Source organism: Neobacillus nitrireducens (genome assembly GCF_030915405.1).
Taxonomy (GTDB): Bacteria; Bacillota; Bacilli; order Bacillales; family Cytobacillaceae; genus Neobacillus.
Window position 1 is genome coordinate 1 of sequence record NZ_CP133262.1, and the last position, 115,343, is coordinate 115,343.

Here is a 115,343-nt window from a genome sequence, read left to right on the forward strand (position 1 = left end):
TTGGAGAGTTTGATCCTGGCTCAGGACGAACGCTGGCGGCGTGCCTAATACATGCAAGTCGAGCGAATTTGGAGGAAGCTTGCTTCCTCCCTGTTAGCGGCGGACGGGTGAGTAACACGTGGGCAACCTGCCTGTAAGACGGGGATAACACCGGGAAACCGGTGCTAATACCGGATAATCTTTTTTCTCTCATGAGGAAAAACTGAAAGACGGTTTCGGCTGTCACTTACAGATGGGCCCGCGGCGCATTAGCTAGTTGGTGAGGTAACGGCTCACCAAGGCGACGATGCGTAGCCGACCTGAGAGGGTGATCGGCCACACTGGGACTGAGACACGGCCCAGACTCCTACGGGAGGCAGCAGTAGGGAATCTTCCACAATGGACGAAAGTCTGATGGAGCAACGCCGCGTGAGCGATGAAGGCCTTCGGGTCGTAAAGCTCTGTTGTTAGGGAAGAACAAGTACCGGAGTAACTGCCGGTACCTTGACGGTACCTAACCAGAAAGCCACGGCTAACTACGTGCCAGCAGCCGCGGTAATACGTAGGTGGCAAGCGTTGTCCGGAATTATTGGGCGTAAAGCGCGCGCAGGCGGTCCTTTAAGTCTGATGTGAAAGCCCACGGCTCAACCGTGGAGGGTCATTGGAAACTGGGGGACTTGAGTGCAGAAGAGGAAAGCGGAATTCCACGTGTAGCGGTGAAATGCGTAGAGATGTGGAGGAACACCAGTGGCGAAGGCGGCTTTCTGGTCTGTAACTGACGCTGAGGCGCGAAAGCGTGGGGAGCAAACAGGATTAGATACCCTGGTAGTCCACGCCGTAAACGATGAGTGCTAAGTGTTAGGGGGTTTCCGCCCCTTAGTGCTGCAGCTAACGCATTAAGCACTCCGCCTGGGGAGTACGGCCGCAAGGCTGAAACTCAAAGGAATTGACGGGGGCCCGCACAAGCGGTGGAGCATGTGGTTTAATTCGAAGCAACGCGAAGAACCTTACCAGGTCTTGACATCCTCTGACACTCCTAGAGATAGGACGTTCCCCTTCGGGGGACAGAGTGACAGGTGGTGCATGGTTGTCGTCAGCTCGTGTCGTGAGATGTTGGGTTAAGTCCCGCAACGAGCGCAACCCTTGATCTTAGTTGCCAGCATTTAGTTGGGCACTCTAAGGTGACTGCCGGTGACAAACCGGAGGAAGGTGGGGATGACGTCAAATCATCATGCCCCTTATGACCTGGGCTACACACGTGCTACAATGGATGGTACAAAGGGCTGCAAGACCGCGAGGTTTAGCCAATCCCATAAAACCATTCTCAGTTCGGATTGCAGGCTGCAACTCGCCTGCATGAAGCCGGAATCGCTAGTAATCGCGGATCAGCATGCCGCGGTGAATACGTTCCCGGGCCTTGTACACACCGCCCGTCACACCACGAGAGTTTGTAACACCCGAAGTCGGTGGGGTAACCGTAAGGAGCCAGCCGCCTAAGGTGGGATAGATGATTGGGGTGAAGTCGTAACAAGGTAGCCGTATCGGAAGGTGCGGCTGGATCACCTCCTTTCTAAGGATAAAGCTGGACCTATGAGCCAGACAAAACAGTTTGTTGATCGCACGTATTTTGTTTGTTTAGTTTTGAGAGTGCAATTTCTCTCAACACATCGTTCTTTGAAAACTAGATAATCGTAAGAAGAAGCAAAGTAAACATCGAGTAATCGCCATTTTAGATTTTCTCTCTTATGTAAGTAAGAGTTATAAACCTTTTAGGTTAAGTTAGAAAGGGCGCACGGTGAATGCCTTGGCACTAGGAGCCGATGAAGGACGGGACTAACACCGATATGCTTCGGGGAGCTGTAAGTAAGCTTTGATCCGGAGATTTCCGAATGGGGGAACCCACTGTTCGTAATGGAACAGTATCTTTACCTGAATACATAGGGTATGGAAGGCATACCCGGGGAACTGAAACATCTAAGTACCCGGAGGAAGAGAAAGCAAACGCGATTCCCTGAGTAGCGGCGAGCGAAACGGGACATAGCCCAAACCAAGAGGCTTGCCTCTTGGGGTTGTAGGACACTCAACATGGAGTTACAAAGGAACGGGGTAGATGAAGCGGCCTGGAAAGGTCCGTCATAGAAGGTAAAAACCCTGTAGTTGAAACTTCGTTCCCTCCTGAGTGGATCCTGAGTACGGCCGGACACGAGAAATCCGGTCGGAAGCAGGGAGGACCATCTCCCAAGGCTAAATACTCCCTAGTGACCGATAGTGAACCAGTACCGTGAGGGAAAGGTGAAAAGCACCCCGGAAGGGGAGTGAAATAGTTCCTGAAACCGTGTGCCTACAAGTAGTTAGAGCCCGTTAATGGGTAATAGCGTGCCTTTTGTAGAATGAACCGGCGAGTTACGATCCCATGCAAGGTTAAGTTGAAAAGACGGAGCCGCAGCGAAAGCGAGTCTGAATAGGGCGTATGAGTATGTGGTCGTAGACCCGAAACCAGGTGATCTACCCATGTCCAGGGTGAAGTCCAGGTAACACTGGATGGAGGCCCGAACCCACGCACGTTGAAAAGTGCGGGGATGAGGTGTGGGTAGCGGAGAAATTCCAATCGAACTTGGAGATAGCTGGTTCTCTCCGAAATAGCTTTAGGGCTAGCCTCACGTAGTAAGAGTCTTGGAGGTAGAGCACTGTTTGGACTAGGGGCCCTCATCGGGTTACCGAATTCAGACAAACTCCGAATGCCAAAGACTTATCCGTGGGAGTCAGACTGCGAGTGATAAGATCCGTAGTCAAAAGGGAAACAGCCCAGACCACCAGCTAAGGTCCCAAAGTATACGTTAAGTGGAAAAGGATGTGGAGTTGTTTAGACAACCAGGATGTTGGCTTAGAAGCAGCCACCATTTAAAGAGTGCGTAATAGCTCACTGGTCGAATGACTCTGCGCCGAAAATGTACCGGGGCTAAACGTATCACCGAAGCTGTGGATTGACATCTTAGATGTCAGTGGTAGGAGAGCGTTCTAAGGGCGTTGAAGCTAGACCGTAAGGACTGGTTGAGCGCTTAGAAGTGAGAATGCCGGTATGAGTAGCGAAAGATGAGTGAGAATCTCATCCACCGAATGCCTAAGGTTTCCTGAGGAAGGCTCGTCCGCTCAGGGTTAGTCGGGACCTAAGCCGAGGCCGAAAGGCGTAGGCGATGGACAACAGGTTGATATTCCTGTACCACCTCTTTATCGTTTGAGCAATGGGGGGACGCAGGAGGATAGGGTAAGCGCGCTGTTGGATATGCGCGTCTAAGCAGTTAGGCTGAGAAGTAGGCAAATCCGCTTCTCACATAAGGCTGAGCTGTGATAGCGAGGGAAATTTAGTACCGAAGTTCCTGATTCCACACTGCCAAGAAAAGCCTCTAGCGAGATAAATGGTGCCCGTACCGCAAACCGACACAGGTAGGCGAGGAGAGAATCCTAAGGTGAGCGAGAGAACTCTCGTTAAGGAACTCGGCAAAATGACCCCGTAACTTCGGGAGAAGGGGTGCTTTTTGAGGTGAATAGCCTCGAAGAGCCGCAGTGAATAGGCCCAGGCGACTGTTTAGCAAAAACACAGGTCTCTGCGAAGCCGCAAGGCGAAGTATAGGGGCTGACGCCTGCCCGGTGCTGGAAGGTTAAGAGGAGGGGTTAGCTGCTAAGCGAAGCTCTGAATCGAAGCCCCAGTAAACGGCGGCCGTAACTATAACGGTCCTAAGGTAGCGAAATTCCTTGTCGGGTAAGTTCCGACCCGCACGAAAGGCGTAACGATCTGGGCACTGTCTCAACGAGAGACTCGGTGAAATTATAGTACCTGTGAAGATGCAGGTTACCCGCGATAGGACGGAAAGACCCCGTGGAGCTTTACTGTAGCCTGATATTGAATTTTGGTACAGCTTGTACAGGATAGGTAGGAGCCTGAGAAGCCGGAGCGCTAGCTTCGGTGGAGGCGTCGGTGGGATACTACCCTGGCTGTATTGAAATTCTAACCCGCACCCCTGATCGGGGTGGGAGACAGTGTCAGGTGGGCAGTTTGACTGGGGCGGTCGCCTCCTAAAGAGTAACGGAGGCGCCCAAAGGTTCCCTCAGAATGGTTGGAAATCATTCGCAGAGTGTAAAGGCACAAGGGAGCTTGACTGCGAGACCTACAAGTCGAGCAGGGACGAAAGTCGGGCTTAGTGATCCGGTGGTTCCGCATGGAAGGGCCATCGCTCAACGGATAAAAGCTACCCCGGGGATAACAGGCTTATCTCCCCCAAGAGTCCACATCGACGGGGAGGTTTGGCACCTCGATGTCGGCTCATCGCATCCTGGGGCTGTAGTCGGTCCCAAGGGTTGGGCTGTTCGCCCATTAAAGCGGTACGCGAGCTGGGTTCAGAACGTCGTGAGACAGTTCGGTCCCTATCCGTCGTGGGCGCAGGAAATTTGAGAGGAGCTGTCCTTAGTACGAGAGGACCGGGATGGACGCACCGCTGGTGTACCAGTTGTTCTGCCAAGGGCATCGCTGGGTAGCTATGTGCGGACGGGATAAGTGCTGAAAGCATCTAAGCATGAAGCCCCCCTCAAGATGAGATTTCCCATAGCGCAAGCTAGTAAGAACCCTGAAAGATGATCAGGTTGATAGGTCAGAGGTGGAAGCGTGGTAACATGTGGAGCTGACTGATACTAATCGTTCGAGGACTTAACCGATTTTTAAAGCGAACTCGTTTTTACAACTTCTTCTGCATTATCTAGTTTTGAGGGAATGATACCTCAACCAAATAAGTCTGGCAGCAATGGCGAGAAGGTCACACCCGTTCCCATACCGAACACGGAAGTTAAGCTTCTCAGCGCCGATGGTAGTTGGGACACGCGTCCCTGTGAGAGTAGGACGTTGCCAGGCGGTATATATGGAGGATTAGCTCAGCTGGGAGAGCATCTGCCTTACAAGCAGAGGGTCGGCGGTTCGAGCCCGTCATCCTCCACCATATTTCCTAGGCCGGGGTAGCTCAATTGGTAGAGCACGACCGAATAAGCTTCCTGAATAAACTTCAGCATACTGACCGAGCTGCTACTTGCATAAGCTTTCTGAGGTCAGGATGACGGCAACGAAGTTAACGTGTTCGAACTTAATATTTTTTCAAACTATACGCCGGGGTAGCTCAATTGGTAGAGCAACTGACTTGTAATCAGTAGGTTGGGGGTTCAAGTCCTCTCGCCGGCACCACTTTGATTTTTAGAATAAACATGCGGGTGTGGCGGAATTGGCAGACGCACCAGACTTAGGATCTGGCGCCGCAAGGCGTGGGGGTTCGACTCCCTTCACCCGCACCATGTTTTCTTACGTCAGTAAAATAGCTTACGATATGCGGAAGTAGTTCAGTGGTAGAACATCACCTTGCCAAGGTGGGGGTCGCGGGTTCGAATCCCGTCTTCCGCTCCAATAATCTTAAGCCGGGGTGGCGGAACTGGCAGACGCACAGGACTTAAAATCCTGCGGTAGGTGACTACCGTACCGGTTCGATTCCGGTCCTCGGCACCAAAGTTTTTTACGCTAGCAAAATAACTTACAATAATGCGCCCTTAGCTCAGCTGGATAGAGTGTTTGACTACGAATCAAAAGGTCGGGAGTTCGAATCTCTCAGGGCGCACTTTAACGGGAAGTAGCTCAGCTTGGTAGAGCACTTGGTTTGGGACCAAGGGGTCGCAGGTTCGAATCCTGTCTTCCCGACCATTCTTCACTATTAAATGTATGGGGCCTTAGCTCAGCTGGGAGAGCGCCTGCTTTGCACGCAGGAGGTCAGCGGTTCGATCCCGCTAGGCTCCACCATAGTTTTTTGCAATAGCAAAATAACTTTCAATTGAATTGTATATTTGGCGGTGTAGCTCAGCTGGCTAGAGCGCTCGGTTCATACCCGAAAGGTCGGGGGTTCGACTCCCTTCGCCGCTACCAAAATACTATTATATGATTATCTTTTTCTTTGGAGGAATACCCAAGTTTGGCTGAAGGGATCGGTCTTGAAAACCGACAGGCGGGTAACACCGCGCGGGGGTTCGAATCCCTCTTCCTCCTCCAGTTTTATTTATTTTATTTTTTATATGTGGAGGGGTAGCGAAGTGGCTAAACGCGGCGGACTGTAAATCCACTCCCTCCGGGTTCGGCGGTTCGAATCCGTCCCCCTCCACCATTTTAGGGGCATAGTTTAAAGGTAGAACTAAGGTCTCCAAAACCTTCAGTGTGGGTTCAATTCCTACTGCCCCTGTTAATTAACGCTTTACTAAAATTTCATAGTTTACCTATGAAATTTTTTATTATGCCGGTGTGGCGGAATTGGCAGACGCGCACGACTCAAAATCGTGTTCCGTGAGGAGTGTCGGTTCGACCCCGACCACCGGTATCATGACTGCATGTCAATGCAGTGAAAAAAACGTTTCTTACACTTTGTAAGAAACGTTTTTTTATTTATCACTAAGACGATTCTTACAATATATCGTATACATAAAAATATTTTTATCGTAATCAAAATAATTTAAAAGTTAATAATGTTCAAAAAATTGTAATATTTAGACTGATCCCGATCTTTCTACCTTAGGTATAATAGAAACAAAGAAAGGTGGAGGAATGATGAGAAAACGTAAACTAAGTTTTAAGGAATTAGTGATAGATAATAAACAGGAAATCAAAAGTGATTTGAAAGCTTTGGAGAGAATTGAAACGAAAATTGATGATAAATATTCGAATAAGTTGAAATATGCATGAGAACAAATTAGATGAGCAATCCTACCAGGTTGCTCTTTTTTCATACCCAGGCAAGATTTCTTTACTACTAATTGGCTTCTTTTTTGAGAAATAGGGAAGGGTAAAAAAAACAGCATTTATGGAAGGAGATATTCGATGCCAGAGCTTCCAGAGATGGAAAACTATAAAATCCTATTAAATCAAAAAATCGCAGGCCAAATTATATCAGCTGTACAAATAAATCGGGAAAAATCCATCAATGTAAACCCTGACCTGTTTACTAGAACCGTTCAACATCAAAAAATAATGACAATCAATCGACGAGGAAAGCATTTACTTTTTCAGTTGCAAAATGGCAAAATTCTTTTACTACATTTAATGCTTGGTGGGTGGATGTACTTTGGAACAGAAGCAGACAAGCCAAAACGAACCATACAGGTACGAATCTCCTTTGGTGACCAGCACCTTTATTTTATCGGTCTTCGGCTCGGCTATTTGCACCTATATAATCAAACAGAGGCAGAACAGCATTTAGCACACATAGGGCCCGAGCCATTCAGTAATGATTTTTCTATCAATGAATTTAAGAATAGAATCAGCCAAAAGCATGGTCGTTTAAAAACTACTTTATTGGATCAGGAGTTTATCGCTGGGATTGGGAATTGTTATTCCGCTGAAATCTGCTATGATGCAGGAATTTTACCAACCAAGGATATTGATGATATAGGGGAAGCAGAGCGGGAGAGCTTATATCAATCCATCCTGTCAATCCTTCAAAAAGGCATCCACCATGGTGGTTACATGGATAATCCGCTCTTTAAAGATGATCATTTAACGGGGGGATTTATTGACTTACGTCAGGTATATGATCGAGAAGGAGAAAAATGTAAAAGATGCGGGAACGTTATCATAATGGAAACGATCTCATCAAGAAAGACCTTTTATTGCCCAAATTGTCAAAAATAGTGTACAGAATCTCGTCGACAGCGGCGAGTTTTTTTTTGTTAAAAAATAGTTTGATATTTTGTCATAAAAAAATAAAAACTTATTGTTTCGGTTTTTGTCTTAATGTAATATACTATATACAAATGAGTATAACACATTTATAATAAATCTAAAGAATGTAACATATTGAATCTAAACAAGGGGGTGGTAATTATTAAATTATCTAAGCGTCAGGATGAAATCCTCCAAATTGTTAAACAAAACGGTCCTATTACAGGGAAAGACATCGCTGAGAAACTATCATTAACCAGAGCTGCACTTAGACCGGACCTAGCCATTTTAACAATGTCAGGTAACTTAGATGCAAGGCCGCGCGTGGGTTATTTTTTTAATGAAAGCTATGAAACAAAACAACAGGCTAAAAGGTTTATCCACCAAAAAGTAACGGATTATAAAGCCCATCCGATCGTTGTTGGGAAATCAGCATCGGTCTATGATGCGATCGTTCAGCTATTTTTAGAGGATGTGGGCACACTTTATACAGTTGATACAAATGGACATCTTGCTGGGGTTGTTTCTCGAAAGGATTTGCTCAGAGCATCACTAGGAAATCAAAATTTAAATGAATTGCCTGTTAGTGTCATTATGACGAGAATGCCAAATATTATTACGATTAATCCGGATGAGACTTTGCTCGAAGCAGCCAAAAAGATGATTCATAATCATATTGACTCCTTACCAGTTGTAAAAGAAGTCGAGGATCAAAAAAGTACATATTTGCTGGTAGGCCGCATTACCAAAACAACAATAACGCGAGCATATTTAGAAATCATGGAAAACAAAACAACCTAAGGAGCGTGGCTGGCATTTTGGTACAGAAGGAAGTTGTTTATGTTGTATCTGACTCAGTAGGAGAAACTGCTGAGTTTGTAGTAAAAGCAGTGGCAACACAATTTAATGGCGGGCAGGTAGAAATCCGCCGGAATTCTTATGTAGATGACTTTGAGGATATTGAAGATGTTATTTTATTGGCGAAAAAAGGCCCTTCGATTATAGCCTATACGATTGTTATTCCTTCATTAAAAGACTATTTAGATCGGCGTGCGAATGAAGAGAACATTTTAGCCGTCGATTTACTAAGTCCTTTGATGAGTGCGTTTGAAACAAGCTTTAATAAACAGCCTCACCATCGACCTGGATTGATGAGGAAAATGGATGAAGAATACTTCCGAAAAATTGAAGCGATTGAATTTGCCGTAAAATATGATGATGGTCGTGACCCGAGAGGAATCGTTAAAGCAGATATTGTCTTAGTCGGTGTCTCACGTACATCGAAGACTCCTTTATCCATGTACTTAGCACATAAACGTTTTAAAGTAGCCAATGTTCCTTTGGTTCCAGAGGTACCACCGCCCGATGAATTATTCGAAATACCACGTAAAAATTGTATCGGATTAATCATCTCACCGGATAAATTAAATGAAATTCGTAAGGAACGTCTGAAGGCATTAGGTTTAGCCTCACAGGCCAGCTACGCAAGCTTTGGGCGAATTCTTGAGGAACTTGACCATGCTGAAAAAGTGATGAAGCGCCTAGGCTGTCCTATCATTGATGTATCGAATAAGGCAGTTGAAGAAACGGCCGGTTTAATTTTAGAAGTGTTAAAAAAAGAGAGGAGCTTTTAATAATGGAGAAATTGGTATATTTATTTCATGAAGGAAATGGCAATATGAAGGGTTTACTTGGAGGGAAAGGTGCCAACCTAGCGGAAATGACGCGTATTGGTCTTCCGGTTCCTTATGGTTTTACCATTTCAACTCAGGCATGCAATGCATTCTATGAAGCTAGCAAGACCATTCCAACCATTGTTGAAGTCCAGACCTTAGAAGCTCTTGCCCGTCTTGAAGAGAAAATGGGCAAAAAGCTTGGCGACCCAAAAAATCCTTTGCTCGTATCTGTTCGGTCCGGTTCTGTTTTCTCCATGCCGGGAATGATGGACACAATTTTAAATCTAGGAATGAATGATGAAACTGTGATCGGGATGGCTGAATTAACCAATAATCCACGGTTTGCTTATGATTCCTACCGCCGCTTCATTCAAATGTTTAGTAATGTAGTCCTTAATATAGATACTTACTATTTTGAACAATTATTAGAAGAAATTCGTGAGGAGAAGGGCTATTCTTCTGATCCCGAAATGAGTGCAGAAGACTGGAAGGAAGTAATCATTGGTTACAAAGGAATCGTCAAAAAACATACAAGAAAAGATTTTCCTCAGGATCCAAAAGACCAGCTTTTCCTTGCCATCCATGCCGTCTTTAATTCTTGGAATAATCAGCGTGCGATTGTTTACCGCCGCCTTAATAAAATTGCCGACCATTTAGGAACGGCCGTTAATATCCAAAGTATGGTGTTCGGTAACATGGGGAATGATTCAGGCACGGGTGTAGCCTTCACCAGAAATCCATCAACAGGTGAGCATGTTCTTTACGGTGAATACTTAATCAATGCCCAAGGGGAAGATGTGGTAGCAGGGATTCGTACACCACAACCAATCGCGACATTAAAGGACGAAATGCCAGGTGTATATAAGCAATTTACTGATACGTGCAAGCGTTTAGAGCAGCATTATGAAGAAATGCAAGACATCGAGTTCACGGTTGAACGGGGCAAGCTTTTTATCCTGCAGACTCGTCATGGCAAAAGAACAGCTCAAGCGGCTATCCGTATTGCGGTAGAAATGGTTGAGGAAGGAATCATCGATAAAAAGACAGCACTATTGCGTGTCGATCCTGATCAACTAAATCAACTCCTTCACCGCCGGATAGACGACAAATTTGCAAAAAGAGTTTTAGCAAAAGGCTTACCAGCATCACCTGGCGCAGCGACAGGTCAAGTCGTCTTTGATGCCGATGAAGCGGAGCAATTAAACAATGATGGTAAAAAAGTCATCCTTGTTCGCCCGGAAACAACACCGGACGATATCCACGGAATTGTTGCATCCCAAGCGATTTTAACAAGCCGTGGCGGCATGACGAGCCACGCTGCTGTTGTTGCGCGTGGGATGGGGAAAGCTTGTATTTGTGGATGTGAAGCATTAAAGATAGATCTAAAAGCGAAACAATTTAAAATTGGAGATACTCTTGTAAATTATGGAGATATCATTACAATAGATGGGTCTACCGGTGAAATCATGCTTGGTGAAATTCCGATGATTGACCCTGAACTTTCAGATGAGTTTCAGCTGTTGCTGGACTGGGCAGACCAAGAGCGTAAATTAGGGGTCCGTGCCAATGCTGATACCCCGGAAGATGCAAAAAAAGCATTTGAATTTGGTGCAGGTGGAATTGGGTTATGCCGGACTGAACATATGTTTATGGATTTAAAACGAATTCCAACCGTGCAAAAAATGATTCTTGCAGAGAATTATAATGAACGAATGGAAGCATTGAATGAGCTTTTACCAATGCAGCAAGGGGATTTCGAAGGCATTTTCGAAGAAATGCAAGGACTACCTGTTACAATTCGTTTACTAGACCCGCCATTACATGAATTTTTACCGGATAAAGAGGAACTGTTAGTGGAGGTAACTAAGCTTCAAATCTTAGATCCACAATCACCAGAGTTGAAGAAAAAAGAGCAATTGCTGAAAAAGGTTCGTCAATTAGATGAATTTAACCCAATGCTTGGCCATCGTGGCTGCCGTCTAGGGATGATTTATCCGGAAATTTATGAAATGCAAGCAAAAGCCATTTTCTACGCTGCGGCAAAGCTTGCTGATAAAGGGACTGAAGTGCAGCCCGAAATTATGATTCCTTTAGTTGGACATGTGAATGAGTTAAAGGATATGCGTAAATTGGTGATCGATGCAGCATTACTCGTTCAAGAAGAAACAGGAAAGACCTTCAAGTACACCATTGGGACAATGATTGAGATTCCACGTGCTGCGTTAACTGCGGATAAAATCGCCGAGGAAGCCGATTTCTTCTCGTTTGGTACCAATGATTTAACACAAACAACCTTTGGATATAGCCGTGATGATGCAGAGGGAAAATTCCTGCAAGCCTACATCGAAAATAAGGTACTTCCAGAAAATCCATTTGCTGTCCTTGATCAGGACGGAGTAGGAAAGCTTGTTGAAACTGGTGTTAAGCTTGGCCGAGGCACAAAGCCTTCACTTAAAACAGGTATTTGTGGAGAACATGGCGGTGAAAAGAGCTCGATTGATTTCTGTTACAAAACGGGCTTGGATTATGTCAGCTGTTCACCGTACCGTGTACCGCTTGCGCGTTTGGCTGCAGCACAAGCAACAATTCGTCACGAACAAAATAAACAAGAAGTTTTTACAACCGCATAAAGTAAGGCAGAGGGATGTGTGCAGCTGGCACCATCCCTTTTACTATGCTTGGATTTGGATAGTCGTCCAGTTAATGCAAATACTATAAAAAATTATTTAAAGGGGACTTATTCATGGGGGCTATTGAACGCAGCGGTTATCGATTTGTACCAGAATTTAGTGTCATTCAGCAAAATGGGGCTATTCATGTCTACCATCATGATAACTTCATTGAAGAAATTAAATTCCAGTTTGCAGGAAAGTTTCCTGAACTTGATCAGATAGAAGACCTGGTTGATCAATATTGCAACCAGCATCAACTTTAAAGACCGAATATTTGTTCGGTTTTTATTTTTGTGTTAGAATGGAATCAGGAAAACCAATTTATAGAAACGGAGGGAAATCATTGAACAAATTAAATGCTATATACCCTCAAGCGATTGAACATACAAAGATGAAAATATATGAAGATATTAGCCATTACCTCGAAACAAAGGACACAACACCAACCTTTGAGCAATACCTAGTTGACCGAAGCCATTATCTTGAGCAAATTTGGATTAATGTTTGGCTGAATAAGTCGACTAATGATGTACCTCGAAATGAAAAAAAGCAATTTTTAAGTGAAAAAGGTTTTGAGGTTCAGGGGATTGACCGCAAGTTAATTAACAAATTATTTAGAGATGAAATGCGCATGTATCAGCCTTTTGATGCGATGGGCTGGATGAATGAAACATTTGCAGGGAAAGAAGATGAGTGGAAGAGCCACTATCAAGATGCGAAGGTCAATTTTATAAAGCAAGAAGAACTAAAACAACTGGAAGAACAGAGGCATTCGATTCGAAGTGAAATTGAAGACAGCGCTGTGGGGATTTTGGAAGAACAATATGAGTTATTCTATTTATTTGTTCGTTACTTTGTAGCAAAACAGTTAGTGGCTGATCTCCAAAATAATGTGAAGTTTCAATCGGTTGATACTTTTGCATTGGAAGAAAAATTAGTTGATGAAGGCCATTTCAATCCCTCGGCCTATACAACAGTGGCCACTTTTTTTGAAGAACTGACAGGGGATATCCATAAAACTATGAATTGGGGCAGGAGTTTTTATGAATATCAAACCTATTTCTTTGTTTATGAAAGCTTGATTGCTGACTATTTGTCTGAGCTTATTCCAGAAAAAATATTAGAGCAGCTTCCAGCAAACCTGAAAGAAGACTTTTATGATACCTTTCAAGAGAAACTATCGGCTTCCTTCGTAAAAGGCAGCATTGCACAGCTTCTTTACGATATCGAGGGTTATATTATCGAGGATATTCAAGCGGAATACCTGTCCGATTTAATCAGCTTGGCTGAAGTTCCTTTTATTGAAAAAATACACAAGGAAATTTTTGAAAAAGACTTACAAGCGCGTGAGCAAAAAGAAAAAGAAGTGCAAAAAGAACTCGAGCGGAAAAAAGCAGAAGAAGAGCAGATGATGAAGGACATCTTTGCAACGGAATACGACCCTTCATTAAAACGTCAGGTTCGGTATGTCCTCCATATTGGAGAAACGAATACGGGGAAAACCCATCATGCCCTTGAACGGATGAAAGATGCCTATAGCGGCTTATATTTAGCACCGCTTCGATTGTTAGCACTGGAGGTTTTTGATAAGTTAAATGCTGAGGGGATGCCCTGTTCTTTAAAAACCGGTGAAGAAGAAAAAGTCATTCCAGGGGCAAATCATATCTCCTGCACTGTTGAAATGTTTCACGAAAAGGAGTTTTATGAAGTAGTCGTCATCGATGAAGCTCAAATGATTACCGACAAAGACCGTGGGTTTTCATGGTATAAGGCAATCACGAAAGCTAATGCAGAAGAAGTACATATTATTGGCAGTAGAAATTCAAAAACGATGCTGCTGCAGCTCTTAGGCGGATCAGATATTGAAATTCATGAATACAGCCGAGATACCCCACTTGAGGTAGAAACGAAGGAGTTTCATATTAAACATATTAAAAAAGGTGATGCCCTGATTTGTTTTTCGCGCAGGCGTGTCCTTGAAACCGCCTCACGATTGCAAAATGATGGTCATACCGTCAGTATGATCTATGGGGCTATGCCGCCAGAAACTAGAAAAAAGCAGATTCAACAATTCAATTCGGGAAAAACAAAAGTGATCGTTGCTACGGATGCGATAGGAATGGGCCTTAACTTACCGATTCGCCGGATTGTTTTTTTGGAAAATGATAAGTTCGATGGGACAAAACGGCGTCTTTTGACCTCCCAAGAAGTGAAGCAAATTGCTGGCCGGGCCGGTCGAAAGGGAATTTATAATATTGGCAAAGTGGCCTTTACTAGTGATATTAGAAAAATGAGAAACTTATTGTTACAGGAAGATGAGCCAGTTCATACGTTTGCAATTGCACCAACGAATTCTGTTTTTGAACGCTTTCAACGCTATTATCACGATCTAGGTACTTTTTTTGAGTTATGGGGGAAATTTGAAAGTCCAACCGGGACAAAAAAGGCTTCCTTAGCAGAGGAAAAGTCCCTTTATCAAATGATTGCGGGTACCGAAATTGAAGCAAGACTATCATTAATGGATCTTTATGGATTTTTACATCTGCCTTTTTCAAAAAACGAGCCGGTTTTGACGAAGCAATGGGAAGAAAAAATGTATGCGATTATCCATGGGAGAGAGCTCCCCGAACCAATTGTTAAGGAACGAAGTTTGGAAGAATTAGAACTCAGCTACAAAGCAATCGGGCTTCATCTGTTATTTTTATATCGACTGGGAGAGAGAACGACAGCCATCTATTGGGAACGTCTCCGTGAAGAGGTTAGCGATAAAGTGCAGGACCGGTTAAAAACGGATATAAATAAATTTGTTAAGAAGTGCAAAACGTGCGGAAAAAAACTGCCATGGGATCATTCGTTTCCGACGTGTGAAGCTTGTTATGCGGCGAAGATCAGAAGATATAGGAATGATGAATATTAAAAGTGGCCCGGTGTTCTAATTCGAGGAACCCGGGTTACTTATTAAACTCTAACAGTTAGAGGCCTAGGTGCGGAAGCCGTTTCTCTATAGGTAGAAAAGTCATACGAACTTGTCCTGGCGGCAAGTTCGTTTTTTCATGTGTAATATCTTTCTAGTATGAGTCCATAGAATAGTAAAGAAGGAGTGTGAGAAAATGGCTATTCATGTAGTCACTGCAGGTGAAAATATGTGGAAGATATCCACGAGGTATGGGGTTTCCATTCAAACGATTGTAGAACTAAATGGGTTACCTTCAGCAAGTTCCATCGTCCCGGGCCAAGCACTTTATCTTCCGGATAGCTTGCCTCCACTCCGCTACTATCAAATTAAAGCAGGTGATCACATCTGGCAGCTGGCTCAACAATTTGGAGTCGATCCTTCGGTTATTCTTGCTGCCAATCCAGGAATTGACCCCAATCTGCTCGCCATCGGCCAAATCATATATGTTCCTTCTCCACTCAGAGTATCTCTCGAAACACTAGGGTTTTTAGTCCCTTCATCTAAAAGTGCAAACCTTGCCACAATTAATAGTCTAGCTAACCAATTAACCTACTTAGCGATTGTCGCTTATGCGTTTACGAAGGAAGGCTATGCGTATAATGTGAGCGAGGATGCAGCCCTGGTGGCAAGAAGTAAACAAATGAAGATTATCCCGTTATTGATGGTCCGAAATTTGGTTGGAAATGATTTCAGTGCGGAGTTAGCAGGGCGGGTGCTGGAAAATCCAGTCTATCGGCGCAATTTGGTAGCGAGCTTGGTTAACTTAACAAGACAAAGAGGTTTCGGCGGCGTCAGTATTGATTTTGAATTTATTCCACCTGAAAGACGAAATGACTTCAATTTATTTCTAACTGAATTAAAGCTCGGCTTAGGCGGGCTAATTTTACACGTAAATGTTCACGCCAAAACAGCTGATATTCCAACGAATCGAATCATTGGTGCTTATGATTATGCGTCGATTGGCTCTGTGGCGGATATCGTGGCAGTGATGACCATGGATTATGGCTACCCAGGCGGTCCACCCGATCCGATTGCACCGATTCCGTGGCTGGAGCAAGTGATTCAATACTCGGTGACACAAATTCCTTCTCGTAAACTGCAAATCGCCGTGGCGTTATATGGGTATGACAAGGTGGTTGGAACGAATGCAACTCAAGCCTTATCGGTACTTGCAGCTCAAAATAAAGCAATATCCCTGCCTGAAAACATTGAATTCGATATCACGGCTATGGCACCTTGGTTTCGGTACTGGCAGGGGAGTCAGGAGCATGTGGTCTGGTTTGAAGATATTAGGAGTTTTATAGAAAAGTATCGGTTAATTGATATGTATCAATTAGCCGGGACGACTTTTTGGCAAATCAGTCTCCCAGCACCACAGAATTGGGCTTATCTTAATAAAAATACAAATGTTGTGAAGAGGATAGTGTAATATTACAACTGGAGTTGCATTGGCAGGTACTGTGGTCGGAAAAGATCCTTATAATTGAGGTTAACACATTAACTATTTTGCTGCTTGGGCAGCTTTTTTTCATTTTTCGTCTATCAAATGAAACATAACAATTAAAAAATTTGGACAAACTCTTAGGAAAAAGGAAAGGGTGGAACCAAAGTTTGATTAAAAGACTTAATTATTACCTTCTTATCTTTATTACGGTGCTCGCAGCATTCGTTCCTCCTATAGAAGCAAACGCCATGGAAAATATGGCTCAGCAGATAAATCAGCTAATAAATAACGAGCCTGCGTTAAAAGGAGCTATTGCAGGCATAAGCATCCGTTCCGCTTCAGATGGAAAAATCATCTATGCCCATCAAGGTGATGTCCGCTTAAGACCTGCTTCCAATATGAAACTATTAACTGCGGCAGCCGCCCTTACTATCCTCGGAGAAGACCATACCTTCACGACGGAGATCCATACGGATGGCATACTGAAAAAGAAACACCTCCATGGGAATCTGTATTTAGTAGGGAAGGGTGACCCAACAATACTGAAATCTAATTTTGATAAAATGGCTGAGGACATTCAGAAGCGAGGCATTAAAAAAATTAAGGGAAACCTTTTTGGTGATGATTCCTGGTATGATAATGTCCGTTATTCACTCGACCTCCCTTGGAGTGACGAAACAACTCATTACGGGGCACAGATTTCCGCACTCACCGCCGCACCGACCAGAGCCTATGATGCAGGATCGATCAAGGTCCTCGTGCAGCCTGGTACAAGAAAAGGCGATAAACCGATTGTGAAGTTAACCCCGAAGACGAATTATCTAAAAATAATCAACGATGCTATAACTGTTCCTGAGGATGGGAAAAAGAATATCACCATTGAGCGTGAACACGCGAGGAACATCATAACTATCAAAGGAACCATCCCAATTAAGGCAAAAACAGAAAAAGAATGGATTGGAGTCTGGGACCCCACTCGGTATGCCTTGTCCCTTTTGAAACAATCCTTAACAGAACACGGGATACAGGTGACCGGAAAACTAAAAACAGGATTGGTGCCTGACACCGCAAGAGTTTTATCGACCCATCAATCCATGCCGTTATCTGAGCTGCTAGTTCCGTTTATGAAACTAAGCAATAATGTCCATGCTGAAATATTAATTAAGGAAATGGGTCGAGTCGAGAATGGGGAAGGAAGCTGGGAAAAGGGACTAAGTGTTTTAAATGCCGAGATTTCAAAATTCGGTGTTAACCCCAAAACATTGGTGCTAAGGGATGGTTCAGGTGTTTCCCATGTCGACCTGATTCCAGCCAACCAGCTGACACAGCTGTTATTTGCTGTACAAAAGGAAAAGTGGTTTCCGAGCTATCATCACTCATTACCCGTCTCTGGTCAAAGTGAAAAGATGGTCGGTGGAACGTTAAGAAATCGGATGAAGGATTCTTCGGTTCGGGAAAAGTTTACGCGAAAACGGGGACTATTTCTACGGTGAGTTCAATATCAGGCTACGTGAAAACAAAAAGTGGACAAACCTTAATTTTTTCAATCCTATTAAATAACTTAGTGGATGAAGCAAAAGGAAAAAAGGTAGAGGATCAGCTGCTTACTATTTTAGCACAACAATAGGAAATTAATTTCTTGAAAATTTAGTGTATTGATTTTACTATAAATATAATGATAAAAGGGTTATGCCATGGGAGAGACAAATGAATATGAATATAAATAAAAAACAGGGACAGTTATTATCTGAACGGTTTGAGGTAGCTTTTAACCAAGTGCACGATGCATTAAGGGATATCGTCCAAATTAATGATGAAAGATTCGTCGTTCTCGTAAAGGTTGGGGCAAAGAAATATCAAATCATTGAAACATATAAAAAGGACCTGGAGCAATATGCCAGGCTGCGAAATGCGATTGTGCATGAGAAAATGGAAATTGGCTTTTATATTGCTGAGCCCAATGCGAAAGTCGTTTCTCATATTGAAAAAATCGCCAATGTCTTCAGTCGTCCTAATTATGCCCTGTCAATTGCCACAAAAAATGTGGTGTACTTTGATTACCGTGACAGCATTTTAAAAGTAACGGCCGCCATTAAAGAACACGGATATTCGAAGTTTCCAATCTATAAAAACAAGAAGTGTGTTGGCTTACTCACAGCAAGTTCGATTGTGAAATGGATGGCGCAGAATATGGTAAACAGTTCTGTTAATCTTTCCGATATCCATGTGTCCGATATCATGACCTACGAGAAGGAACATCCGATTGAAATCGTCGCAAAAGATATTAATATTTTTGAAGTGGAAAATATTTTTGATAAAGCACATAAAAAGAAGCGGAAAATAGAAGGTGTCATTATTACTGAACACGGAAGAGCGGATGAGTCCCCACTTGGGATAATTACAGCTTGGGATCTTATTCAAATTGATTACACGGTAGACTAATTTATTGATAAAAATGTTATCAATAAATTTACAAGAAGTCGGAAAAACCGTATATGATGGACTCCTAAAGTTCTCCTGCCATGGAGAACTTTTATTTTAGAAAAACAACAAGCATACCGCTCAGGCATGCTTGTTGTTTCTAATTTTGCTTAAAATTCAAATTCGCTTAATTGGTCCATATGGGAGGCAATCATAGCGATAATGGTGGTTGCTTCTTCTTTACTAAAAATAAAATGGGACTCATCCTTGATTAATTCATCGTCCGTCGTCCAAATTCGGTTGATCCGCTTGAGAACACCGTCCCCAGTAGCTTGCACCAATCCAAATTGATAGGTTACTTCGACTTCGTCTTCATGTTTGAAGGCCGTTACTTCAGGGGTAGACCAATCCACATCAATTTCCTCAAAGATGTCGTCACTATTAACTTGTGCTGCCTCGTAATACTCTTCATCCTCATCATCTTCCACATAAACAGTTTCGACCTCATTATCCTCATCATCTTCATCAGAGAACTCAGTAGTCTGAAGATAGACGCCATCATCTGTATAGTGATCGTCACCGTTCATGTAATCATGAAGGCTGGCGTGAACTTCCTCGATAATGTCTTCTATGTCTGAAAGGATGACCTTCGCAGTATGCCCGCTGTCAACATCGAAGGTATCGATGTAAAATTCCTCGTTTTGCGGATCAAAGAACAGCGAGCAGAAGTAATCTCGCTCTAATTCTTCGGTATCAACATCTGCGGTATCGACATAAAACTCGATCCTTGGATGTTTGGCGGCTCTCTCAACTGTCATTTGACCGACCTGATCGTATTCTTCACAAATAGACTCCAGGTGTTCTTGTAGTTCTCCACATACTCTGTCAAACCATTCTAACGACATCAAACATCCCATCCTTTCAAAGTTAATCGAGGTTATTATTACCAACTTTGAAAAAAATATGTTTTTTCTAACAACATGGAAGGAATAACAAATAGGAAACTAGAACAGAGTGAATAGGTAAACATATTTTATGCTTCTACTTAAAGATTGGAGGGATCCCATGAAATCCTTAATATATGAACTAAATCAAATCTGCACTAATTTTCCCTTAAAAGAAAAAATTGTGATTGTTGATTCTCATTCCATCGGGGAACAAATCAATGAAACTTTTGTTAAGGCAGGTTATCAAGCCATTAATCTCAAGTATAAAACGGTGAATGACCTTGCCCAAACAGTTGTTGACTTGAATTCAGATCAACCGCAAAATATCTTAGATCAGACAGTGGGTGCTCATTTTACCTACAATCTTCTTAAAGAGTTGAAAAACCAAGAGAAGCTTCGTTACTTTGCGGGAATGGAAATAACGCCTGCCTTTAGTCATGCGATAGATACAACGATTCAAACCTTACGATTAGCCGGCTATACAAAGGATACTTTGAAAAAGAATGCATTTATTAACCCTGACAAAGCGGAGGATATTTATGAGATTCTTGCTGAATATGAAAATACCTTAAGTATTCATCAATTTACTGACAAGGCGGGATTAATAAATAAGGCACTGGTAGCCACTCAAATCGAGGATAAGGGAGTTTTTATTTTACAATCCGGTCTAAACCTATCACACCTGGAAGATAAATTCCTAAGAAAAATCATCCCTGAGTCCGCTTATAAACTGCCGCTTGCACCGGTATTGGGAATCAATCCTCCTGAACGGTCAAGCATCAGTTCGGTTTCTTGGGGTCAGCCGGCTCCGCTCAGTTATCTCTATCAACAGGAGGAAGCAATCGGGGAGCCGAACTTGGAGCTTTTTACTGCGAAGACAGAAGAAATGGAAGTTAAACAAATCTTAGAAAAAATAAAAGAGACCAATACATCATTAGATGAGAGTGTTGTTTACTATACAAACGCTGATGCCTACATAACCGTGGTTTACCACCTGTCCCAAAAGTTAGATCTGCCCATTACTTTTGGTGAAGGACTGCCCGTTTCATTTAGCCGCCCGGGACGTTTGGTTTCCGGATTAATTAGTTGGATTCAGTCTAACTATAGTGTACAAACCTTTCTTGATTTGCTGAATGAAGGATTAATTGAATTTGGTGAAGGTGCACCTTCTAAAGCTAAAATTTCACGAGTACTTCGGGATTTACAGATTGGCTGGTCACAAGAACGGTACCTAACGCACCTCGACCTTGAAATCGAACGTTTAGGCGATAAACTTATACAAGCAGAAGAAACATCTATCTATGAAACCAGGTTAAAGGAAATTTCGTGGTTGAGGCAGTGGTATGCTGACCTTTTTAAAAAACTGCCTCCGTTAAATCCAACCATGAATTATAAAAAATCATTAACTGGAATCACCTATCTTCTTAAAAATAACTGTAAAACAAGTTCATCTCTTGATGAAATGGCCAAGTCTGCCCTATTGGAGGAAATCGAGAGGATTCTCCCCTTTGCAGATGAATCGTTATCAAGCTACGATTTGTTTGAAAAGGTGAAAGATCTTTTGTTAACTGTTCAAATGAATCAATCGGGTCCAAAGCCAGGTCATCTCCATGTTTCTTCGTATAAGAGAGGTATTTATAATAGCCGGGCGCATTTATTTTTTGTAGGCTTGGATAACAAGAAGTTTCCAGGCAATGCAAGTGAAGATCCGCTCTTGCTTGATACAGAGCGAATTCAATTAGGGAACGGATTGCCATTACTTCGTGAAAAAGGTCAAGAAAACTTGTATACAATGTTACAAGCTCTGGCAAATTCAACCGGTCATGTCACGGTCAGTTACTGTAATTTTGATATGAATAATAATCGGGTGGTTAACCCGGCATTTGTTGTTTTGCAAGGCTACCGCTTAATCACCGGCAATAAAGATGCTGATTTTGAAGCATTAAAATCACTGCCGTCATCAATCATCGCGAATGATATTTTTGAAGATAAAGACTATTGGAATGAAAAATTAACCAATGATCGTGCGCAGCGGCTAAAGGAAGGGATTTTAAACCATTTTAACAATATTAAACTAGGAATCACTGCGGAAACTGCACGAAATACTAGAAATTACACGGAATTTGATGGGCTGATTCAGATTGATGTCGAAGAGTATGATCCTCGCAGAAATCAGGATAAACGTTTGAGTGCAGGTAAGCTTGAAACACTCGCTAAGTGTCCGTATTCCTATTTTTTAAAAGAGGTTCTAAAAGTTAGGAGCGTAGAGGATGTTTCGTTTGATGCAAACAAATGGCTCGATGCCGCAACCCGAGGAAGCTTGCTTCACGGTATTTTTGAAAACTTTTACAAAAAATTAACACTAGATCATGCCAAGCCTTCCTATACCGATCATTTGGATCTCATTTTAGGAATGGCACAAGGTTTAATCGATGAACAAATAGAAGTTTTGCCTCCCCCAAATGATAGAGTCTATCAACGTGAACGGACGGATATCTTAGCTTGCTGTGAGATCTTTCTAAAAGAAGAAGAGCTTTATAGCGAAAATTACCAACCGCTTCATTTCGAGTATTCATTTGGGATTGGTGAAAAGGATCCAGCAATCATTACTCTTCCATCAGGAGATGTAAGAATTTCCGGGATTATTGATCGTGTCGATCAATCCAAGGACGGTAAATACCATATCATTGACTATAAAACAGGGAGCACGTACGGTTATTCTAAGAATGCAGCCTTTAAAGGCGGACGGCAGCTCCAGCACATGATTTATGCCATGGCCATCGAACAGCATTTAAATCTTGGCGAGGGCGCAGTCGAGGAAAGTTCGTATTATTTTCCGACCCAAAAAGGATTGGCCCAAAGGTTTACGAGGAAGCAGGATAGGATGCTCCGAACCAATGGCTTAGATATTTTAGAAAAACTAATTGATGCTGTGAAACATGGTCATTTTGAAATGACCGATGATGTGAATGATTGTAAATTCTGTGAGTTTAAGCTAGTTTGCCGTCGCCATTTTTATGATAAAGAAACCCTGGAAATGAAGCAGTCGAATCAGAAGCTAAAGGGGGTTAGAGCCTATGACTAAGGAAATTCTCGATCAAGCGGCCCGGGATAAAATTAAATCACAGCTCAGGACAAATTTTTTAGTAGAAGCGGGTGCCGGCTCCGGTAAAACGACAAGTTTAGTCGATCGAATGGTTAACCTCATTTATACAGGAACCGCGCAAATTCAGGAAATCGTCGCGATCACTTTTACGCGAAAGGCGGCCGATGAGCTAAAGGTCCGTTTTCAAGCGCGATTAGAAGAAGTGTGGAAGAATGAAAAGGATCTTGATGTCGAATTCCGTCTCGGAGAAGCTCTGCAAAATATAGAACGCTGCTTTTTAGGAACGGTCCATGCCTTTTGTGCCAAGCTTCTGCGGGAGCGTCCAATCGAAGCGAATTTAGATTTAACCTTTACAGAGCTTGAGGAAGCCGATGACATCGACATTTTAGAAGAAGCTTGGCAGCGTTATTTACAAACCGCAATGGACGAAGAAGCTCATCATTTTGAAATCATTGAAGAATTAGGTATATCGGTTGACAACCTACTCCCTTGGTTAAAAGGGTTAAAGGAATATTCTGATGTGGAATGGGTGACAGAAACGCGGCCGAAACCGGAGCTGCTTGCGGATTATCAATCCTTCATGCTCCTCATCAAAGAAGCAAAAAAATCTGTTCCAGAGGAGGAGCCTCCGAAGGGATTCGACAGCTTACAGAAGGCGATTTTAACCGCAGTTCAAAAAGAAAAGTTCATCAATCCTGCGAAGGAAAAGGATATCATTAGCATTTTAGAATTATTTGATAAGAATTTAAAACCAACTTATAATCGCTGGCCATCTAAAGAAGATGCAAAATTTTATGAAGAGAAAATCACAGCAGTGTTTGAAGTATCGATTAAACCGCTTATTCAAGCATGGAAAGAATATTGTCATCCGAAAATTATTCATTTTCTAAAAGAAGCAGTTCAGGCTTATCAACATTTAAAAAGCGAGCGATCCCTGCTAAACTTTCAAGATTTAATGATTCATACATCCGTGTTGCTAAAAGGTAATCCAGAAGTTCGCGCCTATTTCCAAGCAAAATACCGCTATCTACTCGTCGATGAGTTTCAGGACACCGACCCGATTCAGGCTGAAATCATGTTTTATTTAACGAGTGAAGATATTTTTGAAAAAACATGGACCAGATGCAAACCGAAAGCGGGTTCGCTCTTTGTGGTGGGCGATCCTAAACAAGCCATTTACCGTTTCCGCCGCGCAGATATTGATACATATAACCGCGTGAAACAGTTAATTGAGGAACATGGCGGCGAAATGTTGCAATTGACGACCAATTTCCGGTCACTTGACACGGTGACAAAAGAATTAAATAAGGTTTTTCAGAAGCACTTACCAGAAGTGGAGTCTGATTACCAAGCAGCCTATCGCCCGTTAATCGCCTATCATGAGGACACTGGCGCTGGTTTTACGGGTATCAAGCGTTTATCTGTCCCTTCCGATTATAAAAAGAAGGAAGAAGTCATCTTAATTGATGCGGAAAACATCGCTCGTTCGATTCAACATCTTATCGGGCAAGGGCACCAAGTAAAGGATTTCATGGTGCTGACGAGGTATACTGATGGTGTCGCTGTCTATGCGAAAACAATCGAGGACATGGGCATCCCTGTTAGTATTAGTGGGGAAGTAATCCTAGGTGAAACTAGGGAATTCCAAGATTTATGGATCCTCTTAAAGTCATACTTGGATACTACCGATGAAGTGGGCTTCATTGCCGTGTTACGCGGGATTTTCTTCGGAATGAGTGATCAAGAACTATATCAATGGAGACAAGCTGGTGGGAGATTTTCCATTTACGCCAATACCCCTCCTGAAATTTCGACTGTGGTGATTGATAAATTTAGGTTAGCATTGGATAAATTACAGGGTTTCCAAAAGCTTATTCGCTCACTTTCACCAACCGCAGCAATTGAACGAATCATTGAAGAAGTAGGTTTCTATCCATTACTTTTGAAAAATGGCCGCAATAAACGAACATATAAAAGCCTGCTGCAAATGCTTGAAGCCCTTCGTAAACAAGTGGCAGCGGGGAAGACCACCTATAAACAAGTGATGGAAATGCTGACTGAGCTGATTTTTGAAAAAACAGTTGTTGCAAACTTGGAAGAAGAGGCAGATGCGGTTCGGATTATGAATATTCATAAAGCAAAAGGACTCGAAGCACCGATTGTCTTTTTAGCTCATCCAGCCAAATCCGTCAGTCCTGAATCCTTTTTATCACAGCATATTAAACGGGAGGACCATATTTCAAAGGGCTACTTTACGTTTACCATAAAGAACGGCTATTCAGATAAAGAAATTGCCATTCCACTTGAGTGGGAAACACATAAGGCTGAGGAACTGGAGTACCTCACGGAAGAAGAGCTGCGAATCATTTATGTTGCGGCTACCCGTGCCGAACAGGCCCTTATCATTAGTTCTCACACTGGCAATAAGAAAAACCCTTGGAACATCCTTTTTGAAATGGATGATTTCGAGGAGATAGAACTTCCAGAGGTAGAACCATTTGTTGACCATTCAATAACAGAGGAGCTTACTTTTTCAGAATTTCAAGCTAGAACGGTTAGTAAAAATGTCTGGCTGGAACAAAGTAAAGTAAAAACGTTTGAACATTGGTCCCCAACCAAGGATAAGGATTATTCTGAGGTGATTACAATTGAACGGGAATCGGGCGGCGGAAAGGATTGGGGAACGCTGATTCATGATGTCTTTGAAAAAGCTGTGCAGGACCATGACCTCTCCAATTATATAAAGGCCGCTTTAAACAAATATCATCTTTCAAATGATAGAGAAAAAGAAGTAAGGTCTTATCTGGAAAACTTGCAAACTTCACCCCTTTGGGAGGAGTTAATGGCAGCTGATGAACTTCTGACAGAAGTTCCTTTTACGTTAAAAGTTAAAAAGGGGCAAGCTCTTTATTCATTAATTACTAAAAACCCTGAAGCTAATCATCCCTTCTATGTCAAAGGAACGATTGATCTCATCTATAAAAAGAATGGCACCTGGACGATTGTTGATTATAAAACAGACCGTGCTAAACAGGTTGAAGACTATGAAAAGCTCCAAGTATTCTATCGCAGTCAATTGTCCTTTTATAAGCATGCCTGGGAGGAGTTATCTAAAGAAACAGTCAGTAAAGAATTACTTTACTTTCTTGAACCAAATAAAATAATGGCTACCGAGTGAGCGATTATTCTAACCAATTCCTCATGAGCAACTTTGAATAGTTTTCACTTACCATGTGATACTATATAAATTAACTGAAGAGAATGAGGTGTCGACATGAAAATTGAAGTTTGGTCAGATTATGTATGTCCGTTTTGTTATATTGGAAAACGCCGATTAGAATTGGCGTTAGACCAATTTCCTTATAAGGATCAAGTAGAAGTAGAATTCAAAAGCTTTGAACTTGACCCTAACTCTCCCCAAAAGATGGATCTAAGCATCCACGAAGTATTAGCCCAAAAATATGGGATGACTATTGAAAAAGCGAAGGAAGCAAATCAAGGAGTGGGGCAGCAGGCAGCTACGGTAGGGTTGACTTTCAATTTTGATGAGATGAAGCCGACCAATACGTTTGATGCGCATCGCTTGGCTAAATTTGCAAAGACTCAAGGGAAGGATCCGGTTGTTTCCGAAAAGTTATTGAATGCCTATTTTACAGAATCGAAACATATTGGTGAGTTTGAAACATTGGCCGACATTGCCGAAGCGGCAGGATTAAATCGCCAAGAAGTATTGAAAGTTCTTCATGATAAAAATGCGTATGCGAGTGAAGTTCGCAAGGATGAATCCCTTGCGCAGCAGTATGGTGTTCGCGGTGTACCATACTTTGTCATTAATCAAAAATATGCGATTTCCGGTGCCCAACCGATAGAAACATTTATAGGGGCGCTGCAAAAAGTCTGGGAGGAAGAGTCTCCTGCTCCCGTGCTGCAAGATCTATCGACCGAAGAAGATGTTAGTTGCGCGGATGGCAATTGTGCGATTCCTGAAAAAAAATAGACGTTTGTCCTTAAAAACGAATGGGCAAGGAAACTATGTTTCCTTGCCCATTCGTTTTTTTAAAGATTTTATTAGCGTCTGCGGACTCTCAAATTCCACATGTTGCCGTTTTTCCAACAACGGTTGACTATAGTATTGGGACTAGAACCTCTACGCCATCCAGTCCATCTGCAGCGTCTTGATGTTCTTCTTCTTGAAGTATTACGTCGAGAAGTATTACGGTTTCTAGAAGTATTACGGTTTCTAGAAGTATTACGGTTTCTAGAAGTATTACGGTTTCTAGAAGTATTACGGTTTCTAGAAGTATTACGGTTTCTAGAAGTATTACGGTTTCTAGAAGTGTTACGGTTTCTAGAAGTGTTACGGTTTCTAGAAGTGTTACGGTTTCTAGAAGTATTACGGTTTCTAGAAGTATTCCGTCTAGATGTGTTCCTACGTGATGTCATCTGCTGTCTTGAAGTTCTTCTTCGGGATGTTCTTCTTCGTGTTGTGCGACGATCATGACCGGGATCGCGGAACATAAAGCCCCAGAAATCACCTTGTCTTACTTCATCGGCTGCTATTTGAATATCTTCCGCTGAAAAATCGCTCATAGTAACTTAGCACCTCCTTTAAGCTTGAAAAGGGAGCAAGATCACTAATTGACCTATTTGTCCAAGTAACTCACTCTTCTTCTACTAAATTACGTGTGTTCCGGTACATTTGAATAAGAAAAAAGCCTACTAGAGAAAAAAAGCTGTCCATGAGGGACCTCCAACCTTTGATTTTCATACGAATATAGGAAGGAGGAATAAAAAATGGACGAGGCTGAACTATTACCGCAATACAAACTCTTTATTAGACCAGTCGACCTGCGGGAGCTGAGAAGGGACATTTGGATTGATGATCCGATTCCTGCCCAGTTAACGATTGAAGGGAAACGGCTCGAAATCGATGTTGCCTATCGAGGATCCCACATTCGCGACTTTCCGAAAAAGTCTTATCAGGTCTCCTTCTACAAACCTAAAAAGTTTAAAGGTTCCAAACAGATACACTTGAACGCCGAATTTAAGGATCCCTCATTAATTAGAAACAAACTTTCCTTTGATTTTTTTGCTGATCTTGGCGTATTATCGCCTCAATCGCGTCATATATTTTTAATTCAAAATGGAAAAGCTGAAGGGGTTTATTTGGAAATTGAAAGTGTTGATGAGAATTTCCTAGCCAGGAGGGGCATGCCGAACGGAAGCATTTATTATGCCGTTGACGGTGATGCAAATTTTTCACTGATGAGTGATCTAGACAAGGAAACCAAAAAATCACTTCAATTGGGTTATAAAAGAATAGTTGGCGGGCGGGAAGAAGATTTTTACTTACAGGAATTTATTTTTAACATTAATACGTTTTCAAAAAATGAATTCGAAAAAGAAATTCACAAATTTGTTGATATCGATAAATATCTCCGCTGGATGGCCGGAGTTATTTTCACATCAAATTATGATGGTTTCGTTCATAACTATGCCCTTTACAGGAATGGAGAAACACGCCTTTTTGAGATTATACCTTGGGACTATGATGCGACATGGGGCCGGGATGTCAATGGGAAAACGATGGAGCCTGATTATGTACCGATTGATGGATTTAATACATTAACCGCACGCCTTTTATATGTAGATTCCTTTCGTAAGCAATACCGATTGCTCCTTGAGGATATAATGGATCAGTATTTTACAGTAGACCATATGATTCCGAAGGTTGAAAAACTAACAAAATTAATTCGTCCGTTTGTTATTCAGGATCCATATAAAAAACAAGATATAGATCTATTTGACAGGGAAGTATCAGTTATTGCAAATTATATCGAGGAAAGAAGAAAGTACTTATCTAGGAAATTAGCCATACTGGATTAAAAAAAACCATCCGAATCCGAATGGTCTAGAGGCTTAGTTAATAGTTTCATGAATTAATTTTCTATGACTAATTTCAGTTAGTAATAAATGAATAAAGTCAGTGCAAAGTTCTAGGCGGATGGCTTCGTGGTAGGCATCAATTAAAACAGTATCTTGTAGCTTCTGCAGTGATTTCAAAACTATATCCCTCGTTTTTTAAGATTTCTATGACTATCTTAAAATAAATTTAACCTTTTTGGGGGTATAATGATGAAATTCCACAAAAAGTTCAAACCTAGGAAAAAAATTTATCCATTGTGATTTTTTTACTTGTATCTATGCAAAAACAGTATTCATGAAAAAGTAAACGAGATTTTTATTGATCACGGAAAAACTGCACTAGTCAAGTCAGATAATGCCTTGAAGAAGGCTTTCAGTAAATAATCCTTGAATAAAAACTCCGGTTTTAGAAAGCATATGCGTAATGCATATGTTTTTTTGATTTTTTACGGGTATTATTAATATCGAATGGTGAAGCTATTTTCGGAGGTTTGTCATGTATGCAATATTTTTCCTTTCATATTTCTATTTATTCAACTGTGGTGCTAATAAGTATACTGGTGATCATTTTGTTTATCACTGCAATATTTGTTCGAAAAGTTTTTCGACAGTCCGAGGAACTGCAACTAAATGAGCAATATTACAAATCATTATTTGATCAAAATCCAGACATCATCATAACTTTTGATTTAGCTGGGAATTTTTTAAATGTTAATAAAGCTGTGTCATTATTTGGGTACACGGTAGAAGAACTTATCCATAAATCATTTATTCCGTTATTAATCCCTCCGGATGTCGAACAAACAGTGGCAAATTTCCGGAAAGCAGTTTCAGGGGTGGTTACCACCTATGAGTGTGCTATTTTTGATAAGGACGGGAATCAAAAGGAAATCCTTGCAACAAATATCCCTATCTACGTAAAAAATAAGATCGTTGGTGTTTACGGAATCATAAAAGATATTACTGTGCATAAAAATGCGGAAAAAAGCTTAAGAGAGGCTGAGGAAAAATACAGAAGCTTAGTAGAAAATTCTTTAGTTGGCGTTTATATTTTTCAAAAAGAAAAATTAGTTTATGTAAATCCACGTCTATGTCAAATGACTGGTTATAGTGAAGAGGAGCTCTCTACATTGAACTTATCCGATCTTATCTATCCCGATGACCTCCAAATTGTAGCCTGGAAATTAGTTAAATTAGGTTCAAAGGAAGAGTCTTCCATTACATATCAATATCGGATCATCCGCAAAGATAAAAGGGTGTTAACGTTAGAAATTTATGGGTCAATTATCGATTATCATGGGCAAGCTGCTGTTATCGGAACAGTTATTGATGTATCAGAAAGAATTAAAACAGAAAAAATGATTAAGCATATGGCCTATCATGATCAACTAACCGGCCTCCCAAATAGATATTTTTTAAAAGAAAAACTTAATGGTTTGGTAGAAAGCGCGAAGGCAAAGCATGAAAATTTCGCCCTATTGTTTCTTGATTTGGATCGTTTTAAAGCGGTCAATGACACGTTTGGACATGAAATCGGCGACAAATTCCTTGTTGAGATTACCGAAAAGTTAAATCGTCTAATAGATGATCATGATACCATTGCCAGATATGGAGGGGATGAATTTACGATTCTCCTTGCCAATTCAAATGAAAAAAGGGCTTGTGAAGTCGCACAAGCCATTATTACCAATTTATCTGTGCCATTTTATCAAACCCATAATGAGATATTGGTTACGCCAAGTATCGGAATTAGTATCTTCCCTGAACACGGTGAATCCTTCGATATGCTTGTAAAAAATGCTGATCGGGCAATGTATTTTGCCAAGAGCCTTGGAAAAAATAACTATCAACTGTTTAGTGATGATTTAAAAGAAAAAAACCAACATGAATTAGAATTGGAAATTTGCTTACGTAAAGCATTAAAAAGAAACGAATTTTTATTATACTATCAGCCCCAAATAAATCTTGAAACCAATCAAATGATTGGGGCAGAAGCATTGATCCGTTGGAACCACCCGGAAAGAGGATTAATTCCTCCTTCCGAATTTATCGGGCTGGCCGAAGAAACCGGGTTGATTATTCCAATCGGTGAATGGGTAATCCGGACTGCCTGTCAGCAAATGATGAAATGGCAGGCAGATGGATTACCGCGACTAAGGATCGCCGTAAACATTTCTGCAAAACAATTTACGCAAACGAATTTGCCTGATTTGTTACGTAAAGTTTTACATGAAACAGGACTAGAACCGAAATACTTAGAGATTGAAATTACTGAAAGTATGACGATGGATGTGGAATCGACCATCTCAACGCTACTTGAGCTTAAAGAAATTGGTGTATTAATAAGTATTGATGACTTTGGTACAGGGTATAGTTCGCTTAATTATCTTAAGCGATTTCCGATTGATAAATTAAAAATCGATCAGTCATTTATCCGTGAGTGTACGAGTGACCTAAATGATCAAACCATTATTAAGACCATCATTCTAATGGCGCATTTATTAAAACTTCAATTGATCGCAGAGGGGGTCGAAACGAAAGACCAAGCAAACTTTCTTCTTCAACAGGGATGTCTTGAAGCCCAAGGATATTATTTTAGTCAACCAATACCAGTTGAGGACTTTGAAGAAAAATTAATCCAGCAAATGTAAACATATGCGAACTGCATATGTTTTTTTTATAAGGTTATATCTATGTATGAAAGCTGATTCCAACAAATACAAGCTTTAAGTCACCCATTTTTCCATTTTAAGCAGATTGTCCATATCCACTTTAATTTATATTCATATAATTACAAGAATACTATTTTTAAATGGAGTTGAGATGATTTAATGAGTGAGAATGTATTAGTGATTGCCGCTCATCCTGATGATGAAATTCTTGGGAGCGGCGGAACCATTAAAAAGTTAATTAATCATGGCTATAAGGTAATTACTGTTATTTCTGCTAAAGGACGGAAGGAGGAAGAAAGTCGGATCCAGCCATTAATGGTGCAAGCAAACAAACATTTAGGTGTGGAGGAGGTCCTATTTTTGGAATTCCCCAATCTATTGATGGAAACGATTCCGCTTGTTGAAATCAACAAATCAATCGAAGAACTTTTGGACAGGTATAATCCTGCAATGATTTTCACCCATCATTATGGTGACACCAACAGAGACCACCAAATTTTGTTTCAGGCAGTGTTAACAGCTGCTCGGCCGTTACCCGGAAAAAAACCCGTTGAGATTCTTTGTTTTGAAACGGTTTCTTCTAGTGAATGGAGCCAGCATACGAATGATAAAGAATTTAAACCCAATTATTTTGTGGATATTACAGATACCATCGACGACAAGCTCAAATCACTTCACCATTATGATGTAGAAATGAGACCTTTTCCACATCCTCGTTCCTATGACGGAGTAAAATATTTAGCCAGGGTAAGGGGAATGACTGTTGGGGTAGAATATGCGGAAGCATTTGAAATCATAAGGAAGGTCTGGAAATGATGGATGAAAACCATAATGCCTACCATTTTATTCCGAATCTTTTTCCTCACCTAAACACTGCAATGGATCAATTTTATGGGGTCAATCAAACATTTGACGAAGGACAATTAATTGAATGGGAGCAAATCCAGCAAATTCATTTAGAACCAATCGAAAACAAAAAAATGAAGATTTTAATTACAACGTTTTGGGATTATCCATTTATCGGTGGTTTGCAAAACTATATCACCTCACTTAAAGACGGTTTGGAAAATTTAGGACATAGTGTCAATGTAATCGCACCAAACCATTTTCCTGCCGATGAAATGGAGACATTACGCGATAACTACTCCGAGGAATTCACCCAATTTTTTAACAAACGTTATGGCAGCTGTAATCCAAAGATCCTGCATAATATCAGCAAAATGTACAGTTTTTATATGATGCTAAAAAATATTGATCTAGCGGAATATGATATTATTCACGCACAAGATCGTTATACTGCTAATGTAATAAGTGCACTTAACCAGTATAATCAAATACCTCTTTTATTCACTCCTCATGGATTTATGACCCAAAACAGACTAAAGTTTAACCTGATGGAAAAGGGTTCGGTTGAGGAAATCTATTTTTCAGCGATTGATAGTCAAGCGGTCAAAAATGCCAATCATTTAATCATCCTTTGTGATGTCTTTCGCCCGATTCTAAAAAATTTAGGCGCGGAGGAAGATAAAATGACCACTGTATATACCGGGATTGATTTTGGAGAATGGAATATTCAAAAGGAAGCAAAGAAAAGCGAGAGCAAAACGGTGATTACTTGTGTCTCACGCCTTCGTCCCCGTAAAGGACATAAGTACTTATTTAAAGCCCTGGCTCTTATTAAAGACAAGTTGAAAAATGTAGAAGTTCGGATTGTAGGTGATGGGGAGATGAAAAAAACGCTTAAGAAACAGGTTAGTGAGTTGAAATTAAAAAACGTAACATTCTTAGGAAGCAGAGATGACATACCTAAATTGTTAAGTGAATCAGACATTTTTGTACATCCAACCACTAGTGATACGCTGCCCATCTCAATAATCGAGGCAATGTTTATGAATCAGGCAATTCTTACGACGAATTGTGGTGGTATTCCGGAAATCATTAATGATAACTTTTCAGGATTTATCGTTGAACCAGCTAACCCAAAACAACTTGCTGAAAAGTTATCGCTCCTTTTGAGAAAAAAATCACTAAGGAATGAATTAGCAGGCAATGCACAGGCGTTTGCTCAACAACATTTAACCGTAAGTAGCATGACCAAAAAGATTGAAGAAATCTATCTATCATTAGTATGAAAGGAGGAAAAGTGTATGCGACATGATGTTCCTGCCGTTGTACTTGACCTAAGTGCAACGGGAATAGGTATTGTGCGGAGTTTAGCGAAAAAAGGGATAAAGGTATATGCATATGATACGAAAGGAAAATATGAAATCGGTAAAACTCGGTTTGCCACATGTGGAAGTTGCCCGAATCCAGTCAGTGAAGGACCTGCATTAATTCTATTTCTCACCAGACTGGCACAAAAATTAGGACAAAAGGTAGTCCTGTATGCTGGGTCTGATGACTTTGTTCAGTTTATTTCAAAAAACAGGTTTGTCCTTTCACATTACTATAAGTTTCTATTACCTAATCACACGCTTGTTGAAGCCGTATTAGATAAAAGATTAACGTATGAATTAGCCATAAAATCAAATGTGCCATGCCCAAAAACCTACGCGATAAATAACGAAGAGCAGTTCGAACAAATCATCCATCAAATTACCTTCCCGTGCATATTAAAACCAGTTTATTCTTCTCATTTCCGCTCAAATATCGATCATCGTCTTTATAAAAAAGCCATCGTGGTAGCACAACCTTCCCAATTGAGAGAGGAGTACCTATTTTATCGGCCATTCGGTGAACTAATGATCCAGGAAGTTATCCCTGGGGATGAGGATTGTATTTATTCCGTCAAAACCTTTTTTGACGAGAAGATGAATTTAATTGGCTTGTGGATGAATCAAAAATTACATCAATTTCCCCCTCACTTTGGATCCACTGCTCTTGCCTTAAGTATTAGGGACGAAGAAGTCATTCAACTCGCCACAACCTTTCTAAAAGATATTCAATTCAAAGGTTTGGCAATTGCCGAATTTAAACGGGACCCAAGAGATGGGAAACTGAAATTTATTGAAATCAATTCAAGGATAGGATTAACTCAAGCGTTATCAATGGCTTGTGGGGTTAATTTGGCTTACTTGTATTATTTATCGCTTACCGGGCAGAATCCAACACCAGTGACAAAGCAAAAGGAAGGGGTCAAATGGGTTTACCTTGTCCGTGATTTTCTTTCCTTTCGCCAAAAACAAAGAAATGGTGAAATGACGTTAATGGAGTGGATAAAGAGCTTATCTGGAAAAAAGGTTGAGGCTCTTTTTGCTTGGAATGACCCGCTTCCATTTGTTCGAAGTTTTGTTTCCCATATGCGAAATTTATGGGGGAGAAAGTAAGAAATGATAAAAGCGGGAGGGAATTTTTTATTTGAATAGTTTAGAAGAGATCATTAAATGTTGGAAACAATTTGATTGGGAAAAGAAGCTAGGAAATGTACTTGGCAAAAAGGTTAATTTAGTGGAAGAAAGTATCGAATGCCTCAAAAACACACGCGAAAAGACAAGTATTTGGAAGATGGTTCTTTCAGATGGGAAGGAGTTCGATCCCATCGTGCTTAAAATATATAAACTGCCGCTGAAAGAAAATCATAGACTGGAAATAAATATGTATCAAAAAGCCTATAACATTTATCACGAGTTTATGCCGCAATTGTATTGGCTTGAACCGCTTGTAAATGGTAATGAAACATGGATGTTCACCGAATGTTTGAAGCCACTAAGAGGTCAAATCAAATTAGCTCCCCATCATTTAGAACGAATTATCCCCACAGTGGCAAAATTTCATTCCATAACTTTTGATAAAAAATTTTTGCAACATGCCGATCTTTTTGACAACTCACTTCCCCATTTTGATTCTGAGCAGAAAGTAAAGGAGCGGACTAAAGCAATCAAAAAAGCAAAGGAGAACCTGGATCTGGCAATGAAAGATCCTAACTTAAGAGAATTGGTGGCGCCAAGGTATAAAATCATCAAGAAAATACTAAAAAAAGGCCCCGTTTTTTTTTCGGAAATAACGGAATCCGGACAATGTCTCATCCATGGCGATCTCCATGTCCACAATATTTGCTGTGAGAATGCCAATGATGCGGAGGAGAATTGGAAAGTCTCTTTGATAGATTGGGAGTCTGCGAAACATTATCCATGTTGGTATGATTTGGTTGTTCTAGTCGAATTATTAATTGATTTTCGCTCGGATTGGCAAAAGAGGGAGGAAGAGATTCGAAGTCAATGTGTACAGCTTTATTGTCAAGAAATGCTGAAATATGGAATAACCTTCAGTGAGGATCCACTGAAACTTCTAAAAAAGGCGTATTTACAGAGAACCCTGGAAAAAAAGCTCTCCAGTCATCTGCAAAAGGTGTTGGATGGAGGAAATAGCACGCTTTTAAAAAGATATCTAGAGAAAATAGAAGTTTGGGGAAAAGAACTCGATTTATATTAGAGCAGCCCCATAAACTAAATACTACAAAGGGGTTTGATAAATGAGAAAGAATGTATGGTATGTCACGATACTTATTGTTGAAGGTTGTGTATACCCATGAAGGTAATGGTAACGGGGGGAGCCGGATTCATTGGCTCCCATGTCGTTGATCTATTGACTCAATTTGGTCATGAAACGTTGGTTGTAGATAATTTGTTGTCAGGTAAAAGGGAATTTGTTTCCCCAAAAGCCCGTTTCTTTGAAGTAGACATTACATCCCCACAAATAACAAAGGTATTTGAAGTTGAAAAACCGGATGTGGTTATTCATCTTGCCGCTCAAGTGGATGTGGCCCATTCTATAAAGGATCCAGTCGGGGATGCGCACCAAAATATTCTTGGGACGATTCGTTTACTTGAATGCTGCCATAGGTTCAATGTGAAAAAATTTATATTTTCCTCCTCGTGTGCCGTTTACGGAGAAAAAGACGATTGCAGTATAAAGGAGACTTTCCCCATTCAGCCCCAATCCTTTTATGGTATTTCTAAATATACTTCAGAATTGTACATTCAAATATTTAACACACTTCATAACATTCCATTCACTATTCTAAGATATGCCAATGTTTATGGCCCCCGCCAAACTTCAAAAGGAGAAGGGGGAGTGATTTCTATATTTTTCAAGAATGTCCTTAATGGTGAAACTTCATTTATTTTTGGAGATGGTGAACAGACAAGGGATTTTGTGTATGTGAAAGATGTTGCGTTGGCCAATGTGCTTTCGATTGAAAATGGAACAAATGAAATCTTTAATATTGGATGTAATTCAAAAACGAGCATTAATGAGCTTTATCAGATAATCACCTCACTTGCTTCAATTAATATTCCTTCCCATCCCATGCCCGCACGCAAGGGAGATATTCGCTACAGTCGATTAGATCCTACGAAAGCTGCGAATCTGTTGGGTTGGAATCCGGTCTATGATCTGCAGGCAGGATTAGATGAAACCTTAAAATTTTATAAAGGTTCGTAAAATGCTAGCGGATTTGAAGATATATCAAAATAGAAGGAGAGTAGAAATGAAAGATTTTGAAAAAATAGTGGCCAAGAATAAAGGCACAGTAACCATTCAAGACCTGAGCGGCTACAAAATGCTTGGGAAGGGTGCAGATGGATCCGTCTTTCAATTGACACCTGAGAAGTGTGTCAAAGTTTTTGTAAATGAAGACACACGAAAAAAAGAATTAGCTGCACTGCAATTAGGACAATCTTCACCTATTATTCCTGTATTATATGAATCTGGTGCAAACTATATAGTGATGGAATTCGTGAAAGGATATAATCTTAAGCATCACCTAAGAAAAGAGAAAAAACTTTCAGAAGAAATCGTTGGAAAAATATTATCGATGCTGGATGAAATGAAAGCTGTGGGTTTTACAAGATTAGATATTGAAGTTCGCCATATTTTTTTCGATGAACTTTGGGAAATAAAAGTAATCGACCTCAAAAGAGCATTTATTACGGACAGGTCTGTCCCTGCCAAATTGTTAACTGGATTAAAAAAACTTGGATTCTTGAAAGAGTTTTTGGATCATGTATCTAGGCTGAGTCCAGCCAAATATGAGGAATGGAAAAACCTGGTGAATGAAAAAGATAATTAGGTTCAATGGGGGGCATGAATCACTGCCCTTTTTTTCTTTAATGTAAAAACGGAAAAATTATCTTATTGAATTATAGTAATATAGATGGTATTCTTGGAAAGTTCCTTTTTAAAAGGTCAAATGTGATTAGAAAAATAATTGTTGACCTGAGCGAAGGAATGGTAGTATAATAGTTTTTGTCGCTTACGAGCGATAAAGAAATTGTTCTTTGAAAACTAAACAAACAAAATCGTGCAAACATACAAAAATTATTAGTTTCAGAAATGAAGCTAAGCCAACGTAACAAATGAGCTAATCAACTTTTCCGCGTATTAACGAGCAGTAATATCCTATCGGATAAACTGCTCGTAAATACCCGATTGATTCGACTAACCATCACAGGGTAAAGCATCCTGTGATGGAAGTCTCATCTTATTGGAGAGTTTGATCCTGGCTCAGGACGAACGCTGGCGGCGTGCCTAATACATGCAAGTCGAGCGAATTTGGAGGAAGCTTGCTTCCTCCCTGTTAGCGGCGGACGGGTGAGTAACACGTGGGCAACCTGCCTGTAAGACTGGGATAACACCGGGAAACCGGTGCTAATACCGGATAATCCTTTTCCTCTCATGAGGGAAAGCTGAAAGTCGGTTTCGGCTGACACTTACAGATGGGCCCGCGGCGCATTAGCTAGTTGGTGAGGTAACGGCTCACCAAGGCGACGATGCGTAGCCGACCTGAGAGGGTGATCGGCCACACTGGGACTGAGACACGGCCCAGACTCCTACGGGAGGCAGCAGTAGGGAATCTTCCACAATGGACGAAAGTCTGATGGAGCAACGCCGCGTGAGCGATGAAGGCCTTCGGGTCGTAAAGCTCTGTTGTTGGGGAAGAACAAGTACCGGAGTAACTGCCGGTACCTTGACGGTACCTAACCAGAAAGCCACGGCTAACTACGTGCCAGCAGCCGCGGTAATACGTAGGTGGCAAGCGTTGTCCGGAATTATTGGGCGTAAAGCGCGCGCAGGCGGTCCTTTAAGTCTGATGTGAAAGCCCACGGCTCAACCGTGGAGGGTCATTGGAAACTGGGGGACTTGAGTGCAGAAGAGGAAAGCGGAATTCCACGTGTAGCGGTGAAATGCGTAGAGATGTGGAGGAACACCAGTGGCGAAGGCGGCTTTCTGGTCTGTAACTGACGCTGAGGCGCGAAAGCGTGGGGAGCAAACAGGATTAGATACCCTGGTAGTCCACGCCGTAAACGATGAGTGCTAAGTGTTAGGGGGTTTCCGCCCCTTAGTGCTGCAGCTAACGCATTAAGCACTCCGCCTGGGGAGTACGGCCGCAAGGCTGAAACTCAAAGGAATTGACGGGGGCCCGCACAAGCGGTGGAGCATGTGGTTTAATTCGAAGCAACGCGAAGAACCTTACCAGGTCTTGACATCCTCTGACACTCCTAGAGATAGGACGTTCCCCTTCGGGGGACAGAGTGACAGGTGGTGCATGGTTGTCGTCAGCTCGTGTCGTGAGATGTTGGGTTAAGTCCCGCAACGAGCGCAACCCTTGATCTTAGTTGCCAGCATTTAGTTGGGCACTCTAAGGTGACTGCCGGTGACAAACCGGAGGAAGGTGGGGATGACGTCAAATCATCATGCCCCTTATGACCTGGGCTACACACGTGCTACAATGGATGGTACAAAGGGCTGCAAGACCGCGAGGTTTAGCCAATCCCATAAAACCATTCTCAGTTCGGATTGCAGGCTGCAACTCGCCTGCATGAAGCCGGAATCGCTAGTAATCGCGGATCAGCATGCCGCGGTGAATACGTTCCCGGGCCTTGTACACACCGCCCGTCACACCACGAGAGTTTGTAACACCCGAAGTCGGTGGGGTAACCTGGGACAAAACTTAACCTCTTATTAAATTATAGGAAGTTAAGTTTTGTCCTAGGAGCCAGCCGCCTAAGGTGGGACAGATGATTGGGGTGAAGTCGTAACAAGGTAGCCGTATCGGAAGGTGCGGCTGGATCACCTCCTTTCTAAGGATAAAGCTGGACCTGTGAGCCAGACAAAACAGTTTGTTTGTAACGCGATCTTTGTTTGTTTAGTTTTGAGAGTACAATCTCTCAAAGCTTTTTTTAATCGTTCTTTGAAAACTAGATAATCGTAAGAAGAAGCAAAGTAAACATCGAGTAATCGCCATTTTAGATTTTCTCTCTTATGTAAGTAAGAGTTATAAACCTTTTAGGTTAAGTTAGAAAGGGCGCACGGTGAATGCCTTGGCACTAGGAGCCGATGAAGGACGGGACTAACACCGATATGCTTCGGGGAGCTGTAAGTAAGCTTTGATCCGGAGATTTCCGAATGGGGGAACCCACTGTTCGTAATGGAACAGTATCTTTACCTGAATACATAGGGTATGGAAGGCATACCCGGGGAACTGAAACATCTAAGTACCCGGAGGAAGAGAAAGCAAACGCGATTCCCTGAGTAGCGGCGAGCGAAACGGGACATAGCCCAAACCAAGAGGCTTGCCTCTTGGGGTTGTAGGACACTCAACATGGAGTTACAAAGGAACGGGGTAGATGAAGCGGCCTGGAAAGGTCCGTCATAGAAGGTAAAAACCCTGTAGTTGAAACTTCGTTCCCTCCTGAGTGGATCCTGAGTACGGCCGGACACGAGAAATCCGGTCGGAAGCAGGGAGGACCATCTCCCAAGGCTAAATACTCCCTAGTGACCGATAGTGAACCAGTACCGTGAGGGAAAGGTGAAAAGCACCCCGGAAGGGGAGTGAAATAGTTCCTGAAACCGTGTGCCTACAAGTAGTTAGAGCCCGTTAATGGGTAATAGCGTGCCTTTTGTAGAATGAACCGGCGAGTTACGATCCCATGCAAGGTTAAGTTGAAAAGACGGAGCCGCAGCGAAAGCGAGTCTGAATAGGGCGTATGAGTATGTGGTCGTAGACCCGAAACCAGGTGATCTACCCATGTCCAGGGTGAAGTCCAGGTAACACTGGATGGAGGCCCGAACCCACGCACGTTGAAAAGTGCGGGGATGAGGTGTGGGTAGCGGAGAAATTCCAATCGAACTTGGAGATAGCTGGTTCTCTCCGAAATAGCTTTAGGGCTAGCCTCACGTAGTAAGAGTCTTGGAGGTAGAGCACTGTTTGGACTAGGGGCCCTCATCGGGTTACCGAATTCAGACAAACTCCGAATGCCAAAGACTTATCCGTGGGAGTCAGACTGCGAGTGATAAGATCCGTAGTCAAAAGGGAAACAGCCCAGACCACCAGCTAAGGTCCCAAAGTATACGTTAAGTGGAAAAGGATGTGGAGTTGTTTAGACAACCAGGATGTTGGCTTAGAAGCAGCCACCATTTAAAGAGTGCGTAATAGCTCACTGGTCGAATGACTCTGCGCCGAAAATGTACCGGGGCTAAACGTATCACCGAAGCTGTGGATTGACATCTTAGATGTCAGTGGTAGGAGAGCGTTCTAAGGGCGTTGAAGCTAGACCGTAAGGACTGGTGGAGCGCTTAGAAGTGAGAATGCCGGTATGAGTAGCGAAAGATGAGTGAGAATCTCATCCACCGAATGCCTAAGGTTTCCTGAGGAAGGCTCGTCCGCTCAGGGTTAGTCGGGACCTAAGCCGAGGCCGAAAGGCGTAGGCGATGGACAACAGGTTGATATTCCTGTACCACCTCTTTATCGTTTGAGCAATGGGGGGACGCAGGAGGATAGGGTAAGCGCGCTGTTGGATATGCGCGTCTAAGCAGTTAGGCTGAGAAGTAGGCAAATCCGCTTCTCACATAAGGCTGAGCTGTGATAGCGAGGGAAATTTAGTACCGAAGTTCCTGATTCCACACTGCCAAGAAAAGCCTCTAGCGAGATAAATGGTGCCCGTACCGCAAACCGACACAGGTAGGCGAGGAGAGAATCCTAAGGTGAGCGAGAGAACTCTCGTTAAGGAACTCGGCAAAATGACCCCGTAACTTCGGGAGAAGGGGTGCTTTTTGAGGTGAATAGCCTCGAAGAGCCGCAGTGAATAGGCCCAGGCGACTGTTTAGCAAAAACACAGGTCTCTGCGAAGCCGCAAGGCGAAGTATAGGGGCTGACGCCTGCCCGGTGCTGGAAGGTTAAGAGGAGGGGTTAGCGCAAGCGAAGCTCTGAATCGAAGCCCCAGTAAACGGCGGCCGTAACTATAACGGTCCTAAGGTAGCGAAATTCCTTGTCGGGTAAGTTCCGACCCGCACGAAAGGCGTAACGATCTGGGCACTGTCTCAACGAGAGACTCGGTGAAATTATAGTACCTGTGAAGATGCAGGTTACCCGCGACAGGACGGAAAGACCCCGTGGAGCTTTACTGTAGCCTGATATTGAATTTTGGTACAGCTTGTACAGGATAGGTAGGAGCCTGAGAAGCCGGAGCGCTAGCTTCGGTGGAGGCGTCGGTGGGATACTACCCTGGCTGTATTGAAATTCTAACCCGCACCCCTAATCGGGGTGGGAGACAGTGTCAGGTGGGCAGTTTGACTGGGGCGGTCGCCTCCTAAAGAGTAACGGAGGCGCCCAAAGGTTCCCTCAGAATGGTTGGAAATCATTCGCAGAGTGTAAAGGCACAAGGGAGCTTGACTGCGAGACCTACAAGTCGAGCAGGGACGAAAGTCGGGCTTAGTGATCCGGTGGTTCCGCATGGAAGGGCCATCGCTCAACGGATAAAAGCTACCCCGGGGATAACAGGCTTATCTCCCCCAAGAGTCCACATCGACGGGGAGGTTTGGCACCTCGATGTCGGCTCATCGCATCCTGGGGCTGTAGTCGGTCCCAAGGGTTGGGCTGTTCGCCCATTAAAGCGGTACGCGAGCTGGGTTCAGAACGTCGTGAGACAGTTCGGTCCCTATCCGTCGTGGGCGCAGGAAATTTGAGAGGAGCTGTCCTTAGTACGAGAGGACCGGGATGGACGCACCGCTGGTGTACCAGTTGTTCTGCCAAGGGCATCGCTGGGTAGCTATGTGCGGACGGGATAAGTGCTGAAAGCATCTAAGCATGAAGCCCCCCTCAAGATGAGATTTCCCATAGCTCTAAGCTAGTAAGAACCCTGAAAGATGATCAGGTTGATAGGTCAGAGGTGGAAGCGTGGTAACATGTGGAGCTGACTGATACTAATCGTTCGAGGACTTAACCAATTTTAAAAGCGAACTCGTTTTTACAAACTTCTTCTGCATTATCTAGTTTTGAGAGAACGATCTCTCAAGTAAATAGTCTGGCAGCAATGGCGAGAAGGTCACACCCGTTCCCATACCGAACACGGAAGTTAAGCTTCTCAGCGCCGATGGTAGTTGGGACACGCGTCCCTGTGAGAGTAGGACGTTGCCAGGCACAGTTAAAAGACAACCTGAAAAGGTTGTTTTTTTATGCGAAGAAAAAGATTTATTGTTTTATAGTCAGTTGTATATCGTGCTGTAAACAGAGAAGTAAGTATGAAATATAGTTCTAGGTATTACAGTGCCCGTGGAAGACCGGTCACAAAAAAAGGCAATGAATTCAAAGAATCATCGCCCTTTCCACTCCCGAAATATCGAAAACTACCGCTTTAATCTTCTTAATACCTTATCTTCAAAATCTGCACGATCTATATCCAATCCCATAATTTCATTTCTAAAAGTTTTGAAGCGTCCATTTTCGACTTCCAGGGTGAAATATCCTCTTTCGCTTAATAGATTAATGTCTCCAATGATGTTTTTCCGTAGTACAGGGTCAAATAAATTCACTAATTTAGGGTTACTTGAATGGGGTTTGAACACGCATCCTTGTTCCACACATATTCTTACAATGTTTTGGACCTTAGGATTAGCTATACTCTCTATTTTCTTGCTTGCTTCGATACTAAGCATATAAGATCACTCCTTTTCCCGTCTTAAAACGATATGCAATTGCCAAGACTAATATGCAACCTGTTCTTAACAACATACTTATTTAAAGGAATAGAAAGTTTTCTTGTTAAAATGAACAAAGAGCGTGGCCGAATGGCTACGCTCTTTTTACAAAATTTATTTAAGTCAAAGCTTATTCTTTGATAAATTCTTTTGTACTTCTTACGGTATCAATCGGACGAACTAATTTCTCGATTTGTTCCCGTTTTGGTTCTAAGAACGGCGGTAATGATAATTTTTCTCCTAGTGTTTCGTAAGGCTCATCTCCCATAAATCCAGGGCCGTCTGTAGCAAACTCAAATAGAATTTGCGGTGCAACTCTTGTATAAAGTGATCCGAAAAAGTAGCGATCGACGAAGCCTGATGTTTGGAATCCGAAGCTTTCCATATGTCCAATCCATTCTTCTAAAACAGAACGATCGTCGACACGGAAGGCTGCATGGTGGACCGTGCCATAGCCTTGTCGTGCTTGAGGGAGAACCGCATTATATTCGGCGACTACCTGAGCGCCATTACCTCCTTCACCCACCTCAAACAAATGAAACGCTCCTTCTTGTGCAATCTCTTTAAATAGAAGAACTTTTTCCATCATTTCTTTAAAGTAATCAAAATTAGCGATACGAACAAAGATAGGTCCTAGTCCCGTAATCGCATATTCTAATGGAACCGGTCCTTTTTGCCACGGAGTACCTGCTGCCACCCCTTGATTATTTTCATCAGAAATCAATTGGTATTGCTGGTCATCAAAATCAACAAACGACAAGGTCTTTTTTCCGAATTGTTCTTTAATACCTGTATGCTTAACATCTAAACGATCAAAGCGTTTCAACCAATATTCAATCGCCGCATCAATTGGGACACGGAAGGAAGTCTTTGAAATTTCATTGGTACCATGAACCCCTTTAGGGATGCCAGGAAAATCGAAAAATGTCATATCGGTCCCAGCGCTGCCAACATCATCGGCAAAAAATAAATGATACGTTTGAATATCGTCTTGGTTAACGGTTTTCTTAACTAAGCGCATCCCTAATATCTCCGTGAAAAATTCGTAGTTTTTTTCAGCACTGCTCGTAATGGCTGTTACGTGGTGCATACCTTTTAATCCATTCATTGTGTATCCTCCAATTGCCTTTATTGAAAACTTATATTAAAAAGGCTTATTTTATAAGTATTTTCTAATTTATTTTGAAATATTATCTTCAAACTATTTATCTTTAATTCGAGATAAATATATCATGAATTAAAGATGTTGTCAAAATTGTGACAGAGTCTAAGGCGAGTAAGAATTCATTGGTAGTTTTTCTTGCAAAAAAGGTAGACATTACATTATGTTTTCTACCTTTTTTCAATAATAACCTCGATGAACGAATATATTCATTTCTCATTTAATAGGATTAACTATCAGCAGGTTCTTATTTAACTTTTTGGAAATAACAATCTAGCCACAAAAAGGAGGGTGACATGATTCAGGTTAGTAACCTTGTTAAGTCTTTCGGTTCAAACATTGTATTAAATGGCATCGATCTTTCAGTTGCAGAAAAAGAGGTAGTGGTCATTATTGGTGCAAGTGGTTCCGGAAAAAGTACGCTTCTCCGCTGTGTTAATTTTCTAGAGATGTTCGATCAGGGGGAAATAAGGTTAATAGGGAAAACGATTACTCCGACGTCTACCAATCTTAACAAGGTTCGTGAAGAGGTCGGGATGGTTTTTCAACAATTCAACCTTTTTCCTCATATGAATGTACTCGAGAATGTAATGGAAGCCCCTTTTTACGTAAAAAAGATGGACAAGGCACTGGCCAAGCGGAAAGCCATTGCTTTACTCGAAAAAGTAGGATTAAGTGACAAAGCCTGCGCTTATCCAAAAAATCTTTCAGGTGGTCAAAAACAGCGAGTAGCAATTGCTCGTGCGCTTGCGATGGAACCCAGAATCATGTTGTTTGATGAGCCGACATCTGCGCTTGATCCAGAACTTGTGGGAGAAGTTCTTCAGGTTATGAAACAACTGGCACAAGAAGGAATGACGATGGTTGTGGTCACACATGAAATGGGCTTTGCTAGGGAAGTAGCAGATCGGGTGGTTTTTATGGGGGATGGAAAGATCCTAGAAGAGGCACCGCCAAACGAATTCTTTGTGAATCCGCAAAATAACAAAGCAAAACAATTTTTAAACAGCATTCTTTAAAAATATGGAGGGTTACTATGAAAAAAGGTTGGCTTGCAGGACTGTTCGTATCACTGTTCTTCGTTTCTATCATGTTGACAGCTTGTGGCAATTCAGAAAAAAGCAATGGAAGTGGCAAGAAAGAATTCACCTATGCGATGAGCGGGTTATATAAGCCGTTTAATTATAAAGAGAATGGGAAGCTAGCTGGCTTCGATGTGGAAATTGGAGAAGCACTGGCGAAAAAAATGGGAATGAAGCCAGTGGCGGTTACAAACCCTTGGGAAACACTTATTCAAGGCTTGCAGGCAAAGAAATTTGATGCCATTTTAGCAAGTATGACGGTGACAGATGAACGCAAAAAATCGGTGAATTTTACCGATACGTATTACCGTTCAGGTGCGCAGATATTTGTTTCAAAAGATAATCAATCGATTAAATCTGTTGCGGACCTAAAAGGGAAGAAAATCGGGGTTGTCAAGGCTAGCACTTACAAGGAACTGGCACTGCAAAACACGGATAAGGAAAATGTGGTTGAATATGATAGTGATATTACGGCCCTTATGGATCTTCCAACAGGAAGGTTAGATGCTGTTATTACGGATCAAATGGTTGGGCTTCCGATTATTAAGGACGGAGCAATAAAGATTAAGGATGTTGGCGAGCCGCTTTCACATGATGACCAGGCGATTGCTGTCAGAAAAGAAGATAAACAATTGCTCGATAAGTTAAATAAGGCCCTAGCTGAAATTATCAAGGATGGAACCTATGACAAAATTAGTGAAAAATGGTTTGGCCGAAGTATTTTAGGAGACTAGGAGTTTTATAAGGGTGTCAGGCACCCTTTTGACTAAATAGTAGAGAGGGTGTTAATCATCGTTCAAATCTTCCTGGACACCTACGAAATATTTATTTCCGCGGCGCTTCTTACCTTGAGGTTAACAATTACGTCACTTATTATTGGATCTCTTATCGGGCTCGTTGTGGCCTTTTTTAGGATTTCTACAAATAAATGGCTTAATAAACTTGCAGCTATATATATTGAATTAATACGTGGTACACCTTTGATTGTGCAAATCGCTATCCTTTATTTTGGAATTGCTTCCGTTGTTACCTTTTCGCAGTTCTGGGCAGGAGCTTTAGCTTTGGCCATCCATAACGGTGCCTATATTGCTGAGATCTTCCGCGGCTCCATTCAATCCATAGACAAAGGGCAAATGGAGGCAGCGCGGTCACTTGGAATGACCTATCCACTTGCCATGAGGCGAATAATATTACCACAGGCGTTCAAATTTTCTATTCCACCATTAGGCAATCAATTTATTATTGGGTTAAAGGATTCTTCCTTAGTAGCGTATGTGGGGATGGCTGATTTATGGGGATCTGGTTTAAGTGAAGCGGCCTCGAACTATCGTCAATTAGAAACCTATATGGTGGTTGGAATCTACTACCTAGCTCTCGTTCTTTTATTTTCATATCTACTAAGAAAATTAGAAAGACGGCTTGATATTGATTCAAAAGAAATTTCATGATGAAAACAATAAATCGGTCGGTCAGCGCAGAACAGGGTAGGTTCAACTCCCTGTTCATTTTGTGTTATAGAGATGAATTATCGTCCATAAAGTTTTCACAATTACCTTGATACTAATGATGTTAATCACAAACAAACATTTTTGGAAGTGTTAAGTTATTAATGAGAATAAATATCAAAAGTATTTTGCAACAGTGAAGGAGAATCCTAATATGAGTGAATTTATTAATAACCGTGAACAACTAATTAGTGAAAATACAGAACGCTTAAGCATATTAAAACAACTATTTGTTGATCTTCATAATGGAAGAAACTTGGATGAAGTAAAAGCGCATTTTGACGCGTTTATCGGGAAAATAACTGTCGATGAAATTACGCAGCTGCAGCATGATTTTGTAGAAGAGGGAAGTATAACTGCCGACGAACTCCAGCGAATCTACAAGCAGCATTCAGTTATTTTTCAAGGAACAATTAAAGAAGAAACCCATCAAAACGGAAGACCTGAAGATCAGCCGGGACATCCAGTTCATACTTTTATGCTCGAAAATCAAGAACTAGATAAATTGTTAACATCCAGTCTTCAAGTGCACTTAGCGGAGTTTGTCAAGGAAGATTCAACAGAAAATATCTATAAATTAATCGAAGATATCAATCTTTTGCTTGATATTGACAAGCACTATAGCCGCAAAGAAAACTTGATTTTTCCCTATTTAGAAAAATACGGGATTTACGGCCCAACAACAAATATGTGGCGCATCGATGATTTCATCCGAGATGCCATTAAGGATGGCAGACAAAAACTAACCGATTATCACGGCGACAAAAAGGCGGTCGTCGGGGTGCTTAATTATGTCATTCAAGAAGTAGCCGGGATGATCTATAAAGAAGAAAACATTCTCTTCCCAATGGCTTTGAAGAATTTAACTGAAGATGAATGGGTGAAAATTGCCCATGAAAGTGACGAAATAGGTTTTTGTCTTATCGCTCCAGCTGTAGAATGGAAGCCTGAAAGGAAAGTATTAGAAGAAAAGGCCATTTCCGAAGGCTATATTAAGATGGAAACCGGTATTCTTTCCCTAAAACAGCTTGAACTGCTACTAAACCATTTACCGGTCGATATCACCTTCATTGACCAGGATGATGTAGTTCGCTATTTCTCCCATGGAAAAGATAGGATTTTTGCGCGGACGAAAGCGATCATTGGCCGTACCGTCCAAAACTGTCATCCGCCAAGAAGTGTGCATGTGGTAGAAGAATTGCTGGCAGATTTTAAGGCGGGCAAAAAAGAGAGTGAAGATTTCTGGATAAAGTTCAAGGATAAGTACGTATACATCCGCTATTTTGCGGTTCGCGATGAGGACGGGAAGTACATCGGAACTCTAGAATTCACGCAAGATATAAATCCAATTAAAGCGATTGATGGGGAAAAACGAATTTTAAATGAGATATAACCTATTAAAAACCTGCCATTTTAACGACGAGTGTCTTCGTCGAAAAATGGCAGGTTTTTTTTGATTAGAAAATGCCAAAAAGGTCTTGCGACAAATGTTGTCAATTCTAGAATCTGCCTACTTTTTATGTCGATAGAAAAGTTGCTTTTATTCACAAAGCCGTAACAGGTTCACCGAAAAAATGGAAGAAAACGGAGATAATAAGAGTATAGGAAGCGGCAATGACCATCACATTCGAATGACTAATTTTACGAGGAGGGAAACGATGAAAAAACAAAAATGGATTGCATTGCTATTGGCTGGCGGAAGAGGAACAAGATTAAATCTGCTTACAAAATCGATAGTTAAACCCGCAGTCCCATTTGGCGGGAAATACCGGATCATTGATTTTGCCTTAAGTAACTGTAAGAATTCCGGAATTGAGACTGTGGGAATCTTAACGCAATATAGACCCTATGTATTGCACTCACACCTCGGGTCATGCAGCTATTGGAACTTATATAATCGTTATGGGGGCTTAACCATTTTGCCGCCCTTTCAGCGCAATAGCTCCGGGGTAGAATGGTATGAAGGGACTTCACATGCTGTCTTTCAAAATATTGAATTTATCGAACAGCATAAGCCTGAGCACGTCCTCATTCTTTCAGCTGATCAAATCTATAAAATGGATTATTCTGTAATGCTTGAGCAGCATATTGAAACGAATGCGGATTGTACCATTGCTGTCGTTGAAGTTCCTTGGGAAGATGCCAGTCGCTTTGGTTTGATAAAAATGGATGAGGAAAGCTATAAAATAATCGGTTTTGAGGAAAAGCCAGAACATCCAACCACGAATGTAGCATCAATGGGAATTTATATTTTTAGATGGAATGTTTTAAAGGACTATTTGCTACAAGACGAGGAAAAGGAATTTACACATCGAGACTTTGGCAAAGATATCATTCCTTCGATGCTAGTGGCGGGATTGGAATTATATGCCTATTACTTCAATAACTATTGGAAGGATGTTGGCACCGTCCGTAGTTATTGGAATGCCAATTTAGATCTTCTGAATAGGGATAGTAACATCTTCTTAAAGGATCCTGAATGGAGAATTCATACCGTCGAAAGTAATGCGCCCCCGCTATTTTTGGATGAATCTGCAAAGGTCCATCACAGTTTATTGAGTGAAGGCTGCGAAATATACGGTACGATTGAAAGTTCTGTTGTGTTTAACGGGGTGAAGATAGGAAAGGGGGCACGAATTAAGAACGCAGTTATTTTACCAAATACCATCGTTGGAGAAAACGCCTGGATTGAAAATGCCGTCATCGGAAGCCAGACGATCGTTAAGAATGGAGTTATTATCGTCTCAAATGATTCCAATGCCCATTTAATGGTGGTCGGGAATAATGTAACCGTCGACCCGGAACTACATGATTTTACATTAAGAAACATTATATTAACTGTGTCATCCTAATGGAAGCGGTTCAAACCGCATGTATTGTTGGTTCCTTCCCTGAAAAATTTATAAAAGATTCAGAATCGTATATTTTCACTTTTTAAAATGGTAAACTAGTAAAAATATCTTTTATACAAGGGGAAGTTCACGATGATTAAAGCAATTTTTTTTGATTTAGATGATACACTGCTTTGGGACCAAAAGAGTGTGAAGGAAGCCTTTTCAGCCACATGTAAAATAGCCGAGAAGCGGTACGGGGTGGATGCGGATCAGCTGGAAGAGGCCGTTCGAGAAGCTGCTAGGAACCTTTACGCTTCCTATGAGTTTTACCCGTTTACACAAATGATCGGGATTAATCCGTTTGAGGGACTATGGGGTAATTTTTTAGATGAACAGGATGATTTTAAGAAAATGAAAGAAAGGGTTCCTGCTTACCGTAAAGATGCTTGGACCGCTGGCTTGAAAGCAATGGGTGTGGATGACGCAGATTTTGGATTGGAACTGGCTGAACAGTTTCCACAAGAGCGCAGGAAGTTGCCATTTGTCTATGAAGAATCGTTTGAAATTCTTGATCGGTTAAAAGAAGATTATCAGCTATTGCTGTTAACCAATGGTTCACCTGATCTTCAAAAAACAAAACTAGACATCACACCGGAACTTGTTCCATATTTTAATCAAATTGTTATTTCAGGCGATTTTGGCAGAGGGAAGCCTGATCCAACCATTTTTGAACATGCTCTTGGCCTTATGTCGGTGCAGAAGGATGAGGTCCTAATGGTAGGAGATAATCTGATGACAGATATTCTCGGCGCGAATCGGGCAGGAATTAAAACGGTTTGGATTAATCGTCATGAAAAAGTCAGAAATGATGTGATTCCTACTTATGAGATTACCCATTTGGAAGAGCTTTTTCCTTTATTAGAAAAATTAAAAGCGAATTAGGTATAGTAGCCATAAATATAGGATTTTTCTATATTTATGGCTACTTGTGTTTGTGAGAAAGAGTCGAGTGGAATTAATTATATAAAACATGTAACTTAGTTCCTCTTTTCGGCGACTATATGGCTAAGACCAACTAATTTCCTTTTGGAAAAGGGGAGGATGGAAATGCGAAACAAGAAATGGTTACCTATAATCAGTTCGGCATTGGTGTTTGGCCTTTTAACAGGCTGTGGTGCGGGCGCTGCTCCAAAGGGTACCGCTGAAGGCCCTAAGAACGATTCTCCACCACAGAACGAGATTGCGGCTAGTTTTCATGCCACGATTAAAACAAAGGCTGAGAATAATTCAATGATTATCCATTACAAGGTTAAAAATCTTTCAGGCAAAACGAAGAAACTAACATTTACTAGTGGTTTAGAGGCGGATTATATTGTCCACGATTTACAAGGAAAAAAAGTAAAACAATTTTCCGATGAAGTCATGTCAACGCAAGTGATGAAGGAAATAGAGTTAGAAAGTAATCAAGAAATCGTAAAAGAATTTACGATTTCAGTTCTTCCCAATGGCCGCTATAAAATTGAGGTATTCCTAACAGCAAAAGAAGAAGAAGCTAAAGTAGTGACCGACTTGATTGTTAAAAATGCTTATAGCAAAGGAACGGGTGTGCTCGTTGGCCAAATGGATCCTCATACAATTGAAATCGATATGGAAGGAAAGAAGGTAGCCTTCCAGCTAACGGAGGATGCGATTAAGCAATTACCATTATTGAAGGAAGGCGAACAAGTTTCATTTTTATATAAGGAAAATGATGATGGACAAAAGATGATCCAAAAGTTTGTATTTGAGAAGTGATCATTCATATCAAAAGGCCTTTGTTGAAACTGACAAAGGTCTTTTTGGTGATTTGATTTTGAGGAAAAGCCCACGAGATGATGATCTCAGTCGGTCGATGGTTTCTCGCATTCTGTGAAATTTACTTTTCTGAAAAAGTATTTTGAATGAAGATGAAAAACATTTAATTTAACGATGTTCTGCAAAAAAACTATGTAAGATGGGACGAAAATACCTATTTTTCCTTTTGGAATTATCTAACTAATCGAAAAAAAGGTTGAATTTATTTCTATAGGATAGTATTATTATTATCAGAATATATCAAAAATAATTTGAATATTTTAATAATAAAAAGCAAATCAAGATAGGAGTGAGTAACTCACATGCAGAATAAATTACCATTTTCAAGGTATTTCGTTATAGGAGTAATGCTGTTCGCTCTATTTTTCGGGGCAGGGAATTTAATTTTTCCGGCAGCACTTGGCCAAAATGCAGGATCCAACGTGTGGATGGCAGTAACCGGCTTTTTAATTACAGGAATAGGGTTGCCATTCCTAGGGATCCTGGCGATGGGGTTATCGGGCAGCAAAAACTTAGAGGAGCTGGCTGGCAGGGTACACCCGCTCTATGGGATTATCTTTACATCGCTTCTATATTTAACAATTGGACCATTTTTTGCGGCACCAAGGACAGGCGCAGTAGCCTATGATATCGGTATCGCACCGTTTGTTAGTGAAGGTTATGGTCAAATTGGTTTAATTGTTTTCACCGCTTTGTTTTTTATTGTGACATTGTGGTTTTCATTAAACCCGGCCAAACTTGTCGATCGCGTCGGGAAAATTCTTTCTCCAGCAATCATTGTACTTATTTTTATATTATTAGTGATGGTAATTGTCAAACCACTTGGTTCGATTGAAGCGCCGCAAGAGGCTTATGCTAATGGGGCGTTCATGAAAGGCTTTATGGAAGGCTATAACACGATGGATGCACTTGCGTCGCTTGTATTTGGAATTATCGTTATCAATTCGATTCGTGCGATGGGGATAACTTCTACACGCGGGATCCTAATGGCATCTGCTAAATCTGGGCTGATTGCAACAATTTTTCTTGGTATCATCTATGTTGGTGTTGCGTACTTAGGGGCGACGAGCACTGGCGTGTTCGGACTTTTTGATACGGGAGGTCCCGTCCTTGGGAAGGCATCTTTCTATTATTTTGGTACGTTTGGCACGATTATGTTGTCGGTTATTATCCTTCTTGCTTGTCTTACAACGAGTATCGGATTGATGACAGCATGCGGTGAATACTTCCATACACTGGTTCCTAGAGTTAGTTACAAAATGTGGGTGCTTTTATTTTCTCTTGTCTCGTTTGTAATCGCAAACTTTGGTTTATCAAATATCATTAATTATTCCATTCCAGTTTTAATGTTTCTTTATCCCTTGGCAGTTGCTTTAATGCTGTTGACATTTTTGTCGAAGTTGTTTAACCATTCACGATTAGTATATGTCGCTGCTATTTCTGTCACTTTTTTGATCAGTATTGTCGATGGATTTAAAACCTTCTGCGACCTGCTTGGAATGAATTATTTCGGTTGGTTGGCACATATTGTTTCATTTTATGAACAAGTGCTGCCTTTTTATAAAAATGGACTCGGCTGGCTGCTGCCGGTTTTGATAACAATCTTAATTACGGGAATATTTGCAAGTGTGCATAATTTCTCGGCACTACGAGTAAAGGACAAAACAGAAAGTGCCTTATAAGATTTCGTTCATAAGACCTATTTGCAATTGTATGGATTATCTGTTATAGTAAAGAAGAATTATTTTTGTTAGTTGGTAGGATAATAAGTGCTAAACTTTCTGTCTTGAAGAACTGAGCAAGGATAGTAACACAATGTGTGCACAGCACACGAGGAGGAAACAACAAATGGAACAAGGTAAAGTGAAATGGTTTAATGCAGAAAAAGGATTCGGATTCATCGAACGCGAAGCAGGAGACGATGTATTCGTACACTTCTCAGCTATCCAAAGCGAAGGTTTCAAATCTTTAGACGAAGGTCAAGCTGTAACTTTTGAAGTAGAACAAGGTCAACGTGGACCCCAAGCTACTAACGTTCGTAAAGCATAATAAGAACCAAAATATAAAAGACTCTCTTTTGAGAGTCTTTTTTTGTACATAATTTTTTGTGCCTAATAATAAAGATGAAAAAACCCTACTCTGCAGTTGAGTAGGGCAAGTTGTGAAAATGTAAAGTAAATGGTAAACAAAGTATAGCATACATTCATTCTATTCCCTAATTTTTTAAAATTGTTTGTATTCATGATATAGAGGTGTAAGCTTTTTACACCTTTTAATATTCACAGGACTGTAACATATATGGCGAAATAATGGAAATATCATGGAAATAATAAGAGTGTAAGGAAATGCAAGAAACAAGCGCATTCCCAATGTAGTGTTCCATGTAACAAGGAGGTGGACTTTTCTGCACCCGGACTAGATGGATAAATTCAGGAATCGAAACAAATGGGATAATAACAAGTAAGCTCGGAGCCGCTTGTTATGCATTTACATCTTTACGGATTGGAGGGGATGTTCATTCGTCCAAGAATAAAGCAGAAATGAGGGATGTGGGTGGAATTATAAAATGGCTAAAAAAGTGGAGGGTTCCCGAAATACTTCTTCACTTTCTAGTAGCTGCCATAAAAAAAGGCCAACTCAAATTTTTTGAGACAGGCCTTTTTTATTTACGTGATGTTAAGTCAATTAATTCCTTAAGAGATGGCTCGGGCTTGTTTTTTATAACGCGTTTTAAGAATTCCTGTTGGCTTTTCCCAGAAGTACGGCAAGTGGGTAGTATTTTGATTGAAGATTTCGATCAATTCATAAAAATTCTTCATTTCATAAACATTAAAAGCAACACCCTTGTCTGTTTTCACCTGAAAATAACATGTAGTGGTATTATTCTCACCGGGAGATTCTCTTTCGTAATAGAGGGTTTCAGTAACTTCTTCCCAGGTGTAGTCATTGACCGTTATCCCTTTTCGTTTATTGACGATTGCGACAGTAAACCCTTTTTCTCGGCAGGAAACGGTGGTGTCGTTCCCAAAGTAACGCATCCATAGATAGATAAACACCGCAATTACAAAAATAAGTGCCCCAATGAAAACATTAATCAGCATGAATCCAATCCCAATAACACCAAAAATAAGTCCAAAAACAACGGAAGATTTGGAAGACGTTTTATTCGAGAATTCTCTGTTAATAAAGATCCCCCCTTTAGTAAGAAGGGTATGCGTTCCATTGTGTTAAATGACCGGACATGCCACAAGGACTTTAACAAAATTAATCGACAAAAAACAGCGTCACCTCTTTTGCGGTGACGCATTTCCTTTCAACAAAAGTTTTTACTTTTTCAATACAGGTGTTTGTTCTTCGAAGTTCAATAAGTGTAATTGCTCTCGAACCGCAAAGGCAAAACCATCTTCGTCATTTGTTTTTGTGATGAGATCGGCTTTTTGTTGAACATAAACGGGGGCATTTCCCATCGCAACAGAAGTGGTAGCTACCTCAAACTGGGCTAGGTCATTGCCGCCGTCTCCAAATGCGATAATTTCTTCAAAAGATAGATTCATCATTTTTTGGTAACGTAAGAGCGCTTTTCCTTTATGTGCTTCGTTTGAAGTGATTTCCACATTATTAGGAAAGGACGAAGCAATGGAAATATCAAATTTTCCTGCTAATGCCGCTTTAACCTCGTTTATTCTTTCTAATTGATCCGGATGTACTAAAGCAATAAGTTTATAGATTTTTACATCGTCTTTACGAAGGATTTCCTCATAATCAAATTCTTGAAAAAGGGTATCAAGCTCTTGCTTCGTTTTCCCGTGTAATGGCGGCAAGGTCGAAGGAAAACCGCCATAATTTGTGTAAACCAGAATCCCAACGCCAAGCTCTTTTAAAATCGTAAAAATTTTTTTATAGGTTGAAAGCGTTAAAGTTGCCTCGTAAAGCATTTCTCTCATTTCTGAATATAAAATGGAACCGTTAATGCAAAAAATAGGAATCTCCATATTTTGAACGGCCTTTAACTTAATGACATCTGCATAAGCGCGACCGGTATTTAAAATCAGGCAGTGGCCAGCTTCTTTCAATTCGTTTAAAGCTTTCTCATTCTCCACGCTTATTCCATTCTGAGAGTTTAAGAGGGTACCATCTAAATCAATTGAAATACATTTCATATTTGTCATATTTCCTTTCCATTCCATCATAAAGACTACTATAGCAGATTTATACCCGAAAATGTGTTTCCAAATTTATGTTGGTGCCTGACACCATGGCGGATAAAATAATGTTTGGTTATTTCACATTAGTGTTGAATATACATTTATTACCTCTTATAATCAAGACAATAACCTAATGAAGGAAATGTTATTTTCATTCCTCCGGTTCCTTTTCGCGAATAAGAGTTAAGGAGTGACTAGAGATGATTACAGGAATTAACGAAGTTACTGGATTTATCAATCATTTTGAAAGGTATGCTAATTTGGATGGGACGAAATATTTTCTTACCTTAAACACGGTCAGTCCTAATGGAACACTTACGATTATGAAATATCCTGATGGAATGTTTACCTACCACCGAAGAAACGAACAGTATTGGGATATTAGAGAAATGGATATGGATGAGGAAATGTTATCGGACATTATCTGGGGATTTAGAAAAACCATTAACGAATCTATTTTAGAAAGCAAAATCGCACTTCAATATTCTGAAAAACACCAAAGCCTTTGACCAATCTAAGGCTTTTTTTCTGCATTGATTCCTTGCAGATAGAAAGTATTTTTTCGGAAATTTATGGACAGTATATTGCTGAGGTGATGGAATGGCCACGGCAAAAGTTGGTGACGTGATTTCCTTTCAACGGGAGGGAAAAAAACATGAAGGTGTCGTTTCCGGGATTAGGGAAAATTCTGTTATGGTCCAATATGGTTTTTCGAAAGAAAAAGATGAACCGCTTACAACCATTGTAAACCATAAAAATTACAAAATTAAGAAGTAAAAAGTGGACCATATTAAGTCGAGTGTGGGATAAAAATCTCCACTCATTTTTTTTGTGTCTAATTATATTCAGAAAAATTAAATTATTAATTGACAAAATACACCTTTTGGGACAAGAATAGACTTGTGATGTAGACTTCCAGAGGGACCAATTCGCGAATATATTACCCATCACTCCCATTTTATTAAAGAGGAGTTGGTTACATGTTTTCCCCGTTAACCCCATTAGACTGGAAACGAAGGGCGGTGAAGTATTATCCAAATAAAATAGCCGTCATCGATGGAAACAAGGAATTTACATATCAAGAATTTAGCAAGCGCGCCGATCAACTGTCTGCTGCTCTTCTTCAAGCGGGAATTGGTCAAGGTGACCATGTGGCGGTCATGCTGCCTAACACACATTACATGCTGGAGTGCTTTTATGGTATCTGTCAGCTCGGAGCTGTCATGGTCCCACTAAATTATCGGCTGTCAGCGGGTGATTTGGAGTATATCATTCGCCATAGCGATGCAAAAATGTTAATTGTCGATGAAGAGTTTTGTCGCCCGATTGAACAAATTGTTGAAAACCTAAGCTTTGATGAAATCATTATTGTATCGGTACCCGGAGAGAATACGTCTTTAAAGGGCATTGATTATGAGGATTTTTTACAACATGCTTTGGAAACGGTTACATTGACGGAGCCGGATATCGATGAAAATCAGCTGCTTACCTTAAATTATACGAGCGGAACGACCTCCAAGCCCAAGGGAGTTATGCTTACCCATCGTGGAAATTATTTAAATGCGGCGAATTTCATGTATCATCTGGGTGTTTGCCATGATGATGTCTATCTTCATACATTGCCGATGTTTCATGCCAATGGCTGGGGCGGTGTTTGGGCGCTAACGGCTGCCGGTGGTACACATGTCTGTTTAAGGAAAGTGGATCCGCCGCTTATTCTTGAATTATTTGAAAAAAAGAAAATCACCCTTTTATGCGGTGCGCCAACCGTCGTGAATATGCTGGTCAACGAGCCAAAGGCGAAAGAAATTAAGATGGAAACCAACCCAAGGATGGCCACGGCTGGTGCACCCCCGGCTGCTGCCTTGATTCATAAAGCACAAGAAATTCTTGGCTTAAATATGATTCATGTCTATGGTTTAACGGAAACCTCCCCATTTATACTTTATTGTGAGTGGAAAAAAGAGTTTGATGGAAAGACTGCTGACGAACAAGCAGCAATCAAGGCTAGACAAGGAATTGAACTTGCTTTTAATGGTGAAACCAAGGTTGTCCATCAAGACGGCGAAGAAGTGGCCTGGAACGGAGAAGAATTAGGGGAAATCATTACCCGCGGTAATGTTGTTATGTCAGGTTATTACAAGGACCCGATCACAACTGCAGCGGCGATCAGGGATGGATGGTTCCATACCGGTGATTTGGCAGTCACTCATCCGGATGGATTCATAGAGATTCGCGATCGTGCCAAAGATTTGATTATTTCCGGTGGGGAGAATATTTCTTCGACAGAGGTTGAAGGTGTTCTTTATAAGCATCCTGCCGTATTAGAAACTGCCGTCATTGCAGTTCCTGATGAAAAATGGGGTGAGGTTGCAAAGGCAATTATTGTGTTACAACCAGATTCAAAAGTCACAGAAGAAGAAATAATCCAGTTCTGCCGGTCCGAATTAGCCCACTTTAAAGCACCGAAGGCGGTTGAATTTGTAGATGCCTTACCCAAAACAGCCACAGGAAAATTACAAAAGTTTCGGTTAAGAGAAATGTACTGGACAGGACCGAAGCGAGTGAATTAGCCCAATTTGGACGTAAGAGTTCTTTCCCCAAACTCAATTAGAGTAGGGGGAGGACTCTTTTTTTATATCAGGTTAACATAGCGGAAAGGATGGAAAACAGTTAATTTGAAGTGCATTTAATTGGCACTTGATGGTTAAATCAGGTAATCTATAAAAGTACGTTTTTAGTTAGACTAACAGCGGAACTTACAATCACAATGGAACTAAAAGGGGAAATGGAGGTTAGATAGATGGCGATATCAAGTAATAAGCACTCGACGATTGTTGCGCTTTTGCTTGCAGGGGCTTTTATTGCTATTTTAAATCAAACATTGATGATCACAGCAATACCTCCAATCATGGAAGAAATGAACATCACCGCCAACAGTGCGCAATGGCTGACAACGGTGTTTATGTTAGTAAATGGGATCATGATTCCGATAAGTGCCTTTTTATTAGAACGGTTTACCACACGACAATTGTTCATTTCGGCCATGAGTATATTTGCGGTGGGTACACTTGTATGTGGGATGGCTCCTAATTTTGAAATTCTTTTATTAGGAAGGGTTATCCAATCATGCGGGGCAGGGATCATGCTTCCATTAATGACAACGGTATTTTTGATGATCTTCCCTGTCAATAAGCGCGGTGCTGCTATGGGGTTGGTCGGTCTGGTCATTTCCTTTGCGCCGGCTATTGGTCCAGCACTTTCAGGGTGGGTAACATCACAATTTTCATGGAGAGTTCTGTTTTTTATCATTTTGCCAATTGCTCTTCTTGATATTCTTGTTGCTTTCTTTGCTTTAAAAAATGTCACAGAGGTATCAAAGCCGAAGATGGATGTTATTTCTATCATGTTATCTACACTAGGTTTTGGCGGCTTGTTGTATGGATTTACTTGTGCAGGAAATTATGGATGGGCAAACCCGACCACGCTTTTAACGTTAGGAATCGGAGGATTGTCACTGGTTCTGTTTATTACAAGACAGTTAAGACTGAAACATCCTATGCTTGAATTTGGTGTATTTAAGTTTTCTGTTTTTCCCTTTGCCATTATCATTGGAATGATTGGCTTTATGGGACTGATTGGAGCCGAGACGATTATTCCTTTATTTATGCAGCGGATGCGTGAATTCACGGCTGTGGAGGCTGGAATAGCACTGTTACCCGGGGCGCTTATCAGCGGAATCATGGCACCGATTGTGGGAAGAGTGTTTGATAGGATTGGTGCGCGATGGTTAGTAATGATTGGATTAACGATTATGACCGCATCTTCCTTTGCTTTTACGAATTTAGGCCCTTCTACAACGATGACCTATATAACATTCTTATACGGAGTGAGAATGCTTGGCTTTTCAATGGTAATGATGCCTGTTGCAACCGCTGCGCTGAATCAGTTACCTAAACAATTAATCCCTCATGGAGCGGCAGTGGATAATACGATGAAAATGGTCGCAGCCTCTGTTGGTACAGCTATACTTGTCACGGTTATGACAACCACAGCGGAAAATGCCGAGCAACGCCCAGAGATTTCCTACCCGGATATGTATGGGGCCAATGTCGCCTTTATGGTCGTATCCATTCTGACACTACTAGCCCTTATTCTTTCCTTTTTTATAAAAAATGACCCTCAGACAGAAGGCGAAGGAAAGAGACAAAAGAAGGTAAAAGTAAAATTACAGGAGTAGTTTTATTTAGTAACCAAACAAGAACTTTGAAAAACAAAGGTAATTTGTTTTTCAGAGTTCTTTTTATTTGGCTCGTCGTTAGATCAGAGAATGAACCTGCTGATTAGGTCCATAATATAACCAAAAGGAGGGAACAGCATGGACCAAAAATACAATACAGGCGACGATGCGACGATTGAATTAAAAAAGGCGTTAAACAAAAGCCAGCCCAGAAGTAATCCGAATATGAGTGAAGCTGAGCAGAAACTGAAATTTCCAAATAAGAAAAGTTAAGTGAGTTAATTGCGGTCATCGATCGGAGGTGAGACGATGCCAAAGAATAACCCAATTGAATATACTGGAAAAGTTCTAGACCAAAGAAATGACCTGACCGGGCCCGAGGAAGGTAAAGCTTCTTATCCCGAGCGGCCAAAGCGTGTACCGATTCAGGATCCCACAAGCAAGAAAGGGAAATAAATGAGTTCAGGATCAAATAAAAGAGGAGGGAGATTTCATGGTAGGTTCATTAAACGTCGGTGATACAGCCCCGAATTTTTCATTATCGGCGACGACAAAGGAAAAGATTGCCTTGTCTGATTACCGCGGACAGAAAAACATTGTCATTGCCTTTTATGGGATGGACTTTACGCCCGGCTGAATTAAGGAAATTTCCTCTTGGAAAGAGGATTACAAGAGATTTGAGCAACTAGATGCTGAAGTACTCGGGATTAGTGTGGACCATATCCACTCTCATCGAGTCTTTGCCGCGAGTATGGGGACCCTGCCATATCCCTTATTATCCGATTGGTTTAAGTTAACGACCAAGAGTTACCATGTGTATAACGAAAAAGGGGAGAATGCCATTCGCTCTGTCTTTATCGTGGATAAAACTGGAGTCATAACCTACATAAACACCTCATTTAAAGCTGATAAAAAAGAAGATTATGAAGCCGTATTTAATGAACTTGAAAAGTTAACAAGTTAGTAATTATCTAATATTTAAAAAAGGAGTGTTAGGCACCAAATAGTGCCTAACACTCCTTTTTTCCCAAATGAAAAATTTCTCTTCTTATATTGTGAAATTATGAACAATATAAGAAATCCACCTAATCCTTTCCAATTAAGTGATAAATACCATTCTATTCACAATAATCCAACTGTTACTGTTAAATGGTGGTAAATAATTCAACAACAGATGGAGGAATGGTTTATGTTACAAAGTTATGAAAAACTTTTTACTCCCTTTAAAATCGGAAAAATGGAAGTAAAAAACCGAATTGTAATGTCACCAATGGGAACGAACTCTGCCTCACCTGATGGAAGAATCGCTGTGGATGAAATTGATTATTTTGAAGCTCGGGCTCGTGGAGGAGCTGGCATGATTATCATGGGCTGCCAATTCCTAACCGAAGATTTAGCGCAAGGTTCACTAGAAGGCATATTGGAAAAGGACTACGTTATTCCTATGTTAACGGATGTATGTGAAGCCGTTCAAACATATGGGACAAAAATAGTTGCTCAACTTAGTTGTGGAACCGGTCGAAATGCCTTCCCGAATATGTTTGGGGAACCACCGGTATCAGCCTCACCGATCCCATCTACATTTAATCCTGATGTGATCTGCCGCCCTTTAAGTGTCGAAGATATTCAGGTCATAATGAAACAATTTGCTGATTCAGCTAAACGAGTAAAGGCTGCCGGCTTTGATGCGATTGAGATCCATGGACATGCTGGATACTTAATCGACCAGTTTATGTCGCCAATTTGGAATAAGCGTGAAGATGAATATGGTGGTTCATTGGAAAAGCGGATGCGTTTTCCTATAGAAATAGTTAAAGCTATTCGCGAGGCCGTGGGACCAGCAATGCCAATCCTCTTTAGGATTTCATGTGACCATCGTTTTAACGGTGGAAGAACACTTGAGGAAAGTATGGGATTGTTAAAGGTTCTCGAAGCTGCCGGCGTGGATGCAGTAGATATAGATGCTGGTTCCTATGAGACAATCGATTATATTTTCCCACCTTCCTATTTAGGTGATGGATGCATGGACTATGTATGCGCACCAGCCCGTCAAGCGGTTTCAATTCCAATCTTAAATTCAGGTAATCATACGCCTGAAACTGCTCTGCATTTAATTGAATCTGGTCGTGCTGATTTTGCCATGTTTGGCCGCCCGCTCATTGCAGATCCAGATTTACCAAATAAATTATTAGTAGGCAGACGTGAGGATATCCGTCCTTGTATTCGCTGTAATGAAGAATGTATTGGCAGAATTGCAGGGAGACTTACCAAGCTAAGTTGTTCCGTAAATATCCAAGCTTGTAATGAGAAAAGATTTGCAATTGAAAAGACTACCTCTCCAAAACAGATTGTAATTGTTGGTGGGGGACCTGCAGGGTTAGAAGCTGCTAGAGTCGCTGCTATCCAAGGGCATTCTGTTACATTGTACGAGAAAGAACTCGTTTTGGGAGGACAGCTTGCAAGTGCTGCAACACCTCCTTTTAAAAATAAACTTCGTGAACTCATTCGTTGGTATGAAAATCAACTAACTGAACTAGATGTAACAGTTAAACTAAATACGTTTGTGACTGCCGATGACCCTATCTTAGAAACCTGTGACCAAATCCTTGTTGGAACGGGAGCTGTACCAATAGTTCCGCCAATTCCAGGGATAAATCGTAAGAATGTAATCGGGGCAATTGATGCTCACTTGAAGCGTGAGTTAGTGAAGGGTGACCACATTGTCATCACGGGTGGTGGATTGACAGGATGTGACCTTGCACTAGAGTTAGCAATGGAAGGGAAAAATGTAACGATTGTAGAGATGCAGGATACATTAGCTCCAGAGGTATTTTTCATTAATGCAGCCTCCCTAATGCCTATGCTTGAAAAGTATCAAGTCCCGCAATTAACAGGACACCGAGTTCTATCTTTTGAAGAAAATGGGTTATTTGTACAAAAACTAGATGGGACAAAAACTTTTATTCAAGCCGATACCATGATTAATGCGTTTGGTATGAAACCAAATACAGAAGTATCGAATCCAATTAGTAGTAAATATCATGAAAAAACACGAAGAATTGGCGACGTAGTGAATATAGGAAAGGTTGGAAATGCTGTTCGTGCAGGTTTCTTTGCGGCTGTATCAATTGATGCGAATCCTACTAAAAAACCCTCGCTGCAGTTAAATTAACTGAGCACTAAATAGATTGAGGTTTCTAGAAAAAATTAAAGGGCCAAGGAACTGATGTTCCCTGGTCCTCATTTAACCTATCGATTAGTCCGTAACGATATAGCCTCTATCAAGGAAGCCTTCAATGACTTCACTAATTTGAAAGGATACTTGGGGCGAATCATAGTTTTCAAAGGCATGTTCACAGTTGTTTTTATAGCTCATCGTTTCATCATAATGGGCCATATGACGGGCAATATCTTGATCATTATCTTTTCGTTCCTCTTGTCTTTTGATAACGGTATCACGGTCGGCAAAGATGAAAAAACGCATGACACGTTCACCGTACATTTGTTTTAACTTTTCGGTTCCTTCGGGATTTAATGTGAGGTATACGAGGCTGTGAGATTCGAATGCTTTAACAATATCCTCTTCGCGAATGCCATAATGGAAACCATCAATTTTGACGCATTCAAGAAATTCCTGATTATCTTCCATCTTTTTGAATGTTTCTTCATTAATAAAATGGTAGTCTTCCCCATTCTTTTCATAGTGACGAGGGGAGCGAGTCGTGTAGGAGATGACTGTCTCCATATCAAACGCGGTCGCTACCATTTTGGCAACCGTTTTTCTTCCAGAACCATCTGGCCCAGTGTAAATAAATAATTTTTCTTTGTTTTTGATTTTATACAAAATGAACTCAACCTCCTTGAGAATGTATTAATAATAGAATGAAAAAATGTTTTAAATCCTTTACTCCATAATATGGTCGACTTGGGATAATTTAATTATAGCAGATAGAGAAATAAAAGTTTGGTATTTCTGGTTTTCATAAAAGTTAAAAAAATAATGAGTTAACAGTTTTGCTTTGCCCCTTCACTCTTTCTAGAAAGTGGTATGAATTCTGAAAACCTACGTATATGTAGTATGAATCATTAAGAATCAGGTGATTAGAAGGGGGAATTTATTTTGTGGCAGTATCCCAATAATATAAATGGTCCTTTTAATATTTATAGTTATTATGTCGGCTCGAATCCATTAACCTCTGTCAATCCCACGCCAATTTTTCCTAAAATAAATAAAACGACCTATTTAAGTCCGTTTATCTATATTGTCGGTGACGTCACGATCCGGAACAATACCTACGTTGGTCCATTCGTTAGTATCCGCGCAGATGAAGGGACTCCCTTCTATATCGGAAGCAACTGTAATTTCCAGGACGGTGTGATCCTCCATGGCTTAAAAAATAAACATGTCGAGGTTAATCAGCGGAAATACTCAATCTATATCGACGAAGAGGTATCCTGTGCCCATGGCTCATTGATTCATGGCCCCTGTCAGATTGGTAGGAAAGTATTTGTTGGTTTTAAATCAATCGTTTATCATGCCGTCATCGGAGAGGGGAGTTTTATTTCCTCGGGAGCGGTTGTTACAGGTGGAGTGACACTTAAGCCTGACAGCTTTGTTCCACCAGGTGCTCATATCGATAATCAGAAAAAAGCAGATTCCTTATCAAAAGTCCCAAAAAATGAAGAAGAATTTGCCCGTGAAGTCCAGCGGGTCAATCAAGAATTTCCTTCTGCTTATTCGATCGCCTTTGGAAAAGACCGATGTTCGTGCGGTTTATCTGTTTGATCAAACAAACTTTAGCATCTCCCACCTCCTCCAATAGAATTTTTAAGGGAAAAATTAACTTTTTGAAGGTTTTGAATCATATTTTGTTGAAATAAGTATCTAAAGGAAGAAATATTGGGTGAGGTGGGAGAATGAACGATATCCAATTTGCATTTATTGATGAAGCTGGTGATTACAGTTTTGATTTTGAAAATAATGATGTTTCAACCCACTTTATTCTTGTTGCTATTCTAGCAAAAGAGTCGAATAAAGAATGGCTAGAACAGGAAGTTGAGAAGGTTCGACAAAAATACTTTTCAACCGAAGAAATGCAATCGGACAGAATCGACAACCCACATTTAAGAATTCAACTATTAAATGAACTGAAAGATTTACCTTTTAATATCTATGCCTATGTCGTCGACAAAAGAAAAATTAGAGAAGATAGCGGCATCACGTTTGAAAAGACGTTTATTAAATACATGAACCGTTTGATCTATGATGACTTACAGCGGACCTTTGATCAACTCGACCTGGTTCTAGTTGAAGAGGGATCGAAAGAATTCATGACTGAATTTAAAACCTATATTACCGAAAAAAGTATTCCCGATTTATTTAATTACTCCACCTTTGGATTTAACAACAATTCATCAGAGATCCTCCTTCAAATGGCTAATATAATCGCTGGGACGATTGCGAAAGGGTATGATCAATCCCAGTACTCGGAACTATATCCACAATTTAATAAAATCATCAAAAAGAAAATCATTGCCATTAATTTATGGCCGCAAAACTATAAAAATTATTTACATGATTACATATCAAGGAATCAGGACTCCCAGTTTGATGAGGTTATTTTTCAACAATCGGTCAATTTGACACTTCAATACCTAGAGAAAAATAAAAATAGTGAAGACATGGATGAAAAAATAAGGATTGATTTTCTCAAGTTTCTGTTATTTAATCTGCGAGAAAATCCCAACGAATATGTTTATACGCAAGAAATTCTCGACAATCTAAATGCCATCCGAGTGAACAAAATCAATCACCATTACTTTCGGTCGAACATCGTTTCTAAGCTTCGTGATAGTGGTCTGTTAATTGCTAGCAGCAATAAAGGCTACAAACTTCCGGTTTGTTTAACAGACGTATACGATTTTGTTCATTTATCAAGCCTAACGATCCACCCAATGATTCAACGAATATCCAAGTGCCGCAAACAAATACTCCTTGCTACCAACAATGAAATTGATATTCTTGAACACAACGAATATGAATATCTAAAAAGAATCATTGAGATGGAAAAATTAACGTTTTATAAATAAAAGGTCAGACCCACAAATCAAAGTTTTGAGGGTCTGATCTTTTATTTAGATTGACCAATAATGCATAATTTGTTATTCTATAATCAACTTTTATTCTTATAAGAAAACTTTTGAAGATAAATTTTTCGAAAATAAATATAACCAGAAGGTGAATATATTGAAGCTGCAGGCAGATGTTTGTATTGTGGGTGGCGGACCAGCAGGGACATTACTTGGGTTTATTTTGGCTAAGAACGGAGTATCAACTATTCTTCTCGAACGATCGTCCGGAGTAAACAGGAAATTTAGAGGAGAACATATTAATTCTGAAACAGAATCCATTTTAAAAGAGCACCAATTGTTTGATAAGATAGAAGAGCTAGGCATCCTTAAAATGAAAAAGGTTGAGTTTTTTTCAGGAAATCAGATTGTTAACACGATTACACCTTCCAATGCTGAGGATCATGTAGGAATTCATGTACCTCAAGCGAATTTACTAAGTGCAATGATCCAAGAATCAGAACAATATAAAAATTACCGTCTTCTTTTTAACACAAAAGTAACGGATTTAATGCATGATGAACGTGGAGTCTTAACAGGTGTGAAAGCGATAAGTGACGGTCAAGAAGTAATCATAAACAGCTCAGTGGTTGTTGGGGCGGATGGACGTTATTCGACTGTCAGAAAGCTTGCGGAGATTCCAACGGTAGAGATGACACATGGTTATGATGTTTTGTGGGCCAAAATTCCAGCACCTTCAGGATGGGAGCCCACAACAAGAATGGTTCTTGTTGACGGCCATCAGCTTGCCTTGTTCACACAAACGGGAGGTTACATTCAAATTGGCTGGAATATTGAAGAAGGTTCTTTTCCTTCGTTAAGAAAACAATCATTACAGCCCTTTCTTGAACCATTAATTGAAAGCTTTCCCGAATTGAAGGAGCTCGTTCTACAGCATCTTCGTACATGGAATGACTTTGTTCCCTTACAAGTACAAAGCTCCCGTTCGGATACATGGGTAAAGGACGGATTAATTATGATCGGGGATGCCGCTCACACCATGACTCCAACTGGTGCAATCGGGATTAATTGTGGGATGAAGGACGCCCATGTATTAGCTCCAATCTTAACCGAAGCACTTTTGGAAAAAAACATTTCGGCACAACGATTGAAAAGATTTGAAGTAAATAGAAAAACTGAAATTAAAGAACAGCAAGAAATGCAAATGAAACAAGAAGCCTCCTTTTCGGAAAAATTTGCTCAGTTCGCTCTAAGTTGAAAAATGGATCTTCGTCTCCACCTGATCATGGTGTGGGAGAAGGTCTTTTTTTGTAGAGGTGGCTAACCGAAAAGTTGAAAGCTGGACTGGATTGTTTTACGATAAATTCATAGCAATGAGGGGAGCAAAAAATTATGGATTCTAAGGAAGTACAAGCCGTTTATAAGAAGCTTTTAGATGCCTGGAATGAACGCAGTGCGGAGGGAATGGCAGAATTATTCTTAGATGATGGTGAGAGTATCGGGTTTGATGGAAGTCAATCGATTGGCAGACATGAAATATTTTCCCACCTCAAGCCCATTTTTGACCACCATCCAACAGCGCGTTTTGTGAGTAAAGTGAAAGATGTCCGTTTCTTAAGTTCAGACATTGCTATTTTGCGAGCCATTGCCGGAATGGTGCCTCCGGGGCAATCCGACATTAACTCAAACGTAAATACCCATCATACGCTTGTTGTAGTAAAAATTGAAGGGGATTGGCGGATTCAATTGTTTCAAAATACTCCTGCCCAGTTTCACGGCAGACCTGAATTAGTGGAACAAATGACAGAAGAATTGAGAGAGTTAGTAAAATAAGATTCCATCTTTAATTTAAAAAAGAAGGGCAACTACCACTGAGGGAGTTGCCTTCGTTTAGGGGCACTATGGTTAAAAATTTCTTGTAGGAAAACTAGATCTCTAGTTCTACGATAATAAAAGTATCCAAAAGTTTTTCTCATTGTGTGTGTCCCAATATCATCTCTACCTAAAACTTCGGCTGCCTTGATTAAACTACGGTAAGCTTGTGTGGGAGTAATATGGCCACCTTTTTTGGATGGAAATAAATAATCATCTGGATCCATATTCCTTGTATAGTCCTCAATTTCTTCTCTTAGTTTTGAAGGAATCTTGAACCGATTGACTTTATTTTTTGTTTTAGTATGCTTTGTCTTTTTTTCTCTAATAATAATGTGTTCCTTATGTAATACATCTTTCACTTTCAATGGAACAATATCGGAAACACGTAAACCGATGTTAATTCCAAAAGTAAACATAAATTTATCTCTTTCTGAACAATATCTCCCTAAAGCCCATTTCATATCTTCAACTTCTTTTGCCGTTCGGAGTGGTTGAACATTTTTTTCCTTCACGGGGTCCCACCAACAAAACGCGGAAAACATACGTTAATTAGACTATCATTAAGAGAGGATAGTTCGTTCCAATATATGAGCGAATATCCTCTCCTTTTCAATAAATCAGATAGATAAACAATACCTTATAAATCTTATTTAATAAGTTTAATATAATCATATGTTTAAGCTATTGGAGGAGGAAGAATGAAAGTTCAAGAAGTGAAGTTGGATGAAAATAAAAGGAGATATTTATTACTCGACTCGGATGGTATTCCTGTGATGCCAGTGGCAAAATACGGTGTATAGAGTACTAGAAGAATTGGATAAGAAAACGAAGGTTGAAGAGATGGAGAGAAAAAGGGAAGTGTTGCATATTAAAGAAATAATCTATCATTTTTTCAATTGATTTTACAGATATTACTAGATTTATTGTTAATTTAATGCTATTTTAAAATTAATTTACAGTAAATGCAAAAAGGGGGATTTTACTTGAAACATGTTAAGAAAATATCGATAGCATTTTTATTTATGATGGTATTATTATTGCCAACTGTAGCTTTTGGGAAAGAAAAGGCAGAAACAGAAGTAGACAAAATAAGAATTCCAATTACCCTTATTCCAACCGCAAATAAAAGTAATGGTATTCAGGCAGAGGCTGCTCAAACAATTAATGGGTACTTAGATTTTTGGTCAGTGGTCAAAAATGGAGATGATGTTGAAGGACATTGGACAGTTACTATAACAACTCCAAGTACATATATAACAAGAGTAAATCTTTCTATATTTTGGAACACTGGAGGGCTTAAGACCTCCGGGGCTTTCAACTATCCAACATTTGGCGTTCCTACTTCGGTATCGAATGTTTCTTACAATTCATTCTATATAGCAGGTAAACACCAAGCATCGATTTATGGTTCTGTAGATACAACAAAAGGTGTCGCTTATACAATCACACCAGGTACTATTACTTTTTACACCAATTAATAACTTATTGACCTAAATTGAGAAGGTCTAACATAAATTTAAATAACTAGTATACTTAAAGTCGTAAGTAAGAAGGGTGAACAGTTTTTGGAGCTATTTGAAGAAATAATCACTAAAGATAGTGATCAAAGTCCTATTGAAGAGAACCATGATCATCCCAAAGTGGTATACGAGAAATTAATTGTTGAAGAATCTGTTGAACGGCAAATATCCTCACTTACACAGTATTTTCTGGCACCCTTTATATTAGTCGATTCAAATGGAATTTTGGATATCCCTGTATTTGATAACGATATTCAAGATATAGTACTCAAAGATATCGCACCTCACTTTAATAGAGTTACAAAAGTTAAAACTAAAAATCAAGTGATATTAAGAGTGCAGAATGTAAGAGAGAGTTCACAAATACAATTTTTAAATCAAATTAAAAATGGCAGAATTAATGAAATTGTAAATGAGATATATTCTAAAGGTACTACCGGCTGGGGAGGGCATTTCACAATAAAAGAATATAAAGTAAACCTTGAAGCTGTAAAAAAATCAATTGATAATGATATTTTACCTATGTGGAATTTTTTTGAACGTTCTTTTGTACAGGCATACCGGAATTTGGTAATATTACCAAATGGATGGGCATTTGATGAATCATTTAAAGATAGGATAACAGTGCAATCTTTTGCTGGTGTCTGTAACTCAATGACGGTAATAGTGAATCAAGAAAATAATATGATTACTTCTATTTTGATTAATTAAATCAATTTCAATAAGAATAAAATCGAATATTCTATACAAATCTAGTTAACAAAAAGCTAACTCTAGGAAGTTGGCAAAACAAAACCCCTTGAGCACCAAGGGGTTTTTGTTTTGCCATTTTTATGGATTATACAGGATTTTAGGGTTCCTACCAACAAAACGCGCAAAACATACACTAAGCAAGTTTAAATAAAAAAACCAATAATTCCAGCTAAGGAATTATTGGTTTTTTTATTTAATATAAGCACAAGGCTAATTGAGATTTTATCATTTTTTTCAAAATAATCTATTATATCTTAAACTTTGCTAATTTTAAGACCCAATGTTAAAGAAATAAAAATGACTAAATTAAAAGAAGACAACAAAAAAGATATTAATTTATATACAACAAATAAGATGAAAAGGAATTTTTTTACATTAATTATTTAAATATATATTGATAATTGGACCTTTTTTATAATGAAATACCTGTTTAGTTTCTTTTGTTTTAAGATTATAGTATTTAACAGATGATGAAGAGCTCATTGGATTATCATCTACTATAAAATAAAAACCATTGTTTATCCGATCAAATATAGGTTGACGAAAATTAAAGTTCTGTTCAGAATCTTGTAATAATAATTCTAAACCATCTCCATTTATATTGAACTTAGCAATTTTCGAAGGTTGTTCTGGTTCAATTCCATCTTTATAGTTTATTAAAATTGTTTTTCCATCATTAGATAATGAGGCACTTTTTACAAATTTTTTTAAAGCTAAGACTTCTTTTTCAACATGCCCATCTTCACTGGCTATTGATAATTTGTATGTTGATGGAACAGGTAACGTTTTATTTTTATTTGCCTTATCAATATTTTTGAATTCTTCTTTTATTGACTTAGTTACTATTAACAATTTATTTGTTTTGGCATTATAGTCAAACCATACAACGGATGTATCCTTATCTTCGGGGTTCCACACATGATACTTCGAATTATGTAAATTATAAGTTGCAATATGGAAATTACGGTCAGAATTTCCAACTAATACTCTCATATAAATAATTTGTTCTGATTGGTTTAAAGCTAAGAAATCAACAAAACTTAAATCTTTTGTAAGTTGTTTACTGATAGTATTTTTAAGTTCTTTTTGGAATAATTGCGTACTATTATCTTCTCCCTTTTGGGTGAAATATACAGTTTTCTTGGTTTTAGAGTACGTTGAAGTTGGATAACCTTCTGTCCCTTTTTTTAATAACAAACTTTTTTCTTTATTATTAATATCTAATCTATATAAATAATGATTAACATTGTCAGCAGCATTAATGTATAAATATTTGTTTTGGTGATTGCTATCGGTTGAGGAAGCCTGACTTTTATTTAAAATAAAAACTAGAATAATCAGGGAAATACTAATTAAAGAAAGTATTATAGTTAATTTATTCTTCATAAATTCACCTCTATATTAACAAACCTCATTCTACAATAGATTGTAAGGATGAGGTTTGTTCCAATTAGTTAAATAGTTAGTAGCTTATTCTTCCGTTAGGAATATAGCCAGCTGATATACTTCCACCTAATTCATTTTGGTATACTGTTGTCATGACATCTAAAATTACCGGATCAAAAAAATTTCCCCAATCCCATTTGTAGAGGGTTACAAATTTAGCCTTATCTTCATTAGAAGTATATATTGGTGTCCCACTTGGGATCAGGGTTCTATAATTATAACCAACTGCACAATCCCATTTTGTTAATACATGATTTTTTTCTGCTATAGCACCGATTCCGTCATAATGACTAATTTTACCTCTTCTAACAGTTGCTGCATCTGATTCTGTAGTTCCTAGAGTAGTAGAAAACAAACCAAATAATAGAGCTAATGGAACTAACTTCTTAAAATAAGACACACTTTACCACTCCCTTTATATAATAGATGTAACATATTAAATTATTCTATAAATATCACCAAAAGCCTCCCAATTATGGAAAAAATTTAAATAATTGCTGTGTGTTTTCCGATTTTTTGTTAAAAAAGTCATCAATTTCTGAACACGCAAATTTTAAGATCGTTTTCTAGCTTTCTATCTCCATCAGGTGTCCATAAGCTATAATAGTACATTTGGAACGACAAGGGCTCTTGCTAGATTCTATCTGCCTAGCCTTCCTAGCAATAGTTCAATTACGAGTGCGACGTTTAATGCGTATCAAACAAATAATGATGGGCAGCAGGTTTCGGTTGATTTATACCGAATCAACAGTGATTGGCCTGCATCTGTAACATGGAATTCACAGCCAGCAACATCAAGTACAAAAGAATCCACTGTGACAAGCAATACGTATAATGCTTATTGGAGCTGGGACATTACAACTCTTGCGAAGGACTGGTATAACGGTTACCAAGCAAATTATGGTTTCATGCTGAAACAACAGAACGAAGCCACATCACCGTATCGTTCTTTTAACAGTGTGAATAGTGGAACAAACACTCCTCGCCTGACAATTAACTATCGAGTAGAGCCCATCGGTGCAGAATCATTTTGGTTAACAACCAATGACGGAGTTAACCCAGCAAATGGAAATCTTTTTTATCAGGAAGCAGATATCGATATTCCAGGGAATGGTCCTGAAGTAAGTCTCACTCGCACTTTTAATAACCGAAAATCACAAACAAAAGGAATATTCGGTTACGGATGGTTTACCAATTGGGAAAGGTATTTATCAGATAAAGGAAGCGGCCCGATCACTTATGTAGATGAAGATAGTACACGCCAAATTTTTGGAGAAAAAGTCGGTGGCGGATATGAATCGCCCGTGGGTATCTATCTTGATTTAGCTAAAAACAGTGATGGCACTTATACGATTACTGATAACGACGGTACTAAAACCAATTTTAATTCCAATCGGAATATCAGTTCAATTGTAGACACGAATGGAAATAAAACTACTTTTATATATGATACATCTGGAAGGTTAACAAAAGTCCAAGATGCATCCTTAAGGGAAACCGCCATCGCTTATGGTACAAATGGATATGTATCCAGTGTGACGGATCCTGCAGGGAGGGTAACTAATTACGAATATGATAACTCTGGTAATCTAATAAAAGTTACAGATGCAAAAGGGAAAACAACTACTTTTACGTATGATACAGATCATAATTTGACTGGGATTATTGATCCAAGCAATATTAAAACTACAATTGTATATGACACATTAGACCGTGTGACCAGTGTTAGTAGACCAATCACAACCAATGGCGTTACCAATACAAGTCAAACAACGTATTCCTATGATACAACGAATCTTGTAACATCAGTAACAGATGGAGAAGGAAAAAAGGTTGACTATACAACAAATCCGAATGGAAATGTTGTAAAAATCACGGAAAACCCGCAGGATGTGTCGAGTAAAGCTGTCACACAATATTGTTATAACGATAATAATGATTTGACGACAGTGATTGATGCGAATCTAAGTAAAGACTCGAGTAATACGTGTAATAATTTTAAAATTAATCCTTCTTTAACAAAAGGTTATGTTTACACATATGACACAAATGGAAATTTAACAGGGGAACAGCTCCCAGATAACCAGAAGGCAACGTATGAATATGATAGCCAGAACAACATAACAAAAGAAACTGATTTCAATCAAAATACTAGTACCAACGATTACGATGGAAATAACAATCAAATGGAAACGACTGATCCAAACATTCAAACGACTGCTGGTCGGTATGACTCAAAAGGGAACCTCCTTTACGATACCCATCCTATGTCAGCGGCCGACAACTTGTTATCAAACTCGAGCTTTGAACTGGATAAGAATAGCGATAACTGGCCAGATGGATGGACTAAGTATATGCAGGACCAAAAAACTGCCACTTTTGGTTGGTCCACTACGAAGAGGTTTGGCATTAAGGCGGTTAGCATTTCCAATCCAACCGGTTGGGCGATTGTCAGCTCCAAGCAGATTAAATATACGGCTGGCGATCAATACATTGCTAGTGCCTATATAAAAACTGAAAACACGGCCGGCACCGCTTTAATGAAAATTGAATACCTGGATACGCAAGGAACTCCAATTGAACCTACATCCTACTCATTTGGTTTGAAGGGTACTCATGACTGGACTAGGGTCCAAGCTGTTGTTTCCGATGTGCCAAGTGGAACGGATTCTATTCGAGTATCTGTTGGTCTTAATGCTGGATCTGGTACTGCTCATTTTGACGGCGTCCAGTTGGAAAAAGGAACCACTCTTTCAGCTTATAACTTGGTTGATAACTCAAGTTATGAAAGAACGGATGCCAATACACCAAGTATGCCTGAAAACTGGGAAACTAGCGGCAATCTTTCTGCCAATGACAAAATCATTCAAAACGTTAATCAAAGTGATGACAACGTTTATATTGGCGAATCTTCTTTCCAAATGACAGGGGAAACTGGAAAGGATAAATTTATCAAACAGCACATTAATATTTCTGGGGATGCCAATACGAAATTGACGTTTTCAGGATGGTCCAAACAAGTGGGAGCAAATCCTAACGGTGGCGATTATGCCCTGCAGGTAGGCATCCATTATACCGATGGAACCGCATTCGATTGGACTAATGCCAACGATTTTAGTAAAACAGCATCTGATTGGCAGCATGTCGCAGCAGAAGTCAATCCTAAAGCGCCGTTTGATTATATTGATGTGTACTATTATTATAAAAACCAGACTGGAACTGCATGGTTTGATGCGATGCGTCTTGAACTTGGAGCGTCCATTACCTCCAACACTTATGATGCAGGGGGAAATTATGTAACAAGTATCAAAGATCCGCTTGGAAATGCCATTACGTTCGGTTATGATGCTGTTGGTAATCGTACTAGCGTTAAAGATGCAAAAGCACAAACGACTTCGTTTGCATATGATGGTCGTAATTTACTGACGAAAGTTACTGATACAAAAACGGGAATTACTTCTTATGGTTATGATGCAAATGGAAACCGTACAAGTGTTACCGATGCGAAAGGCAATGTAACTAATTATGGTTATAATGAGTTTAATCATTTATCTAAAATTACAAACCCGTTAAACCAGATTACCCAATTTAATTACGATAAAAATGGGAACCAAACAAAGATCGTATACCCAAAAGGGGATTCGATTACTAGCACGTATGATGATTTAAATCGTTTAAACGCTACCTATGTCAATAGCGTAAAAAAATGGGATTTTGTTTATGATGCGAATAAAAATTTAACTTCAGTTACAGATGCATTAGGCAAACAAACTACCTTTACCTATGACAGTAATAATCGATTGACCAAGGAATCTCGTGATTCTTTTCCGATCGATTACATTTACGATTCTAATAGTAATCCTAATTCTGTAAAATTCCCATCAGGGACAACAACTGTTTCTTTAGATTATGCTTATAACAAGTTAAATCAACTAATTTCGTTAGCAAGAAACGGTTCGAATCGAGCAAAGTTTGTCTATGACGAACGCGGGAATGTAACTTCCGTTAAACGAGCAAACAATTCCTATGCTTCCCTTCAATATGATAGTAGCAATCGCATAAACGAATTGAAAAATTACAAAAATACTGGGGACATATTAGACTCTTATAAATATAGCTATGACCCCAATGGAAACCAAACAAGCGTTGTAACAGATAAAGGGACAATGTCCTATGAATACGATGCTCTAAACCAATTAACGAAAGAATCGTTAACGGATGGAACTACAATTTCATATGAATACGACGCAGTTGGCAACCGTACAAAGAAAATTGAGACAAAAGATACTTCTTCTACAACAACGACTTATTCATATAGTGCCGCAAATGAGTTAACCGGTGTTAACAGCCTAGCGTATACGTATGACCAGAATGGTAACCTTACGAACGACGGCGATAAAACATTTGTTTACAATGAAAATAACCAGCTGATCGAAGTAAAAGACCAGAATGGAAGCTCTTTGGCTAAGTTTACTTACGACTACAAAGGTAACCGTACAAGTATGACAACATCAACTGGTACAACAAACTTCTATTATGCCGGTGATAAAGTTATCGCTGAGAAAGATGCAAGTACCAATGTAATTGTAGAATATTCCTGGGATGATCAAGGTAATCCAGTAACAATGGTTAAGGGTGGAAAAACATATTATTATCATTTGAACGGGCATGGAGATGTAACAGCTCTAACAGATGAGAACGGAAATATAGTAGCCCAATATCAATATGATGCGTGGGGAAATATAACTTCTTCAACAGGAACAATGAAAGATATTAACCCTTATCGCTACGCAGGTTATCGTTTTGACCAGCAAACAGGTTTATATTATTTAATGGCCCGTTACTATAATTCGAGCCTAGGACGGTTTATAACAGAGGATACGTACAAAGGGAAGTTAGATGACCCACTTAGTATGAATCTATATGCATATACCGATAATAACCCATTAATATATACTGATTCTAGCGGACATTGCTTTTGGGATGCCTGTGTAATAGAAGGTTCTGTCGTATATGCTACAGTTGCCGGATTAGCTGCAGTTGGAGCTGGAATTGGAGTAGGACAATTAATTAGCAGATCTAATAATGACCCAGCAACAGGTATAATTTATATGAGAAGAGTTGTCGCTGGTCCAAGAGGAACTGTAGGGTTAAAGTATGTTGGAAAATCTAAAAGTCCAACTTCTTATTCAAGCCGTATGGCGGCACATAAGTCTAACGGCAAAAAGGTAGGTTTAACATATGGATTTGCTAGGTTGAAGCAAAATATAAGATTGAGCCAATTAAGTTGGTGGGAACAACATTATATTAATATGCATGGTGGTGCCAAGAGCATGAATGGTACATTACAAAATAAAATTAACGCTATTTCACCAAAGAAATGGAGTGACCTTGGTGGGGAAACCTATGTAAGATGGTAAATAATATTTTGGTAGAAATTGGTTCCCTGCTTTTTAAGGACAAGTAATTTTTCAAAATTAAATAATTATAAGTTCTTGACTAACTAATCAATTTTTATCCTATATTTAAATCACACACCTTTTCAAGAACTGAGCGACAAGAATTTCAATTGTCGCCGGTTCTTTTTTATATTCATGAATGGTATCGAGATTTAAATGAATCTTGATTCGTATGAATGTATAATTTTTCTTTGAAAAATAAAAAAACGGAGGATTAGTTATGGTTATAAATGAAAATTGCACTGTAGAAGTAGGGGTTGTAAAAATTAATTTACCTAGCGTTGGCTACCAAAATTTTTTGATTGCCCAAAGTTTGGCAGAAGAATTTGGCCTTGAAACGAATTATGAAGCTGAACAAAAATTACGTGAAGCATTAAAAAGATATAATAATGAAGTTTATAAAAAAATTAAAATTGATGCTGAAGCTGGTTGTATTTTTATAACTTCAAACCCTAAACATGGTGAACATATTCTTGAAGTCGCAATTCTTATAAATCAATTATTAATTCCTCTATATCACCAAGTGCTAAATGATGAAGATGTAGAAAAAATTAGAAACATTCTGATTCATTGGAAACGCCCGAAACCTCAAAAATGGAAAGATGGAGATGTTTTTTCCATACCTTTATCTAATGGTTCCTATGGTTATGGACAGATATTATGGCATAAAGGTAAAAAATCAGTAACTTGTGCTATATTAAAAATGAACAGTGAGAATATTTTGTCAGTCGAAGAAATCATTCAATCAATCGTGATATCTGTAATTACTACTCGTTCAGAAGATTTAGACGAAGGAAAGTGGAAAATAATTGGTAATGTTCCGTTGATGATAAAAGAAGAAATGGTACCCTGGGAACATAGTGGGAAACCCGGAGTTGGCTCGAAGATTTACCAAGAATTAATATTAGCCAGTTTAATTGAAGCATTTTTTGCTATAAAGCCATGGAACTTTTTGAACTTTAAAGATAGCTTTATGGATACTCTCCTATTGCCTGGTATAAATCGACCTAGTAATGTTATTTATCTAACAAAAGAACAAAAAAGGTTAAATAGATGAACAATTAAGAAAGTTGATGATGGGGTACCGCCAACAAGCGTGGAAAGCTGTCGGTACCCCTAAAAGAGATTTACGCAATTACAGAGGTTAGCCAGGCAGCATTTTATCGAAAGATAAAAGAAATAGAATAAGATATGTCATAAAATTTGGAAATTTCTTCTTATGTGTCCCCTTAATCCTCGAATCGTTTCCGTTCCCCTGTAACGAAAGTCTAAAAAATTTTCACCTGTAATGAGTGGCCCCAAAAAGAACGAATTCTTGCCGTACCCCGTTTAGAGAATTGGAAAAATTTCTGTCTAATTCAGTCCCCTTTGTAGACGCCATAAAAGCAGTCGTATCAATGGATTTAGAGAATAAAAACGCCTAGCGTTTACACAGATGAAATGCGTTTATTAAGGCTTAGTGACAGGGTCCCTGCTGTAGACCGCAAAGTAAAATTGAAGAAATAATAAAACGCGCCCTATTTTTTTATTTCTTCAAGCCTTCTTCTGTTGACTGCTCTATATAAGGAACCTTGAGATATTCCAGTTGTTGAGACTATCTCCTTTATAGAATACTCTTCACTATCATACATCCGTAGCGCAACAGCAAGCTTTTCTTTATCCAATTTGGGTCTACCTAATGTTTTTCCACGTCCTTTACTTGCTTCGAGTCCTTCCTTTACTCTCTCAGCAATAAGGTTTCTTTCTAATTCAGCAATGACGCACATCATTTGGAACATGGCTTTGCCCGTAGAAGTTCTTGTATCCATATTTTCTTTTAAAGAAATGAATTGCACCCCCATCTCTTCTAACTGTTGAATAATGTTGAGGATATCCAATGTTTTACGTCCTAAACGGGAGATGCTCTCCACTACAACTGTATCGCCTTTCCGGATGACATCAAAAAGTTGATGAAGTCCTTTTCGATCTTTAACCGTAAGGTTTAACGCTTGATAAATTCATAGAAAATCCATTTGATAAAAATGGCGGGAAACTATATAAAACAGGAGATAAAGCAAAGTATACAATGGCTGAAGAAATTATTTTTTTAGGAAGAGTAGATGATCAAGTTAAAATAAGAGGATTCAGAGTTGAGATAAATGAAGTTGAAAACGCTATAAAAAACTACGCAGAAATAATCCAAGTAAGCGTTATTGTTAAAGGGGAAGAATACAACGAGAAAAAATTAGTTGCTTTTATTACAGTTAATAAATTGGAGATTTTTTCATTGAAAAAGTTGAAAAATCACTTAAAAGGTTTTTTACCGCAATATATGATTCCTACAAAATTTGTAGTTTTAGATAAAATGCCTATAACAAAAAATGGCAAGGTTGATAAAAACGCTTTACATGCTAATAATTCGGATGCTTTAGCAGTAGTTAATTCAGAATTTGATTTACCAACCACAATAACTGAAAAGAGACTTTGCGAAATATGGGAGGATTTATTAGAAGTAAAATATATAGGAATAAACGATGACTTTTTTGAAATAGGAGGTCATTCACTATTAGCTACTCAACTTCTGACCCGGATTAGAAGCGAGTTTAAAGTGCTACTTGATTACAAAGTTTTATTTAGAGATTTAACAATTTGTAATTTGGCCAATGAAATTAATAATCAGATTAAAAAATATGGAGAATTAACTCAACTTGGTAATAATTCAAAGTATGAAAACGAAGAGATTGGTATACTAATGCAAAGAGGAGAATCAAATATAGCTCCTGTTATCTTTATACATCCCTTAAGAGGGGGATTACTATGTTTTTCTAAATTAATACCATCTCTAGAATTCAATGGAATTATATTTGGTGTAGAATCTATTGGTTATAGCACTGATAGAGATTCGCTTTCTAATGTCATGGAAATGGCAGAGATTTATACTAAAAGAATACTTGATTTAGGAATTAAAGATAATTGTACGTTAATTGGATATTCTTTTAGTGGTATTATAGCTTTAGAAGTGGCGAGAAATCTTGAAAGACTGGGTAAAAAGATAAATTCTTTGATTTTACTTGATTCCCATACCTTTACACAAAGTGTAAAAGAGGAAGCAAATAATTCATTGAGAAGTTTTTTAGCACATAAAAAACTAATGAAAAGTGATAATTCATCACTCGATGTTATATATTCGGAGATAACAAGATTAATTGGTTATAATATTCCTAAGAATAAAATTTCTATTGAACGTGATTTAAAGGTCCGTACAGCAAATCTAAAAGCGATTGTTGACTATGAAATAAATCCAGAAAAAATTAACTCTGATATTTATCTTTTTAGAGTTCGTGATAACCCAAACTCTGATGAGTTATATAATCAATGGAAAACAGCCACTAAAGGCAACTATGTCGAACAATTTATATCCGGTTCACATTTGACTATAGTAGAATCTCCTTTTGTAGAATCTTTGGCTAAAAAAATCGATGCTTACCTACCTTAATTAATTCCAATGACGGAATATTCTTATTTTAAATTAACCTATTACAGATAAGAGTGAGATAACATGACAGAAACAGCAGAAGTGCAATTATTTGCTATAAACACTAAAGAATTAACAATAGATTTTTACTATTCAGATGTAACAAATTATCTTCCTATAAATGAAATCGAGAAGATAGGAAAGAAAAAAAAACATAAAGATTTATTAAATAGCCTTATAGGATATTTAATAATTACCGGCTATCTATGTAAATATGCAGGAGTGAGGAGAGAACGAATTGAATTTCATAGGAATCAATGGGGAAAACCTTTTCTTAAAAATGATTTAAAGTGGAAGGGGAGTTTTAATATCTCTCATTCCAATGACTGGGTGATTTGTGGTATATCTAATTCTCAAATTATAGGTGTTGATATTGAAAAAAAAAATTCCCATGAGCATCTATTCTTTAAATTATTGTTTTACTGAAAGGGAAATAAGACAAACATTGGATTCAACTTATTCTTTTAACCCTATTAATCATTGGACCCTTAAAGAGTCATTTTTGAAAGCAATAGGGACAGGTTTACAAAGAGACTTGAAATCTTTTGAGGTAATAATGGAAAATGAATCTTTTCATCTATACGATATCAAAAGGAAAAAAAAGGATAATTGTTATTTCCAAACTTTTACGTGGGAAGAGGAATACTACCTTTCTATATGTTCAAATCAACCGTTTTTATTATCTAATATAAAAAGAGTGCGATTAGAAGAAGTCCTAAATTGGTTTGATTAATTACTAGAGTCTTGTATTTTTAAAAATTAGCCCTAAAAAAGACCACACTAATTTTATGGGTAACATTATTTAGTTTTTTATGGTGACAAATTTAGACATTTCAGTATTTAAGCCAGAGGTCTTTGAGAAATTCCTTTCTCATAAACATAGAGAATCAACTGGCCGAGATGTTCCCTTTGGATTCGGTGGACATTGTCTCCAATTGTGACAATGCCTTCTTTTTTTACTCTTTCCTCTGATATTCGAGGAAGTTATAGGTTAGAAATTGCAGACACCAATAACGTTCACTCTATCCCTTTGTACGAAAGCAATTGATGATGGTCGAAACCGGGTAAATCCTTAAAATAACGGTATCCAGTCTCAATGTTCCAACGCACTTCTTAGTAGCACATGATCGTCACGAAATCCAGGCCGCTATTGTACACCGGAGACAAAACGGTTACCCTTTATTAAGTCATAATTGTCCTCCCAGGATACAAGGATTGTGGCATTTTCCGTATCACTGAGATTGCCTTCATAAGATATGTTTTATATCGGTGATGTCCCACCGTGACGGGGCGAAGGACATCAGCATGGAAATAATCAGAGATAAATTTGGAAAATTAAATTCCAATCCCTGCTGATAGACTTTTCGATTGGTCCGCAAACCGCCCAAAGGTGGTACCCTTTTGTGCTGCATGTATCAATCAATTTTTTGCTGGAATTCCAACTGTCCAACAAGACATAAACTTTCATTTGATAGTGATTCGTACTGGTCAATTAACTCAATGGCCAAATCATTTTTGCTTTTAAACATAAGTCCATTTTCTTTAAAGTAGTAGTCCCTGAAGTAAGAGCGATAATCAAAGGCATATGAATATCCTTCGCTAACAACGTGTGTAGAGACCATGCAATGTGACCAAACACTTTTCCAGTCGGAGTAGGAAAAGTGAAAATCCACCCCTCCATCTTGCGGGTAGTTATGTCCCTTTTTAATTGGGTGTCATCGATAGTTAGAAAGTGATCGCTCTTGTACCACCTAACATAGCACGAATCTTTTTGATTTTATCCATCATAAACTCTGAATGTGTCGCCGATTCGCACGGTTAGGGCACCAGGGAGATTCATCCAGAAATTTGGTCATACAGCTTAAGTGACGAGTTTCATGGTGGGCCTCCGTATTTGGAAGACTGTCTTCTTTCCGTCTGTCAGAATGTTTCCATGAATAAACATAAACACATGATGGTTTTGTAGTTTGGAAAATCCAAGGCCTAAAGCAATAATAAAATTGACTATATAAGAATAGAAGGTTACCATTAAAATGACATCCCCCTTATGGATTTGGGTTGTGGTAACATGATTCAACATAAGATTTGGGATGTCCCTTTTTATTTTTCCTGTTCGACAAAGAATCCAAAGAATATAGGCAAATTGACAAGATACATCATGACAAAAATTTTGCAAGACTCAAGTTAATTATATAAAAATCTAAAGTTGTTGATATTTTAAGTGTAAAATAACCAAAAAATAGAGCATCTCCCCATCATTTATAACGAGAATTATAACACACTCGTTAATAGACTGGAGAGATGCTCTATTTTTTGTATTATACACAAGAATGCCTGTTTGATTTACAAGATATATTTGGCGATTCTCTTTTATTCTAACGCTCATTCTCCTTTAGGAAAATATATTCTTCCTCAATTTTTACAATAACAACATACCATTGAAGCCACACACTTTGAAGTACGGGAACAGGTGCCTCCAAAGGATGAAAAACCTAAAGATGAACCCAAGAAACGTGATCGTAAGTCCAAGGAGGAACGAGAACAATGGTTGATTGAAAAAAAAAGCTGAACGCAAAGCCAGTCTCCTCTTTTTGAAAAAAAATTGAAGAACAGTTGGACGTTCCTTTAGCCGATCTTCGTGCTGGGATTCCAAAAGATCCCCAATGAGATGTGAAGAAGAATAGCGAAGGAGAAAAGTTCTTTTGGTACGGCTATAAGGACAATATGATCAGCTAAATCAATTGAAACAAGAGACTTTATTAGATGGAACGACGATTTCCTATGAATACGATTCTGTAGGAAATCGGACGAAAAAAACCATTACGAAAGGTACTAGTTCCACCATCACCACCTATGACTTTAATCAAGCAAATCAAATAATATCTGAAAATAACCAGTCATATATATACGATTTAAGTGGGAACTTGGTGGATAATGGGAAATTTTTATTTACTTTTAATCCGGATAATCTTCTAATTGAAGTAAAAGAGAAAGCTATAGGGAACACAAAAGCTTCCTTCACTTACGATTATGAGGGTAGACGTAAAACAATGACTACATCAAGTGGAACTATATCTTTTCATTATGATCAAGTAGGTAATGTTATTTTTGAAACAGATCAAAATGGAACCATTCTTGTGGAATACACTTGGGATAATAAAAACCGACCTGTGACAATAATCAAAAATAGTGTTACCTTTTACTACCATTTAAATGGTCATGGTGATGTAATAGAACTAACGGATAAAGACGGCAATAGTGTAGCAGCATATACGTATGATGCATGGGGTAATATAATTTCTAAAACAGGTACAATGGCGTCATCCAATCCTTATCGTTATGCAAGTTATCGATACGACGAGGAAATAGGATTATATTATTTATTAGCTAGGTATTATAATCCTAATACCGGTGTATTTTTATCTTTTGACCCAGAACTAGGGGATGAAATCTATCCTTTAACTCTAAATGGGTATAACTATGTAAGTAATAATCCAATAATGTTATTTGACCCTGATGGAAGGAAAGAAATGAGTGATGTAGGTGGAGGAGGATTTGGTGGATCTTTTGGATTTAGAGTTAGAGGAACTGTTCGTTTACCTAGGCCGAAACCAGTAAATTTACCATCATATAAAAGAATAAAGATTGACATGGAAGAGGTCATATCTGGACATACAAAAGGGGGTTATAGAGCTAAACAAAGCAAAATAAAAGATTTATTTCCAGATAATATGAGTAAAAAGCGAATCGAGAAGGCGATAAAAAATGCTTATAAAAACGGGAAGAAGATAAAAACCCAGGATCATAGGGTCAAAGTTCAAGGTAAAAGCAATGGTATGAAAATAGAAATGTGGGTAAATACAAAAACAAAAACTATAGAAACAGCTTATCCCAAATAATAAGTGAGGTTTTATTATGGTAGAAAAAGCGGATATTATTGTTAATTTTAATAGCTTATGTATTAGTAGTCGGAAATCTATCACTGGAGAAATTTATTTTTTGATTGGGGATCGTTATTTTCCTGAAGAGGGATGGAATGATTTTGTTATTATCATACTGAGTTGGTGGCACAAAGCATTAATAAATATAAAAAACAGTCAAACTAATACTACACATGAATTTGATTTTATGGATGGTCCATTGGTAGTAAAGGCTACTAAAATTTCCGAAAATAATTTAAAATTAGATTTTATAAAAGAAAATAGTGACACTCAAGAAATTTTCTTTACTAGTATAAGTAATTTTTTTCAGCTAGAAAAATCATTAATGGATGTTACAAAAAGACTTTTAAAAGAGATTAATTTAAAAGGGTGGCACTCAGACGAAATTGAAGAGTTAGAAAAAATGTTCAATATTTTAAAAGGTTAGTCGAATGTTTAAAGTATCCTAAAAGTTTTGGCATCCTTTTGTAGTCTCGTTACCTGCCGCCACCCGGGGATGTAGAATTCTGTCTAAGTTGAAAGAGTCAAAGCCGTCAAAAATAGGACGGTTTTGACTCTTTTTTTCATAAATGGAATAAACTAAACAAAGTGTGTTGAGAACATTCGTTTACAAACTACAAGTGGTAACAGGTAAATTCGAATTCAACAGGGTGGTCGCTCGTTTATCAGACGATTAATTTCACTTTTCAAGAAACGAATGTATTCAGCGGCTATGTCAAAACAGCGGCAACGACTGGAAAAGCCTATCTCAAAGTAGAATACTTTGAGATAGGCTTTTCCAGTACTAGGAGGGGGCAAAGAAACTCCTATGGGTTGATTTGTTTTTATCTTCCTTTTCTTCGATTTCCTCAATACAAATTTCAAGTATATCCGTGATAATTCCATATCGTTTCTTATTTCTTTGAATTTGGGCTACCATATAAGCAACCGTGGTAACGATAAGCATTATTAGTAAGAAATAATCAGAACTCCTAACAAGGGATATTTCAAAACTTTTTTTCAGAACATATTCTCTTAAGACCAATATTACAAATGATGAAAACATTGTCATTAATGCTGTCCAGTAAATTTGATCGGAATTTTCATTGGAAAGTTGTTTATAGTATGCTTAATATAATTTTAAAGTTTCTTTATTTCCGCGAGTTAAATTTATAAATGTATTTTTTACTATTTGTAAATTCTCTAAAGTTTTATATTTAACTTTTTGAGAACTAAGAAGATAAATAAGGAACTCATCATAATTTGTTAAATTGTCAAGCCATTGATAAATGCTTATTTTTCTATGTATCCAATTTAATGGAATTTCAATTTTTGTAATCAAAATTAATACTACCCAATACATATAAATAGCTAACAATGTGATAACCCACGTTATAATAATTTTTGGGCTGTGAAAAAGTCCAAAAAAGAATAAAATCAAACCTGGAATGCCAATTAGGTAAAATATGAATTATTCAAATAAAGTTGAGCTAAAGCTTCGCAATGAGAATGGAAAACGTTTGTAGATGTAGTCAATGCAGAAAAACAATTAAAGGAATTTATGAATTCAAAAGAGAGATGTGTATTAATTACAGGGACACATCAATTTCAGAAACACGTTTTAGCTCTTCGAACTGTGGTGGAATGTGCCAATAAATCAAACATCCTTCTTAGAGTAAACGCTATGAATAATCTCGATACAATTTTAGAATCTAATAAGAAATTTAAATCAGGAATACCTTATAAAACTGGAAGTACTAATAACTTATATATTGATACAATTAAGTCAACTACTTGGAATAATAATCCATACAATATCGATTACGCAGTTCTTTATCCTTTAGATTCTGTAGGTAAATCGAGTAGTCAAAAAGAAATAATGGATGATTTTAATATAAGACATGTAAAAAAAATATTCTTAGTAAGTTGGACAGATACTCATGATTTTTCTTGGGCAAATAAATATATAGATTGTCATGTTGTTTACGACGTAGAAGAGGAAGATCCGGAATAAAATCCTCCTGTAATTTCTTAGAATAGGAATCATCTATTGATATAGATATAAAACATTACGATCCAGAAGAGTAGAATGAGGAACCCAATAATCAAAACCGAAAAAAACGTCCCTCGTAATTCTTCCTTATTCGTCGCATCGGAGGTTGTTTTACCCTGTTGCGTCATGATACCACCCCTTCCATTATTTACCCACTAATCAGTTATTTACCAAAAAGGTAGTTTTCATAATTTTATTTGGAAAGTTTTTCTAGAAAGAAAGGGTGGTAAGCATTTATTTTTGATTTCTGCCTTCCTATTGTTACTATAGTAGTAATCTCTAATGGGAAAGGAATTGCTAAAATGGCAACAATTAATATACCTGTATCTGTTTTGAATTTAGCACCGATCCGAAATGGGCAAAGTTCTAGTCAAGCGATTGAAGCTATGGTCGATCTTGCGCAAGCCGTCGAAAAAATGGGCTATCAACGCTATTGGATTGCAGAACATCATAATACCGCTACACTTGTCAGTTCAGCGACATCCATTTTAATCAAACATGTATTAGAACATACGAGTACTATTCATGTTGGTTCTGGGGGGATTATGCTGCCGAATCATTCACCGCTCGTGGTGGCTGAACAATTTGGAACCATGGCAACGATTTATCCGAATCGTGTCGACCTCGGACTGGGCCGGGCTCCTGGTACAGATATGATGACAGCAAGCGCCTTAAGGCGTTCAAAAAATGATTCTGTCTATACGTTTCCAGATGATGTCCAAGCATTGCTAACTTATTTCGGCCCGGGAGAGAAGCAAAGCTATGTGAAAGCCTATCCTGGAGTTGGCACGAATATACCGATTTATATCCTTGGATCATCGACTGATTCCGCTTATCTAGCGGCAAGCTTGGGACTTCCGTATGTATTTGCGTCCCACTTCGCACCAAGATACATGGAAGAAGCAATCTCGATTTATCGGAGTCGATTCCAGCCCTCTGAATATTTAGATAAGCCATATATGATGGTCTGTTTAAATGTCATTGCTGCCGAAACGGATGAAGAGGCTCAATTTCTATCAACCACGATGCAGCAATTTTTCCTAAATGTCGTTCGTGGTACCCAAAATCCGTTACAACCGCCTGTTGAAAATCTGGATGAGATTTGGACCCCGATGGAAAAAGAAATGGCCGCATCGAAGCAAAGTGTAACATTGTTAGGAAGCAAGGAGACGGTCAAACTGCAGTTGACAAAGTTCCAGGAGTATTATCATGTCGATGAACTCATGGCCGTATCGTATATTTATGACACGGAGAAACAAAAACGTTCGTATGAAATATTAAAAGAAGTAGTCGACGGCAAATAAGCCAAAACATCTTGAAATGTAAAGTAAATGCACATCAAAATTTCACCGCAATTGCGGTTTTTTTTATTTGCAAAAGATACTATTCAGAAAAATTATCAAAAAGTAGCGTAAAACCCCTAGCTTTAGATATGGGGATATAAGCTGTATTTTTGTTCGTTTTTTTAGGATAATGTAAGTAATTTACTATACATTCTATAAAATTCTTTGGTATAATGGGGATGAAATTAGAACATTTGTTCTTTAGAGGAAGGGGTGAACAAAATGTATCGATCCTATAAAATACAAATTCATACGGAACATGAATTGTTCGACTACTGTGACTCCCTCTGTTTTAAAGCGAAAAATTTGTACAATATCACCAACTTCTATATTAGGCAGGTGTACACAGCTTTAAAAAAAGAAACAAGAAATGAAAATCAACTTCAAGTTCTAACAGATATTCAAGACCATTTACCTCAAATGAATAAAATTCGTCTAAAAAGTTTTGAGAGAGCCAAATCTAAGCCTAAAAAAGTTGATCATAATGGTCATGTTTTGGAGCCAAAACTGAAGCAATTTGAAATGCCCCATCCAGAGAAAGCCTTCCTTTCCTATAACTTTGTAGAAGCACTATTTAAAGTGATGAAACAAATCGATTACATTTCTATGCCCTCTCAATCCAATCAACAAACCATGAAAAAGGTTTATGATGATTGGAAAAGCTTTTTCGAAGCCTCAAAGAAATATAAAACCCAGCCTGCTAGCTTTTCAGGAAAACCAAAGATTCCTAAGTTTAAACCGAAAAATGGACGGACGACCTGTTATTTAACCAATCAAATTATTAAAATTAAAAGTGGAGATATGCTTACATTACCAGGAACTCCTCTTAAATTAAAACTGGGTAAAATCGCACATATAGATGGTAAACTACAACAAGTGCGGATTGTCCCGTCCTATGGTCGGTATGTCATGGAAGTCGTTTTTAAAAGTGAACAGGAAAAGGAGATCAAGCGATCAGAAAAACAAGTAAATGAGTGGATATTTGAGCCGAAACGAGTAATGGGTATTGATTTGGGCGTAGATAACCTGGCAACTATCATCGATAACACGGGGCTAATGCCTCTGCTTATCAAGGGCAAATGGTTAAAATCGATCAATCAATACTATAACAAATTAAGAGCCAAATACATGAGTATCCTTCGAAATGGAAAAGGACCAAAGGAAGGGAAGTTTCACACGGCAAGATAAATTTCCTTAGATCGAAAAAGAAATAATCGAGTCATGGATTTTTTACATAAAGCCAGTGTAAAAGTGGTGGAGATTGCTAGAGAAAGAACCATTGATACGATCATCATTGGAAAAAATGAGGGTTGGAAGATGGAGGTTGATATGCAAAAGACGAATAAACAAACCTTCATACAAATCCCATATGCCAATTTCATAGGAATGATTCGATACAAAGCAGAAAGACAGGGAATTCAAGTCATTGTCCGAGAAGAAAGCTATACCTCCAAGTCTAGTTTCTTGAATCAAGACCCGATTCCAACCTACGGGGAAGAACACCATAATAATTTTAGCGGGTATAGAAGCAGTCGTTCTTTTTACAAGATCAAAGGTTCTAAGATTCTGATCCATGCGGATGTGAATGGTGCTTTTAATATTGTCCGTAAGCATACAAAGGATGTCTTCGAAGGAATGGAGAGAAAACAGTTCCTCCAATCCCCACGAAAGATAATCATCATAAAGATAAGAAAGGCAAAGCTGAAGGCCTAGGCCTGATGTAGTAGCGGGACTTGTGGTAGCCCTCGTAAAGACAATGCGGCTTTAAAGCCTATTCTTTCGAAACCCCATGCTTTAGCTATGGGGATACTCATAGAACGTGTTTTATTGTTTTTAAATGCTGAATGTGAATGCCAATATGTCCGATACCAATGATGATTGCAGATACAATCAGCCAAATAACTTCACCATAAATACCTAAAAGCAAAAAAGCCATGACAGGCAGACTAGCACCAGGTACGGGAATTCCATAAAAACTTCGATAAAAATTTTCTTCCGTATGTTCATTCATAAAATATCGAATCCAGCTAAGCTCATATAAAATCATTAGGAAAAATGATGCAAGTAGCCACCAGCTCCATGCTGAAAATGGAGCAATGTTAAAATCGCTAAAAAATAGTATGCTACAAGTGCAGCATACTTGTCCAACACGCTCAAACACTAGTAATATTCTGTTTTCCTGGGAAGGGTTATAGTCAATTGGCTTATTTTTGCTCCATATGATGTTTGGAATCCATAGCATTAATAAATAGATCAGCCCTACATATGAAAATCCGAAATGACCTAACATATAGTACCCCCTGATTATTCAATCCAACATTTTTAAAAAAAGTTTATCTATATTCCTTATTTTACCATTTATCAAACAACCAAAACTTACATTAAAATGAAATTATTATGAATTTTTCTTCAGTACCATAAAAAATCACCCTCATATAACAAAGTGAGGGTGATTTTCAATTTAAAAGATAAGAATGTATAAAGTTTCGACTTTGAAAATTGTCCAGCTCCAGCGCCCTAGCGGCTAGTGTCCTTCGCTCTCCGCCCTACGATAAGTCAACATCGATTCGCTATCGCTCTTCGTGTTTCCTTTATCTCAGTTGGAGCGCTCCAGGCCATACGCCGCTGAACAGGGCGCTTGCGCTTTTCTTAACTATTTTCTGTTTGGAATTGAATCATGAACTCTTTGAATGCCTGGCATGCCTCAACTGGAACGGCATTATATGCTGATACCCGGCATCCGCCAATGGAGCGGTGTCCGTTTACGCCTACAAAACCAGCCTGCTTTGCTTGCTCGAGGAATTTCTTTTCTAAGTCCTTTGATGCTAAGTTGAAGGTAAGATTCATGAGAGAACGACTGTCCGGTGTTGCATGGCCAATATAAAAACCATTACTAGCGTCAATAGTCTCGTATATCAGGTTCGCTTTTTTCTCATTCTGCTCAGCAATGGCAGATAACCCACCTAACTCCCGAGCCCAATTTAGGACCTCTCCGAGCATGTAGATGCCAAAGGTTGGCGGTGTGTTATACAAGGAATTATTTTTTGAATGCGTGCTGTATTTTAACATCGTTGGGATAGCTGTATTGGCTTGTTCAAGCAGGTCCTTGCGAATAATCACCACTGTTACCCCTGAAGGACCAAGGTTCTTCTGTGCGCCTGCATAAATAAGCGCAAACTTACTAACATCGATCGGTTTAGAGAGAATATCACTCGACATGTCTGCAATTAATGGAACATCTCCAGTGTCTGGGAAGTCCTTCCACTGAGTACCATAAATTGTATTGTTGGACGTTAAATGAAAATAAGCATCAGTTGAATTGTACAGTAATTGATCAAGAGTAGGGATGCTGCGGTAATTGCCTTCCTTCGTGGAAGCTGCATGGTAAACTTCACCAAATAGCTTTGCCTCTGTGAAGGCTTTCTCTGACCATGAACCAGTCATTACATATCCAGCTTTTTTCCCAGCTTGTAAAAAGTTCATCGGAATCATCGAAAACTGTAGACTAGCACCGCCCTGCAAGAAGAGGACTTCATGCGTATCAGGAATGGACAACAGTTCCTTTAAGCTGGCAATTGCCTGATTATGTACGTCTTCATAAGCCTTGCTTCGATGGCTAAGTTCCATAACCGACATGCCCGTACCTCGAAAATCTACCAGTTCCTCCTGAGCTTTTTCTAAGACAGAAATTGGTAACGCGGACGGACCTGCATTAAAATTATAAGTGCGGTGGACTTTCAGTTTCATTTTTATCACTCCATTTTTTCTTTTCTATGACTATACCATACTTATAAAATTCCGAAAATAAATTTAATTGTGAAATCGTGAAAAATTTCACTTTTTAATTAAAATATCGAATTTTAACTTTTCTCAGTTAGTCTTTGACTTCTGCGGGACCAAATAACGACTGGATGAGCAGAAGGGAAGGGAAGCTACCTGCAAAAGAGAGTCCCGCCTAACTTGTTTGTGCAACAACCATTCCCGAAAGTGCTCCACCGGATGCCCCAGCCAAATTAAAAAAAAAGCAAAAGGTGTCTCCAATCAATGGAAAGGCCTTTTGCTTCTAATTTTTATCAATAGTAATTAAAGCCCAAATAGATAATATAAATAATGATTGCTGCGATTGCGATAATCCAAACAAGAAATACAGGATTCAGTAAGTATGGGTGCCTTTGAGTGCTTTTATTGATTTGCGTATCAAATTCACCGGTTCTAGTACTAACCATTCTCCCAGTCCTTAGCGTGAAAATTAAACCGCCAATCAAAACTAACAAAGCAATACCAGACAAAATGAGATGCCAATTACTCAATTATATAACCACCTTTTTTTTCATATAATTTGAGAAAATGTGGTGAAATATGCATAAGCAGGTTTAAATTTCTTCAAGAAAACATGATTGATTATTCATTCATTTTTCGATACAGTTGTATTAACAATTTGGAAAATTCGAAAAAAGGGGTGTAGTTAACTATGTTAAATATGTTTACTAATGAGGACGTTATCTGCGTAGAAGGAAATATTCAAAGCTCAGGAATCATATTAGGAACGGTTTATTCCTTTTTAGTTGATGGAATGCTAATCGATACAGGGCCGCAATGTCTTGAAAAAGAACTGATCCCTATTTATGAGGACCTAAACTTTGAATTGGTTACATTAACCCATAGCCATGAAGACCATTCTGGTTTAGCTCCTTGGATTCAAACCAATAGGAATGTTCCAATTTATGTTCATCCGAAAGGAATAGGTATATGTGCGGAGTATTGTCCCTACCCGAAGTACCGGCAACTTACTTGGGGAGTTCGGTCTGTCTTTGATGCTTTGCCGCTTGGGGAGAACATTCAATCACGCAGTCAAGAATGGAAAATCATCTACACACCGGGACATGCTGATGACCATGTCTCATTTTTCCATGAAGAAAGCGGCCGACTATTTTCAGGCGATTTATTTGTCACATCACGAACGAAAGTCATTATGGACAGTGAATCCATCCCAGTGATCATTCAATCGATTCGCACCCTGCTCAACTATGATTTCCAAGCGTTATTTTGTTGTCATAGCGGCTATATTAAGGATGGAAAAAGCAAGATGATCCAAAAGCTAGATTACCTTGAAAATCTATCTGGTGAAGTGAATAATCTCTATAGAGAAGGTCGCTCCATTGATGAAATCACTCAATTGCTTTTTCCAAAAAAGTACCCAATTATAGCTTTTTCAGAAGGGCAATGGAATACTAGACATATCATCGCCTCAATTGTCGAAGAAAGTTAACTAAAAAAGCTAAAAAAGGTTTCAAGACCTTTTTTAGCTTTTTTTAGTTTACATTGGTTAATTCTGATAAATGAACCAACTGAATATTATGCAAACTATCTACTTCCTTTATTTCGCAAAAACCTGATGTGTATTTGTAAAGGATAATATATTTCTTGCCATTGTAAAGAACATGTTCCATTTTATCTCCATCCTTTGACTTTCTTAAAATTATTGTATATAAGCCATACATAGTAATCTATGATGTTCAATTAAAGAATATGTAAATTATTTTTGAAGAGTGTGACTTAGATATTCATTCAAAAAAACAATCTGGTAGAATGAGTGTGATAAGATACTCATACTAGCGTTTTTAGTTAGAGGAGGAATCGGTTTGAGTAAGAAACCAGTGATCGGCATATCAGGTGCCTATGTGAAACATAACGAATATATGGAAGGTGTCTATGTACACCATGATTATCATAAAAGTGTTGCTGCTAATGGAGGGATCCCGATTATTCTTCCCTATATTAGCCCCGAAATAGCATTAGAGACGCTTGTCTTATGCGATGGAATAATTCTTAGCGGGGGAGAGGACGTTGACCCAAAACTTTATGGCCAGGACCCGCATCGTCACTTAGGTCCAACTACACCCGAACGGGACATGGCGGAGATTGCAATGGTGAAATATGCACTTGAAAACAATATCCCATTGCTTGCGATTTGCAGAGGTGTTCAAATTTTGAATGTCGCCCTTGGCGGTACGTTAATCCAGGACATCCCGAGTCAAGTTAAAGAACCAATCCAACACTCACAGAAAATAGAGAGAAGTTGGGAGACTCACTGGGTGACCATCAATACGGATAGCAAATTATTTGAAATCGTTGGTTCTGAACGGGTACGTGTGAATAGTCTCCATCATCAGTCAATCGATAAGGTAGCCAATGATCTTAGAGTTGTTGCCCAATCCTCTGACGGGATTGTTGAAGCTGTAGAGTATATCCATCCAACCACATTTACGGTCGGTGTCCAGTGGCATCCTGAATCAATGGCTAACACAAACGATGAGATGAATAATGTGTTCAAAGAATTTATAAACAGCTGTGTAAAAGTCCCAATTTCGATTTAAGGGAAAGGAATGATTCAATTGATGGAAAAAATTTATCTGGATTACAATGCTAGTACACCGATTGCTCCTGAAGTCGCCGAGGCAATGAAACCGCTGTTAGATCATTTTTTTGGGAATCCATCAGCCTTACATTGGGCAGGGCTACCCGTGAAGGAATTATTACATCAAGCCAGAGCACAGGTGGCGGAATTAATTGGCTGTACCCCAAGAGAAGTAATTTTTACAAGTGGTGGCAGCGAAGCCAATAACCTTGCGTTAAAAGGTTTTTATTTTAAAAATCGACATAAAGGCAATCATATCATTACTTCTAAAATTGAACATCCTGCGATTATCAATCCTTGCAAATTTCTTGAACAAATTGGGGCAAAGGTCACATATGTAGACGTGGATCGGGATGGGAAAGTTTCACTAGAAACAATAAAAAAAGCGATCACAAAGGAAACAATCTTGATTTCGATTATGCATTCCAACAACGAAACAGGTACCTTGCAGCCCATCAAAGAGATTGGGGAAATCGCTCAAGAACATGGGATTACTTTCCATACGGATGCTTCCCAATCGGTCGGTAAGGTCCCGGTGAATGTGGGCGATTTGAAAGTAGATATGCTTACGATTGCCGGCCATAAGCTCTACGCACCAAAGGGAATTGGGGCACTGTATATAAGAGAGGGAATCCATTTGGAACCGCTTATCCATGGAGCGGGGCATGAGTTTGGACTTCGTGCCGGTACTGAAAATACGTTATTAGCAGTGGGCTTAGGAACGGCTTGTGAAATTGCTAAGCAACAGGTGGGGAATACTGGAATAAAAGATTTAACCGATTATTTTTGGAATCGACTAAATGATGCCTTCGGGGATCAAGTCGTTTTGAATGGGCACCCGGAAGACCGTCTGCCCAATACATTAAATATCAGTTTTGTCAGAAGAATAGGTCAAGAACTGTTAGATTCCATCCCTCAGTTAGCAGCGTCAACTGGATCGGCCTGTCATGCCGGCAGTATTGAACTATCACCCGTCTTAAAAGAAATGGATGTTCCTGAAGAGGTAGGAATGGGTGCAATTCGCTTTAGTTTAGGCAGGTATACGACGAAAGAAGAGCTTGATCGAGTGATGGAATCGTTGAAGGGAATTGTGTAATAGCGAAGGCCATTAATTTTCTGGAAGTGTCATTAAATTGAAGATGATTTGATAGGACCGGGCCGATGAAAATGGTAGAATAAAAAAATCAAGAGAGAAGGAGTTAATAGGCCATGAACCAAGTAGAAATTATCGCTCGGAGAATACTAGGTTGGAAGTTAAATAGGTGGGACAGATGGTTTGATTTTGAAAAGGGGACATTCATTCCAGTAACTGATTTTCAACCTGAACAAAATCTTGACCATGCGATGCTCATCGTAGAAAAATTAAAAGATTTCGGCTTTACTTATACAACGAATGGGGTTTCTGAAGTTTGCTTTAATAACATATGTGAAACGGGCGAAACATTAGCACAAGCCATCACTAATGCAGCCTTCACGATTGCTGATAACAGTACGATTGCAGAAGGATGGATGTAAAATTACGAAGGCGATCCATACATATAAAAAAGCTTGTAGAACTAAGTCCTATAAATGGACCAAATCCTACAAGCTTTTATTTTTACTTATTTCTCAGTTAAACAGTAATAAACCCATCCAATATTTCATGACTGAAAATTACAATGTCATTAGGCAACACAGACAAGAGCCCTCTGTTTAAATTAAACCGAGACGCTCTAATCCATAGCGGACACCATCTTCTTCGGCAGAGAGTGTTACCATATTGGCCACTGCTTTCAACTCATCACGTGCATTTCCCATGGCGACTCCCATTCCTACCAGTGATAGCATTTCCATATCATTTAAACCATCCCCAAAAGCAACCGCCTCATCTGGGGCAACTCCAAGCTTTTCTAATAATTTACTAAGTCCCACAGCTTTGTTTGATTTGGACAGATTCACATCACAGGTGCGTGCCCCTGAACTCCATCTGCGAAAATCCAGTTCTGGAACCTTTGTCTGATAGGATGACTCCTCCTCCAGATCACAATGAAGGAAGATTTGATAAATATCCTGGTCTTTCCAAAATTGCGGCGGGGCAAGCTCCGGTTTCCATGGATCATGCTGATACGCTTCTAAGACGAAGGGATGATCTAAATGTGTAACTCTAAAGCTGGTATCGCCTAAAAAAGTAAGAGGGTGATGAAAGTCATTGGATAATTGATGGACTTTTTCTAGTACATGCTTCTCAATGGAATTCTTGTATATTTCTTTTCCTTCATGGAAGGCAAAGGCGCCATTAAAAAAGACCATAGAATCGACCCCGGTATCTTGAATAATCGACTCTGTAAAATATGGTGCTCTTCCGGTAGCAATTACCACTTTCATCTGTTTCTCTTTTAAGCGCTGAATGGCATCCTTTGTGGCATGACTAAGTGTTTTACCATGCGGGAGGATGGTTCCGTCTATATCTAAGATGACAACTTTATAATTCATAAAACACACTCCCAATATTCATTCACAGTATTTCTATAGCAAAGTATATCATGTAAGAGAAAAAATAAGACCCCGATACAGGGAGTCTTATTGTAAATTAGTCATCGTTATTTTGCATTCCAGTAAACATGAGAACAAAACGAAGTAACTCAGCAATTGCGACCACTGTCGCAGCTACATAGGTTAATGCTGCAGCATTTAGTACTTTCTTTGCTCGATATTCCTCTTCATTCCTAATAAGACCAGAACCAATCATTACATTCAATGCTCTAGAACTTGCATTGAATTCAACTGGTAAGGTAACGACTTGAAAGAGCACTGCAGCGCCCATTGCAAGTATACCTAGTAATAAAAAGTTGGCAGATGAAAGAAGAATGCCAATTAAAATTAGTATGAACGAAAAATTCGAGCCAATATTAGCCACAGGCACTAAGGCATGTCTTACGCGTAAAGGAACATATCTGTCCTTTTGCTGTAGACAGTGTCCAACCTCGTGAATCGCAACGGATACCGAAGCAATGGATGTACCATGGTAGTTTGTTGAAGATAATCTCACACTTCTACTTCTTGGGTCATAGTGGTCAGATAAGTGACCTCTCACTTCTTCGACCGTAACATCGTATAAACCATTTTGATCCAAGATTCTTCTAGCTGCTTGGGCCCCGGTCAATCCAGAGGAGGCTCCCACTTTTAAAAATTTAGAATAGGTATTTCGTAAGTACATTTGCACGAATAGTGGTATGATCATGATTAGAATAAAATAAACAATAAAACCCATGAAGTATGCTCCTTCTACAGATGACTAATTTATATCTTTAGTATACTTTATGGGTCAGTTTTTTAGTATTAAAGTGCTCGTGAAAAAGGGCTTAACCAGTATGGTAAGTTCTTTTTCTCTGGACTACTTTTTACTTCGTTTATTCCGATAAGCAATAATACTTGTTTTTAACGAAGCATATGACCCGATCGCTGCATAGCCGTAAAACCAGCCCATAAATATACCGCCAAGTGTGTTGTGCTTGTGACTGATAAAAATGGAAATACCTAGTCCAAATAAAAGTGCAATCGTTGGTACAAACCATTTTGGTAATACAAAATACACCTTTATTAGTTGAGTTAACAATATTATGATGGGGATTGCAAAAATCGCATCCCAAAAGTTCGTTTTTATAGTAGGGAAATCCACAGAACAACACACCTTTTTAAGCTTATTATGTGTGTTCTACGATAGGAATATTAGTTCATACTGATATACCAAGCTAATCCTCCGATTGCACCTAAGATAACGATCACATAAATTGCTGTCAACCTTATTGTGTTTTGTTTTGCGGAGCTTTTATAGTTTTCATCTGGTTTCCCCAAGAGCGCAAGCGTACCAACAAGGGCTGCTATTAAAACGATAATAATAAGTGCCATACCGATCTTCATTTTTTTCATCCTCACATATATGATAAAATTATTTATTTGCTTTAGACAAAGTATAAATTCTATTTTAAGGTTAAAATGATAAAAAATGACCATCCAATTACTAAAAAAATTGACCATCCACTTATTTATCATAGTAGGTCCCAATTAATTGGAGAGGAGAGGAAATTGTGAACTGGAAACCAGATCGAACAAATAAAAGACCAATTTATAAACAAATTGCCGATTACATTGAACAAGGTATTTCCACAGGCCTATATTCACCGGAGACGATGTTACCTTCAGAACGGACCTTGGCTGAAATGCTTCATGTGAATCGCAGTACAGTGGTAGCAGCATATGAAGAATTACAGTCAATGGGGATTGTGGAGAGAAAAAAAGGGAGTGGAACCATTGTCAGTACAGATATCTGGGGACTCGAGCATAGACGTATTCCAAACTGGAGCAGATATTTGGAGCGAGGCTCATTTCTTCCCAACCTTCCTGTTGTTCAAAGAATTCGTAAGGAAACACAGGAAAATGATCTTATTAATATGGCAAGCGGTGAATTGTCACCAAGTCTATTCCCAAATGAGCAATTTCAACGTATCCTGTCCGAGCGCCCCTTTACAGGCTATCTTGGATATGACGATCCACAGGGGAGTGAAGAACTAAGAGATACGATTGCTACGCATGTGAAGGAGTATAAGAATATAAATACAGATTCTTCTTTGATTCTAATTACATCCGGTGCCCAGCAAGCTCTCCATTTAATCGTTCAATGCCTACTTAAACCTGGTGACGCTGTTGCGATTGAGGATCCTTCCTATTGCTATTCACTTCCAATTTTCCATACGGCTGGTTTAAAAATCTATCGATTACCTGTCGATTCACATGGAGTCAATCCCGATGACCTTGTTCATTTTCATAAGAAACATCGGATTAGAATGATTTTTTTAAACCCTGACTATCAAAATCCAACCGGAACAGTTCTTTCAATGGAAAGACGAAAACAAATTTTCAACCTCTCGGCTGAATACGGTATCCCGATTATTGAAGATGACCCCTATAGTTTAACCTCCTTTGATGGAGTGGTAAATTCAACTTTAAAATCAATGGATGATAACGGAAATGTTCTCTATATAAGTTCTTTGTCCAAAATTATTGCTTCCGGGTTGCGCATCGGTTGGGTAATAGGTCCTGCAAAGGTCGTCCAACGGCTTGCTGACGCCAAACAACAAGTGGACTTTGGACACAGTATTTTTCCCCAATGGGTAGCGAATCAATTTCTCGGTTCCGAGTACTTCCATCCGCATATTCATTTTTTAAGAAAGCAGCTGAAACTAAGGAGAGATCAGATTGTTTCAAGCCTTAAACAATTATTGGATGACAAAATTTCCTTCTCTATTCCAAATGGCGGAATCCATCTGTGGTGCAAATTAAATGAGCCTGTAGATGAACAAAAGTTACTTGAGGAATCAATTAGAAAGGGGATTCAATTTGTTCCGGGAGGGATATTAGGTTCAGAAAAGGGGAGTCAGCGTTTTACATATGGCAGGGTGGAAACAAGTTCCATCCATGAAGGGGTCGAAAGGTTTTCGGAAGCGTTAATCAACATAGAAAAATGATGGGGACGAAACATATAAGAAGGTCTCAACTTGTGTCATGAATTATTCAAAAAATAATAATACATGTAATTCAAGATATATTTATTGACGGATTTTGTCGGAAAGTTATAATATGGTTAGGTAAAGTGTAAAAAAGACACGCAAATAAAAAATCCAGTTTTAATATTTAAAATCTAGAAAAGACTACTAAAGGATTTTATATCCATCTTAAAAAGATTTGTTAGAAAAATATAACAAAATATTGAAATCTTTGAGGGAAAACATATAAAATAAGTAGATGCAGCTTTAGATCTTAAAACAGCAACATAGTTATTGCTATTTCACTATTTATACGCCCGCTCCATGAATATTGCGGACACGCTGTTGAAAAAATAAATATTTTGGAGGAATTTTACTATGAAATTTTTTATCGATACTGCAAACTTAGAGGAAATTAAAAAAGCCTATAAAATTGGCGTATTATCAGGTGTAACAACTAACCCATCTTTAGTCGCAAAAGAAGGCGTGAAATTCGAAGATCGTATTGCGGAAATTTTAAATGCCGTACCAGAGGTTGAATCTGTTTCTGCCGAAGTAACACCAAATGCTTTGACAGCAGAACAAATGATTGCTGAAGCAGACGAACTCATTAAAATTAACGGCGGTGATAAAAATATTACCATTAAACTTCCAATGAACTTAGATGGACTAGAAGCTTGCCGCTATTTAACAAAAAAAGGTGTTAAAACGAATGTTACGCTCATTTTTAGTGTGAACCAGGCATTACTGGCTGCTCGTGCAGGAGCTACTTATGTTTCCCCATTCTTAGGTCGTTTGGATGATATTAACGAAGATGGTGTAGAATTAGTAGCAAAAATCGCTAAGATGTTCCAGGTTCAAAAATTAGATTCACAAATTATTGCAGCATCTGTTCGCCACCCAGATCATGTGACTCGTGTAGCAATGGCTGGAGCTCATATCGCAACTATTCCATTCAAGGTAATTGAGCAATTATCAAAACACCCTTTAACAGACCAAGGTTTAGAGAAGTTTGCCGCTGACTGGAAAACTGTCTAATAATTAATAGAAAACATAAGGGCGTTACTTCCTGATTTCTAAAGGAGGCTAACGCCTTTAAATCACAAAAATATCACGAATTCAAGATTCTTGATTTATAAATATTATCAATAATTTAATCAATTTTATGACATCATAATAAAACAGGACTGATTATAGGAAAAGGAATGATTTCTTTGCTTTCAATTGATCCAGCCTTAATGTCTGAAAGAGAAAATTATAAGTTTTTAATAGGAAGTATCATACCTAGACCGATTGCATTTGTCACTACGATTTCAAAACAGGGCGTTTTAAATGGTGCGCCTTTTAGTTATTTTAATATCGTGTCATCTAACCCCCCGATGATCTCCCTATCTATTCAACGCTCTGGGGGGAGACAAAAGGATACAGCAAGAAACATCATCGAGTCTAAGCAATTTGTTATTCATATCGTTGATGAACAAAATGTTGATAAAATAAATAAAACAGCAGCAAGCCTTCCGCCTGATCAGAGTGAAATTGAGTTAGCTGACTTAACACCAGTCGAAAGCGTGAAAATCTCTGTACCAGGTGTAAAAGAAGCCAAGGTTCGAATGGAATGTACTTTAGAGCATACCTTAGAATTGGGAGACCAAGATAAACCAGGGTGTGATTTTATTATCGGGAAAGTCGTTCAATTTCATATTGAAAGTGACATTTATGAAAAGGGAAGAATAGATCCAGGTGGTTTAGCAGCGGTAAGTCGATTAGCAGGGAATAATTACGCCAAAATTGGTGAAATTTTTGAAATCGAAAGGCCCAAATAACTCTTAAAATCCCATTTTGAAAGGGAGAGTAAAGATGAAGATAACAGTGGGCAATTATCAAATTTTAGCAATGGGAAACGGTGCACAAAGAAATATCGAGTGTTTGGAGGGAAATTACTAATGAAACATATATTCAATAAGGGGAAAAATCCAACAAAACCAACGCTATTTTTGTTACATGGTACGGGAGGCAATGAATTAGATTTGCTGCCACTTGCAGGAATGATTGATGATGAGGCAAATGTGCTTAGCGTACGCGGGAATGTATTAGAAAATGGCATGCCACGGTTTTTCCGCAGATTAGCTGAAGGCGTTTTTGATGAAGAAGACCTTATTTTTCGAACAAAAGAATTAAATGAGTTTCTGGATGAAGCAGCGGAAAAGTATGGCTTTGACAGAGATAATATCATGGCAATTGGTTATTCGAATGGAGCAAATATAGCGGCAAGTCTATTATTTCATTATCAACATGCTTTAAAAGGGGCGATCCTTCATCATCCAATGGTACCGAGAAGAGGAATGGATCTCCCTGATTTATCAGGGAAAACGGTGTTTATTGCAGCGGGAACGAACGATCCCATATGCTCCCCAACGGAATCAACTGATTTACAATCATTATTAGAAAAGGCTAATGCGAAGGTAGAAATTCATTGGGAGAATCGAGGTCACCAATTAACCATGCAAGAGGTAGAGGCAGCAGCACAATGGTATCGAAAATTATAGCAGGCCATAAAGAATACATTAAAAAAATTGATCAGCTGAAAATAAAAGTCTGATGGGATCCTCATTCCATCAGACTTTGTTCTATTGCCCAAACTAGTTCGCTTTTTTCATTTCGATAAGCAAAATATGCGACGTTTTCTCGGCCCGTATTGTCATATCTTCTTCAACAACCTCTAATCCATCTCTATCAGAGAGTTCTATACCGTTTATGAGTGAAGTTCCTTCAATTTGAACTAAATAAGCCTGCCTACCTACACTCACCGGAAAGCTTATTTCCTTTCCTTGCTGCAACTCCAAGGAGTAAATATTTGCGTCTTGGTTAATTTTAATTGGAGCATCGCCGTCTAATCTTGAAACCATGTGCAGCCAATTATCTTTTCGATCATCCCAATTAAATCTAAAATCACCATAGGCTGGTGTATGACCATATTTGTCTGGTAAAATCCAAATTTGTAAAAACCTTGATGTATCTTCTCCTAAATTATGCTCACTATGAAGCACACCTGTTCCTGCACTCATATATTGAACTTGTCCGCGTGTTATGGTATTTTTATTGCCCATGTTATCACCATGAGTCAATTCACCATTCACCACATAGGATATAATTTCCATATTTTTATGTGGATGTGTTCCAAATCCTGTTTGGGGATTAATTAAATCATCGTTGATTACTCGTAAAACCCCGAATTGAATATTTTCTGGATTATAATATTCTGCAAATGAAAAGTGAAATTTACTTCTTAACCAACCGTGATTACTAGAACCCATCGTTTTACTGTCCATTTTTCTTAACATAATATACTCTCCCATCTATTGAAAAATTAAAGTGTGATTTTATCTCGAATTCGAGATAATTATATATTCTATCTGGTCTAGTGTCAACGTAAATATTCTAGAGCAAACATCATTATCTATTCTAATAGAATAATATATATTGGAAGTGGAGAAGTGGAAATATATCCTAATAGAGTTCTATTGACAAGTATAGTATATTATTATATTATTAATTCGAGATAAATGGTTTGGAGATAATAAAATTAAAGGTAAATAAAGGAGAATAATATAAATGAATGTATTAGTAGTTAAAGCAAATAATCGTCCAGCTTCAGAGGCTATTTCAAGTAAGATGTATGAAACCTTTATGGAAAATTTAGAGGGTGTAAATGTCACTACTTTCGATGTTTTCGCTGAAGATATGCCATACTTTGGCCAGGATTTATTCAACGCTTTTGGTAAATTAGAATCAGGTGAAGAAATGACGGATCTAGAAAAACGTCTTCTTGCTGCAAAACAAAAAGCAATGGATGCCCTAACAGCTGCTGACTTAGTAGTTTTCGCATTCCCATTATGGAACTTAACCATCCCAGCACCATTACAAACGTTTATTGATTATGTATACCAAGCTGGTTTCACTTTCAAGTACGATGAAAATGGACAAGCAGTACAATTAATGACACACAAAAAAGCGATTATCCTAAATGCACGCGGCGGCGTTTACTCAGCACCAGAAGCAGCACCAATGGAAATGGCCGCTTCTTATATCAGAAACGTTGTCGGTTTAGTATTCGGTATGGAAATCGTCGATGAAGTAATTATCGAAGGCCATAATGCAATGCCAGCACAAGCCGAAACGATTATCGCTGAAGGACTAGAAAAAGTAAAAGAAGCAGCAAAAAAATTATCAGCAGTCGCTGTTTAATAACTAAATAGGCCTATGAAGTAAAAAATAAAGAAGCTTGAATTTCAAGCTTCTTTATTTTTATCTATTTAATCCCATTTATCTGACAGCAACGCCCGAAATTAAACGAAGTTTGCACTTTTTCGTATTGGTGCCTGACACCATTTTATTCGATAATGAAGAGAATCCTTTGGTGATGCACTAAAAATCAAATATAATATGAAGAAAGAGAAATAGTGGTGAAGGGACTGATATTATGGACTTTTTAGAAAAAATAAAACCGTACATCGTTAGTAATGATGTTTTAATCCAAGAAACCGTGCTGCATGCATTACACGATTACCCCAACGTCCCAGAAGAATGGACGATCGAATTATTGAAGGAAGCCTTTAAAAACGAGGACAAGCGCTCCTCTATTTTAATCTATGTAGAAAACATGAAAATTAATGAAAATGCTGTCAAGGTTCTGCTAGAAAATATCCCTTTGATGGACAAGACCAAGAACCATTTAGCAGTTAATTTATTAAACCGTATGGACCCAGAGCTTGCATTAAAATATAAAGAGGCACTCCAAGGATACATTAGTGAGGATAGTTGGTCATTATATGAACTCATTATGAATGGGACAGAGGATGAAGTTTTCAACGAGTTTTTAAAAACAATCCATACCCTTGACAATGCCGAAACTTATCAACATCCTGTTTACATAAAAGCAAAAAAACTGGCTGCATGTATCGTCCAAAATGGCTGGATTACAGAAGAAGAAATCGATATTATTCTTCAAGAGGAATTAAATGAACAATGGTTTACATTTAATGGAATCCTTACGGTTTATATGATTGGATTAATGAAACTAGAAAAGCATATTCCATTAGTAGCAAGTTTCTTGGACCGTGATTATGATATCTTGTTAGAAGAAGTTTCATCCGCATTAATTGGTTTTCAATCGGATGAAGTAGTGAAAGCAGTAGCGCCTTATTTAATAAATTCGGATTCGATTATTTATGCTAGTTCTGTTATCGAAAATATAAAATCTGATCATGCTGTTGAGGTTTTAAGAGAGGCTTACCGTAGTTTGGAAGAACTCCAAGATCAGGATATTTTAATTGAAGCTCTCTGTCATCAGCTATCCAATGAGGCATTGCCAGAAATTAGCGACCATATGAAAAAAGAATACTTCTCAAGCCTAGTCGATATTGAACAGACCGTTTATAGTTATTACACTATATTAGGCGAGCAGCATCCGGAATTAATGGATTGGAAACTAGCAGCACTAGAAAGAGAAATAGAATTTAGAAATGTTAGTAAACAGGGGGGAAGTCCACAAAGTGGTCCTGTCTTAAAGGAAAATAAAGTAGGTCGAAATGATCCATGTCCGTGCGGAAGCGGCAAAAAATATAAAAAGTGCTGCGGCAAATAAAGGAGAAGAGTGCGATGAAGTTGGAAAAAGTTCGTTGGGGAATTATCGGATGCGGTGATGTAACGGAAGTGAAAAGTGGTCCGGCCTTTCAAAAAATTAACCATTCTGAATTGGTTGCGGTGATGAGAAGAACGGGTAAACTTGCCGAGGATTACGCAAAAAGGCACAATGTCCCAAACTGGTATGATAGTGCAGATGATCTGATTAATGATCCTAATGTGGATGTAATCTATATTGCCACACCGCCAGGATCACATAAAGAATATACAATGAAAGCAGCTAAGGCTGGTAAACCTGTATATGTAGAAAAGCCAATGGCACGAAATTACGCGGAGTGCCAAGAAATGATCGCAAATTGCGAGGAGGCAGGAGTGCCATTATATATTGCATACTACCGCAGGGCCCAGAAGCGCTTTTTAAAAATTAAAGAGCTGTTGGAGAATGGGGAAGTTGGAGATATTAGATTTGTATCATCGACGCAGTATCAAAAGGCATCCCCGGATGTATTGGACCCGCAAAATTTACCTTGGCGGGTTCAACCCGAATTGGCAGGCGGGGGACTATTTTATGATTTAGCTAGCCATACACTTGACATATTAGATTTTTTGCTCGGACCGATTACCTCTGTGCAAGGTTTTGCTTCGAATCAAGCGGACTATTATCGTGCCGAAGATATCGTCACAGGCACTTATAGGTTTGAATCTGGTATCCATGGTGTTGGAAATTGGTGTTTTACTGCTTTTGAAGACGTTGATGTCAATGAAATCGTGGGAAGCAAAGGGAAAATCACCTTTTCCACTTTCGGAAACGATCCGATCGTATTGACAACAACACGTGGAACGGAGCAATGGAGTTTCGAACCGCCGGAGCACGTCCATCAACCCCTTGTCGAAACCATTGTGGCAGACTTAACAACTGGTAGTTCTCAGTGCCCAAGCAGTGGAGTTTCGGGTGCCAGAACAAACTGGGTCATGGGTGAATTAGTGAAGAATTATTATTTGTAAAATTGGATTAGGATCTACCTAAAGCGGTGGGTTCTAATTTTTTATCCAGAGTGTACGGGCCTTTCAGAAAATGGATGGTGCCTGGTACTTTTTTTTTATGGAATTCAGTGTTTTTAATATATGTAAGCGCATACATTTATAGAGAGCACTGGAGGTGATATTGTTGATTTATCCTTATGGGAATGATTATATCAAATATTTAAATGATAAAGGATCACATGGCATCACGTATGAACAATGGAAATTTAAAAATGGTAAACAATACTCAGACAAGTGCAGACAATGCGGACACGGGAAAGACCGGCTTCAGCCTTGTCCAAAGTGTAATTATTAAACGCCTTTAGGCGTTTTTTCTTTGGAATCCCCGAAAAAACTCATTCGCTGATAGAACGTGTGAATGCTAGGCTAGGCAAATCTACTATTCGCTCATTGAATGCCAAGATTCGCTCATTGAAAGTAAAAATTCGCTCATTGGATACTGGAATCCGCTCATTGAAGGCGAGAATCCGCCCATTAATCCTAAAAAACTACAAAAATGGGAGAGTATTAATAGTGCAAGTGAATAATTAGAAACAAGGAGATCGCATAAAGATCGAAAAGCGACAAAATCCCCTTGTTTCTATTAAAAAAGCTCCTACTCTAGCATTTCCAACGTTTGAATTACCTCTTGAAGTGCTTCTATTTCATCGTCCCCGGAAGCCTCTAATATGATTTCTGCCCGTTTGGGAATTGCTAACGATAACACGCCGAGGACTGATTTTACATTGACTTTTCGTCCTTTGTAAGTAAGAAAAATATCTGCATTAAATCGCGAAGCATTCTGAACTAATTTATTGACCGGCTGAGCATATAAACCTGCATTTCTGTTAATTGTTACAGTTTGTTGTATCATAATTAACCTCCCTGGTGAGCTTTTGTAGAACATGTAAGTAATACATATCTCTTATGTATGAAACTACCTTTTAAAAAATGCTCTGCTTGAATCAATTGGGGTCAATTTATGTGAAAGAAAGTTCTCGCTTTTTATTTTACAGGCAAAATTAAATAGAACCTAGGCACCTAGAATACTATGAATTTGAATACTGGTGATGGGGGTTTATTCAGCGGTTAAATGGTTTCCTGGCGGTCAATCCATTCTGGTTCAGAAGATAAATTCCCCTTTAGATAATGACTTAGGCAGACTGTGACATTATTCTTATATATTTTACATATTTAACCTAATTTTACGGAATAGTAGTATGTTTTGCCTGAAATTTCATGTGCATAAGATATAAAAATATGAATCCACTTCAAAAAAGGGTTAATGCAGGAATAAACTAGGTAAATTGTCACTATTTGACAATTCGACAGCATATTAATATAATTTAACTTATTCTGAAAATTTCCAAAAGTGGAATTCGTGTATTTAATAGGTTTTTATCAGGAGGTCTGGAATGATTGAATTTAAGCAGGTAAATAAATTCTATGGGGATTTTCATGTCTTAAAGAATATTAATCTCACAATCAACCAAGGGGAAGTAGTCGTCGTAATAGGTCCTTCCGGTTCAGGAAAAAGTACCTTGTTGCGCTGTATCAACCATCTTGAAACAATCACTGACGGGACACTCACCGTAAATGAGATATCAGTAGGGGATAAAAAAACAGATATCAATAAGCTAAGGCGAAATATTGGCATGGTTTTTCAGCATTTCTATTTGTATCCCCACAAAACAGTGCTTGAAAATATTACTCTAGCTCCCATGAAAGTATTGGGGCAATCCGAAAAAGAGGCTAAGGATACTGCCAAGCATTATCTCGCAAAGGTAGGCATATTAGATAAGGCCGAATCTTATCCTTCCCAGCTTTCGGGTGGTCAGCAGCAGCGTGTAGCCATCGCCCGCGGCCTTGCAATGAAACCGGAAATCATGCTTTTCGATGAACCAACCTCAGCACTCGATCCTGAAATGATCGGCGAGGTATTAGATGTAATGAAAGCACTCGCCAAAGAAGGGATGACGATGGTCGTGGTGACCCACGAAATGGGCTTTGCCAGGGAAGTTGCAGATCGAATCGTTTTTATGGATGAGGGGCGAATATTAGAAGAAGCAATTCCGGCTGAATTTTATGAGAACCCGCGTGAAGAACGTGCTCGATTATTCCTCAGCCGTATATTAAATCATTAAATGGAGGTAAAGGAATGTTCAAAAGAAAGAATCTCGTAAAAATGGCTTTAGTATCAACAATGGCGGCATTATTGCTTGCAGGTTGCGGCGGGAACAAGGCTTCTAATGAAGGAAGCAAGGATGTACTCGCCCAGATTAAAGAAGATAAAAAAATTGTGTTTGGTGTAAAACATGACACTCGTTTGTTTGGATTGAAAAATCCTTCAACTGGTGAGGTGGAAGGATTTGATATTGATCTTTCTAAAGCACTGGCTGAAGAAATGTTTGGCAAAGATGTTAAGCCTGAGTATGTGGAGGTTACATCGAAAACAAGGGTAGGTCTTCTAAATAATGGGAAAGTTGATGCTGTTGTCGCGACGATGACCATAAACGAAGAACGTAAAAAAGAAGTCGATTTTACGGATGTATATTTTGATGCCGGACAATCATTGCTAGTGAAAAAAGGCAGCAAGATTAAGAGTATTGAAGACTTAAAAAAGGGAACGAAGGTACTTGCTGTTAAAGGCTCGACCTCATCAGTAAATATCCGTGAAAAAGCTCCTGAAACAACTGTGCTTGAATTCGAAAACTATGCAGAAGCTTTTACAGCCTTAAAGTCAGGAAAGGGTGACGCCCTGACCACAGATGATGCAATTCTGTATGGGATGGCAGAAGAAGATCCGTCATTTGAACTAGTCGGAGGAACGTTCACAGAAGAGCCTTATGGAATAGCTGTTAAAAAAGGCAATCAAGCGCTTGTTGATGGGTTGAATAAAGCTTTAAAAAGTCTGAAGGATTCAGGGAAGTACGATGAAATTAAGGATAAATGGATTAAAAATTAATTATTTATAACCGGTTTCATGTCAGGTTGAGCAGTGTCTGTCCTCAAGGTGACGGGCCTGCTCATTCTGATGAATTAGGAGGAGATCGTTTGCTGGATTTCTCGATACTAACGAATAATATCGATTCATTTTTGGAAGGTTTAAAAATAACGATTATTTCCAGTTTAATAGCTTTATTATCGAGTTTTATTTTAGGAACACTTATTGCCGTTATGCGAATTGCCCCAGTTAAACTTCTTAACGGGCTGGGTTCGGTATACATTGAATTTATCAGAAATATACCTGTACTAGTTATCGTGTTTTTTACATATTTATCTGGGAACTTTGGTGGAATGACAGCAGGAACTATTGGTTTAACTATCTATACAGCCGCTTTCATTGCCGAAGCCATACGTGCCGGTATTATGTCTGTTCCAAAAGGACAAATGGAATCCGCCCGGTCCACAGGATTGAGTTACGGCCAGGCAATGAGAATGGTTATTCTCCCTCAAGCTATAAAGATTGTCATCCCTCCTCTTGGCAACCAATTTATCAATTTAGTAAAAAATTCATCTTTATTAGCAGTCGTCGCAGGCGGGGATTTAATGTATCAGGGAGATTTAATTTCGGCAAAAACATACATAACATTTGATACCTATGTGTTCGTGGCCTTATTTTATTTAATTTTAACGATACCTTTAAGCCTTGGCGTAGGATTTTTAGAAAAACGCATGGCTAAAAGTAATTAAGGAGGTGCATAGATGGAGTTTCTAGCACCGTTCATTGAAGTATATACACCGGACAATCTTAAATTTTTACTAGAAGGATTTGGGGTAACCTTAAAGGTTGCTGCCATTTCAATTGTCCTTAGTTTTATTATTGGCAGTCTCATAGGGACGCTCAGATATGCAAAAATTCCTGTTGTTTCGAAATTACTAGCCTTAATCGTTGAGACAATTCGTAACCTTCCTTTGTTGCTGATCATTTTTTTCACTTATTTTGCATTGCCCGAAATAGGGATTGAAATGGAAATAACATCAGCGGCAATCGCTGCCTTGACGGTTTTTGAATCTGCTATGATATCAGAAATTATCCGAAGCGGTTTAAACTCGATCGAAAAAGGACAGATGGAAGCAGGACGTGCTTCTGGATTAAACTACATCCAGACCTTACGTTATATCATCCTGCCCCAAGCACTGAGAAGAATGGTTCCTCCTCTGGTGAGTCAATTTATTTCTTTGCTAAAAGATACATCTTTAGCTGTGGTTATCGCCTTACCGGATTTATTGCACAATGGACAAATTATTTACGCGCAAAAGGGATCGTATGTGATACCTGTCTTTATCATGGTGGCGTTGATGTACTTTATCGTAAATTATACTTTGTCACTAGTGGCTAAGCGGCTAGAATTAAAGCGGACGTAAGAAACTCCGGCTCAACGAATGGGCCGGAGTTATTGCAAATTATTTGACAATCCAAATAGTGTCAGATATTAATTAGGACATGGGCAACACCGACATGCTATTGCTTTTGACAAAAATATCAACAATACTTTGGAGGTTCATCATGAAAATCGTCACAATTGTAGGTAGTTTAAGAAAAGAATCGTTTAACATGAAGCTTGCTAAAACAATACAAGATCGTTACAAGGACAAAATGAATCTTGAAATTGCCGACATCCGTTCTCTGCCTCATTTTGATCAGGACGAGGAAAACAACCCACCACAATCTGTCAAGGATTTTAAGGCTGCAATCGCAAGTGCGGATGGGGTGCTCATCATTACACCAGAGTTCAACTGGTCCATTCCTGGTGTTTTAAAGAACGCATTAGATTGGACATCTAGGGTGGACAAGGTTTTTATTGGTAAACCAGTAATGGCTTTAGGTGCGACCCTTGGTTTACTTGGAACCGTCCGTGCCCAAATGCATTTGCGTGAAATTCTAGCAGCGCCTGGTATTCAGGCTAAGATTCTTCCACCTGGAGGAAACGAGGTACTGATTGGTTTGGCAAATCAGAAGTTTGATGAACAAACTGGGAAGTTGGTTGATGAAGGAACACTTAGTTTCTTAGACAGTAAAGTAGATGCGTTTATTGATTTTGTAAAGTCTGTCTGAAATTAGACTATTTATCACGTGAAAAACGCCAAACCGTTGGATCATATCAATGGTTTGGCGTTTTTTTTAACGTGAGAGGATGGTTTGATGGTTATTATGGTTAGGCGGCACCATCGGATACACATTTTCTTCTTCCATAATATTAAACTCCATCAGAACGGGGCCGGTATGTTGAAATGCTTCCGAAACGATCTGTTTGGCTTCTTCCTCAGTCTGGGCACTAAATCCCGCAACACCATAGGCCTGAGCCAACTGGGCGAAATTTGGTGATCCCATTTTAACCTCCGAGTAACGGCGCTGATAAAACAGTTCTTGCCATTGACGCACCATGCCAAGGTAGCCATTATTCAAAATGGCGATTTTGAGCGGCAGTTGATACTTTACAGCTGTGATTAATTCTTGTAGATTCATTTGAAAGCTGCCATCACCAGAGACACAAATGACCGACCTTCCCGGGCAAGCGGCGGCTGCTCCAATCCCTGCAGGCAGACCGTAGCCCATCGTCCCCAACCCTCCCGATGTAATCAATGTCCGCGGCTGGGTAAAAGCATAATGATGAGCCGTCCATATTTGATGCTGGCCCACATCCGTAACCACAACGGTATCCTGAGTGGAATGGTCACTTAACATCCGAATAACTGTCTGAGGGTTTAGCACACTGTTGGAGTGATCAAACCGAGGGACTGTCCGTTTCCATCCCACCACCTCAGTAGTCCAACTTTCTGTATTGGCAGTAATCTTTGGATAATCTAATTGATTTTCCAAAGAAAGAAGAAATTCTTTTGCATCACTGACAATTGGCACATCAACAGAAATAATTTTATTAATTTCAGCGGGGTCGATATCGACATGAATCCTTTTCGACGAGGGTGAAAAACCGCTGATTCTTCCTGTTACTCGGTCACTGAAACGAACCCCAATACTAACTAAAAGGTCACAATGATGGACCGCTTTATTCGCGGCAAAGGTTCCGTGCATTCCGAGCATCCCTAGGTACAACGGATTTCTTGCTTCCATCGCACCAATCCCTAAAAGGGAACTGACAACCGGAATTCGAGATTGCTTGATTACTTCTCTTAAAGGATCCGCAGCTCCTGAAGCAATAACCCCGCCCCCAATGAAAATCACTGGCTTTCTTGCCGATTCAATTAAATCAATAGCCATTTTCAGTGAATTTTCTTGGCACCGACTCTTACTAGCGATTCGTCCAAAACGATGATTCTGCGCTTCATTTATAGTGGTATTTGTTGTAAGTTCTAACAAAACAGGCCCAGGTCTCCCATCAGCGGCAATCGATAGGGCCTGTTTAAGGCCATCTTTGATGCATTCGATGGTATTTATTTTTAAGGTGTGCTTTGTTATTGCCGTGGTAAGTCCAGAAATGTCCAAGTCATGAAACGCTTCGTGATGGTTATGAAGCGAATTATTTTGTATTTGTCCTGCGATGATAACTACCGGCACCGAGTCACTATAAGCAGTTGCGATCCCGGTAATGCTATTCGTAATACCAGAAGCAGTGGTTAGCAGGACGACACCAGGTCTGCCCGTAGCACGCGCGAAACCATCCGCAGCATGGACAGCAGCTTGCTCATGCTGGAGCCGGACATAACGGACCGTTGAATTTTCGTTTGAAAGCAAAAACTCATGGTCATCACAACCAAAAAAGCAGTTCACACCGAGAGTGCTTAACGTATCTATAAACATTTCAACATCTGAAAAACCTTTAATCAAAGTCATGCCTTCACCTGATTTCTATTTTTAAAGAATATTCTAAATTATTCAGATGGAAATGTATGTGAAATAAATCATGTTTCTGTTTATTTTTAAATGTTTTCAATATCACAGTAATAAAAATAGTAAATTTTTAATAAAAAAGATTTCTAAATATTCAACAAATAATGTATAATAAAAAACAATAAAGAAGTTCCTGCAACAAAATTATTTTATGAAGGATTTCCTGCACGATTAGGAGGAACATATGAAGAGCTTTGAAACGATTATTAAGGAAAAATATGAAACTTTGTCCCCAGGGCAAAAAAAAGTGGCCAAACATCTAATAGAAAAACTAGATGAATCTGCGTTTACCACTGCTACGATGATTGGACGAAAGGTGGAAGTTAGTGAAACTACTGTCATCCGTCTTTCCTATGCGTTGGGATTTAATGGATTCAGTGAAATGCAGCATTACATTCAACAGCAAATCGTAAAAAAAAGTTTACATCCCTTTAACTCCGATCCGAAAACCGAAAGTCGAGTAGAAGAACACAGCTCACTATTCACAGAACTCTTGGAAAAGGAAATTCTATCTCAGCGGCAAACCAATCATCAACTCAATGAAACTGAATTGTGGAAGGTTGTTGATGTATTAATCAAAGCAGATCGAATCTTCATTTTGGGTATGGGTGCATCCTATGCACCAGCACACTGGTTTTCTTTTCAGCTTCATACACTTCGGGAACATGTTACACTATGCCCCTCAACAGGAGAAATCTATGAGCGTTTAGCTGATTTGAGTGATCAATCTGTGCTATTTGTTATCTCGTTTCCTCGTTATTCGAAGGAAACCCTGCATATTGCAGAGTGTGCAAAAAAACAAGGGGTACCATTGGTTTGCGTTACTGATCGTTTATTATCTCCGCTTGGTCGAATGGCCGATTATACACTGACAACCGAAGAAGATTCTGAATCAGCTGCCCATTCTATCACCCCTGCAATCATTTTGTTGGATTATATCATTGCTGGGATGAATGTGAAGGATTCAGTGCAAATCCAAATCAGACAACAAAAATTAGAAGAACTATATTCGAACTACGGTGTTTTTGTTGAATGAACAAATAAGGAAGGGAGTTCCAACATGAGCCAGCTTATCAATTTTATAAACGAAAGGGAACAAGTGATTCGAAAGACCTATACTGAACTGCACCAATTGGCCGAACCTAGCTGGCAGGAACAGATGACCTCACAATATATACAGAAAGCATTAACAGAAGCAGGGATAAACTTTAAAACCTACGAAGGACATTATGGGATTGTTGCTGATATTCCAGGAGAAGGCCATGAAATTGTCGCCTTACGTGCTGATATGGATGCCATATTACAAGAAGTGAAAGGAACCATCCAGCCCAATCATTCCTGTGGACACGATGCTCACAGCACGATTGCTTTACATACAGCCTTGGCAATTGCTGCAAATAAACCTGCACAAAACAAGCCATTCCGTTTTATTTTTCAACCAGCAGAGGAAAAGGGGGAGGGGGCACTGCGAATGATGCAAGAAGGAGCGCTAGACGGCGTCGATTACTTATTCGGTGTCC

At 39.2% G+C, this 115,343-nt stretch carries 99 protein-coding genes, 13 tRNA genes, 6 rRNA genes and 4 pseudogenes (1 of these 122 running past the window's edge); 96 read left to right on the forward strand and 26 right to left on the reverse strand.

The features are described 5' to 3' along the window. The 26 genes and pseudogenes from RCG22_RS00005 to RCG22_RS00130 all read left to right on the forward strand — a co-directional run bounded on the left by RCG22_RS00005 (nucleotide 1) and on the right by RCG22_RS00130 (nucleotide 18,904). Nucleotides 1–1,549, forward strand: a 16S ribosomal RNA gene (locus RCG22_RS00005). A gap of 202 nt (nucleotides 1,550–1,751) precedes the next feature. After that, nucleotides 1,752–4,689: ribosomal RNA gene (locus RCG22_RS00010) — 23S ribosomal RNA — on the forward strand. A 76-nt stretch (nucleotides 4,690–4,765) separates the two neighbouring features. Beyond that, a 5S ribosomal RNA gene (gene rrf / locus RCG22_RS00015) occupies nucleotides 4,766–4,882 on the forward strand. The 16S, 23S and 5S rRNA genes sit together here with 13 tRNA genes alongside, the layout of an rRNA operon. A gap of 9 nt (nucleotides 4,883–4,891) precedes the next feature. Next, nucleotides 4,892–4,967: transfer RNA gene (locus RCG22_RS00020), tRNA-Val, on the forward strand. Between the two features lie 163 nt (nucleotides 4,968–5,130). Then, nucleotides 5,131–5,206 (forward strand) — tRNA-Thr (locus RCG22_RS00025). A gap of 22 nt (nucleotides 5,207–5,228) precedes the next feature. Next, nucleotides 5,229–5,313 (forward strand) — tRNA-Leu (locus RCG22_RS00030). Between the two features lie 34 nt (nucleotides 5,314–5,347). Next, a tRNA-Gly gene (locus RCG22_RS00035) sits at nucleotides 5,348–5,422 on the forward strand. A gap of 10 nt (nucleotides 5,423–5,432) precedes the next feature. After that, nucleotides 5,433–5,521 (forward strand) — tRNA-Leu (locus RCG22_RS00040). Between the two features lie 35 nt (nucleotides 5,522–5,556). Next, nucleotides 5,557–5,630: transfer RNA gene (locus RCG22_RS00045), tRNA-Arg, on the forward strand. 6 nt (nucleotides 5,631–5,636) lie between these two features. Then, nucleotides 5,637–5,713: transfer RNA gene (locus tag RCG22_RS00050), tRNA-Pro, on the forward strand. A gap of 20 nt (nucleotides 5,714–5,733) precedes the next feature. Beyond that, nucleotides 5,734–5,809, forward strand: a tRNA-Ala gene (locus tag RCG22_RS00055). Nucleotides 5,810–5,855: 46 nt separating this feature from the next. Next, nucleotides 5,856–5,932 (forward strand) — tRNA-Met (locus RCG22_RS00060). A gap of 30 nt (nucleotides 5,933–5,962) precedes the next feature. Next, a tRNA-Ser gene (locus RCG22_RS00065) sits at nucleotides 5,963–6,055 on the forward strand. A 27-nt stretch (nucleotides 6,056–6,082) separates the two neighbouring features. Then, nucleotides 6,083–6,167, forward strand: a tRNA-Tyr gene (locus tag RCG22_RS00070). A 4-nt stretch (nucleotides 6,168–6,171) separates the two neighbouring features. Further along, nucleotides 6,172–6,242: transfer RNA gene (locus RCG22_RS00075), tRNA-Trp, on the forward strand. A gap of 53 nt (nucleotides 6,243–6,295) precedes the next feature. Beyond that, a tRNA-Leu gene (locus RCG22_RS00080) sits at nucleotides 6,296–6,377 on the forward strand. A gap of 227 nt (nucleotides 6,378–6,604) precedes the next feature. Next, on the forward strand, nucleotides 6,605–6,739 hold the full coding sequence (locus RCG22_RS00085; protein WP_286137994.1) for an FbpB family small basic protein: 135 nt from the start codon (nucleotides 6,605–6,607) through the stop codon (nucleotides 6,737–6,739). Between the two features lie 135 nt (nucleotides 6,740–6,874). Next, a complete protein-coding gene (locus RCG22_RS00090) occupies nucleotides 6,875–7,684 on the forward strand; it encodes an Fpg/Nei family DNA glycosylase (RefSeq protein ID WP_308105169.1) in 810 nt (269 codons plus the stop codon). 165 nt (nucleotides 7,685–7,849) lie between these two features. Next, nucleotides 7,850–8,515 (forward strand): transcriptional regulator CcpN, encoded by a 666-nt coding sequence (gene ccpN, locus RCG22_RS00095; protein WP_308105170.1) that lies wholly within the window; start codon nucleotides 7,850–7,852, stop codon nucleotides 8,513–8,515. Nucleotides 8,516–8,532: 17 nt separating this feature from the next. Next, entirely contained in the window at nucleotides 8,533–9,348 is an 816-nt protein-coding gene (locus RCG22_RS00100; RefSeq protein ID WP_308105171.1) for a pyruvate, water dikinase regulatory protein, read from the forward strand. 2 nt (nucleotides 9,349–9,350) lie between these two features. Further along, entirely contained in the window at nucleotides 9,351–12,020 is a 2,670-nt protein-coding gene (gene ppdK, locus RCG22_RS00105; protein ID WP_308105172.1) for a pyruvate, phosphate dikinase, read from the forward strand. A gap of 113 nt (nucleotides 12,021–12,133) precedes the next feature. Further along, a complete protein-coding gene (locus RCG22_RS00110; protein WP_308105173.1) occupies nucleotides 12,134–12,325 on the forward strand; it encodes a YbxH family protein in 192 nt (63 codons plus the stop codon). A gap of 80 nt (nucleotides 12,326–12,405) precedes the next feature. Further along, nucleotides 12,406–14,979: a DEAD/DEAH box helicase gene (locus RCG22_RS00115; protein WP_308105174.1), complete on the forward strand. Its 2,574-nt coding sequence runs from the start codon at nucleotides 12,406–12,408 to the stop codon at nucleotides 14,977–14,979. A 193-nt stretch (nucleotides 14,980–15,172) separates the two neighbouring features. Continuing rightward, nucleotides 15,173–16,447: a LysM peptidoglycan-binding domain-containing protein gene (locus tag RCG22_RS00120; protein WP_308105175.1), complete on the forward strand. Its 1,275-nt coding sequence runs from the start codon at nucleotides 15,173–15,175 to the stop codon at nucleotides 16,445–16,447. Nucleotides 16,448–16,629: 182 nt separating this feature from the next. Next, nucleotides 16,630–18,089, forward strand: a pseudogene (gene dacB, locus RCG22_RS00125) (D-alanyl-D-alanine carboxypeptidase/D-alanyl-D-alanine endopeptidase). A gap of 80 nt (nucleotides 18,090–18,169) precedes the next feature. Next, nucleotides 18,170–18,904 carry a CBS domain-containing protein gene (locus tag RCG22_RS00130; protein ID WP_308105176.1) on the forward strand — a complete coding sequence of 245 codons (735 nt, stop codon included), beginning with the start codon at nucleotides 18,170–18,172 and terminating at the stop codon, nucleotides 18,902–18,904. 149 nt (nucleotides 18,905–19,053) lie between these two features. On the opposite strand, the gene RCG22_RS00135 is transcribed toward RCG22_RS00130, so the two are convergent. Continuing rightward, nucleotides 19,054–19,788 (reverse strand): hypothetical protein, encoded by a 735-nt coding sequence (locus tag RCG22_RS00135; protein WP_308105177.1) that lies wholly within the window; start codon nucleotides 19,786–19,788, stop codon nucleotides 19,054–19,056. 160 nt (nucleotides 19,789–19,948) lie between these two features. Here RCG22_RS00135 and RCG22_RS00140 point away from each other — a divergent pair, with 160 nt between their 5' ends. From RCG22_RS00140 to RCG22_RS00155, 4 genes are all read left to right on the forward strand, one after another. After that, nucleotides 19,949–22,915, forward strand: coding sequence for a PD-(D/E)XK nuclease family protein (locus RCG22_RS00140; RefSeq protein ID WP_308105178.1), 2,967 nt, complete (start codon nucleotides 19,949–19,951; stop codon nucleotides 22,913–22,915). Further along, entirely contained in the window at nucleotides 22,908–26,114 is a 3,207-nt protein-coding gene (locus RCG22_RS00145; protein WP_308105179.1) for a UvrD-helicase domain-containing protein, read from the forward strand. Before RCG22_RS00140 ends, RCG22_RS00145 begins: the two co-directional genes overlap by 8 nt. A 96-nt stretch (nucleotides 26,115–26,210) precedes the next feature. Beyond that, entirely contained in the window at nucleotides 26,211–26,933 is a 723-nt protein-coding gene (locus RCG22_RS00150; protein WP_308105180.1) for a DsbA family oxidoreductase, read from the forward strand. 135 nt (nucleotides 26,934–27,068) lie between these two features. Next, on the forward strand, nucleotides 27,069–27,437 hold the full coding sequence (locus RCG22_RS00155; RefSeq protein WP_308105181.1) for a hypothetical protein: 369 nt from the start codon (nucleotides 27,069–27,071) through the stop codon (nucleotides 27,435–27,437). Between the two features lie 14 nt (nucleotides 27,438–27,451). Here RCG22_RS00155 and RCG22_RS25360 read toward each other — a convergent pair. Beyond that, nucleotides 27,452–27,526, reverse strand: a pseudogene (locus RCG22_RS25360) (hypothetical protein); the annotation flags it as partial. A 204-nt stretch (nucleotides 27,527–27,730) separates the two neighbouring features. Here RCG22_RS25360 and RCG22_RS00160 point away from each other — a divergent pair. Further along, nucleotides 27,731–28,822 carry a CotH kinase family protein gene (locus RCG22_RS00160; protein WP_308105182.1) on the forward strand — a complete coding sequence of 364 codons (1,092 nt, stop codon included), beginning with the start codon at nucleotides 27,731–27,733 and terminating at the stop codon, nucleotides 28,820–28,822. A gap of 33 nt (nucleotides 28,823–28,855) precedes the next feature. Here RCG22_RS00160 and sda read toward each other — a convergent pair whose 3' ends face one another. Beyond that, the gene (gene sda, locus RCG22_RS00165) at nucleotides 28,856–28,999 is read right to left on the reverse strand and encodes a sporulation histidine kinase inhibitor Sda (RefSeq protein WP_308105183.1); all 144 of its coding nucleotides are present in this window, start codon (nucleotides 28,997–28,999) and stop codon (nucleotides 28,856–28,858) included. 404 nt (nucleotides 29,000–29,403) lie between these two features. Between sda and RCG22_RS00170 the strand changes: the two genes are divergently transcribed. The 10 genes from RCG22_RS00170 (at nucleotide 29,404) to rrf (RCG22_RS00215) (ending at nucleotide 42,952) form a co-directional block, all read left to right on the forward strand. Further along, a complete protein-coding gene (locus RCG22_RS00170; protein WP_308105184.1) occupies nucleotides 29,404–31,512 on the forward strand; it encodes a sensor domain-containing protein in 2,109 nt (702 codons plus the stop codon). Nucleotides 31,513–31,692: 180 nt separating this feature from the next. Then, nucleotides 31,693–32,349 (forward strand): PIG-L deacetylase family protein, encoded by a 657-nt coding sequence (locus RCG22_RS00175; protein WP_308105185.1) that lies wholly within the window; start codon nucleotides 31,693–31,695, stop codon nucleotides 32,347–32,349. Further along, on the forward strand, nucleotides 32,346–33,665 hold the full coding sequence (locus RCG22_RS00180) for a glycosyltransferase family 4 protein (RefSeq protein WP_308105186.1): 1,320 nt from the start codon (nucleotides 32,346–32,348) through the stop codon (nucleotides 33,663–33,665). The genes RCG22_RS00175 and RCG22_RS00180 overlap by 4 nt, the downstream gene beginning before the upstream one ends. A 15-nt stretch (nucleotides 33,666–33,680) precedes the next feature. Continuing rightward, nucleotides 33,681–34,859: a carboxylate--amine ligase gene (locus tag RCG22_RS00185; RefSeq protein WP_308105187.1), complete on the forward strand. Its 1,179-nt coding sequence runs from the start codon at nucleotides 33,681–33,683 to the stop codon at nucleotides 34,857–34,859. 31 nt (nucleotides 34,860–34,890) lie between these two features. After that, nucleotides 34,891–35,964: a phosphotransferase gene (locus tag RCG22_RS00190; protein ID WP_308105188.1), complete on the forward strand. Its 1,074-nt coding sequence runs from the start codon at nucleotides 34,891–34,893 to the stop codon at nucleotides 35,962–35,964. Nucleotides 35,965–36,060: 96 nt separating this feature from the next. Beyond that, nucleotides 36,061–36,975: an NAD-dependent epimerase/dehydratase family protein gene (locus RCG22_RS00195; RefSeq protein ID WP_308105189.1), complete on the forward strand. Its 915-nt coding sequence runs from the start codon at nucleotides 36,061–36,063 to the stop codon at nucleotides 36,973–36,975. 46 nt (nucleotides 36,976–37,021) lie between these two features. Further along, nucleotides 37,022–37,603 (forward strand): protein kinase family protein, encoded by a 582-nt coding sequence (locus RCG22_RS00200; protein ID WP_308105190.1) that lies wholly within the window; start codon nucleotides 37,022–37,024, stop codon nucleotides 37,601–37,603. Nucleotides 37,604–38,014: 411 nt separating this feature from the next. Then, nucleotides 38,015–39,614 (forward strand): 16S ribosomal RNA (locus RCG22_RS00205). Nucleotides 39,615–39,822: 208 nt separating this feature from the next. Beyond that, a 23S ribosomal RNA gene (locus RCG22_RS00210) occupies nucleotides 39,823–42,759 on the forward strand. 76 nt (nucleotides 42,760–42,835) lie between these two features. Further along, nucleotides 42,836–42,952 (forward strand): 5S ribosomal RNA (gene rrf, locus RCG22_RS00215). A gap of 206 nt (nucleotides 42,953–43,158) precedes the next feature. Here the strand turns inward: rrf (RCG22_RS00215) and RCG22_RS00220 are convergent. Both RCG22_RS00220 and RCG22_RS00225 read right to left on the reverse strand, forming a co-directional pair. Beyond that, nucleotides 43,159–43,467, reverse strand: a complete 309-nt coding sequence (locus RCG22_RS00220) for a hypothetical protein (protein ID WP_098262192.1) — start codon at nucleotides 43,465–43,467, stop codon at nucleotides 43,159–43,161. A 172-nt stretch (nucleotides 43,468–43,639) separates the two neighbouring features. Then, nucleotides 43,640–44,617, reverse strand: coding sequence for a ring-cleaving dioxygenase (locus RCG22_RS00225; protein ID WP_308105191.1), 978 nt, complete (start codon nucleotides 44,615–44,617; stop codon nucleotides 43,640–43,642). 350 nt (nucleotides 44,618–44,967) lie between these two features. Between RCG22_RS00225 and RCG22_RS00230 the strand changes: the two genes are divergently transcribed. The 9 genes from RCG22_RS00230 to RCG22_RS00270 all read left to right on the forward strand — a co-directional run bounded on the left by RCG22_RS00230 (nucleotide 44,968) and on the right by RCG22_RS00270 (nucleotide 53,995). Next, nucleotides 44,968–45,690, forward strand: a complete 723-nt coding sequence (locus tag RCG22_RS00230; protein WP_308105192.1) for an amino acid ABC transporter ATP-binding protein — start codon at nucleotides 44,968–44,970, stop codon at nucleotides 45,688–45,690. 17 nt (nucleotides 45,691–45,707) lie between these two features. Further along, entirely contained in the window at nucleotides 45,708–46,487 is a 780-nt protein-coding gene (locus RCG22_RS00235; protein WP_374049410.1) for an ABC transporter substrate-binding protein, read from the forward strand. 48 nt (nucleotides 46,488–46,535) lie between these two features. Then, nucleotides 46,536–47,201 (forward strand): amino acid ABC transporter permease, encoded by a 666-nt coding sequence (locus RCG22_RS00240; RefSeq protein ID WP_374049411.1) that lies wholly within the window; start codon nucleotides 46,536–46,538, stop codon nucleotides 47,199–47,201. Nucleotides 47,202–47,412: 211 nt separating this feature from the next. After that, nucleotides 47,413–48,651: a DUF438 domain-containing protein gene (locus RCG22_RS00245; protein WP_308105193.1), complete on the forward strand. Its 1,239-nt coding sequence runs from the start codon at nucleotides 47,413–47,415 to the stop codon at nucleotides 48,649–48,651. A gap of 265 nt (nucleotides 48,652–48,916) precedes the next feature. Beyond that, complete coding sequence (locus tag RCG22_RS00250) at nucleotides 48,917–50,110, forward strand: glucose-1-phosphate adenylyltransferase (protein ID WP_308105194.1); 1,194 nt, start codon at nucleotides 48,917–48,919, stop codon at nucleotides 50,108–50,110. A 132-nt stretch (nucleotides 50,111–50,242) separates the two neighbouring features. Further along, a complete protein-coding gene (locus tag RCG22_RS00255) occupies nucleotides 50,243–51,034 on the forward strand; it encodes an HAD family hydrolase (protein ID WP_308105195.1) in 792 nt (263 codons plus the stop codon). Between the two features lie 165 nt (nucleotides 51,035–51,199). After that, nucleotides 51,200–51,886 carry a BsuPI-related putative proteinase inhibitor gene (locus RCG22_RS00260; protein WP_308105196.1) on the forward strand — a complete coding sequence of 229 codons (687 nt, stop codon included), beginning with the start codon at nucleotides 51,200–51,202 and terminating at the stop codon, nucleotides 51,884–51,886. A gap of 362 nt (nucleotides 51,887–52,248) precedes the next feature. Then, entirely contained in the window at nucleotides 52,249–53,628 is a 1,380-nt protein-coding gene (gene brnQ / locus RCG22_RS00265; RefSeq protein ID WP_308105197.1) for a branched-chain amino acid transport system II carrier protein, read from the forward strand. A gap of 166 nt (nucleotides 53,629–53,794) precedes the next feature. Further along, nucleotides 53,795–53,995 (forward strand): cold-shock protein, encoded by a 201-nt coding sequence (locus RCG22_RS00270; protein WP_007083691.1) that lies wholly within the window; start codon nucleotides 53,795–53,797, stop codon nucleotides 53,993–53,995. 644 nt (nucleotides 53,996–54,639) lie between these two features. Here the strand turns inward: RCG22_RS00270 and RCG22_RS00275 are convergent. Further along, nucleotides 54,640–55,047 carry a hypothetical protein gene (locus RCG22_RS00275; RefSeq protein WP_308105198.1) on the reverse strand — a complete coding sequence of 136 codons (408 nt, stop codon included), beginning with the start codon at nucleotides 55,045–55,047 and terminating at the stop codon, nucleotides 54,640–54,642. Nucleotides 55,048–55,272: 225 nt separating this feature from the next. Continuing rightward, on the reverse strand, nucleotides 55,273–56,136 hold the full coding sequence (locus RCG22_RS00280; protein WP_308105199.1) for an HAD family hydrolase: 864 nt from the start codon (nucleotides 56,134–56,136) through the stop codon (nucleotides 55,273–55,275). 215 nt (nucleotides 56,137–56,351) lie between these two features. On the opposite strand from RCG22_RS00280, the gene RCG22_RS00285 reads away from it, so the two are divergent. The 8 genes from RCG22_RS00285 (at nucleotide 56,352) to RCG22_RS00320 (ending at nucleotide 63,563) form a co-directional block, all read left to right on the forward strand. Further along, nucleotides 56,352–56,660 carry a hypothetical protein gene (locus RCG22_RS00285; RefSeq protein ID WP_308105200.1) on the forward strand — a complete coding sequence of 103 codons (309 nt, stop codon included), beginning with the start codon at nucleotides 56,352–56,354 and terminating at the stop codon, nucleotides 56,658–56,660. Between the two features lie 91 nt (nucleotides 56,661–56,751). Next, nucleotides 56,752–56,928, forward strand: coding sequence for a DUF2187 family protein (locus tag RCG22_RS00290; protein ID WP_098262546.1), 177 nt, complete (start codon nucleotides 56,752–56,754; stop codon nucleotides 56,926–56,928). A 203-nt stretch (nucleotides 56,929–57,131) separates the two neighbouring features. Further along, complete coding sequence (locus RCG22_RS00295) at nucleotides 57,132–58,724, forward strand: long-chain-fatty-acid--CoA ligase (RefSeq protein ID WP_308105201.1); 1,593 nt, start codon at nucleotides 57,132–57,134, stop codon at nucleotides 58,722–58,724. Between the two features lie 230 nt (nucleotides 58,725–58,954). Then, nucleotides 58,955–60,391, forward strand: coding sequence for an MDR family MFS transporter (locus tag RCG22_RS00300; RefSeq protein WP_308105202.1), 1,437 nt, complete (start codon nucleotides 58,955–58,957; stop codon nucleotides 60,389–60,391). 138 nt (nucleotides 60,392–60,529) lie between these two features. Continuing rightward, a complete protein-coding gene (locus tag RCG22_RS00305) occupies nucleotides 60,530–60,664 on the forward strand; it encodes a hypothetical protein (protein ID WP_286138036.1) in 135 nt (44 codons plus the stop codon). A gap of 36 nt (nucleotides 60,665–60,700) precedes the next feature. Then, a complete protein-coding gene (locus tag RCG22_RS00310; protein ID WP_308105203.1) occupies nucleotides 60,701–60,847 on the forward strand; it encodes a hypothetical protein in 147 nt (48 codons plus the stop codon). Nucleotides 60,848–60,884: 37 nt separating this feature from the next. Continuing rightward, nucleotides 60,885–61,355, forward strand: a complete 471-nt coding sequence (locus tag RCG22_RS00315) for a redoxin domain-containing protein (RefSeq protein WP_308105204.1) — start codon at nucleotides 60,885–60,887, stop codon at nucleotides 61,353–61,355. A gap of 225 nt (nucleotides 61,356–61,580) precedes the next feature. Next, nucleotides 61,581–63,563, forward strand: a complete 1,983-nt coding sequence (locus RCG22_RS00320; RefSeq protein ID WP_308105205.1) for an NAD(P)/FAD-dependent oxidoreductase — start codon at nucleotides 61,581–61,583, stop codon at nucleotides 63,561–63,563. A gap of 84 nt (nucleotides 63,564–63,647) precedes the next feature. Here RCG22_RS00320 and RCG22_RS00325 read toward each other — a convergent pair whose 3' ends face one another. Then, nucleotides 63,648–64,235 carry a guanylate kinase gene (locus RCG22_RS00325; RefSeq protein ID WP_308105206.1) on the reverse strand — a complete coding sequence of 196 codons (588 nt, stop codon included), beginning with the start codon at nucleotides 64,233–64,235 and terminating at the stop codon, nucleotides 63,648–63,650. A 276-nt stretch (nucleotides 64,236–64,511) separates the two neighbouring features. Between RCG22_RS00325 and RCG22_RS00330 the strand changes: the two genes are divergently transcribed. From RCG22_RS00330 to RCG22_RS00345, 4 genes are all read left to right on the forward strand, one after another. Beyond that, nucleotides 64,512–65,177, forward strand: a complete 666-nt coding sequence (locus RCG22_RS00330) for an LbetaH domain-containing protein (protein ID WP_308105207.1) — start codon at nucleotides 64,512–64,514, stop codon at nucleotides 65,175–65,177. Nucleotides 65,178–65,308: 131 nt separating this feature from the next. Next, nucleotides 65,309–66,481 carry a DUF3800 domain-containing protein gene (locus RCG22_RS00335; protein ID WP_308105208.1) on the forward strand — a complete coding sequence of 391 codons (1,173 nt, stop codon included), beginning with the start codon at nucleotides 65,309–65,311 and terminating at the stop codon, nucleotides 66,479–66,481. A gap of 148 nt (nucleotides 66,482–66,629) precedes the next feature. Next, nucleotides 66,630–67,739, forward strand: a complete 1,110-nt coding sequence (locus tag RCG22_RS00340) for an FAD-dependent monooxygenase (RefSeq protein ID WP_308105209.1) — start codon at nucleotides 66,630–66,632, stop codon at nucleotides 67,737–67,739. Nucleotides 67,740–67,873: 134 nt separating this feature from the next. After that, complete coding sequence (locus RCG22_RS00345; protein ID WP_308105210.1) at nucleotides 67,874–68,314, forward strand: SgcJ/EcaC family oxidoreductase; 441 nt, start codon at nucleotides 67,874–67,876, stop codon at nucleotides 68,312–68,314. 32 nt (nucleotides 68,315–68,346) lie between these two features. Here RCG22_RS00345 and RCG22_RS00350 read toward each other — a convergent pair whose 3' ends face one another. Beyond that, entirely contained in the window at nucleotides 68,347–68,868 is a 522-nt protein-coding gene (locus tag RCG22_RS00350; protein WP_308105211.1) for a tyrosine-type recombinase/integrase, read from the reverse strand. Between the two features lie 471 nt (nucleotides 68,869–69,339). Between RCG22_RS00350 and RCG22_RS00355 the strand changes: the two genes are divergently transcribed. Both RCG22_RS00355 and RCG22_RS00360 read left to right on the forward strand, forming a co-directional pair. Further along, a complete protein-coding gene (locus RCG22_RS00355) occupies nucleotides 69,340–69,834 on the forward strand; it encodes a hypothetical protein (protein WP_308105212.1) in 495 nt (164 codons plus the stop codon). An 87-nt stretch (nucleotides 69,835–69,921) separates the two neighbouring features. Beyond that, nucleotides 69,922–70,587 carry a hypothetical protein gene (locus tag RCG22_RS00360; protein ID WP_308105213.1) on the forward strand — a complete coding sequence of 222 codons (666 nt, stop codon included), beginning with the start codon at nucleotides 69,922–69,924 and terminating at the stop codon, nucleotides 70,585–70,587. Between the two features lie 417 nt (nucleotides 70,588–71,004). Here RCG22_RS00360 and RCG22_RS00365 read toward each other — a convergent pair whose 3' ends face one another. After that, the gene (locus RCG22_RS00365; protein WP_308105214.1) at nucleotides 71,005–72,015 is read right to left on the reverse strand and encodes a hypothetical protein; all 1,011 of its coding nucleotides are present in this window, start codon (nucleotides 72,013–72,015) and stop codon (nucleotides 71,005–71,007) included. Nucleotides 72,016–72,091: 76 nt separating this feature from the next. Further along, nucleotides 72,092–72,475 carry a hypothetical protein gene (locus RCG22_RS00370; RefSeq protein WP_308105215.1) on the reverse strand — a complete coding sequence of 128 codons (384 nt, stop codon included), beginning with the start codon at nucleotides 72,473–72,475 and terminating at the stop codon, nucleotides 72,092–72,094. A gap of 187 nt (nucleotides 72,476–72,662) precedes the next feature. Between RCG22_RS00370 and RCG22_RS00375 the strand changes: the two genes are divergently transcribed. Together RCG22_RS00375 and RCG22_RS00380 are read left to right on the forward strand one after the other, a co-directional pair. Further along, nucleotides 72,663–77,495: a DNRLRE domain-containing protein gene (locus RCG22_RS00375; protein WP_308105216.1), complete on the forward strand. Its 4,833-nt coding sequence runs from the start codon at nucleotides 72,663–72,665 to the stop codon at nucleotides 77,493–77,495. A 259-nt stretch (nucleotides 77,496–77,754) separates the two neighbouring features. Beyond that, on the forward strand, nucleotides 77,755–78,591 hold the full coding sequence (locus RCG22_RS00380) for an Imm26 family immunity protein (RefSeq protein ID WP_308105217.1): 837 nt from the start codon (nucleotides 77,755–77,757) through the stop codon (nucleotides 78,589–78,591). 460 nt (nucleotides 78,592–79,051) lie between these two features. Here the strand turns inward: RCG22_RS00380 and RCG22_RS00385 are convergent. Then, a pseudogene (locus RCG22_RS00385) lies at nucleotides 79,052–79,510 on the reverse strand (recombinase family protein); the annotation flags it as partial. Between the two features lie 89 nt (nucleotides 79,511–79,599). On the opposite strand from RCG22_RS00385, the gene RCG22_RS00390 reads away from it, so the two are divergent. The 3 genes from RCG22_RS00390 (at nucleotide 79,600) to RCG22_RS25365 (ending at nucleotide 81,781) form a co-directional block, all read left to right on the forward strand. Next, the gene (locus tag RCG22_RS00390) at nucleotides 79,600–81,009 is read left to right on the forward strand and encodes a thioesterase domain-containing protein (protein ID WP_308105218.1); all 1,410 of its coding nucleotides are present in this window, start codon (nucleotides 79,600–79,602) and stop codon (nucleotides 81,007–81,009) included. A 63-nt stretch (nucleotides 81,010–81,072) separates the two neighbouring features. Beyond that, nucleotides 81,073–81,474 (forward strand): 4'-phosphopantetheinyl transferase family protein, encoded by a 402-nt coding sequence (locus tag RCG22_RS00395; protein ID WP_308105219.1) that lies wholly within the window; start codon nucleotides 81,073–81,075, stop codon nucleotides 81,472–81,474. Next, nucleotides 81,440–81,781, forward strand: coding sequence for a 4'-phosphopantetheinyl transferase family protein (locus RCG22_RS25365; RefSeq protein ID WP_374049454.1), 342 nt, complete (start codon nucleotides 81,440–81,442; stop codon nucleotides 81,779–81,781). Before RCG22_RS00395 ends, RCG22_RS25365 begins: the two co-directional genes overlap by 35 nt. Before the next feature lie 682 nt (nucleotides 81,782–82,463). On the opposite strand, the gene RCG22_RS00400 is transcribed toward RCG22_RS25365, so the two are convergent. Continuing rightward, on the reverse strand, nucleotides 82,464–82,670 hold the full coding sequence (locus RCG22_RS00400) for a hypothetical protein (RefSeq protein WP_308105220.1): 207 nt from the start codon (nucleotides 82,668–82,670) through the stop codon (nucleotides 82,464–82,466). An 815-nt stretch (nucleotides 82,671–83,485) separates the two neighbouring features. Between RCG22_RS00400 and RCG22_RS00405 the strand changes: the two are divergent. From RCG22_RS00405 to RCG22_RS00415, 3 genes and pseudogenes are all read left to right on the forward strand, one after another. Next, nucleotides 83,486–83,775 (forward strand): annotated as a pseudogene (locus tag RCG22_RS00405) (IS5/IS1182 family transposase); the annotation flags it as partial. Between the two features lie 14 nt (nucleotides 83,776–83,789). Next, nucleotides 83,790–84,947 (forward strand): RHS repeat-associated core domain-containing protein, encoded by a 1,158-nt coding sequence (locus RCG22_RS00410; RefSeq protein ID WP_308105221.1) that lies wholly within the window; start codon nucleotides 83,790–83,792, stop codon nucleotides 84,945–84,947. A 16-nt stretch (nucleotides 84,948–84,963) separates the two neighbouring features. After that, the gene (locus RCG22_RS00415; RefSeq protein ID WP_308105222.1) at nucleotides 84,964–85,416 is read left to right on the forward strand and encodes a hypothetical protein; all 453 of its coding nucleotides are present in this window, start codon (nucleotides 84,964–84,966) and stop codon (nucleotides 85,414–85,416) included. A 357-nt stretch (nucleotides 85,417–85,773) separates the two neighbouring features. Here the strand turns inward: RCG22_RS00415 and RCG22_RS00420 are convergent, their stop codons facing one another. Then, nucleotides 85,774–85,935, reverse strand: coding sequence for a hypothetical protein (locus RCG22_RS00420; protein ID WP_308105223.1), 162 nt, complete (start codon nucleotides 85,933–85,935; stop codon nucleotides 85,774–85,776). A 594-nt stretch (nucleotides 85,936–86,529) separates the two neighbouring features. Between RCG22_RS00420 and RCG22_RS00425 the strand changes: the two genes are divergently transcribed. Continuing rightward, nucleotides 86,530–86,982 carry a hypothetical protein gene (locus tag RCG22_RS00425; protein WP_308105224.1) on the forward strand — a complete coding sequence of 151 codons (453 nt, stop codon included), beginning with the start codon at nucleotides 86,530–86,532 and terminating at the stop codon, nucleotides 86,980–86,982. Between the two features lie 29 nt (nucleotides 86,983–87,011). Here the strand turns inward: RCG22_RS00425 and RCG22_RS00430 are convergent, their stop codons facing one another. Then, the gene (locus tag RCG22_RS00430; protein WP_308105225.1) at nucleotides 87,012–87,149 is read right to left on the reverse strand and encodes a cytochrome c oxidase subunit 2A; all 138 of its coding nucleotides are present in this window, start codon (nucleotides 87,147–87,149) and stop codon (nucleotides 87,012–87,014) included. Nucleotides 87,150–87,323: 174 nt separating this feature from the next. Here RCG22_RS00430 and RCG22_RS00435 point away from each other — a divergent pair, with 174 nt between their 5' ends. The 3 genes from RCG22_RS00435 to RCG22_RS00445 all read left to right on the forward strand — a co-directional run bounded on the left by RCG22_RS00435 (nucleotide 87,324) and on the right by RCG22_RS00445 (nucleotide 90,077). Beyond that, complete coding sequence (locus tag RCG22_RS00435) at nucleotides 87,324–88,325, forward strand: LLM class flavin-dependent oxidoreductase (RefSeq protein ID WP_308105226.1); 1,002 nt, start codon at nucleotides 87,324–87,326, stop codon at nucleotides 88,323–88,325. A gap of 261 nt (nucleotides 88,326–88,586) precedes the next feature. Further along, nucleotides 88,587–89,552, forward strand: coding sequence for a hypothetical protein (locus RCG22_RS00440; protein ID WP_308105227.1), 966 nt, complete (start codon nucleotides 88,587–88,589; stop codon nucleotides 89,550–89,552). A gap of 33 nt (nucleotides 89,553–89,585) precedes the next feature. Beyond that, complete coding sequence (locus tag RCG22_RS00445) at nucleotides 89,586–90,077, forward strand: IS200/IS605 family accessory protein TnpB-related protein (protein WP_308105228.1); 492 nt, start codon at nucleotides 89,586–89,588, stop codon at nucleotides 90,075–90,077. Between the two features lie 97 nt (nucleotides 90,078–90,174). On the opposite strand, the gene RCG22_RS00450 is transcribed toward RCG22_RS00445, so the two are convergent. The 3 genes from RCG22_RS00450 to RCG22_RS00460 form a co-directional block, all read right to left on the reverse strand. Then, nucleotides 90,175–90,654 (reverse strand): hypothetical protein, encoded by a 480-nt coding sequence (locus tag RCG22_RS00450; RefSeq protein WP_308105229.1) that lies wholly within the window; start codon nucleotides 90,652–90,654, stop codon nucleotides 90,175–90,177. 359 nt (nucleotides 90,655–91,013) lie between these two features. Then, nucleotides 91,014–92,111, reverse strand: a complete 1,098-nt coding sequence (gene serC / locus RCG22_RS00455; RefSeq protein WP_308105230.1) for a 3-phosphoserine/phosphohydroxythreonine transaminase — start codon at nucleotides 92,109–92,111, stop codon at nucleotides 91,014–91,016. Nucleotides 92,112–92,437: 326 nt separating this feature from the next. Next, on the reverse strand, nucleotides 92,438–92,674 hold the full coding sequence (locus tag RCG22_RS00460) for a hypothetical protein (RefSeq protein ID WP_308105231.1): 237 nt from the start codon (nucleotides 92,672–92,674) through the stop codon (nucleotides 92,438–92,440). A 161-nt stretch (nucleotides 92,675–92,835) separates the two neighbouring features. Here RCG22_RS00460 and RCG22_RS00465 point away from each other — a divergent pair, with 161 nt between their 5' ends. Beyond that, complete coding sequence (locus RCG22_RS00465) at nucleotides 92,836–93,633, forward strand: MBL fold metallo-hydrolase (protein WP_308105232.1); 798 nt, start codon at nucleotides 92,836–92,838, stop codon at nucleotides 93,631–93,633. 43 nt (nucleotides 93,634–93,676) lie between these two features. Here RCG22_RS00465 and RCG22_RS00470 read toward each other — a convergent pair whose 3' ends face one another. Next, nucleotides 93,677–93,814 carry a hypothetical protein gene (locus tag RCG22_RS00470; RefSeq protein ID WP_308105233.1) on the reverse strand — a complete coding sequence of 46 codons (138 nt, stop codon included), beginning with the start codon at nucleotides 93,812–93,814 and terminating at the stop codon, nucleotides 93,677–93,679. A gap of 192 nt (nucleotides 93,815–94,006) precedes the next feature. Between RCG22_RS00470 and RCG22_RS00475 the strand changes: the two genes are divergently transcribed. The 3 genes from RCG22_RS00475 (at nucleotide 94,007) to RCG22_RS00485 (ending at nucleotide 96,297) form a co-directional block, all read left to right on the forward strand. After that, nucleotides 94,007–94,741: a gamma-glutamyl-gamma-aminobutyrate hydrolase family protein gene (locus RCG22_RS00475; protein WP_308105234.1), complete on the forward strand. Its 735-nt coding sequence runs from the start codon at nucleotides 94,007–94,009 to the stop codon at nucleotides 94,739–94,741. A 9-nt stretch (nucleotides 94,742–94,750) separates the two neighbouring features. Further along, entirely contained in the window at nucleotides 94,751–95,878 is a 1,128-nt protein-coding gene (locus tag RCG22_RS00480) for a cysteine desulfurase family protein (protein WP_374049412.1), read from the forward strand. A gap of 113 nt (nucleotides 95,879–95,991) precedes the next feature. Continuing rightward, nucleotides 95,992–96,297, forward strand: a complete 306-nt coding sequence (locus RCG22_RS00485; RefSeq protein WP_166257928.1) for a BC1872 family protein — start codon at nucleotides 95,992–95,994, stop codon at nucleotides 96,295–96,297. 177 nt (nucleotides 96,298–96,474) lie between these two features. Here the strand turns inward: RCG22_RS00485 and RCG22_RS00490 are convergent, their stop codons facing one another. The 4 genes from RCG22_RS00490 to RCG22_RS00505 form a co-directional block, all read right to left on the reverse strand. After that, nucleotides 96,475–97,254 (reverse strand): Cof-type HAD-IIB family hydrolase, encoded by a 780-nt coding sequence (locus RCG22_RS00490; RefSeq protein ID WP_308105235.1) that lies wholly within the window; start codon nucleotides 97,252–97,254, stop codon nucleotides 96,475–96,477. 97 nt (nucleotides 97,255–97,351) lie between these two features. Next, entirely contained in the window at nucleotides 97,352–98,032 is a 681-nt protein-coding gene (locus RCG22_RS00495; protein ID WP_308105236.1) for a zinc metallopeptidase, read from the reverse strand. A gap of 123 nt (nucleotides 98,033–98,155) precedes the next feature. Beyond that, entirely contained in the window at nucleotides 98,156–98,440 is a 285-nt protein-coding gene (locus tag RCG22_RS00500; RefSeq protein ID WP_308105237.1) for a hypothetical protein, read from the reverse strand. A gap of 50 nt (nucleotides 98,441–98,490) precedes the next feature. Further along, on the reverse strand, nucleotides 98,491–98,682 hold the full coding sequence (locus tag RCG22_RS00505) for a hypothetical protein (RefSeq protein ID WP_098261865.1): 192 nt from the start codon (nucleotides 98,680–98,682) through the stop codon (nucleotides 98,491–98,493). 167 nt (nucleotides 98,683–98,849) lie between these two features. Here RCG22_RS00505 and pdxR point away from each other — a divergent pair, with 167 nt between their 5' ends. The 4 genes from pdxR to RCG22_RS00525 all read left to right on the forward strand — a co-directional run bounded on the left by pdxR (nucleotide 98,850) and on the right by RCG22_RS00525 (nucleotide 102,850). Continuing rightward, a complete protein-coding gene (gene pdxR / locus RCG22_RS00510; RefSeq protein ID WP_308105238.1) occupies nucleotides 98,850–100,286 on the forward strand; it encodes a MocR-like pyridoxine biosynthesis transcription factor PdxR in 1,437 nt (478 codons plus the stop codon). 396 nt (nucleotides 100,287–100,682) lie between these two features. Then, nucleotides 100,683–101,342, forward strand: a complete 660-nt coding sequence (gene fsa, locus RCG22_RS00515; RefSeq protein ID WP_066256019.1) for a fructose-6-phosphate aldolase — start codon at nucleotides 100,683–100,685, stop codon at nucleotides 101,340–101,342. Nucleotides 101,343–101,518: 176 nt separating this feature from the next. Next, nucleotides 101,519–102,127 (forward strand): flavin reductase family protein, encoded by a 609-nt coding sequence (locus tag RCG22_RS00520; protein WP_308105239.1) that lies wholly within the window; start codon nucleotides 101,519–101,521, stop codon nucleotides 102,125–102,127. A gap of 120 nt (nucleotides 102,128–102,247) precedes the next feature. Further along, complete coding sequence (locus tag RCG22_RS00525; RefSeq protein ID WP_308105240.1) at nucleotides 102,248–102,850, forward strand: alpha/beta hydrolase; 603 nt, start codon at nucleotides 102,248–102,250, stop codon at nucleotides 102,848–102,850. A 93-nt stretch (nucleotides 102,851–102,943) separates the two neighbouring features. Here the strand turns inward: RCG22_RS00525 and RCG22_RS00530 are convergent, their stop codons facing one another. Next, the gene (locus RCG22_RS00530; RefSeq protein ID WP_308105241.1) at nucleotides 102,944–103,645 is read right to left on the reverse strand and encodes a pirin family protein; all 702 of its coding nucleotides are present in this window, start codon (nucleotides 103,643–103,645) and stop codon (nucleotides 102,944–102,946) included. A gap of 271 nt (nucleotides 103,646–103,916) precedes the next feature. Here RCG22_RS00530 and RCG22_RS00535 point away from each other — a divergent pair, with 271 nt between their 5' ends. From RCG22_RS00535 to RCG22_RS00555, 5 genes are all read left to right on the forward strand, one after another. Continuing rightward, nucleotides 103,917–104,549: an FMN-dependent NADH-azoreductase gene (locus RCG22_RS00535; protein ID WP_308105242.1), complete on the forward strand. Its 633-nt coding sequence runs from the start codon at nucleotides 103,917–103,919 to the stop codon at nucleotides 104,547–104,549. 235 nt (nucleotides 104,550–104,784) lie between these two features. Continuing rightward, entirely contained in the window at nucleotides 104,785–105,948 is a 1,164-nt protein-coding gene (locus tag RCG22_RS00540) for a YecA family protein (protein WP_308105243.1), read from the forward strand. A 14-nt stretch (nucleotides 105,949–105,962) separates the two neighbouring features. Further along, nucleotides 105,963–106,952: a Gfo/Idh/MocA family protein gene (locus RCG22_RS00545; RefSeq protein ID WP_308105244.1), complete on the forward strand. Its 990-nt coding sequence runs from the start codon at nucleotides 105,963–105,965 to the stop codon at nucleotides 106,950–106,952. Between the two features lie 203 nt (nucleotides 106,953–107,155). Further along, nucleotides 107,156–107,296, forward strand: coding sequence for a hypothetical protein (locus RCG22_RS00550; RefSeq protein ID WP_308105245.1), 141 nt, complete (start codon nucleotides 107,156–107,158; stop codon nucleotides 107,294–107,296). Nucleotides 107,297–107,345: 49 nt separating this feature from the next. Further along, the gene (locus RCG22_RS00555) at nucleotides 107,346–107,522 is read left to right on the forward strand and encodes a hypothetical protein (RefSeq protein ID WP_308105246.1); all 177 of its coding nucleotides are present in this window, start codon (nucleotides 107,346–107,348) and stop codon (nucleotides 107,520–107,522) included. A gap of 64 nt (nucleotides 107,523–107,586) precedes the next feature. Here the strand turns inward: RCG22_RS00555 and RCG22_RS00560 are convergent, their stop codons facing one another. Further along, entirely contained in the window at nucleotides 107,587–107,844 is a 258-nt protein-coding gene (locus RCG22_RS00560; RefSeq protein WP_308105247.1) for an HPr family phosphocarrier protein, read from the reverse strand. Between the two features lie 541 nt (nucleotides 107,845–108,385). On the opposite strand from RCG22_RS00560, the gene RCG22_RS00565 reads away from it, so the two are divergent. The 5 genes from RCG22_RS00565 to RCG22_RS00585 all read left to right on the forward strand — a co-directional run bounded on the left by RCG22_RS00565 (nucleotide 108,386) and on the right by RCG22_RS00585 (nucleotide 112,029). Next, a complete protein-coding gene (locus tag RCG22_RS00565; protein ID WP_308105248.1) occupies nucleotides 108,386–109,114 on the forward strand; it encodes an amino acid ABC transporter ATP-binding protein in 729 nt (242 codons plus the stop codon). A gap of 14 nt (nucleotides 109,115–109,128) precedes the next feature. Beyond that, entirely contained in the window at nucleotides 109,129–109,935 is an 807-nt protein-coding gene (locus RCG22_RS00570) for a transporter substrate-binding domain-containing protein (RefSeq protein ID WP_308105249.1), read from the forward strand. Between the two features lie 89 nt (nucleotides 109,936–110,024). After that, the gene (locus RCG22_RS00575) at nucleotides 110,025–110,663 is read left to right on the forward strand and encodes an amino acid ABC transporter permease (protein WP_308105250.1); all 639 of its coding nucleotides are present in this window, start codon (nucleotides 110,025–110,027) and stop codon (nucleotides 110,661–110,663) included. A gap of 12 nt (nucleotides 110,664–110,675) precedes the next feature. Continuing rightward, nucleotides 110,676–111,338, forward strand: coding sequence for an amino acid ABC transporter permease (locus RCG22_RS00580; RefSeq protein ID WP_308105251.1), 663 nt, complete (start codon nucleotides 110,676–110,678; stop codon nucleotides 111,336–111,338). Between the two features lie 142 nt (nucleotides 111,339–111,480). After that, entirely contained in the window at nucleotides 111,481–112,029 is a 549-nt protein-coding gene (locus RCG22_RS00585) for an NADPH-dependent FMN reductase (protein WP_308105252.1), read from the forward strand. Between the two features lie 66 nt (nucleotides 112,030–112,095). Here RCG22_RS00585 and ilvB read toward each other — a convergent pair whose 3' ends face one another. After that, a complete protein-coding gene (gene ilvB, locus RCG22_RS00590) occupies nucleotides 112,096–113,766 on the reverse strand; it encodes a biosynthetic-type acetolactate synthase large subunit (protein ID WP_308105253.1) in 1,671 nt (556 codons plus the stop codon). Between the two features lie 241 nt (nucleotides 113,767–114,007). Between ilvB and RCG22_RS00595 the strand changes: the two genes are divergently transcribed. Together RCG22_RS00595 and RCG22_RS00600 are read left to right on the forward strand one after the other, a co-directional pair. Beyond that, entirely contained in the window at nucleotides 114,008–114,859 is an 852-nt protein-coding gene (locus RCG22_RS00595; RefSeq protein WP_308105254.1) for a MurR/RpiR family transcriptional regulator, read from the forward strand. 24 nt (nucleotides 114,860–114,883) lie between these two features. Beyond that, nucleotides 114,884–115,343, forward strand: partial view of an amidohydrolase gene (locus tag RCG22_RS00600; RefSeq protein WP_308105255.1) — the start only. The gene runs 677 nt beyond the window's last position; the window shows 460 of its 1,137 coding nt (coding positions 1–460); the start codon lies at nucleotides 114,884–114,886; its stop codon lies off the right edge, out of view.

What these genes read in the sequence shown, in the direction of transcription:
- RCG22_RS00085 (WP_286137994.1), top strand. Translation starts at nt 6,605, where the DNA reads ATGAGAAAACGTAAACTAAGTTTTAAGGAATTAGTGATAGATAATAAA.
- RCG22_RS00090 (WP_308105169.1), top strand. Translation starts at nt 6,875, where the DNA reads ATGCCAGAGCTTCCAGAGATGGAAAACTATAAAATCCTATTAAATCAA.
- ppdK (WP_308105172.1), top strand. Translation starts at nt 9,351, where the DNA reads ATGGAGAAATTGGTATATTTATTTCATGAAGGAAATGGCAATATGAAG.
- RCG22_RS00110 (WP_308105173.1), top strand. Translation starts at nt 12,134, where the DNA reads ATGGGGGCTATTGAACGCAGCGGTTATCGATTTGTACCAGAATTTAGT.
- RCG22_RS00120 (WP_308105175.1), top strand. Translation starts at nt 15,173, where the DNA reads ATGGCTATTCATGTAGTCACTGCAGGTGAAAATATGTGGAAGATATCC.
- RCG22_RS00130 (WP_308105176.1), top strand. Translation starts at nt 18,170, where the DNA reads ATGAATATGAATATAAATAAAAAACAGGGACAGTTATTATCTGAACGG.
- RCG22_RS00135 (WP_308105177.1), bottom strand. Translation starts at nt 19,788, where the DNA reads ATGTCGTTAGAATGGTTTGACAGAGTATGTGGAGAACTACAAGAACAC.
- RCG22_RS00140 (WP_308105178.1), top strand. Translation starts at nt 19,949, where the DNA reads ATGAAATCCTTAATATATGAACTAAATCAAATCTGCACTAATTTTCCC.
- RCG22_RS00145 (WP_308105179.1), top strand. Translation starts at nt 22,908, where the DNA reads ATGACTAAGGAAATTCTCGATCAAGCGGCCCGGGATAAAATTAAATCA.
- RCG22_RS00150 (WP_308105180.1), top strand. Translation starts at nt 26,211, where the DNA reads ATGAAAATTGAAGTTTGGTCAGATTATGTATGTCCGTTTTGTTATATT.
- RCG22_RS00160 (WP_308105182.1), top strand. Translation starts at nt 27,731, where the DNA reads ATGGACGAGGCTGAACTATTACCGCAATACAAACTCTTTATTAGACCA.
- RCG22_RS00175 (WP_308105185.1), top strand. Translation starts at nt 31,693, where the DNA reads ATGAGTGAGAATGTATTAGTGATTGCCGCTCATCCTGATGATGAAATT.
- RCG22_RS00180 (WP_308105186.1), top strand. Translation starts at nt 32,346, where the DNA reads ATGATGGATGAAAACCATAATGCCTACCATTTTATTCCGAATCTTTTT.
- RCG22_RS00185 (WP_308105187.1), top strand. Translation starts at nt 33,681, where the DNA reads ATGCGACATGATGTTCCTGCCGTTGTACTTGACCTAAGTGCAACGGGA.
- RCG22_RS00195 (WP_308105189.1), top strand. Translation starts at nt 36,061, where the DNA reads ATGAAGGTAATGGTAACGGGGGGAGCCGGATTCATTGGCTCCCATGTC.
- RCG22_RS00200 (WP_308105190.1), top strand. Translation starts at nt 37,022, where the DNA reads ATGAAAGATTTTGAAAAAATAGTGGCCAAGAATAAAGGCACAGTAACC.
- RCG22_RS00220 (WP_098262192.1), bottom strand. Translation starts at nt 43,467, where the DNA reads ATGCTTAGTATCGAAGCAAGCAAGAAAATAGAGAGTATAGCTAATCCT.
- RCG22_RS00225 (WP_308105191.1), bottom strand. Translation starts at nt 44,617, where the DNA reads ATGAATGGATTAAAAGGTATGCACCACGTAACAGCCATTACGAGCAGT.
- RCG22_RS00230 (WP_308105192.1), top strand. Translation starts at nt 44,968, where the DNA reads ATGATTCAGGTTAGTAACCTTGTTAAGTCTTTCGGTTCAAACATTGTA.
- RCG22_RS00235 (WP_374049410.1), top strand. Translation starts at nt 45,708, where the DNA reads ATGAAAAAAGGTTGGCTTGCAGGACTGTTCGTATCACTGTTCTTCGTT.
- RCG22_RS00245 (WP_308105193.1), top strand. Translation starts at nt 47,413, where the DNA reads ATGAGTGAATTTATTAATAACCGTGAACAACTAATTAGTGAAAATACA.
- RCG22_RS00250 (WP_308105194.1), top strand. Translation starts at nt 48,917, where the DNA reads ATGAAAAAACAAAAATGGATTGCATTGCTATTGGCTGGCGGAAGAGGA.
- RCG22_RS00255 (WP_308105195.1), top strand. Translation starts at nt 50,243, where the DNA reads ATGATTAAAGCAATTTTTTTTGATTTAGATGATACACTGCTTTGGGAC.
- RCG22_RS00260 (WP_308105196.1), top strand. Translation starts at nt 51,200, where the DNA reads ATGCGAAACAAGAAATGGTTACCTATAATCAGTTCGGCATTGGTGTTT.
- brnQ (WP_308105197.1), top strand. Translation starts at nt 52,249, where the DNA reads ATGCAGAATAAATTACCATTTTCAAGGTATTTCGTTATAGGAGTAATG.
- RCG22_RS00270 (WP_007083691.1), top strand. Translation starts at nt 53,795, where the DNA reads ATGGAACAAGGTAAAGTGAAATGGTTTAATGCAGAAAAAGGATTCGGA.
- RCG22_RS00275 (WP_308105198.1), bottom strand. Translation starts at nt 55,047, where the DNA reads ATGCTGATTAATGTTTTCATTGGGGCACTTATTTTTGTAATTGCGGTG.
- RCG22_RS00280 (WP_308105199.1), bottom strand. Translation starts at nt 56,136, where the DNA reads ATGATGGAATGGAAAGGAAATATGACAAATATGAAATGTATTTCAATT.
- RCG22_RS00285 (WP_308105200.1), top strand. Translation starts at nt 56,352, where the DNA reads ATGATTACAGGAATTAACGAAGTTACTGGATTTATCAATCATTTTGAA.
- RCG22_RS00290 (WP_098262546.1), top strand. Translation starts at nt 56,752, where the DNA reads ATGGCCACGGCAAAAGTTGGTGACGTGATTTCCTTTCAACGGGAGGGA.
- RCG22_RS00295 (WP_308105201.1), top strand. Translation starts at nt 57,132, where the DNA reads ATGTTTTCCCCGTTAACCCCATTAGACTGGAAACGAAGGGCGGTGAAG.
- RCG22_RS00300 (WP_308105202.1), top strand. Translation starts at nt 58,955, where the DNA reads ATGGCGATATCAAGTAATAAGCACTCGACGATTGTTGCGCTTTTGCTT.
- RCG22_RS00305 (WP_286138036.1), top strand. Translation starts at nt 60,530, where the DNA reads ATGGACCAAAAATACAATACAGGCGACGATGCGACGATTGAATTAAAA.
- RCG22_RS00310 (WP_308105203.1), top strand. Translation starts at nt 60,701, where the DNA reads ATGCCAAAGAATAACCCAATTGAATATACTGGAAAAGTTCTAGACCAA.
- RCG22_RS00320 (WP_308105205.1), top strand. Translation starts at nt 61,581, where the DNA reads ATGTTACAAAGTTATGAAAAACTTTTTACTCCCTTTAAAATCGGAAAA.
- RCG22_RS00335 (WP_308105208.1), top strand. Translation starts at nt 65,309, where the DNA reads ATGAACGATATCCAATTTGCATTTATTGATGAAGCTGGTGATTACAGT.
- RCG22_RS00345 (WP_308105210.1), top strand. Translation starts at nt 67,874, where the DNA reads ATGGATTCTAAGGAAGTACAAGCCGTTTATAAGAAGCTTTTAGATGCC.
- RCG22_RS00365 (WP_308105214.1), bottom strand. Translation starts at nt 72,015, where the DNA reads ATGAAGAATAAATTAACTATAATACTTTCTTTAATTAGTATTTCCCTG.
- RCG22_RS00380 (WP_308105217.1), top strand. Translation starts at nt 77,755, where the DNA reads ATGGTTATAAATGAAAATTGCACTGTAGAAGTAGGGGTTGTAAAAATT.
- RCG22_RS00390 (WP_308105218.1), top strand. Translation starts at nt 79,600, where the DNA reads ATGGCTGAAGAAATTATTTTTTTAGGAAGAGTAGATGATCAAGTTAAA.
- RCG22_RS00395 (WP_308105219.1), top strand. Translation starts at nt 81,073, where the DNA reads ATGACAGAAACAGCAGAAGTGCAATTATTTGCTATAAACACTAAAGAA.
- RCG22_RS25365 (WP_374049454.1), top strand. Translation starts at nt 81,440, where the DNA reads ATGAGCATCTATTCTTTAAATTATTGTTTTACTGAAAGGGAAATAAGA.
- RCG22_RS00400 (WP_308105220.1), bottom strand. Translation starts at nt 82,670, where the DNA reads ATGGTCTCTACACACGTTGTTAGCGAAGGATATTCATATGCCTTTGAT.
- RCG22_RS00415 (WP_308105222.1), top strand. Translation starts at nt 84,964, where the DNA reads ATGGTAGAAAAAGCGGATATTATTGTTAATTTTAATAGCTTATGTATT.
- RCG22_RS00420 (WP_308105223.1), bottom strand. Translation starts at nt 85,935, where the DNA reads ATGCTTATCGTTACCACGGTTGCTTATATGGTAGCCCAAATTCAAAGA.
- RCG22_RS00425 (WP_308105224.1), top strand. Translation starts at nt 86,530, where the DNA reads ATGAATTCAAAAGAGAGATGTGTATTAATTACAGGGACACATCAATTT.
- RCG22_RS00430 (WP_308105225.1), bottom strand. Translation starts at nt 87,149, where the DNA reads ATGACGCAACAGGGTAAAACAACCTCCGATGCGACGAATAAGGAAGAA.
- RCG22_RS00435 (WP_308105226.1), top strand. Translation starts at nt 87,324, where the DNA reads ATGGCAACAATTAATATACCTGTATCTGTTTTGAATTTAGCACCGATC.
- RCG22_RS00440 (WP_308105227.1), top strand. Translation starts at nt 88,587, where the DNA reads ATGTATCGATCCTATAAAATACAAATTCATACGGAACATGAATTGTTC.
- RCG22_RS00445 (WP_308105228.1), top strand. Translation starts at nt 89,586, where the DNA reads ATGGATTTTTTACATAAAGCCAGTGTAAAAGTGGTGGAGATTGCTAGA.
- RCG22_RS00450 (WP_308105229.1), bottom strand. Translation starts at nt 90,654, where the DNA reads ATGTTAGGTCATTTCGGATTTTCATATGTAGGGCTGATCTATTTATTA.
- serC (WP_308105230.1), bottom strand. Translation starts at nt 92,111, where the DNA reads ATGAAACTGAAAGTCCACCGCACTTATAATTTTAATGCAGGTCCGTCC.
- RCG22_RS00465 (WP_308105232.1), top strand. Translation starts at nt 92,836, where the DNA reads ATGTTAAATATGTTTACTAATGAGGACGTTATCTGCGTAGAAGGAAAT.
- RCG22_RS00470 (WP_308105233.1), bottom strand. Translation starts at nt 93,814, where the DNA reads ATGGAACATGTTCTTTACAATGGCAAGAAATATATTATCCTTTACAAA.
- RCG22_RS00480 (WP_374049412.1), top strand. Translation starts at nt 94,751, where the DNA reads ATGATTCAATTGATGGAAAAAATTTATCTGGATTACAATGCTAGTACA.
- RCG22_RS00485 (WP_166257928.1), top strand. Translation starts at nt 95,992, where the DNA reads ATGAACCAAGTAGAAATTATCGCTCGGAGAATACTAGGTTGGAAGTTA.
- RCG22_RS00490 (WP_308105235.1), bottom strand. Translation starts at nt 97,254, where the DNA reads ATGAATTATAAAGTTGTCATCTTAGATATAGACGGAACCATCCTCCCG.
- RCG22_RS00495 (WP_308105236.1), bottom strand. Translation starts at nt 98,032, where the DNA reads ATGGGTTTTATTGTTTATTTTATTCTAATCATGATCATACCACTATTC.
- RCG22_RS00505 (WP_098261865.1), bottom strand. Translation starts at nt 98,682, where the DNA reads ATGAAGATCGGTATGGCACTTATTATTATCGTTTTAATAGCAGCCCTT.
- fsa (WP_066256019.1), top strand. Translation starts at nt 100,683, where the DNA reads ATGAAATTTTTTATCGATACTGCAAACTTAGAGGAAATTAAAAAAGCC.
- RCG22_RS00525 (WP_308105240.1), top strand. Translation starts at nt 102,248, where the DNA reads ATGAAACATATATTCAATAAGGGGAAAAATCCAACAAAACCAACGCTA.
- RCG22_RS00530 (WP_308105241.1), bottom strand. Translation starts at nt 103,645, where the DNA reads ATGTTAAGAAAAATGGACAGTAAAACGATGGGTTCTAGTAATCACGGT.
- RCG22_RS00535 (WP_308105242.1), top strand. Translation starts at nt 103,917, where the DNA reads ATGAATGTATTAGTAGTTAAAGCAAATAATCGTCCAGCTTCAGAGGCT.
- RCG22_RS00540 (WP_308105243.1), top strand. Translation starts at nt 104,785, where the DNA reads ATGGACTTTTTAGAAAAAATAAAACCGTACATCGTTAGTAATGATGTT.
- RCG22_RS00545 (WP_308105244.1), top strand. Translation starts at nt 105,963, where the DNA reads ATGAAGTTGGAAAAAGTTCGTTGGGGAATTATCGGATGCGGTGATGTA.
- RCG22_RS00550 (WP_308105245.1), top strand. Translation starts at nt 107,156, where the DNA reads ATGATAAAGGATCACATGGCATCACGTATGAACAATGGAAATTTAAAA.
- RCG22_RS00560 (WP_308105247.1), bottom strand. Translation starts at nt 107,844, where the DNA reads ATGATACAACAAACTGTAACAATTAACAGAAATGCAGGTTTATATGCT.
- RCG22_RS00565 (WP_308105248.1), top strand. Translation starts at nt 108,386, where the DNA reads ATGATTGAATTTAAGCAGGTAAATAAATTCTATGGGGATTTTCATGTC.
- RCG22_RS00570 (WP_308105249.1), top strand. Translation starts at nt 109,129, where the DNA reads ATGTTCAAAAGAAAGAATCTCGTAAAAATGGCTTTAGTATCAACAATG.
- RCG22_RS00580 (WP_308105251.1), top strand. Translation starts at nt 110,676, where the DNA reads ATGGAGTTTCTAGCACCGTTCATTGAAGTATATACACCGGACAATCTT.
- RCG22_RS00585 (WP_308105252.1), top strand. Translation starts at nt 111,481, where the DNA reads ATGAAAATCGTCACAATTGTAGGTAGTTTAAGAAAAGAATCGTTTAAC.
- ilvB (WP_308105253.1), bottom strand. Translation starts at nt 113,766, where the DNA reads ATGACTTTGATTAAAGGTTTTTCAGATGTTGAAATGTTTATAGATACG.
- RCG22_RS00595 (WP_308105254.1), top strand. Translation starts at nt 114,008, where the DNA reads ATGAAGAGCTTTGAAACGATTATTAAGGAAAAATATGAAACTTTGTCC.